The following is an 87,864-nucleotide window of genomic DNA, read 5'->3' as shown; positions in this document are numbered from 1 at the left end:
CCCAGCAAAAAGACAAAACAACATGACGTTGAATCGTCCATCTACCAAAGGAACCTCAAACGAGGTCAAAAACTTGGCATCGAATTTCGGCACGCTGTTGAGTTCTCAAACATCGGACGCTCACGACATCCCGAACCACATGTGTGGGCCTTCGTGCCGAGGCTGTCAGTTTCCGAATCACATCTTGGGCTTCTCGGACCAGATCAGTGACCTGCGGAGCGCGCTTGGCGTGTTCGGTTCCTCTACTGTAGCAGGTGTTTCTCCCGCTTCCTAATCGGGCGTTTCCGCTCATCAGGATATACCGAAGTACCTTCTCGGTAGAGGTTGTCATCCGCGGGACCGGCCTACTTCGCTGCGAGGTTTCCCTGCTAGCAGTGGTGTCCGTTCCTCCCTGTCCGGGCGACATCGAGAACATTACGTGAAGGTGTCCGGGGAGACAAATCCGCTGGTCAGCACGCCGATGGCCCCGGCCAGCCACCCTCGGGGATGTGACTGGCCGGGGCCATCGGGCCGGCACGCTCGCGGGTCAGGCCTCCGGCATACGACCAGCAGCCATGGACTTGCGGCCCCGCTTGAGCAGGACCACCCGGCCGTGGAGGAAGTCCTGCTCCCCCAGCACGGCCTCGGGGTCGGACACCTTGGCGTTGTTGACCGAGGCGCCGCCTTCCTTCAGCGCGCGCCGAGCCTCGTTGCGGGACGCCACCAGACCCACCGACACCAGCGCGTCGACCACGGTGTCCCCGGGGGACAGCTCTCCCCCGGGCAGCTCCGCCGTCGCGTCCAGCAGGGTCTCCCGGTCCAGGGCCGCGATGTCCCCCTTGCCGAAGAGCGCCTCGGACGCGGCCTGCACGGCCGCGGTCGCCTCGGGTCCGTGCACGAGCGTGGTCACGTCGGCCGCCAACGTCCTCTGAGCCGTGCGCCGGAAGGGCTCCTCGGCGACCTGACGCTCCAGCCCGACGATCTCGTCGCGCGTGCGGTCGGTGAAGACCTTGAGCAGCTTGACCACCGAGGCGTCCTCGACGTTGATCCAGTACTGGTAGAAGGCGTAGGGCGAGGTCATGCTGGGGTCCAGCCACACGGCGTTGCCCGCGGACTTGCCGAACTTCTCCCCGGAGGAGTCGGTCAGCAGGGGGGTGGTGAGCACGTGCACGGACGCGCCCTCGACGCGACCGATGAGGTCCACGCCGGCCGTGAGGTTGCCCCACTGGTCTTGGCCACCGGTCTGCAGGGTGCAGCCGTACTGCCGGTAGAGCTCGAGGTAGTCCAACGCCTGCAGGATCTGGTAGCTGAACTCCGTGTAGGAGATGCCCTGGTCGGAGTTCAGGCGCGCGGCGACCGCGTCCTTCTTGATCATCTGGTTGACCCGGAAGTGCTTGCCGTAGTCGCGCAGGAAGTCCAGGGCCGAGATCGGGGCCGTCCAGTCGAGGTTGTTGACGAAGATCGGCGGGTTGCCGGAGTCGTCCGACAGGATCGCCCGCACCTGCACGGCGATCCGCTCGACATCGGCGGCGGTCTGCTCCTTGCTCTTGAGGACGCGCTCGCTCGACGGGCGCGGGTCGCCCACCAACCCGGTCGACCCACCCACCAGGCCGATGACCCGATGACCGGCGCGCTGCAGGTGCCGTAGGGCGATCAGCTGCACGAGGTTGCCGAAGTGCAGGGACGGCGCGGTCGGGTCGAAGCCGCAATACACGGTGATGGGTCCGTCCTCGAGGGCCTGGCGCAGCTCGGCCTCGTCGGTGGTCTGCGCCACCAGGCCGCGCCACTGCAGCTCGTCGAGGATGTCGGTCACGGTGGATCACTCCTTGCGTCGGGTGCCCGCCGCCGGACGGGCGAGCCGGGACCAGCCTGCCCTATCCCCGGCGGTCGGCGTAGTCCGTGTCGAGCACCGAGTAGTAGTACTCGTCGAGCCAGCGGTCCTCGTGCCGCGTCGACTTGCGCAGGACGGCCTCGCGCGTCATGCCGAGCGTGGCCATGAGCCGGCACGCCGCGTCGTTGCCCTCGACCGTGGTCGCGAACACCCGGTGGGCGCCCAGGTCACGGAAGGCGTGGTCCAGCAGCGCCCGCCCCACCTCGGTGGCATAGCCACGACGGTGGTACTTGGGGTGCAGCACCCAGGAGATCTCGTAGACGTCGGGGTGCTCGTACCGGTGGAAGACGACGTGCCCCACGACCTTGTCCTTGCCCCGCCTGACCAGCGCCAGCACCGGCGGGTCGTCCCCCACCCAGCGGGACAGGAAGCGCCTGACCTGCTTGTCGGAGTAGGGATCGTCGACGTAGCGCATCACCTGCGGGTCGCTGAGGTAGCTGCGCACGGCCTTGAAGTCGTCCTCGCCGAAGGGGCGCAGCGCCAGCCGCTCGGTGCGCACGGACGCGCTGACCTGCCTGCTCCCCCGGTGGTCCCTGCTCACGGTGTCGTGCTCCTGCCCGGGGCGAGCCCCGCTTTGCCGATCAGAGGCGCGGCGGCCGTCGCCGCACCACGGCTGGACGATACGCCGAGACGGTGGGCTCGTCCGCCAGCCAGTAGCGCCAGGGGAACCTGTCGCCGTCTCCACCGGGGCCCGACACACCGACCCGGGGGCCGGTGCGGATCATACCCGCCTCGGGATCCAGTGTGCCCGGCACGAGGCGCACCGCGGCGGCGGGGTCCAGCAGGTCCAGCCCGTGGTGCCCGAGGTCCAGGCCGAGGGCCTTGGTCAGTCGCCCCGGGCCCCGGGCCAGGTCGCGGGGCCGTATGCCGGAGCGTCGCTCCGCGACCTGGTCGTGGCCGGCGACCACCTCGCCGGCGCGCAGCAGCACCGCCGAGGCCTCGCCGATGGGGCCGCACACGACGTTGACGGCGTGGTGCATTCCGTAGGACAGGTAGACGTAGAGGTGCCCCGCCTCGCCGAACATGACCTCGGTGCGCGGTGTGGGGCCACGGAAGGCGTGCGAGCCGGGGTCCCGCTGACCGGCGTACGCCTCGACCTCGGTGAGCCGTAGACCGACCGGGCCGTGCCACAGGACGCACCCGAGCAGGTCGGGGGCGACCTCGAGCACCGGGCGCGCGAAGAACTCGCGCGTGAGCATCAGGCGCGCACGTCCAGGGCGGAGCCAGCGAACTCCCGGAGGCGATCGGCCCGCTCGGCGACGCGGGCGCGCTGCTCGGTCACACGCTCCGGGGCGGTGCCGCCCTTGGCCGACCGGGACGCCAGGGATCCCTCGACCGACAGGACCGACCGGACGTCGGGCGTGAGGTGCTCCGAGATGCGCCGCAGGTCGTCGTCGTCGAGGTCCCACAGCTCGATCCCGCGCTCCTCGCACACGCGCACGCAGGCGCCGGCGACCTCGTGGGCGACGCGGAAGGGCACGCCCTCGCGCACGAGCCGCTCGGCGACGTCGGTGGCGAGGGAGAAGCCCTGCGGCGCCAGGGACTCCAGCCGGTCGTCGTGGAAGGTCAGGGTCGCGACCATGCCGCTGAAGGCGGGGAGCAGCACCTCGAGGGTGTCGACGGCGTCGAACACCGGCTCCTTGTCCTCCTGCAGGTCGCGGTTGTAGGCGAGCGGCAGGCTCTTGAGCGTGGTGAGCAGGCCCGCGAGGTCACCGACCAGTCGGCCGGCCTTGCCACGTGCGAGCTCGGCGACGTCGGGGTTCTTCTTCTGCGGCATGATGCTCGACCCCGTCGAGTAGGCGTCGTCGAGCGTGACGAAGCTGAACTCCTTGGTGGCCCACAGGACGACCTCTTCGGCCAGCCGGGACACGTCGACCGCCGTCATCGCGCACACGAAGGCGAACTCGGCCACGACGTCTCGCGAGGCCGTGCCGTCGATGGAGTTCTCCACGCTCGTCGCGAAGCCCAGGTCGGCCGCGACCGCCTCCGGGTCCAGGCCGAGGGACGAGCCGGCCAGGGCGCCGGCGCCGTAGGGCGAGACCGCGGCCCGGACGTCCCAGTCGACGAACCGCTCGACGTCGCGCAGCAGGGCCCAGGCGTGGGCGAGCAGGTGGTGGGCCAGCAGGACGGGCTGCGCGTGCTGCAGGTGCGTGCGCCCGGGCATGGCGGTGGTGGCGTGCCCCTCGGCCTGGGCGACCAGCGCGTCGACCACGTCGAGGACGAGGCCGGCCACCGAGCGCGCGTGGTCGCGCAGGTACATCCGGAAGAGGGTCGCGACCTGGTCGTTGCGCGAGCGGCCGGCCCGCAGGCGTCCCCCGACGTCGGCGCCGGCGCGCTCGATGAGCCCCCGCTCGAGGGCGGTGTGGACGTCCTCGTCGTCCTCGGCGGGCGCGAACGCCCCGGACTCCACGTCCTCGCGCAACCGCCCCAGGGCCTCGAGCATCGCGTCGAGCGTGGCGTCGTCCAGCAGCCCGGCGCGGTGCAGGACGCGGGCGTGGGCCCGCGAGCCGGCCAGGTCGTAGGGGGCGAGCCGCCAGTCGAAGTGGGTCGACTTCGACAGTGCTGCGAGGGCGTCGGCCGGTCCACCGGCGAAGCGACCGCCCCACAGGCTGGTGCGCTCGGAGGTCATGCGGGTCCTTTCGGAGGGGAGGAGGGGGACGGTGCGGCCGGCGGGCCCGGCGGCTGCGGAGGGGTGGGGTCAGTCGTCGTTGACGCCGGCGAGCCCGAGGAGCTTGGCGGCGACGGCCTCGCCGCCGTCGGGGGCGGCCGTGATCACCAGGATCGTGTCGTCGCCGGCGATGGTACCGACGATGTCGCCCTCGCGGGCCATGTCGATCGCCGACGCCAGGAAGCTCGCCGCCCCCGGGGGCGTGCGCACGATCACGAGGTTGGCCGACGCGCGCGCGGAGACGAGCAGCTCCTCGCACACCTTGCGCAGCCGGCCCGACACCTCGGCCATGTCGGGAGCGATGCGGGGCGTCTGGTCCCCGCCGAGACCGGGAAGTGCGTAGACGAGCGTGCGCCCCTGGCGCACCTTGACGGCCCCGAGGTCCACGAGGTCGCGCGAGAGCGTCGCCTGCGTGATCTCCACGCCCTCGGCCGCCAGGAGCTCGAGCAGCTCGTTCTGCGAACGCACCGTCGTGCGGGCGAGGATGTCGGCGATCAGCTGGTGCCGGGCCCCGCGGGTCTGGGCGATCATGGGTTCCCTCCCTCGGAGGCGACGATCCCGTCGAGGACGACGGACAGGTCCGCCACGAACTCGTCGACCTCGTCCGTGGTGAGCACGAGCGGCGGCGCGAGCCGGACGGCATCCGGGCGTACCGGGTTGACGATAGGCCCTCGGGCCTCGAGGGCTGCCGTGACCTGGGCGGACACGTCCCGGGTGAGGGCGATCGCCCGCAGCAGCCCGGCGCCACGCACGTCGCGGACCAGCGGGTGCTGCAGGCCCTCCACGGCCGCGACGAGGTGCTCACCGGTGGTCTTGACCTGCTCGAGCAGGTCGTCCTCCTCGATCGTGCCGAGGACCGCGAGCGCCGCCGCGCACGCGAGCGGGTTGCCGCCGAAGGTCGTGCCGTGCTGCCCCGGCCCCAGCAGGCCGCTCACCCGCTCGCCGAAGGTCACGACGGCCCCGATCGGCACTCCCCCGGCGAGCCCCTTGGCCAGGGTCATGACATCGGGCCGGACGCCGTGGGCCTGGTGGGCGAACCACGTCCCCGTGCGCCCCACCCCGGTCTGGATCTCGTCGAGGACGAGCAGCGCCCCGGCGGCGGTCGTCGCCTCGCGGGCGGCCCGCAGATAGTCGGTCGACGCCGGTATGACGCCCGCCTCCCCCTGGATGGGCTCGAGCACCACCGCGGCGACCGTGTCGTCGACCGCCGCACGCAGGGCGTCGACGTCGTCGTAGGGCACGAACGTGACGTCCCCGACCAGCGGCTCGAACGGCGCGCGGTAGGCCTCCTTGTGAGTGAGGGCCAGGGCACCGGTGGTGCGCCCGTGGAAGGCGCCCTCGGCGGCCACGATGCGGGTGCGCCCCGTCCGACGGGACAGCTTGACGACCGCCTCGATCGCCTCGGTCCCGCTGTTGCACAGGAAGACTCGCGACCCGGACGGGGCGTCGGACAGCTGCAGCAGGCGCTCCCCTAGGCGCACCTGGTCGGGGGTCACGAAGAAGTTGGAGACGTGGACGAGCTCGCGGGCTGCCCGGCTGACGGCCTCGACCAGGGCCGGGTGGCCGTGCCCGAGGCTGCTGACGGCGATGCCCCCGAGCAGGTCCAGGTGACGACCCCCGTCGGCGTCGTACACGTAGCAGCCCTCCCCCCGGACCAGGGTGAGCCGTGGTCGCCCGAAGACCCCGAGCAGGACCTCCTGGGAGCGGTCGAGCGTGGTGGCGCCGGTCGTCATACGGCCTCCTCGGCAGGGTCAGCTGGATCAGCAGGGGCATCGTCGGAAGGCGCCGTGATCATCGTGCCGACCCCCTCGCTGGTGAAGACCTCCAGCAGCAGGGAGTGGGCCACGCGGCCGTCGATCATGTGGGCCTGGGGCACGCCACCGCGGACGGCGGCGACGCAGGCCTCGAGCTTGGGGATCATGCCGGCGTCGACCCGGGTGGCCAGCTCCGCGGCCTCGTCCACCCCCATCCGCGACACGATCGAGGCGGGGTCCGGGTAGTCGAGGTAGACGCCCTCGACGTCGGTCAGGACGACGAGCTTGGTGGCGCCCAGGGCAGCCGCCAGGGCGCCCGCGGCCGTGTCGGCGTTGACGTTGAGGACCTGCCCGTCGACGTCCAGGTCGGGCGCGACGGTGGATACGACCGGGATACGCCCGGCGTCCAGGATGTCCTGCACCGCGGCGGGATTGACCACCTCGACGTCGCCGACGAGGCCGAGGTCGACGTCCTCGCCATCGACGACGGTGCCCCGGCGACGGGCTCCGAACAGGTGGGCGTCCTCGCCGGACAGTCCGACGGCCAGGGGGCCGTGCTGGTTGAGCAGGCCGACGAGCTCGCGCCCGACCTGGCCGGTCAGCACCATCCGCACGACGTCCATGACCTCGGGGGTCGTGACCCGCAGGCCGCCGCGGAACTCGCTGGCGAGGCCCAGCCGGTCGAGCATGGCCGCGATCTGGGGGCCCCCGCCGTGGACGACCACGGGACGCAGGCCCGCGTAGCGCAGGAACGCGACGTCCTGCGCGAAGGCGGCCTTGAGCTCGTCGTCGATCATGGCGTTGCCGCCGTACTTGACGACGACGAGGGCTCCCCGGAAGCGCTCCATCCAGGGCAGCGCCTCGACGAGGACGGACGCCTTGGCCAGGGTCCGCGGGTGGGACTCGTGCAGGCGCGGGGTGCGGGCGGCGGGTCGGGTCGTCATGTGCTGTAGGCCGAGTTCTCGTGGACGTAGTCGTGGGTGAGGTCGTTGGTCCAGATCGTGGCCGCGGCGTCCCCGGCGTGCAGGTCGACCAGGACGTGCACCTCGCGCGGGGTGAGGTCGACGAGCTCGCGGGGCTCCCCCACCCCCATGGCGCGGCAGACCTGGACGCCGTTGATCGCGACGTCGAGCCGATAGGGGTCGAAGGTCGCCGCGCTGGTGCCGACGGCGGCCAGGACGCGACCCCAGTTGGGGTCGTTGCCGAAGACCGCGCACTTGAACAGGTTGTTGCGGGCGACGGACCGGCCGACCTCGAGGGCGTCGTCCTCGTCGGCGGCGCCCACGACCTCGATCCGGATGTCGTGGTGGGCGCCCTCCGCGTCGCCGATCAGCTGGCGGGCGAGGTCCTGGCAGACCTGTGTGAGGGCGGCGGCGAGCTCGTCCTCGCCGGGAGCGACCTCGCTCGCCCCGTTGGCCAGGAGCACGACGGTGTCGTTGGTGGACTGGCAGCCGTCGGAGTCGATCCGGTCGAAGGACTGCGCCGTCGCCGCGCGCAGGGCCCGGTCCAGGACGTCGGCCTCGACCCTTGCGTCGGTGGTGAGGACGACGAGCATCGTGGCGAGGGCCGGCGCCAGCATGCCGGCGCCCTTGGCCATGCCGCCGACCGTCCAGCCGTCGCGCGTGACCGCCGCCTGCTTGCTGCGGGTGTCCGTGGTCATGATCGCCTCGGCCGCGAGGGCTCCCCCGTCGGCCGAGAGCCGCCCGGCGGCGTCGTCGATCCCGGCGCCCAGCCGGTCCATGGGCAGGCGCTCGCCGATGAGCCCGGTCGAGCAGACGACCACGTCACCGGCGCTGACGTCGAGCCGGTCCGCGACCTGCTCGGCCGTGCGGTGCGTGTCGAGGAAGCCCTCGGGGCCGGTGCACGCGTTGGCGCCGCCGGAGTTGAGCACCACGGCATCGACCCGGCCGTCGGCCAGCACCTGCCGGCTCCAGGTGACGGGGGCGGCCTCGACGCGGTTGCTGGTGAAGACGGCGGCCGCAGCGTGCTCGGGACCGTCGTTGACGACCAGCGCCACGTCCGGTCGGCCGCTGGCCTTGAGACCAGCGGTGACGCCGGCGGCCCGGAAGCCCCGGGCGGCGGTGACGCTCACGGGGCCACCCCCACCGTCGGCAGGCCCGTCGACTCGGGCAGGCCGAGCGCGAGGTTGATCGACTGCACCGCGGCGCCGGCCGTGCCCTTGGTGAGGTTGTCGATCGCGGCGACGGCGACGACCCGGCGGGTCCGCTCGTCCAGGGCCACCTGCACGTGCACCTGGTTGGAGCCGACGACGTCACTGGTGCGGGGCCACTGCCCCGGCGGCAGCAGGTGCACGAAGTCCTCGCCGGCATAGCAGGACTCCCAGGCATCCCGCACCTCCTCCGCGGTCGCCGAGGCCACGGCACGGGCGGTGCACGTGGCGAGGATGCCGCGCGACATGGGGGCGAGCGTGGGGGTGAAGGAGACGGTGACCGCGGCGCCGGCGACGCGGGAGAGGTTCTGCTCGATCTCGGGCGTATGACGATGGACGCCGCCCACGCCGTAGGGGGACATCGCCCCCATGACCTCGGCCCCCAGCAGATGGGGCTTCAGCCCCTTGCCGGCTCCGCTGGTGCCGCTCGCCGCGACGATCACGACGTCCTCGGGCTCCAGCAGCCCGGCCGCGTGGCCGGGAGCGAGGGCGAGGGTCGTCGCCGTCGGGTAGCAGCCGGGGACGGCGATGCGCCTGGCCCCCACGAGGCCGTCGCGACCCCGCGCCGACCCCGCCTCGAGCGGCAGCTCGGGCAGACCGTAGGCCCAGGTGCCGGCGTGCGGGGTGTCGTAGAAGGCCTCCCAGGCGGTCGGGTCCTCGAGGCGGAAGTCCGCCCCGCAGTCCACGACGACGACGTCGTCCGGCAGGTGGGCGGCCACCTCGGCCGACGCGCCGTGGGGCAGGGCGAGCACCACGACGTCGTGCCGGGCGAGCACCGCGGGGTCGGTCGGCTCGAGCCGACGGTCGGCGAGGGGGACGAGGTGCGGGTGGACGGTGCCGAGCAGGGCGCCGGCCTGCGACGCGGCGCACACGGCCCCGACCTCGAGCTCGGGGTGGCCGAGGAGCAGCCTGAGCAGCTCACCTCCGGCATACCCGCTGGCCCCAGCGACGGCGACGGACTTCATTGCATGAGCATACGACAAACTGGGTGTTCATGCATGTGGGTCCAGGCGCCGAGAGGAGCCGGCCGAGGTCAGGCGACCGGGTCGTCGTCGCCGTAGGGCAGCAGCCCGATCGTGCGTGCCTCGTCCGGCAGCCCGGCGTCGGCCGCCGCACGCAGGGACCCGGCGGTGTCGACGCCGGCGCGGACCATCCGACCGGACCAGGCGTCGAGCTCACCGGACGCCAGGGCGAGGGCGAGGGCCACCACCTCGCCCGGCTCGGTCCACTCGGTGCGCCCGACGTGCTGCGGCATGGCCGCGGTCATGTCGGTGCGGACCACCCCGGGGGCGAGGTCGAAGGCGCGCACCCCGTGCTCGACGCCGGCGAGATGCAGCCCACCGGTGATGCGGGCGAGGGCCGACTTGGAGGCGTGGTAGGCGCTCTGCTCCGCGTCGGCGCGGGTGCCCGACCCGCTGTTGAGGTTGATGACCCGCCCACCGCCCGCGGCGACCATCCGCGGCACCAGCGCGCGGCACAGCAGGAAGGGCCCGAGGACGTTGGCGCGCTGCACGCCCCACCAGGCGTCGACGTCGGCCTCCCACAGCGGAGCGGGAGGCTCGATCACCCCGGCGTTGTTGACCAGCACGTCGACCTGGGCATGGCGCTGCAGCACCTGGTCGGCGAAGACCTGCACGAGGTCGGGCTCGGTCACGTCGAGCGCGCTGCCCAGGGCGTCCAGACCCTCGCGCGACAGCTCGTCGGCCACCCGACGCGCGCCCTCGCCGTCGCGGGAGGTGAGCTCCACGGCATACCCGGCCTCGGCGAAGCCGCGGGCGAGGTGGGCCCCGATGCCGCGCGACCCGCCGGTGACGACGACGACCGGTCGCACCTCAGGCACCCCGCTGGGTCGCGCCGGTGGCCTGCGCCGCCGCCGAGATCGCGCGGTCGCGCACGGCGCTGACCTCCTCGGTGGTGAGGGTGCGGTCGGCGGCCCGGACCGTGAGGCGGTAGGCCAGCGACTTCTTGCCGGGCCCGAGCTGGTCGCTGCGGAAGACGTCGAAGAGCGCGAGGTGCTCCAGCTCCGCACCGGCGCCGTCGCGCAGCGCCCGCTCGAGCACCGCGGCGGGCACCTGCTCGTCGACGACGAGGGCGACGTCGCTGTGCGCAACCGGGTAGGTGGACAGCTTGCGCGCCTCTGCCACGGCCTCGCCGGCGGCCGTGGCGAGCAGGTCCACGTCGATCTCCGCAGCGCAGGTGCGGGCCGGCAGCTCGAGCGCCGCGAGGACCCGGGGGTGCAGCTCGCCGGCGTGCCCGAGGGTCGGGCCGTCGGGCAGGACGAGCCGGGCGCACCGGCCCGGGTGCCAGGGAGCCTGCTCGTCCTGGACGACCTCGAGGCTCACGCCGAGAGCCCGGGCCGCCTCGACGACCACCGCGACCGCGTCGGTCGCCGTCACGGGTCGGGCCGGGCCCCAGGGACCGGCCGGGGCGCTGTCGCCGGTGAGGACCAGCGCGGCGTGCCACGGCTGGGCGGGCACCGCCTCGTCGATGCGCCGCAGCGTCTCGTCGTCGGGCCGCCGCCCGAGCGGCGGGATGGGCGCCTTGCGGTCGCGGCCGTCGGTGCGGGTCACCAGACCCAGCTCGTAGATCGCGAGGTCCTTGGAGCCGCGCGACACGTTGCGCCGCAGCACGTCCAGCAGGGTGTCGAGCAGGGTCGTGCGCAGCAGCGGCTGCTCGTCGTTGATGGGGTTGGCGAGCCGCACCGTGCGGCGCCGCTCGTCGTCGGGGCCGTAGCCGAAGGCATCGAACCGGTCCGCGGCCACGAAGGGGCTGCTCAGCACCTCGACGAGACCCTGCTGAGCCAGGGTGGCCGTGAGGAGTCGTCGAGACCGCTGCGCCGGCGTCAGGCCACGGCCCCCGGGTGCCTGGGGCAGCTCGGAGGGGATCTGGGCGTAGCCCCGCACCCGGGCGACCTCCTCCACGAGGTCGGGCCCGTTGCGCAGGTCGGGACGCCAGCTCGGCGGGGTCACCTGCACCTGGTCACCGTCGAGATCCTCGATGGTGCAGCCGATCTCGCGCAGCACCTCCAGGACCTCCGGGCGCTCGAAGGTGAGCCCCACGAGTCGGGTGGGCAGGGTCACGTCGAAGCTGAAGGGCTCAGGCAGGGCCACCGAGCCCACGTCGGTGACGCCGGGATCAGGGGTGCCGCCGCCGAGCTCCTCGAGCAGCTGGACGACGAGCTCGGCCGCAGCGGCGGTGAGCTCGGGGTCCACGCCCCGCTCGAAGCGCTTGGCCGCCTCGCTCGGCAGCTTGTGGCGGCGCGCCGACCGGGCGACGCTCACCGGGTCGAAGTGGGCGGCCTCGACCAGGACGTCGGTCGTGGTGCCGGTGACCTCGCAGTCCTCGCCGCCCATGACGCCGGCGATGACGAGCGGGGTCTCGCCGCCGTCGGTGATGAGCAGGTCCTGCGGGTCGAGCGCGCGCTCGACCCCGTCGAGCGTGGTGAGCCGCTCCCCCGGCCGCGCCCGCCGGACCTCGATGGAGCCGGAGAGGCGGTCGAGGTCGAAGGCGTGCAGCGGCTGGCCGAGCAGCAGCATGACGTAGTTGGTCACGTCGACCGTGAGCGAGATCGGGCGCATCCCGAGCTGGGTGAGGCGGGTCGCCATCCACGGCGGCGTCGTGGCCTGGACGTCGACGCCCCGGACCACGCGGGCGACATACCGGTCGCAGCCGGGGCGCCCGTCGAGGGGCGCGTCGTCCGCGAGGCGCACCGGGTAGCCCGAGCCGTCGCCGGCCGGCGCGGTACGGGCCGGCTCGGCAGCGGGGTCCGTGAAGGGGGCGCCGAGGGACAGGGCGAGGTCGCGGGCGATCCCCCGCATGCTGAAGGCGTAGCCGCGGTCCGGGGTGATGTTGACCTCCACGACCTCGTCGCCCAGGCCGAGCAGCTCGACGGCGTCGGCGCCGGGGACGGCCCGCGCCAGGCGCTCAGGGTCGTCGGCCAGGTAGTCGCCCAGCACGATGACGCCGCTGTGGTCCTCGCCGAGCCCGAGCTCGTCGACGGCACACATCATGCCGTTGGAGACGTGGCCGTAGGTCTTGCGGGCGCTGATCCGGAAGCCGCCGGGCAGGGTGGCGCCGGGAAGCGCCACGACGACCAGGTCGCCGACGGCGAAGTTGTGTGCGCCGCAGATGATCTCCTGGTGCTTGCCCTCGGTGACCATCTGGCCGTGCCGGCCCACGTCGACCGTGCACCAGCGGATGACCTTGCCGTTGCGCTGCGGCTCGTCGGTGAAGTCCAGGACGCGCCCGACGACGAGCGGTCCGGTGACGTCGCCGCCGTGCAGGCCCTCCTCCTCGAGGCCGACCTTGACCAGGGCGGCGGCCACCTCCACGCCCGTCGCCGTGACGGGCAGGACATCCTCCCCGACCAGCTCTCGCAACCAGGACACGGGTGCGCGCATCAGATCTCCATCCCGAACTGCGTGCTGAAACGGACGTCGCCCTCGACGATGTCGAACATGTCGGGCACCCCGTGGCGCAGCATGATGGCGCGCTCGATGCCCATGCCGAAGGCGAACCCGGTGAAGCGCTCGGGGTCGACGCCCGCCGCCGACAGGACGTTGCGGTTGACCATGCCGCAGCCACCCCACTCGATCCAGCCGGTCCCGCCGCACACCCGGCAGGCCGGGTCCTTGCCGAGGCAGATGGGGCACTGGAAGTCCATCTCGGCGCTCGGCTCGGTGAACGGGAAGAAGGCGGGCCGCAGCCGCGTGGTCACGTGCGGGCCGAAGAGCTCGGCGGCGAACCGGTCGAGCGTGCCCTTGAGGTGCGCCATGGTCAGACCCTCCGCGACCGCGAGCCCCTCGACCTGGTGGAAGACGGGGGTGTGGGTGGCGTCGAGGTCGTCGGTGCGAAAGACCTTGCCGGGGCACACGATGAACAACGGCAGGTCGCGGGTCAGCATCGCTCGCATCTGGACGGGCGAGGTGTGGGTCCGCAGCACCAGGCCGGCGTCGCCGGGCTCGACGAAGAAGGTGTCCTGCATGGCCCGGGCCGGGTGGTCGGGGCCGAAGTTGAGGGCGTCGAAGTTGAACCACTCGGCCTCGACCTCGGGGCCCTCGGCGACCTCCCAACCGAGCCCGGTGAAGATGTCCTCGACCCGCTCGATGGTGGTCGAGATCGGGTGGCGGGCACCGAGCGGGCGACGGGGTGCCACGACGGTCATGTCGAGGCGCTCGTCCACGAGCATGCGCTCGTCCCGCTCGGCCTCCAGCGCCTCCTGGCGCGCCCGCAGGGCCGCCCCTACCCGGCCGCGGGCCTCACCGACCCGCCTGCCCGCCTCGGCCTTGGCCGACGGCGGCAGCGCCCCGATCTCGCGGTTGGCGAGGGCCAGCGGCGACCGGTCCCCCGCGTGCGCGAGCCGCACGGCCTTGAGCGCATCGAGGTCCGTCGCGGCCTCGATGGCGGCCAGTGCGTCGGCGACGTTGGCGTCAACGGCGGCGGGGTCGAGGGCGCTGACCTCCACCGGGTCGTACTGCGTGTTGGGTCCTGACATCGCTCTCACTCGGATCGGGTCGGTGGCTGCGGCGGCCATCCTAGTGGGCCGCTGCCGAGGCTCGCCCCGACGGCTCAGGCCACGTGGTCGGGTGCCCCGGCGGGCAGGGTGAATCGGAACCGCGCGCCACCGGAGGGCGCCCGGCCCACGGTGATGTCCCCGCCGTGCGCCTCGACCAGGCCGCGCACCACGTAGAGCCCGAGGCCGGTGCCGCCGCGGCGGGTCGTGTGCCAGAACCTCGTGAACACCATGGGGTAGTTCTCCTCCGGGATGCCGTCGCCCTCGTCCGACACCGTGACGACCAGCTCGGGACGCTCCTCGCCGGGGGCGAGGTCGACGGTGACCGTGCCGGCGCCGTGGCGAAGGGCGTTCTCCACGAGGTTGGCCATCACCTGCTCGACGCGGTCGGGGTCTGCCCAGACCTCCGGGAGGGTCCCGTGGACCCGGACCTCGAACCTCTCGTGCGGGTGGCCGGCCGCGATCAGCCCGTCGACGTGACGGTCGAGCAGGCGCGGGAGGTCCACCGGCTGGCGCCTCAGCTCGAGCCGGCCGCTGTCGATGCGGGAGACGTCCAGCAGCTCGGCCACGAGGCGGGTGATGCGGTCGGTGTCGGCCTCGATCGTCTCGAGCATGAGGCGCTTCTGGTCGTCGGAGAAGCGGTCCCAGCGGCGCAGCAGCGTGGAGGTGAACCCCTTGACGCTCGTCAGCGGGGACCGCAGCTCGTGCGCCACGGTGGAGATGAGCGCGGAGGACTTCTGCTCGGCCCGACGCCGGGCCTTGGCGTCGCGCAGCGTGATGATCACCTGCTGCACCGGGCCCCGGGGCACGAAGCGCACCAGCGAGGCCGTCAGGAAGACCTCGTGCCCGCCGGGGAGCACGAGCAGTGACTCCGAGATGCGGGTCCGCGTCACCAGTCCGCCGAAGGGGTCGGCGCAGGTCCACCAGCTGCGCCCCTCGAGGTCCTGCAGCGGCACGGCCTGGCGGGCATCCACGCCGGCCAGCGTGCCGGCCGAGGCGCCGAGGAGGCTCGCGGCCCGGGTGTTGAGGGACAGCACCCGGCCGTCGGCGTCGACCACGACGACTCCGTCGGGCAGCGCGTCGAGGTCGCAGCCGCACCGGCAGTCACCGATCCGGGGCTCCGCGGGGCGCGAGTCATCCCGTCGCGCGATCTCCGTGGTCATGGGAGAACCATAGTCAGCGCGTGACAGCTCTCCACCCGAACGGCCTAGTGGGCTGTGCTTGGGTGGAGCATCCGCGCCGAGGAGTAGAGGCAAACCGTTGCAGCCATGGCGAGGTTGAGCGACTCGGCGTGCCCGTGGATGGGGACCCGCACCACGTCGTCGCACAGGGCGCGCGTCTGCGGGGGCATCCCCCAGGCCTCGTTGCCCATCACCCAGGCGTGCGGCCGGGCGAGCCTCGCCTCGACCGCGGCATCGGTCAGCAAATGGTCCCCGTGCCCGTCGGCGGCGATCAGCCGTATGCCGCTCCCCCGCACCGCCTCGAGGGCCTCCGCCACGTCCACCCCCGTCACGACGGGCAGGTGGAACAACGAGCCCACCGTGGACCGGACCACCTTGGGGTTGTAGACGTCGACGCTGGCCTCGCTCACGACGACGGCGTCGGCCCCCACCGCGTCCGCGCCGCGCAGGACGGTGCCTGCGTTGCCGGGGTCGCGCACGTGGGTGAGGACGCACAGCAGGCGCGGCCCTTCGGCCAGGACCGAGTCGAGCGAGACGTCGAGCCGGCGGCAGACGGCCACCATCCCCTGCGGGGCCCGGGTGTCGCCCATCGCCGCGAGCACCTCGTCGGTGACCTCGTGGACGGGCAGGCCGGCGTCACCGGCGTCCTGGAGGATCTGCTCGTGCCGCTCGCGGGCGGTGGCCGTCGCGTAGACCTCGCGGACGACGTCCGGGCGGTGGGCCACGGCCTCCCGCACGGCCTGCGGGCCCTCGGCGAGGAAGGCCTGCTCCCGCTCGCGCACCGACCGGCGGGTGAGCGCCCGCACGGCTCTGACCCGCTCGGACCGCACGTTGCTCAGCACGACATGCCCGTGGGGGCGACCACGGTGGTGGTCGCCCCCACGGGAGCGGAGCTCGTCAGGCCCGGAGGACGGCATACGAGCGGGTGCTGTCGCAGGATCCGGGCGGATCAGGCGGCGTCGGTCGCGGCCTGGGCCGGGACGTTGGCCTTGGCGATCTCGACGAGCGCGGTGAACGCAGCGGCGTCGTTGACGGCCAGCTCGGCCAGCATGCGACGGTCGACCTCGACGCCAGCGGCCTTGAGGCCCTGGACGAAGCGGTTGTAGGTCATACCGTTGGCGCGGGCCGCGGCGTTGATGCGCTGGATCCACAGACGACGGAAGTCACCCTTGCGGGCGCGGCGGTCGCGGTAGGCGTACCCGAGGGAGTGGGTCACCTGCTCCTTGGCCTTGCGGTAGAGACGGGACCGCTGACCGCGGTAACCGCTCGCGCGCTCGAGGACGACCCGGCGCTTCTTCTGGGCGTTGACTGCCCGCTTCACGCGTGCCACGTGAGTACTCCTTAGCTAAGACTGAACAGGGGAAAGGGGCTCACTTGCCCAGGAGACGCTTGATCTTCTTCTCGTCGGCCTTGGCGACGACGACGTCAGGCACCAGGCGGCGCGTCTGACGCTTGGCGCGCTCCTCGAACTTGTGCACGTGGTGCGCACGCTCGCGCATGACCTTGCCGGAGCCGGTCAGGCGGAACCGCTTCTTGGCACCGGAGTGCGTCTTGTTCTTCGGCATGGTGGCCGATCTCCTCTAACTCGTTGTGCGGGCGGGGAAAAAAGATGGGTGGAGGCGAGGCGCCTCACTCAGGACGGGCAGCCTCTGCGACCTCGGCCACGGGCGCCTGAGCCTCGGCCTCGTGCGGCTCGTCGTCGTGGCGGGAGGCGTCCTCGCGGCGCTTGCGCTGCTCCGCCTTGGCGTCCGCCTTCTTCTTGGTCGGGCCCAGCACCATGACCATGTTGCGGCCGTCCTGCTTGGGTGCGGACTCGACGAAGCCGAGCTCGGACACGTCCTCCGCGAGGCGCTGCAGCAGCCGGAAGCCCAGCTCGGGCTTGGACTGCTCGCGACCGCGGAACATGATGGTCACCTTGACCTTGTCACCGCCGTTGAGGAACCGGACGACGTGGCCCTTCTTGGTGCCGTAGTCGTGCGGGTCGATCTTGGGACGGAGCTTGATCTCCTTGATGACCGTGTTGACCTGGTTCTTGCGGGCTTCACGGGCCTTCTGCGCCGCTTCGTACTTGAACTTGCCGAAGTCCATGAGCTTGGCGACCGGAGGCTTGGCCATGGGTGCCACCTCGACGAGGTCGAGGTCCGCCTCGGCTGCCAGGCGCAGGGCATCCTCCACGCGGACGATGCCGACCTGCTCGCCGTTGGGTCCAACCAAGCGCACCTCGGGGACCCGGATGCGCTCATTGATACGAGGCTCGCTGATGTGATGCTCCTTAAGTCGTCCGTACCGGGACCGCGGCCGGAGATGCCGAAAGGCCCCTCGCGACCAGCACGAGGAGCCTTGGGTTTCCGCACAGACACCTGGGCAGGACGTCACCCTGGTGGGAGACGCACCGACGGTCGACGAGGACACCTCGACGACTGCCGCACCTGCGACAGGACCTGGGACCCGGCTGCCTGCTGCTCGACTGGCGTCGATCGGTCGGCTGCCTGGGTGGAAGCGGGGCTTCTCTTGCACGTGGCATCCACGAGGGTGCCACCGGTCAGGGATCAAGGCTACCAGGTGGGCCGCACCGACCCTAATCGCGGGCGGGCGAGGGTCGCCGGGAGCGAGAACCCGCCCATGTGAACATCGCGTGACGGGAGCCGTCCCGCCTTGCCTGCCGCTGGTGGCCGGGCAGAGGGTGGACGGAGCGACGCTACGAGGAGGACGAGAGACGATGACGACCCACCCGACCCAGCCGAGCCCGGGGGTATGCCCCGAGCTCACCCCCGCCGCCCCGCTGACGGAGGAGGTCCGCGACCGGCTCGCCCACCCGGACGAGGCTGAGCTCGCCGCCCTGGACGCCTGGTGGCGCGCCGACAACTACCTCACGGTGGGCCAGATCTACCTCCAGGCCAATCCCCTGCTGCGGGAGCCGCTCTCCCCCGAGCACATCAAGCCGCGGCTCCTCGGTCACTGGGGCACCTCCCCCGGGCTCGCGTTCGTCTACGCCCACGCGTCCCGGCTCGTGCGGCACACCGGCCAGCAGCTGATCTACCTCGCCGGCCCCGGCCACGGTGGTCCCGCGCTCGTGGGCGCCGCCTACCTCGAGGGCGAGTACACCGAGACCTTCCCGGAGATCACGCAGGACGTCGACGGGCTGCGGCGGTTCTTCCGGCAGTTCTCCGCTCCCGGCGGCATCCCCTCGCACGCCTCCGTGACGACGCCGGGCTCGATCCACGAGGGTGGAGAGCTCGGCTACGCCCTCATCCACGCGTTCGGCGCGGTCATGGACAACCCGGACCTGGTGGCGCTGACGGTCGTCGGTGACGGCGAGGCCGAGACCGGTCCGCTCGAGGGCTCCTGGAAGGGCATCTCCTTCCTCAATCCCGCCCGGGACGGCGCCGTGCTGCCGGTCCTGCACCTCAACGGCGCCAAGATCGCCGGCCCGACGGTGCTCGCCCGCAAGGACCCGGAGGAGGTCAGGCAGCTCTTCCGTGGGCACGGCTACGAGGTCCTGGAGGTCGAGGGCGACGACCTCCCCGGCATGCACCAGCGGTTCGCCGAGACGTTGGCGACGGCATACGGCCTGATCAGGGACATCCAGGACCGGGCGCGCGCGGGAGAGGCCCCGACGACCAGGCCGCGCTGGCCCATGATCGTCCTGCGCTCCCCCAAGGGCTGGACCGGTCCGCACGAGGTCGACGGCACGCTGATCGAGGGCACCTGGCGGGCCCACCAGGTGCCGCTGTCCGGAGTCAAGGACGACCCGGACCACCTGCGGCTGCTCGAGGAGTGGCTGCGCAGCTATCGCCCCGAGGAGCTCTTCGACGAGGCTGGGGCGCCCACGGAGCTGGTGACGCGCAACAACCCCGCGGGGCCGCTGCGGATGAGCGCGAGCCCCCACGCCAACGGCGGCCTGCTCACGCAGGACCTGGACCTGCCCGACGTGCGCGACTTCGAGATCGACGTGCCGGCGCCCGCGGTCGTGCGGCACGAGTCGACGCGGGTCCTCGGCGAGCTCATGAAGGCGCTCTACGAGCGCAACCCCCGCACGTTCCGGCTGTTCTGCCCCGACGAGACCAACAGCAACCGGATCGGCGCCGTCTTCGACGTCTCGGACCGGATGACGATGGAGCGGGTCACAGAGGACGACGTGAAGCTCTCGGCCGACGGGCGCGTGATGGAGGTGCTGTCCGAGCACAACTGCCACGGGTGGCTGGAGGGCTACACGCTCACCGGGCGGCACGGGCTCTTCGCGACCTATGAGGCGTTCGCGATGGTCAGCGCCTCGCAGACGATCCAGCACTGCAAGTGGCTCGAGGAGGCGCACCACCTGGACTGGCGGGCCGACATCCCCAGCCTCAACATCCTGCTGAGCTCGACCGCGTGGCGCAACGACCACAACGGCTTCAGCCACCAGGGACCCGGCCTGATCCAGAACGTCCTGCAGATGCGCGGGGACGTCGCCCGGATCTATCTGCCCGCCGACGCCAACACCCTCCTGGCCGTCTCGGACCACTGCTTCCGCTCGCGGTCGCACGTCAACCTGATCGTGCAGGACAAGCAGCCGCAGCTGCAGTACCTCACCCTCGACGAGGCCCGGGAGCACTGCGAGCGCGGCGCCTCGATCTGGGACTGGGCGGGCAACGAGCTCGACTCGCGCGAGGAGCCGGACGTCGTGCTCGCCTGCGCCGGCGACGTCGTCACCATGGAGACGGTCGCCGCCGCGCAGATCCTGCGCGAGCGGCTGCCCGAGCTGTCGGTGCGCGTCGTCAACGTCGTCAACCTCATGACGCTGGCGCGGCGCAAGGACCACCCCAACGGGATGTCGGACATGTTCTTCGAGGAGCTGTTCACCACCTGGCAGGACGTGGTCTTCAGCTTCCACGGCTACCCGGGGGCCATCCACCAGCTCGTGCACGGCCGCAACGACGCCGACAGGTTCCACGTGCGCGGGTTCATCGAGCAGGGCACGACCACCACGCCGTTCGACATGGTCGTGCGCAACCAGGCGTCGCGATACCACCTCGTGATGGACGCGCTCAACAACTCCCAGCGGCACCCGCGCGGCTCCGCCGAGCTCAAGGCCTGGTGCGAGGCGCAGCTGGACCGGCACGAGGAGTACATCCGCGAGCACCTGCAGGACATGCCCGAGGTGCGCGACTGGGTGGCCCAGGACCCGGGCTCGGAGGTCAGCGGGCGGCCGGTCGAGGCCTGAGGACGGTCGTCGCGACGGACCCGAGGCACCCCGAGCGCGCGAGGCGCCCGACCCCGCCCGGCGGCTGCGCTAGCCGCCCTCGGTGCGGACCTCAGACCCGACGCCACCTCACACGACCGTGGCACCGAGGGACTGCGCGACCAGGGCCGCCTGCGCCAGGTCGATCGTCACGCCGCGCAGGTCGACCTCGTCGAGCCGCACCCCCGCCAGGTCGCTGCCGACGAGGGAGGCGCCTCGCAGGAGGGCGCCCCGGAGCACGGCGCGCGCCATACGGCATGACTGGAGCGAGGCGCCGGTCAGGTCCGCCTCGGTGAGGTCGGCCTCCTCAAGGTTGAGCCCGGTCAGCTCGACCCGGCGCAGGTCGGCCTGCCGCAGCGAGACGTAGGACCAGTCGCCGCCCTCGACCGTGAGCGGCAGCAGCATGCAGGCCACGAGCTCGGAGCCGGTCAGCTTGCAGCCGACCAGGGTCGCATCGAAGAACGAGGTCCGCTCGAAGGTGCAGCCGGTGAGCCGGGTGCGCTCGAGGCGCGCCGCGTTGAGCCGGACGTTGCGGAAGCGGGTCCCCTCGAACGCGCAGTCCGTGATGGTCGCCTCGGTCAGGTCGACGTCGACCATCTCGCAGTCGACGTAGCGCCGGCCCACTAGCTCGCGGGCGTACCAGTCCTCGCCCGCGAAGCGTCGACCGAGCACGTCGGTGGTCATGGCGCCAGTGTGGCAGGGCGGTGGGCCCGGGGGTTGACACCGTGGAGCTAACATAGTTAGCCTCAAATAATGGCTAATGCCGTTAGCCCCTGGAGAGGAGCAGCCCATGTCCGTCCGACCGATCGTCACCGTTGCCGGGTCCGTCGCGCTCGCCGCCGTGCTGGTCGCCGGGGCGTCCTACCTCTGGTCCCGCCACCGGCCGCACGTCATCGAGGCCGTCAGCGAGATCCACGCCACGCCCGCCGAGGTGTGGCAGGTCCTCGCCGCCAACGACCGCTACCCCGAGTGGAACCCCTCGATCATCCGCAGCGACGGCCGCTTCGAGGTCGGCGGCCACGTCACCAACACCGTGCGCTTCGGCGACGGCACGATGACCTTCACGCCCGAGATCCTGGCCGTCGAGCCCGGTCGCGAGCTGCGCTGGGTCGGGCGCACCTACCTGCCGCTGGTCGCGGACGGCGAGCACGGCTTCGTGCTGGAGGAGGTGCGCCCGGGGGTCACGCGGCTCGTGCAGCGGGAGGAGTTCACCGGCGTCATCGTGCCGTTCGCGTCGGGCCTGCTGGCCGGCATGGACCAGGAGTTCGCCGACCTCAACGACGCCCTCGCGCGCCGCGTCGAGGCGGTCCGGGGGTCCGCCGTGGCCGGCGGCTAGCGTCGACCTCGTGACCACGCCTCCCCCCGCTCCCCCGGCCCCCCCGGCTCCCCCCGTGCCGAGCCGCACGGCCCGCCAGACGCAGATCGTCGCGGCGGCCCGAGCGCTGCTCGACCACGGGGGGTGGTCGGCGGTCACGGCCCGCGCCGTGGCCGACCGGCTGGGGATCAAGGCCCCCTCGCTCTACAAGCACGTCGGCGGCCTGGACGACATCCGCGTCGCCCTGCTCACCGACGCGTTGGTCGAGTCCGGGACCCGGCTGCACGCGGCGGTGGCGCAGGACCCCACGGTCGCCTCGGTCGCGCGGGCCTACCGCGACCTGGCGCGGAGCGCGCCCCACCTCTACCGCCTCGCCACCGTGGAGCCGCTCGCCCGCGACGCCCTGCCGGACGGCCTCGAGCAGTGGGCCGGATCGCCGTTCTGGCTCGTCAGCGGCGACCCCGTGCGCGCCCAGGCCCTGTGGGCGTGGTGCCACGGCATGGCGATCCTCGAGATTGACGACCGGTTCCCGCCGGGGTCTCCCCTCGACCAGACCTGGGCCGTCGGGGCGGCGGCGTTCGCGTCATGACGCGGACCCTGTGGATCGACGCGACCTTCCGGACGCTCGACCCCGACCGGCCCACGGCGACCGCGCTGCTGACCGAGGACGAGCACGTCCTGGCCGCAGGAGACGTGGCCGAGCTGCGCGCCCACACCACCGGCATCACCAGCACGATCGGGCTGGGTGGCGCGACGGTGACCCCGGGCCTGGTGGACGCCCACATCCACACGGCGGGCTACGCGCGCGACCTGACCACGGTCGACCTGCGGGGCTGCACCACCCAGCGGGAGGCGCTCGCCGAGATCGCGCGGTTCGTGGCGGGGCTCGAGCCCGGGCGGTGGCTCTTCGGTGGACGCTGGGACGCCAACGACTGGCCCGAGGGACTGCCGGACCGCGACGTCCTCGACCGGGTCTGCCCCGACCGACCGGCCATCCTGCCGTCCATCGACGGCCACACCCACTGGGTCAGCTCCCTTGCCCTGCAGCAGCTCTCGATCGACGACCACACCCCCGACCCGCCCGGCGGCACCATCGAGCGCGATGCCGTGGGCCGGGCGACGGGGATCCTGCGCGAGTCCGCCACCCTGGCCGGCGAGCACCTCATGACGCTCCACTCCGGCGACCTCACCGACCAGCTGCGGGTGGCCCAGCAGCGCCTGCTCGCCGTGGGCCTCACCGGGGTCCACTGCTTCGACGGCGAGGACGCCAGGGCGGCATACGAGACCCTGCGAGCCGCAGGCGAGCTCGCGATCCGGGTCCACAAGTCCGTCCCGCTGACCGCCCTGGCCCAGGCGATCGACGAGGGCCGCCGCACCGGCGACGGGGACGCCTGGCTGTCCACGGGGCCGGTCAAGGCGTTCAGCGACGGTGCCCTCGGGTCGCACACGTGCCACATGGGCGAGCCGTTCCCGGGCGGCGGGCACGGGATGGAGGTCATGAGCGTGCCCGACCTCGTGGACGTCGTCGTCCGGGCGACGCGCGCCGGCCTCGGCGTCGCCACGCACGCCATCGGCGACGAGGCCAACCATCGGGTGCTGACGGCGTATGCCGAGGCCCGGCGCCTCGCGGGGCCGCCGGCCGTGCGCCACCGGGTCGAGCACACCCAGCACCTGCGACCGGGCGACGTGGCACGGCTCGCGGCCCTCGACGTGGTCGCGAGCATGCAGCCGACTGCACCAGCGACATCCGGCTCGTGGAGCGGCTGCTGGCGGGCCGGGACCTGCGGTCCTATGCCTGGGCGAGCCTGCTGCGGGCCGGGGCCCTGGTGGCGCTCGGGTCCGACGCGCCGGTCGAGGAGCCCGACCCGATGGCGGGGATCCAGGCAGCGGTGACCCGTCAGGAGCCCGAGACGGGCCACCCGCAGGGGGATTCGAGCCGCACGAGACACTCACGATCGACCAGGCGGTGCACGGGTTCACCGTCGCCCCGGCCCGGGCGGCCGGTCTGGCGGCACCCACGGGGACGCTGCGCCCGGGAGCGCCCGCCGATCTCGTGGCCTGGAGCGGAGACCCCTGGCGGGTGCCGGCCACCGAGCTGGGTGCGCTGCGCGCCCTGACGACGGCGGTCGGCGGCGTGGTGCGTCGCACCACGGCATGACGGGTCAGGCCCCGGACGCCCCGACGCGCTCGACGTTGCTCGACAGCCCCTGGATGACGCGCGGCTTGGGCGCGATCACCGTGGCGGCCGGCGGGACGTCGCGCAGGACGGCGACGTTGGGCCCGATGGCGGCATGGTCGCCCACGGTGATCTTGCCGGCCACGACCGCGTTGACGCCGATGCTGACGCCGTCGCCCACGACAGGAGCCTGGTCGCCGAAGGTCTCGCCGCCGGTCGTCCCCCCGATCGTGCAGCCCTTGCGCAGCACGCAGTCGTCGCCGATGACCGATCCCGGGTGGATGCCGATGGCGGCTTCCTGGACGACGACGCGCCGACCGATGCTGGCGGTGCGCGGGATGTCGATGCCGTAGACGTTGACCGAGACGCGATGGCCGACGGTGTAGGCCAGCTCGGCGCCGCGACGCCTCCAGGTCGGCTCGTGGTCGGAGTCGAGGGCCCACCGACCGAGGCGATAGGCGGCCAGGGCGTGGAAGCCGGGCTCGAGCCACCCGAGGTTGGTCTGGCGGTCCTCACGGATGGTCCTCAGCAGCTCGGAGCCGGCAAGCAGGCGCGCCTTGATGGGATTGGCCGGCCGTGCGGCGTCGTGCTGCGTCATCAATGCTCCTTCGCGTGCAGCGGCCCGGCTCGTGACGTCACGATCGCGATTACGCCGCGTGATGGGGTGGCGACATCCACACCTGGGGTTCACCCTAACGGGGAACCTGGGCGGATCCGGGACCCGCCACGACCGAGAACGTCAAACCGTCGATGCGCGTCCGCAGCTCGGCGTCCTCGGACAGCTGGCGACCCACCTCGGCGAGCACCAGGTGCAGGGTCTCGCGGTCCAGCCCCCGCGGCACGACCACGTCGACCCGCAGCTCGCCGGAGGGGGTGAGCCCTCCGACCCGGACGTCCTGGACGAGACCCGCCAGCCGCTCCTCGGCGAGCACCACCCGACGACCGCGGTCGATCGACTCCTGCACCACCACGTCGCGGTCGGCCGGCACCCAGGCCCGCCCTTGGGCGAGGGCGTAGACCATGGACGGCCGCAGGACCCGGTGCTGGTCCGACCCCAGGTCGAGCACGAGCAGGTCGCAGCGCTCCTGGACGGCAGCCTGGCCGAGGGTCTGGGCGGTCACGGGGACGGGTCGGGCCGAGGGGTCCCATGCGGCCAGGGTCGCGAGACCGGTGAACGCCGGCAGGGCTCGCTCACCATCGGGGCTGGTCAGGACGACGGTGGCCATGTCCGCCACGGAGTCGGTGCCCACGGCCGCCCCCTCGCCCGGCGCCGCGACGACGGGCACGAAGAACCGGGCCGCCGACACCGAGCTCATGAGGGACTCGTCGTCCACGTCGCGGTCCAGCGCCGCGGCGAGCCGCGGGTCGACCTCGCCCCGGTCGTCGCTGAACGGGTTGTCGGTCAGCTCGCGGTCGTGCCACGGCACCCCACCCGTGTCGTGGCCGTGGGAGGCGCCGTGGCCCGCCATACGGCGCTCGATCCGTGGGTCGCGCTCTCGGTCGCTCATCGCCGTCAGCTCGGCCGGCCGGCCGCGTCGAGGGCCTCGGGGAGCGTGAACGCGCCCTTGTAGAGCGCGGACCCGACGATCGCGCCCTCGACCCCCTCGGCCACGAGACCCCGGATGGCCACGATGTCGTCGAGGGTGGAGACGCCCCCGGAGGCGACGACGGGGCGGTCGGTCGCGGCGCAGACCTGACGCAGCAGGTCGACGTTGGCGCCCGCCATCATGCCGTCCTTGTTGACGTCCGTGACGACGTAGCGGGCGCAGCCCTCGGCGTCCAGGCGCGCCAGCGTCTCCCACAGGTCGCCGCCGTCCTTGGTCCAGCCGCGGGCCGCCAGGGTCGTGCCGCGGACGTCGAGCCCGATCGCGACCCGGTCACCGACCTCGGCGATCGCGCGCCGCGTCCACTCGGGGTCCTCGAGCGCGGCCGTGCCGATGTTGACCCGGCGGCAGCCGGTCGCGAGCGCCCGCTCGAGGCTCGCCTGGTCGCGGATGCCGCCGCTGAGCTCGACCTTGACGTCCAGCCGCCCGACGATGTCCGCCAGCAGCTCGTGGTTGGACCCGCGCCCGAAGGCGGCGTCCAGGTCGACGAGGTGGAGCCACTCGGCGCCCTGGTCCTGCCACGCCTTGGCGGCCTCCCAGGGATCGCCGAACTCGCCCCCGGAGCCGGCCACTCCCTGGACCAGCTGGACGGCCCGGCCGTCCACGACGTCGACGGCGGGCAGGAGCTCGAGGCGGGGTGCGTCAGTCACGGGACCGACGCTATCGCGCGCGACCGGCGTGGCGCCGCGGGCGGTCACCGGGTGGGCAGCAGCCGCTTGTCGACGTCGAGGCGACCACCGAGGCGGATCTCGAGGTACTCGTTGCGGTCCGGCTGGGTCGCCGAGCGGCCGCCGGTGCCCGGGAAGTTGTTGTCGTTCATCACGGCGATCGTGCGTGCGTCGAGGATCTCGACGTCCTCGATCGTGACGAACGGGAAGGTGAACGGGTCGCCGGCACCGCCCAGCTGTCGAGGGTTGGCGAGGTCCATGAGGTCGACCAGCAGGTGCTTCTCGACGTAGCCGTCGTTGTCGCGGTCCCGCAGGTCGACGAGGTAGACTCGCTTGACCTGCGCGGTCGGTCCGGCCCCGCCGTCGCGCTCGATGACCATGCCCTGGTGGTCGTTGATCATCGCGAAGTCGCCGATGGCGTGGGCCTTGTCCTCCATGCGGTAGCGCACGACCTCTCCGGTGTAGCGGGCGCCGGCCCGGCCGCCGAGGCGGACGGTGTGGATGCGCAGGTCCTCGGGGTGCCCGGCGGCCTTGTCCTCGGCCGTCGCCCCCTCGAGCAGCGGGTAGAGGGTGAGTCCGTCGGGGCTGATCGCCATGCCCTCGTAGCCCTTGGAGTCGGGGACCTGCGGCGCCTCGCCCGGCTTCAGCGTGGGGTTGGACGGGGACTTCACGCCTGGCGTGGGGATGGGCGCCTGGAGCAGCCGGCCGCGCGCGTCGGTGTGCAGGAGATAGGGGCCGAACTCGTCGCCGAACCAGAAGGTGCCGTCGGGGGCGATCTGCATCGACTCCGGGTCGAAGTCCCAGCCGGTGAGGCGGCGGTCGGGCGTCGGGCACGTGTAGCCCTGGGGCAGGGACGTGGCTGCGAGGCAGGCGCCGTCGCGCCAGATGGGCCACGGGACGAGGCGGCCGGGGTCGGACAGCTGCATCGGGGTGCCGAGGTAGCGGGTGCGCCCCGTCCGGGTGTCGGGCTTGATGCGGTGCACCGCGAGCAGCGCGTCGGCGGAGTTGGCCTTGGTGCCGAAGCCGTTGTCGCTCATCACGAGGTAGGACCCGTCCGTGGACCGGTGAGTCGCGGAGAAGCCCTGGACCGGCTGGCCCTTGAAGGGTGCCGGGACGGCGGCGTTGCCCGTGACCCAGCGACCGCTCGGCTCGCTGCCGGGGACATAGGTCTCGGTGGGGAGCACCGACCAGCCGGTGAGCTGCGCGGCCGAGGCGTGGGGCAGCGGGCGATCGTGGGACGGGCCCCTCCCCTTGCCGCGGTGGTCGGGTCCCGCGCTGTCGGGACCCGCGGTGGCCGCGGTGGCAGGGAGGGCCGCGGCTGCGGCGAGAGCGAGGGCGAGGACGGTGGTGGCGAGGCGGCGCATGGTGACTCCTGTGGCGCGGTCGGGTCCGGGTGGGTCTGCTCCCCCATCCCAGCCGCCGTCCGCGACCTGCGCGTCGCGCCCGGTCGACGACGGGGCGACGAGCAGGTGACGGGCACGCGTCGCGACGGTCAGCGCGCCAGGGCGCCCAGCGCCTTGACGAGCCGGTGGACGTCCTCGTCCGAGGTGTATGGCGCCAGGCCCACCCGCACGCCGACGTCGGGCTCGAGGCCCAGCCGCCGCCAGGCCTCGTAGGCGTAGAAGTGCCCGGCCGGGGCGAGGACGCCCTGCTCGAGGAGGCCGCGGCTGACCTCGTCGCCGGGCACGCCGTCGACGACGAGGTAGGACGTGGGTGTGCGCTCCGGCGCGCGGGACAGGACACGCACGCGAGGCAGCTCGACCAGGCTGTCCTCGAGGAGGCGGTGGAGGCGGTGCTCGTGCTCGTGGACCGCCTCCCACGAGGCGCGGAGCCGGGCCCGTCGGGTGGGGGCGTCGCCGGGTGCCAGCCCCGCGATCAGGTCGACCGTGGCCGTGACCCCGGCCAGCAGCTCATAGGGGAGGGTGCCCAGCTCGAAGCGCTCGGGGACCTCGTCGGTCGACGGGAGGAGCTTGTCGGGGTGCAGCTCGTCCAGCAGCGCCGGGTCGGCGGCGAGGACGCCGCAGTGCGGCCCGAGGAACTTGTAGGCAGAGCACACCAGCGAGTCGGCGCCGAGGGCCTCGCGGTCGACCAAGCGGTGCGCCGCGAGGTGGACGGCGTCGACGTGCAGGAGGGCGCCGGCGTCGTGGGTGATCTCGGCGGCCCCGACCACGTCGGGGATCGTGCCGAGCAGGTTGGACGCGCCGGTCATGGCGACCAGGCGGGTCCGCTCCCCCACGACCTCGCGGAGCGCGGCGAGGGGCAGCTCTCCCGTGGCCGGGTCGAGCTCCCACCACCGTATGACGGCGCCGACGCGCTCGGCGGCCTGGACCCAGGGCCGGACGTTGCTGTCATGGTCGAGGCTCGTCACGACGACCTCGTCGCCCGGCTGCCAGGTCGCCGCGAGCGCGCGGGCCAGGTCGTAGGTCAGGGCCGTCGCGCTGCGCCCGTGCACGACGCCGCGCGGGTCGCTGCCGAGCAGGTCGGCGCCCGCGGTGCGGAACTGCTCCACGTGCCGCTCGGCGTTGCGCTGCGACGCGGCGCCGGTGCCGCGGTTGGACAGCGGCGCGCACAGCGCCTCGGCGATCGCGTCGCCGATCTCGCGCGGCGTCTGCGTGCCGCCGGGCCCGTCGAAGTAGGCCGTGCCCTCCTCGAGGGCGGGGATGCGCGCGCGGAGGGCGGCCACGTCATGGGTCATGGAGCCATCCTGCCCCTCGGACGCGCCGGCCGCGCAGCGATCCCCGGCGCGGTCAGCGGAGGGTGGCGACCCAGTTGGCGAGCAGCTGCTTCCCGGCGTCGCCGGACTTCTCCGGGTGGAACTGGGTCGCGCACAGGGGGCCGTTCTCGACGGCAGCCACGAAGCGCGTGCCGTGCTCGGCCCAGGTCACGCGGGGGGCGACGACCTCGAACGGCCCGTGCGGGTCGAGGGTCCAGTCCTGCACGCCGTAGGAGTGGACGAAGTAGAACCGCTCGTCCTGGACCCCGTCGAACAAGACGGTGCCCTCGGGCGCCTCGACCCGGGACCAGCCCATGTGCGGCACGACCTCGGCCGGCAGGCGGTCCACGGTGCCGGGCCACTGGTCCAGGCCGGGGACGGCGCCCTGCACGGACGGCTCGCTGGACCCCTCGAACATCGCCTGCATGCCCACGCAGATGCCGAGCACGGGCCGGGACCCGGAGAGACGGACGTCGATGAGCCGGTGACCATCGACCGCCCGCAGCCCCCGCAGGCAGGCGTGGAAGTTGCCCACCCCGGGGACGAACAGCCCGTCGGCGTCCAGCACGCTGCGCTCGTCGGCGGTCAGCGTCACGTGCGCGCCCACGCGCTCCAGAGCGCGCACGGCCGAGCGGACGTTGCCGCTGCCGTAGTCGAGCACGACCACCTCGGGTGCGGTCACAGACCCTCCTCCACCTCGGCGTCCAGACGCTGCTCGTCGGACACCACCTTGTCGAACCGTCGGACGGACTCGTCCTTGGGCGTCACCAGCTCGGCGCCTGGCAGGTCGGCGGCGGACACGCCGCGAACCAGCTCGGCGCCTGGCAGCCCCAGCAGGACCGCCAGGTCGATCAGCACCTCCTCGGCCGTGCCCCCCGGGTCGGCGAGCACGTCATGGATGGCGCCCGGCGCGCCCTGGTCCCGGGAGAATCCCGCGGCCCGGGCGAGGTCGGTCGGGCGCGCCAGGGGGAAGCCGGGCACGGGGCCGGGCCCCTCGCCCGGGGTCCACAAGACCCAGCGCGCTCCCCCGCGCCAGCGGCTCGGCCAGCACGTGACCACCGCTCGGCCGTCGTCGACGAAGAGCCCCACGGCGGGGCGCAGGTCGTGCCGGACGGGGTGTGCTGCGAGCATGGCGACGCCGTCGCGGTAGGGGGCCATGGCTCGGCTGGGGCCGGCTGCGGCGAGGGCGGTCCAGGGGGTGCCCGCAAGGACGTGCACCGGCAGGGTGCCGCGTCGCACCCACCGGATCACGCGATCGCGTCGGCCCCTGACCAGGAGCACCCCGTGCTCCATGACCGTCAGAGGGCTCCCTTGGCGCTGGGGATGCCCTGGACCCGAGGGTCGGCCTGGCAGGCGAAGCGCAGCGCGCGGGCGAAGGCCTTGATCTGCGCCTCGACCACGTGGTGGGGATCGCGGCCGGACAGGACGCGCACGTGCACGGCGACCTGGGCGTTGTGCGCGATGGACTCGAAGACGTGGCGCGTGAGCGAGCCGACGTACTGCCCGCCGATGATGACGTACTCCTGGCCGGCGGGCTCGCCCTCGTGCACGACGTAGGCGCGGCCCGCGACGTCGACGACGGCCTGGGCGAGCGCCTCGTCGAGCGGGACCATGGCGTCGCCGAAGCGGGAGATGCCGCGCTTGTCGCCGAGCGCCTCGCGCAGCGCCTGGCCGAGGCAGATGGCGACGTCCTCGACGGTGTGGTGGGCGTCGACGTCGACGTCGCCCTCGGCGCGGACGGTGAGGTCCATCAGCGAGTGCTTGGCGAGCGACTCGAGCATGTGGTCGTAGAAGCGGACGCCGGTCGACACGTCGCCGCGGCCGGTGCCGTCGAGGTCGAGGGTGAGCTCGATGCGCGACTCGGACGTCGCGCGCGTGACGGTGGCGGTGCGGTGGGTCGTGCTCGGTGCCTGCAGGTCGGTCATCAGGACTCCAGTCGGTGGGTCGGGGCGAGCTCGCGCAGGGCGTCGAGGAAGGCATCGGTCTCGGCCGGTGTGCCCGCCGTCACCCGAAGGTAGTGCGGGATGCCGACGTCGCGGACGAGGACACCCCGGTCGAGCAGGGACTGCCAGGTGCCGTGGGCGTCCGCGACGTTGCCGAAGAAGACGAAGTTGGCGTCGCTGGCCACGGGGGTGAAGCCCATCGCGGACAGCTCGATGACCATGCGGTCGCGCTGCTGCTTGATGGCCTCGACGGTGCCGAGCATGAGGTCGGCGTGCCCGAGGGCGGCCCGTGCGACGGCCTGCGTGACGGACGACAGGTGGTAGGGCATGCGGACCAGGCGCAGCGCGTCGACCAGCGCCGGGTCGGCGACCAGGTAGCCGAGACGTCCCCCGGCGAGCGCGAAGGCCTTGCTCATGGTGCGGGTGACCACGAGTCGCGGACGGCCGGCCAGCAGCGTCAGGGCCGACGGGGTGCCGGGGCGGGCGAACTCGGCATACGCCTCGTCGACGATCACGACGGCGCGGGGGGCCGCGTCGTGGACGGCCACGACCGTGTCGAGGTCGAGGGCGGTGCCGGTCGGGTTGTTGGGCGAGCAGAGAAAGACCAGGTGCGGGTCGACCTCGCGGACCTGCGCGACCGCGGACGCCGTGGACAGGTCGAACCGGTGCGCCACGTCGTCGAAGCCCTCGCCGCGGCGACCGTGCACGAAGGCCGTGCCGGTCGTCTCGGTGATGATCGGATGCATGGAGTAGGCCGGGGTGAAGCCGAGGGCGCGGCGGTCGGGGCAGCCGAAGGCCTGCACCAGGTGCAGCAGCACCTCGTTGGAGCCGTTGCCGGCCCACACCTGCGCCGCCTCGACCGCGACCCGGGACGTGCAGGTCAGGTAGCCGGCGAGCGCCTCGCGCAGCGCGGTGAACTCGCGGTCGGGATAGCGGTTGAGGTCGGGGACGACCTTGGTGACCGCCTCGGCCACCGCGTCCACGACGACCTGCGGCACGGGGTAGGAGGACTCGTTGGTGTTGAGCTGGACCGGGACGTCGAGCTGCGGCGCGCCGTAGGCCGTGCGACCGCGCAGGTCCGGGCGCAGCAGCCCCTCGATCTGGACGGCCGCGCGAGAAGCGCTGTCGCTCATGCGCGCGCCCCCGCCGGCGCCGGGACCTCGTTGCCGAAGCGCGCCGTGATCGCCTGGCCGTGGCCGGGCAGGTCCTCGGACTGGGCGAGCGTGACGACGTGCCGGGCGACGTCGCGCAGCGCGGCCTCGGAGTAGTCGACGACGTGGATCCCGCGCAGGAAGGACTGGACCGACAGGCCGCTGGCGTAGGCCGCGGACCCGCCCGTGGGGAGCACGTGGTTGGACCCCGCGGCGTAGTCGCCGAGGCTCACCGGGGCATAGGGCCCGACGAAGATCGCGCCGGCGTTGCGGATGCGGGCGGCGACCGCGGCGGCGTCGCGCGTCTGGACCTCGAGGTGCTCGGCGGCGTAGGCATCGACCACGCGCACCCCCTCGTCCAGGTCGTCGACCAGGACGATGCCGGACTGGGTGCCGGTCAGCGCGGTGCGGACCCGCTCGGCGTGCTTGGTCTCGGGGACGCGCCGCTCCACGGCCGCGACGACGGCCCGGGCCAGCTCCTCGGAGTCGGTGACGAGCACGGACCCCGCGAGCGGGTCGTGCTCGGCCTGGCTGATCAGGTCCGCCGCGACGTGCTCGGGGTCGGCCGAGTCGTCGGCGAGCACCGCGATCTCGGTCGGCCCGGCCTCGGCGTCGATGCCGATGACGCCCTGCAGCAGCCGCTTGGCCGAGGCGACGTAGACATTGCCCGGGCCGGTGACCAGGTCGGCGGGCTCGATCGCGGGGGTGCCGGTCGCGTCGTCGGCGGCCACGCCATAGGCGAACATCGCGACGGCCTGGGCCCCGCCCACGGCATACACCTCGTCCACCCCGAGGAGGGCGCACGCGGCGAGGATGGTGGGGTGCGGGTAGCCGGCGAACACGCCGGAGCTCTCGCGCTGGGGCGGGCTGGTCACCGCGAGGGAGCCGACGCCGGCCTCCTGGGCGGGCACGACGTTCATCACCACGCTGGAGGGATAGACGGCCAGACCGCCGGGGACGTAGAGCCCCACGCGCTCGACCGGCACCCACCGCTCGGTGACCGTCCCGCCCGGCACGACCTGGGTGGTGACGTCCTCGCGACGCTGGGCGCGGTGGACCCGGCGAGCCCGCTCGATGGAGACCTCGAGGGCGGCCCGCACGTCGGGGTCGAGCCGCTCGACGGACGCCGCGAGCACCTCGGCCCGGACCCGCAGGCGCGGGGGACGGACCCCGTCGAAACGCTCCCCCAGCTCCAGCAGGGCCTGCGCCCCACGATGACGCACGTCGTCGCAGATCGGCCGGACGACGTCGAGGGCGGCCTCCACGTCGAGCTCGGCCCGGGGCAACGCGTCGCGTAGCGCGCGTGCGTCGAGCACGCGACCGCGCAGGTCATCGATCGAGAGCATGCGGGCCAGTCTAGGTGGTGGGTCGGACAGGCCCACTGCGCGTCTCACCCGGGTCGGTCGGTCACAATGAGCCGTATGACCTACCCCTACGCCACGGCTCCGCCACGGCCGCGGATCCCGGACCTGCCCCCGCGCGCCACGGAGTACCACCAGCTCCTGCGCGGGCCGAGGCACCGCTGGTGGCGGCCGTTGCTGTCAGTCGTCATCGTGGTCGCGTCCCTGCTCATGGTGGTCATCGCCGTCTCCGGGATCGCGGCCGCCGTGGTGGTCGGGTCCGGTGGCGACCTCGAGGAGTGGATGGACTCGGCGGCGTCCGGCCGGATGTCGCCGTCGGCCTTCCTGTCCACCAACCTCATGCTCGCGGCGCTGATCCCGGTCTCGCTCTTTGCCATCTGGGTCGGGCACACCGTCGACCCCCGGTGGGTGCAGTCCGTGACCGGGCGCTTCCGGTGGGGCTGGTTCGCCCGCTGCCTGGCGGTCCTCACCCCGCTCTGGCTCGCCTACCTCGCCGTCGGGACCCTGGTCGACGGCCTGCCGGACGGCGGCCGCTCCGCGGACTGGGTCGCCCTGCTCGCCATCATGCTGCTCACCACGCCGCTGCAGTGCGCGGGCGAGGAGCTGCTCTTTCGCGGATGGGTGCTGCAGAGCCTCGGGTCGTGGTTCTCCCACCGCTGGGTCGCGCTCGCGGTGCCGACGGTGGTCTCCTGCCTGGCCTTCGGTGCGGCGCACGGCAGCTCGGACCCCTGGACCTTCGCCGACCTGGCGGTGTTCGCCGTCACGGCGTGCCTGCTGACCTGGCGGACCGGCGGCCTGGAGGCGGCCATCGCCCTGCACGTCGTCAACAACATGCTGGTGATGGCGCTGTCGCTCGCGCTCGGCGGCTTCGACGAGGGCTTCATCGACGGGGACACCAAGGGCTCGCCGCTCGCCGTCATGACCTCCGTCGTGATCATGGCCATCGCCTACGCCCTGGTCGCCTGGCAGGCGCGACGCGTGGACCTGCAGCGCCGCAGCACCCCGCAGATCCCGCCACCACCCGTCGTGCCCCTCGACCCGGGCCCGGTGCACCCGGTGCCCCCGGTGCCCCCGGTGCGCCCGGTGGCGCAGCCGGGGCAGGACGGCGGCCAGGCCGGCGGGTGGCACCCGCCATACGGCAGCTGAGTCAGGCATGGGTCCCGCCACGGGCTCCGGCTCCTCGCTCGTCTCGGTCGGCAGCACCGCCGACGTCGTCCGCCTCGTCCTCGTCGTCTCGCTCCTCGCGCTCGCGGCCGCGGCCGTCCACCGGTGGGGCGGCCTGGGTCACTCGGGTGCGACCCTCACCGCTGCGGGCCGGGCGACGGTCCAGCTCGCCGTCGTGGGCCTGCTCATCGCCGCGGTGCTCGGGAGCTGGTGGCTCACCCTGGGCTTCGTCGCGCTGATGCTGGGCGTGGCGTCCGTGACCGCCGGACGACGGGTGCTGCCCGGCCGCGGGACCTGGTGGGCGGCGCTGCCGGTGTGCCTGGGCGCGGTCCCGGTCGGGCTCGCGCTCGCCGTCTCCGGCGTGATCCCCCTGCGGCCCGTGGCGCTGGTCCCGATCCTCGGCATCCTGATCGGCAACGCCATGACGGCGACCACGCTGGCCGGCAAGCGCACCCTCGACGCGCTGGCGACCCGGCACGGGGAGTTCGAGGCCGGTCAGTCGATCGGCCTCGTCGACCGCGACGCGGCCCTGCTCGTCGCCCGGGAGGACGCTGCCCTCGCGCTCGTCCCCGGCATGGACCAGACCCGCACCGTGGGTCTCGTGACGCTGCCCGGGGCGTTCGTCGGGACGCTGCTCGGTGGGGCGACGCCGCTCGAGGCCGCCGCCGTCCAGCTCGTCGTCCTGGCGGCGCTGCTGCTCGTGCAGGCGCTCGCCGTCGTGGCCATGCTCGAGCTGGTCGCGCGGGGACGGATCGGCGACTACGGCCGTCGCGCCGACTGAGGTCAGGCGCTCCAGGCGATCCTGTCCGCCAGCATCGAGAGCGGTTCGGGCAGCTCGTCGCGGGCCAGCTCGGCGGCGAGGATGGCGGCGACCTGCTCCTTGCGCCCGGACGCCACCCCGCAGAACCGGTGCAGCTGCTCCGCCAGCGGGCGGTCCGCCCAGGCGGCCTGCATCTGCAGCGCCTGCAGCTTGCCGCCCAGGCCGGCGCCCTCGATCGCCGCGACGGCCCGCTCGGTCCCCAGCGCCCGGATGAGCTCGTCCTCCAGGTCCGCCTCGCACACGAAGAAGCCGTATGCCGGCAGGTCGCTCGCGTCGCTCACCGGGCAGCCGTCGGCGACGAGCGCCCGCTCGACGAACCTCACCTCGGCCGCGTCGCACATCCCGACCACGTCGGCGTCCGGCTGGAGCTGCCGGATCTCGGGGAGCACCCGCCCGATGTTGGTGACGCCCTGCAGGTTGCGCAGCTCGACGTGGTCCCCACCGATCTCGTTGCGGCGCATGATCGCTCGCACGGCGGCGACGTCACTAGGGCCTTCGAGCAGGGCGACGAGGGATGGCATGGCACTCATGCGGCCACCCTAGACTCACCCCTCCCCCGGGATGAGCCCGTACGACGTCCGCCCGCCGGTGGGTCGGCCGACAGCGCGTCATACGTGCCGGCCTCGGCCCTCACGCAAGCCCGCGTCGTCGCCGGCAGGGGGACGTCCGCGCCGAGGCAGCGGCCCCGCGTCCTTCGGCATACGGCCCGCTCTCTTGAGGGCGTCGCGCAGGACCATCTCGACCTGGGCGTTGACGCTGCGCAGCTCGTCCCCGGCCCAGCGGGTGAGGGCGTCGTGGACGGCGGGGTCGAGGCGCAGCAGCATCTGCCTGCGCTCGGCCCCGCCGCGACGCTCCCGTGGAGGGGTCACTGGTAGAGCGATCCCGTGTTGACGATCGGGGTGGCCTTGGACTCGCCGCACAGCACGACGAGCAGGTTGGACACCATGGCGGCCTTGCGCTCGTCGTCCAGGGCCACGATGTCCTGCTCCTCCAGCCTGGCGAGGGCCATGTCGACCATGCCGACGGCGCCCTCGACGATCCGAGACCGGGCCGCGACGATGGCCGAGGCCTGCTGGCGCTGCAGCATCGCCTGGGCGATCTCGGGGGCGTAGGCGAGGTGGGAGATGCGCACCTCGACGACCTCGACACCGGCGACGACGACGCGCTCGGCGACCTCGCGGGCCAGCTCGCCGGACACGACGTCGGTGGACCCGCGCAGCGACTCGACGTCCTCGCGGTCGCTGTCGTAGGGGTGGGAGATCGCGACGTGGCGCAGCGCGGACTCGGACTGGGCGCGCACGAAGTTCTCGTAGTGCTCGACCGAGAAGCTCGCGCGGGCCGTGTCGACGACCTGCCAGACGACGATGGCGGCGATCTCGACCGGGTTGCCGTCGGCGTCGTTGACCTTGAGGACGTTGGTCTCGAAGTTGTTGACGCGCACGGAGACCCCGCGCTTGGACGTGAACGGCATGACCATCGTCAGGCCCGTGCGACGAGCCGTCCCGACATACCGTCCGAAGAACTGGATGACCTTGGTCTGGCCGGGCTGGATGATGACGACGGCGCTGGCCACGACGGCGGCGAGGAGGATGACGACGGCGCCGCCGACGAAACGGCCGATGGGCGGCTGGCCCGTCTCGTTGGCCGCGAGGGCGCCGCTGACGATCAGCCAGACGCCGCCGACGAACAGCAGCAGCGACAGGCCCAGCGCCAGGAAACCGTCGACCGCGAAGGCCGGCCGCTCGCTGACGTCGACGCGCGTGCCCTGGTGACCGACAGGCCGGGCCGAGGGTGGCGCGGCCTGCGGGTCGATGGTCTCGTCGTGCGTCTGCTGCGTGCTCATGGTCTCCCCCTGGGCGTTCGTCGTGTGACATCTTTTTGATATCACTTAAACCTGAGACGCGGCTAGGGAGCGGGGGGTTCCGGGCACGTTTCTTGACCCGGCTCCTGCTCGGACGTCGAGGCACGATGACGGCGTGACCCCGGACGAGCTGCGAGCGGTCGGTCAGACCACGTCGAGGGCACCGCCGACGACGCTCGGTCGACCGCCGAGCTGGTCCGCACCCTCAACGAACCCCCTACTGAGTCGTGTCGACTAGGGGGTCTCGCGCGAGTAGGCGGACGCCCGGGCGACCTGCTCGTCGCTCGGACGCACCCCGGTATAGAGCACGAACTGCTCGGCCGCCTGCAAGGCGATCACCTCGGCTCCGGTGATGACGCGCCGGTCCAGCTCACGCGCCAGGCGGATCAGCGGGGTCTCGGCGGGGAAGGCCACCACGTCGAACACCGTCCGTGCCGCCTCCACGGCGGCCGGTGGCACCGGCACCTCGTCGGCCTGGGGCCCGCCCGCCATACCGATTGGAGTCGCGTTGAGGATCAACGCCGGTCGCAGGTCACCCAGTGAGTCCGCCCAGCGGTGGCCGTACTTCGCGGCGAGGGCAGGTCCGCTCTGGGAGTTGCGCGCCACCACGTGGCCGTGGGTGAAGCCCGCATCGGTCAGGGCGGCGACCGCGGCTTTCGCCATACCGCCCGAGCCGAGGACGGCAAAGTCGTCCGACGGCGAGACCCCGTGGGACGCAAGGAGGTTGCGGATCGCGAGGTAGTCGGTGTTGTAGGCGACGAGGCGGCCGTCGTCGTTGACGATCGTGTTGACCGACTCGATCGCCGCCGCGGACTCGGTCATCTGGTCGACCAGAGGTATGACCTCCTCCTTCCACGGCATCGAGATCGCGCAGCCGCGGATCCCGAGGGCGCGCACGCCACCGATCGCCGCCGTGATGTCCGAGGTCGTGAACGCCTTGTAGACGTAGTCCAGGCCCAGCTCGCGATAGAGGTAGTTGTGAAATCGTGTGCCGATGTTGGACGGTCGCGCCGACAGCGACATGCACAGCTGCGTGTCCTTGGTGATCCGCTCGGTCATGCCGACGCTCCCGCCTGATCGATGAGCCACGCGTACTCGAAGGCCGCCTGGCGCCAGGCGTGGTAGCGCCCGCTGACGCCCCCGTGCCCGGCCACCATCTCGGTCTTGAGCAGGATGGGCCGCGTCGCCAGGTCGTTGGTCGCGCGCTCGCGCAGCCGCGCCACCCACTTCGCGGGCTCGACGTAGTAGACCCGGCTGTCGTTGAGCGAGGTCGTCGCCAGGATCGCCGGGTAGGGGCGCGCCGCGACGTTGTCGTAGGGCGAGTAGCCCTTCATGTAGGCGTAGACCTCGGGGTCGGCGAGGGGGTTGCCCCACTCCTCCCACTCCCCCACGGTCAGCGGCAGGCTCGGGTCCAGGATCGTCGTCAGCGCGTCGACGAACGGCACCTGCGCGTGGATCGCCCGGAACCGCTCGGGGGCGAGGTTGGCGACCGCCCCCATGAGCAGCCCGCCCGCCGAACCGCCCTCGGCGACCAGCCGATCCGACGCCACCCAGCCGGTGTCGACCAGATGCTCGGCGCACGCCACGAAGTCCGTGAAGGTGTTGCGCTTGTGCAGCCTCCGACCCTGGAGATACCACTGGCGGCCCATCTCGCCGCCGCCGCGCACGTGCGCCAGCGCCCACACGAAGCCACGGTCCAGCAGCGACAGTCTCGCCACCGAGAACCACGGGTCCATGCTCGCCTCGTAGGACCCGTAGCCGTAGATCAGACCGGGGGCCGTGCCGTCGGCGACCACGTCCTTGCGGTGCACCACCGAGATCGGGATGCGCGTGCCGTCGGCCGCCGTCGCCCACTCCCGGTGCTGGACGTAGTCACCGAGGTCGACCCCGCCGAGCACGGGCGTCTGCCGTAGCAGGGTGCGATCGCCGGTGACGAGGTCCACGTCGTAGACGCTGCGCGGCGTCACCAGCGATGTGAACCCGATCCGCAGCACGTGCGATCCGTAGTCCGGGGTGTCGCCCACGCCGATGGTGCCGAGCTCCTCGTCCAGGCCGATCGGCCGCATCGGCCCGAACCCGCTGCCGTCCGGCCCGACCGGGTCGCCGGTCCGGTCCATGACGGCGAGCGCGGTCAGGCCGTCACGTCGCAAGGAGACGACCACGTGCGCCTCGAACGCGTCGACCCCCACGACGCGCTCGCCCGGCGCAGCGGCATACAGGCTCTGCCAGTCGTCCGCCGAGGTGCTGCCCAGGGGAGCCTGGGCCAGCTCGAAGTCCTGGTGGGTGGCGTTGTGGGTGATCAGCAGCCGGTCGCCGGCGGGCTCGGCGTCGTACTCGACGCCCTCGCGGCGCGGCGCCACGCAGCGCGGCTCGCCGCAGGGGTCGTCGGCCGGTAGCAGCCAGGTCTCCGAGGTGTCCTTGGAGCCGGCTGCGACGATGATCCACGCGTCGTCGCGGCTGGACCCGACACCCACCCAGAAGCGCTCGTCGGTCTCCTCGTGGACGAGCACGTCCTGCTCCGCGGGAGTGCCGATCTCATGCCGCCAGACCTGGAACTGACGCCACGCGTCGTCGTTGCGGGAGTAGAAGATGTGCCTCCCGTCGCGGGAGAAGGCCAGGCCGTAGCCCACCTTGCGGACCGCGTCGTCAATCACCTCGCCCACCGGGCCGGTGCGGGTGGGGTCATCGCCCACCCGCGTGACGACCAGGTCGTAGATCTCGTCGCCGGCCGTGTCGACGGCGTAGGCGTAGCAGGTGCCGTCGTGGCTGATCTCGCTGGACCCGACGGCGAAGAAGTCCGCATCCGCCGCGAGCGCCTCGGCGTCGAGCAGGACCTGCTCCCCCACGGGCGGGGCGCCGTCGGTGAGCGCGGGCGGCTGCTCGCCGGGCCGCACCGGCACCCGGCACTCGCGGCCGTACTGCTCCCCGGCGGTGATGCGCGAGTAGTACCACCAGCCGCGGTAGGCCGAGGGGACGCTGAGGTCCGTCTCCTGCGTGCGGGTGCGGATCTCGTCGTAGACCTGCTCGGTCAGCGGCGCGAGGTGGGCGGTCATCGCCTCGGTGTAGGCGTTCTCCGCCTCGAGGTGGGCGAGCACCTCGGGGGACGTCTTGTCGCGCAACCACTCGTAGTGGTCGACCACGCGATCGCCGTGGTGCTCGCGGATGGTCTCGACGCGACGCGCGACGGGGGGCTCGGGGGAGGCAGTGGTCACCTGCGCACGGTAGCCGATAGGAATGGGGCATGACCGTGACCGAGTTGACCGACGGCGTGGTGCTGCTGCGGGCCCACACCGAGGCCGACGTCCCGGCGATCGTCGAGCAGTGCACCGACCCCGAGAGCCTGCGGTGGACGACCGTCCCGCGACCCTATGACACGGGCGCCGCCGCGAGCCGGAATCCTGCGCCCGCGACGACGGGTCGCACGACGACCTGCTGCACCGGGTGCTGCTGCGCGACGACTGACCGGACGGACACCCTGGTGCGCGGACGATCTCGCCGCGCACCGGCTCAGCCCGTCAGGCAGGCCGGGCCGAGCAGGGCCTTGAGGTCGCCGAACAGCGCCGACGTCGCGTCCACCCGGAAGTTGTCCTCCAGCCGCATCAGCACGGACCGGCCCGGCTGGGTGAGCTTGACGTGAACCTCCGTGGTGCCGGGGTGGTTGAGCAGGACGTCCTTGAGCGCCTCGGCCATGCCGTTCGTCGCGCGCGTCATGGGCAGGTTGAGCACGACCGGTCCACGTGGCCCCTCGTGCAGGTCGGGCAGCGTGAGGTCCTGGGCGTAGACGGAAGTCGTCTCGTCGCGCTTGTTGACCCGGCCGCGCACGACCACGACGGTGTCCGGGGACAGCATCGTGGCGACGGTCATGTAGGTGGAGGGGAAGAACAGGCACTCCACCGCGCCGTCGAGGTCCTCGACCGTGGCGATGGCCCACAGGTCGCCCTTCTTGGTGCGCTTCAGCTGCAGCCCGGTGATCAGGCCCGCGATCGTCACGGTCGCCCCGTCCGGCTTGCCGTCCTCGGCGTTCAGCGACGCGATGGACGTGTCCGCCGCCTGGTGCAGGATGTGCTCGATGCCGAAGAGCGGGTGGTCGGAGACGTAGAGCCCGAGCATCTCGCGCTCGTACTGAAGCGTGACCTGCTTGTCCCACGAGTGCGTCGGGACCGGCGGCATGCCGGCGAACGCGTCGGCGCCACCCGCGTCGTCGTCGTGCGCCATCGCGAACGCCGCGAACAACGAGTCCTGGCCGGCCGCCTCGCGGCGCTTGACGTCCACCAGGGCCTCGACATACGGCTCGTGCACCTCGGCGAGGCCGCGGCGGGACTCCCCGAGGGAGTCGAACGCACCGGCCTTGACCAGGGACTCGATGGTGCGCTTGTTGCACACGACCGCCGGCACCTTGTGCAGGAAGTCCTTGAACGAGGTGAAGGCGCCCTTGTCCTCGCGGGCCTTGATGATCTCGACCACGACGTTGGCGCCGACGTTGCGGACCGCCTCCAGGCCGAAGCGGATGTCCTCGCCGACGGCGGCGAAGAAGCCGATCGAGTCATTGACGTCGGGCGGGAGCACCTTGATGCCCATGTGGCGGCACTCGTTGAGGTAGAGCGCGGACTTGTCCTTGTCGTCGCGCACGCTCGTGAGCAGCGCGGCCATGTACTCGGCGCGGTAGTTGGCCTTGAGGTAGCCCGTCCAGTAGGACACGACGCCGTACGCCGCGGTGTGGGCCTTGTTGAAGGCATAGTCCGAGAAGGGCAGCAGGATGCTCCAGAGCTTCTCGACGGCATCCTTGGAGTAGCCGTTGTCGAGCATGCCCTTCTCGAAGTTGGCGTACTCGGCGTCCAGCACCTCCTTCTTCTTCTTGCCCATGGCGCGACGCAGCAGGTCGGCGTTGCCGAGGGTGTAGCCCGCGAGCTTCTGCGCGATCTCCATGACCTGCTCCTGATAGATGATCAGGCCGTAGGTCATGGACAGGATCGGCTCGAGCGCCTCGGTCAGCTCGGGGTGGATGTAGTCCACCTCCTGCTTGCCGTTCTTGCGCAGCGCGAAGTTGGTGTGCGCGTTGGCGCCCATCGGGCCGGGGCGGTAGAGCGCGAGGGCCGCGGAGATGTCCTCGAAGTTGTCCGGCTGCATCAGCCGCAGCAGCGAGCGCATGCCGCCGCCGTCGAGCTGGAAGACGCCGAGGGTGTCGCCGCGGGCCAGCAGGTCATAGGTCGCCGGGTCGGTCATGTCCTTGGACAGGGCGTCCAGGTCGATGGTCTCCCCGCGGTTCATCTCGACGTTCTTGATGGCGTCGTCGAGGATCGTCAGGTTGCGCAGGCCGAGGAAGTCCATCTTGACCAGGCCGAGCGTCTCGCAGCTCGGGTAGTCGAACTGCGTGATGATCTGCCCGTCGGCCTCGCGGCGCATGATCGGGATGAGGTCGATCAGCGGCTCGCTGGACATGATGACGCCGGCGGCGTGCACGCCCCACTGGCGCTTCAGCCCCTCGAGGCCGCGCGCCGTGGCCACGACCTCCTGGGCCACGGGGTCGGAGTCGTGCATCGCGCGGAAGTCCGCGGCCTCGGCATACCGCTTGTGCGCGGGGTCGAAGATCCCCGACAGCGGGATGCCCTTGCCCATGACGTCCGGCGGCATGGCCTTGGTGAGCTTCTCGCCGACGGCGAAGGGGTGGCCGAGCACGCGTCCGGCGTCCTTGACGGCCTGCTTGGCCTTGATCGTGCCGTAGGTGACGATCTGGGCGACGCGCTCCTCGCCGTACTTGTCCGTGACGTACTTGATGACCTCGCCGCGGCGGCGCTCGTCGAAGTCGACGTCGAAGTCGGGCATGGACTGGCGCTCGGGGTTGAGGAAGCGCTCGAAGATCAGACCGTGCGGCACGGGGTCCAGGTCGGTGATGCGCATGGCATAGGCGCACATCGAGCCGGCACCGGAGCCACGGCCCGGGCCCACCCGGATGCCGTTCTCCTTGGCCCAGTTGATGAAGTCGGCGACGACGAGGAAGTAGCCGGGGTAGCCCTTGCCGACGATGACCTCGGTCTCGAAGGCCGCCTGCTTGCGGGCGTAGTCCGGGATGCCCTCGGGGAAGCGGGCGTGCAGGCCGCGCTCGACCTCCTTGACGAACCAGCTGGTCTCGTCCTCGCCCTCGGGGCAGGGGAAGCGGGGCATGTACTGCCCCTCGCCCTCGCTGAACGAGATGTCGCACATGTCGGCGATGAGCAGGGTGTTGTCGCACGCCTGGGGCAGCTCGCGCCACAGGTGGCGCATCTCCTCGGGGCTCTTGAGGTAGAAGTCGTCGGCGTCGAACTTGAACCGGTTGGGGTCCATCAGCGTCGAGCCGGACTGCACGCACAGCAGGGCGGCGTGGGCCTTGGCGTCCGCGGCGTCGGTGTAGTGAAGGTCGTTGGTGGCGACCAGCGGCAGGTCGAGCTCCTTGGCCAGGCGCAGCAGGTCCTTGTGGACACGCCGCTCGATGTCCAGGCCGTGGTCCATCAGCTCGCAGAAGAAGTTCTCGGCGCCGAAGATGTCGCGGTAGTCGCTGGCCGCCTGGCGGGCCTCGGCGTACTGCCCGAGGCGCAGCCGGGTCTGGACCTCGCCCGAGGGGCAGCCGGTGGTGGCGATCAGGCCCTTGCCATAGGTCTGGAGCAGCTCGCGGTCCATGCGCGGCTTGAAGTAGTAGCCCTCGAGGCTGGCCAGCGAGCACAGCCGGAAGAGGTTGTGCATGCCCTCGTTGTTGCGCGCCCACATCGTCATGTGGGTGTAGGCGCCGGAGCCCGAGACGTCGTCGCGACCGCCGTCGCCGAATCTCACCCGCGTCTTGTCGGTGCGGTGCGTCCCCGGCGTGAGGTAGGCCTCGATCCCGACGATCGGCTTGACCCCGTGCCGGGTCGACTTCTTCCAGAACTCGTAGGCCCCGAAGATGAAGCCGTGGTCGGTGGTCGCGACCGCCGGCATCCCCATCTCGGCGGACCGGGCGAAGAGGTCGTCGATGCGGGCGGCACCGTCGAGCATGGAGTACTCGGTGTGGTTGTGCAGGTGCACGAAGGACTTGCTGGAGGCTGCTGGCGAGGACATCGGCGGCAGTCTATGCCCGCGGTCCGACAGACCCCTCCCGGACATCCCGTATGCCGTCCCGGCGCCTCGACGGGTCGCCGCCAGGCGCCTCGGTCACCCCTCGCGGAGCAGGTCCAGCGACCGCTGCAGGTCCGCCGGGTAGGGGCTCTCGTAGGTCACCCACTCCCCGCTGCCGGGGTGGGTGAACCCCAGCTCGCGGGCATGCAGCCACTGCCGGTCGAGCCCGACCCGCCGCGCGAGAACGGGGTCGGCGCCATACAGCGGGTCGCCGACGCAGGGGTGCCGCAGGGCGCTGAAGTGGACCCGGATCTGGTGGGTGCGGCCGGTCTCGAGGTGGATCTCCAGCAGCGACGCGTGCCGCATCGCCTCGAGCACCTCGTAGTGCGTGACGGAGTGGCGCCCCTCCTGGCGGACGGCGAACTTCCAGTCGTGGTTGGGGTGCCGCCCGATCGGCGCCTCGATGGTGCCCACCATGGGGTCCGGCAGTCCCTGCACCACCGCGTGATAGGTCTTGGAGACGGTCCGGTCGCGGAACGCCTGCTTGAGCACGGAGTAGGCCCGCTCGGACTTGGCCACCACCATCAGACCGGTGGTGCCGACATCGAGGCGCTGGACGATGCCCTGGCGCTCGGCCGCGCCGGAGGTGGAGATGCGGTAGCCCTCGGCGGCGAGCCCGGACACGACGTCCGGCCCGTCCCAGCCGACGCTCGGGTGGGCGGCGCAGCCAGCGGGCTTGTCCACGACGACGATCTCGGTGTCGTCGTGCACGATCGCGAGGCCCGGCACCTCGCGCGGGACGACGGCCGGCGCGTCGTCGAGCACGGGGTCGGGCAGGGTGGCCTCGAGCCAGGCGCCGGCCGTGACCCGGTCGGACTTGCCGGCGCCCCTGCCGTCGAGCTGGATGTGGCCGTCCGCGGCGAGCTCGGCCGCCTTGGTGCGGGACACCCCGAAGAGCCTGGAGACGGCGGCGTCGACCCGCTCGCCCTCCAGGCCGTCGGGGACGGGAAGCATCCGGACGTCAGGCATGGGTGTCCTCCTCGGAGGGGGCATGGTCGGGGGCCCGGGTGCCGTCGTAGGAGATCCCGACGAAGGACAGCAGCGCCACGAGGATCGCCGCGCAGACGATCGCGATGTCGGCGACATTGCCGATGAAGAACCCGCTGTAGTCGAGGAAGTCCACGACATGACCCTGCCCGAAGGAGGGCGGCCGGAACAGCCGGTCGTAGAGGTTGCCGAGCAGGCCCCCCATCACCAGCCCGCCGGCGACGGCCCACGGGACGCTGACGATGCGGCGGGCGTGCCAGGCGACGAGCACCCCGATGACCACGGCGACGACGGTGAGCAGCCAGGTCGTGCCGGCGCCCAGCGAGAACGCGGCGCCGGAGTTGAAGATGAGGTTGAGCCGCAGGACCGAGCCGACCAGGTCTCGTGGAGCCCCCGGCACGAGGGCGTCCAGGGCCCAGACCTTGCTGGCCTGGTCGGCCGCGAAGGTCACGACCGCGAGCAGGACCAGGAGGGGCCAGACGCGACGCCGCGACGCTCGGGTCGCCCCGGCGTCGCGTGCGTCGTCGTCGACGGGTGAGGTCACCGCTTCTGCGCGGACTTGCACGCCACGCACAGCGTGGCGCGGGGGAAGGCCTGGACCCTCAGCTTGGGGATGACCCCTCCGCAGCTCTCGCACACGCCCTGCAGGTCGGCGTCGACCCGCTCCAGCGCGTGCTGGTACTGCGCCAGGACGTCACGGGTGTTGGCCGCCATCGCGGCCTCGTGCTCGCGCTCGATCGCCTTGGACCCCACGTCGGCCTGGTCGTCGCCCACGATGTCCTGGGTGTCCTGCACCAGGTCGACCAGGTCGATCTGCGCCTCGGCGAGCTCGCGCGTCAGCCGGTCGATCTCACCCTGCAGGGTCTGCCGCAGCTCGGCCACCTCGGCCGTCGACCAGGTGCCGTCGTCAGCGCTGCCCTTGGTCGAGGTCGCGGTCGTCGACTGCCCTTCGGACTTGCCAGCCATGATGCCCTCACTTGCTCGTGGTGAGGTCGACGCCCCCCGGCGCCGACCGGCTCGACACGCCGACGGCGCGCGAGGTCTGCACAGGGTAGCCGGTCGGCTCCCTGCACGACAGACATGCCTCGATGTCTCAGTGCTGCTGCTGGTGCTGCGGCGGGGCGAGGCGTGCCTGCTCCACCTCCTGCAGCTGAGTCCTGAGGAAGGTCTTGATGCTCTCGCGGTAGGAGGCCTCGTAGGCCTGCAGGGAGGCGACCGCCTGCTCCAGCGTGGCCTTCTCCGCCACCATGCCGGACAGGATGCCCTCCCGCTGCCGGGTCGCCTCGCCCACCATGGTCTCGTGCTGGGCGGTGCCGTCCGCGATGAGCTTCTTGTGACGCTCCTGCCCCTCGGCTACGAGCTCGTCGTGCCGGCGCTGCGCCGTCGTGACGAGCTCGTCGCGCTTGCGAGTGCCCTCGCCGATCAGCGTCTCGCGCTGCTGCCGCGCCTCGGTCAGGAGCCGCTCGTGCTCCGCCTTGCCCTTGGCGACGTGCTCGTCGTGCAGCCGCTGGGCCAGGGCGATCAGGCCGGCGGCCTCTTCGGCGTCGCCCGACTTCTCGGCGGCCTTGGCCTGCTGCGCCTGCGCGGAGCGCGCCTTGGTCAGCTCGGCGCGCGTCGACTCGAGGTCCTTCTCGACGGCCTGCAGACGCTGGCGCAGCTGGGTGACCTCGGTGCGGGCCGCCGCACTGGTGGCCCCCTCGTCCGTGGCGGACCTGCGGGTCGCCTCGTCCGCGCGCTTGTTGGCGGCTGCCACCTCGGCCCGGAGCTTGTCCAGCTCGGCGGACGGGGCGGTTGCCGCCCGACCAGCGGCCGGCACCGGCGTCTGGCCCTTGCCGCGGGCGGTCTCTTCGTACTTGCGCCTGTAGTCGTCGCGCTCCGCGATCAGGTCGCGCAGCTCGCTGACCACCTCGTCCAGGAAGTCGTCGACCTCGCGCTCGTCGTAGCCCCGTCGGAACTGGGTCGCCCCGAAGCTCTTCTTGAGCACGTCATCAGGCGTGAGCGCCATGAGTCCACCTCTTCGTTCGTCGTGCGGTCGGGCCCGGAACCGTCGGGGTCCCGGGGCCATTCGTCGGAAAACCTACACCCTGGCCACGACCTGCATCAGGACGATCACGATGAGGAACAGCACCATGAACGCCAGGTCCAGCGCCATGCCTCCCAGCCGCAGCGGGCGGATGACCTTGCGCAGCGCGCGCAGCGGCGGGTCGGTCAGGGTGTACACGCCTTCGACCAGCACCAGCACCACACCGCGCGGTCGCCAGTCACGGGCCAGCATCACGACATAGCTGAGGACGAGCCGGGCCATCAGCACCAGCCAGTAGAGCCACAGGAGGTTCAGCAGCAGGCCACGCAGGCTCATGTCTCAAGGATCCTTTGCACCGGCCGGGTCACCGGGCGGTCGTCGTCGGGTGCGGGTTGCCTCCAGCACAACGGCGCAGGTCCCCTCGGCGTTCCCGTGGGGACCTGCGCCGTCTCCCGGCTGGGGCCGGGCGGTGCGATCAGCTCTGGTTGAAGAAGCCGCGGGTCGACTGGGGCGCCTCGGACTCCTCGGAGGACACCTCGACGTGCTGCGGCGTGAGCAGGAAGACCTTGCTCGTGACGCGCTCGATGGCCCCGTTGAGCCCGAAGACGAGCCCGGCGGCGAAGTCGACGAGGCGCTTGGCGTCGTCGTCGGCCATGTCGCCGAGGTTCATGATGACCGGGGTGCCCTCGCGGAAGGACTCGCCGATCGTCTTGGCCTCGTTGTAGGTGCGGGGGTGGATCGTCGTGATGCGGTTCATCGGGCCGACCTCCGGGTCGCGGACGACGCGCGCCACAGGGGTGCGCTGGGGCAGGTGGGCGACGGAGGCGCGGTGCTCCTCGCGGACCGACGTCGCTCCCGCGTGGCCCTCGGCCCCCGCCTCGGAGCGGGCCTCGACCAGGTGCGGCTCGCGACGCGACGGCTCGGCCGTGCGCGCCTCGGCGTGTCGCGTCTCGCGCGCCCCGGCGTCCTGGCGGTCGTAGGTGTCGTACTCGTCGTCCTCGGCCAGCCCTAGGTAGACCATGGTCTTGCGCAGCGCCCCAGCCATCGCGCATCTCCTGCTCAGTCGTCGATCATCGTCGCGTCGAACGCTACCGGGGCGCCGGTCGTGGTCCGAGGATTGCGGAGCCGACACGCAGGTGTGTCGCGCCGTGCGCGATCGCCTGCTCGAGGTCGCCGCTCATGCCGGCCGAGACCATGGTCGCCCGGGGGTGGGCGGACCGCACCTGGTCGGCCAGCCGGGCCAGCTCGGCGAAGGCGACCGCCGCGGTCGAGGAGGGGCCGGCGTCGTCGGCGGACCGGCTCAGGGGGGCGACGGCCATCACGCCACGCAGGTGCAGGTGCGCCGCTCGCCCGACCTCGTCGGCCAGGGCCGGTATGCCGTCCGCCGGCGCACCTCCGCGCGACCCGCTCGCGCGGGGTCGCCCGGAGCGTGGGGCGTCGGCCAGATCCACGCGGTCGTCCAGATCCACCTGCAGAAGCACGTCGAGGTGGCGGCCCGCTTGCTCGGCGCCCCGGTCGAGAGCGGTGACCAGACGGCTCCGGTCGACGGTGTGGACGACGTCGGCCCAGGAGGCCACCTGGCGGGCCTTGTTGATCTGCAGCTGCCCGACGAAGTGCACGGTGAGAGCGTCGCGCTCGTCGTCATCGAGCCCGGCGAGCTTGGCCGCGGCCTCCTGCGCCTTGTTCTCCCCTACGTCGGTGACCCCGAGACCGATCAGCCGCCGCACGTCATCGAGGGGAAAGAACTTGGTGACCACGACGAGGTGGACGTCGTCACGGTCCCGGCCCGACGCGGCGCAGGCCGCGACGATGCGCTCCTCGACCCGGGCCAGGGACTCGGCCAGGTCCGCGGTGCGGACGTCGCCCATCACGCCACCTCTCGCCGCAGCACGACTCCCCCGAACCGTCCCGTGGTGCCGGACCGGCGGTAGGAGTAGAAGCGGTCGTCCTCGTAGGTGCAGCCGGGCACCCAGGTCACCACGACCCCCAGGTCGGCGAGCTGAGCGACGACACCGGTGGCGACGTCGATGGCGGGCGTGCCGCCCCAGGTGCGGGCCAGGCACTCCGGGACCGACCTGCCTGCCGCCTGCTGCATGTCGGCCGGCACCTCGTAGCAGCGGCCGCACACCGAGGGACCCACGACGGCGCTGATCGCGCGGGCACCGAGGTCGCGCATGGCGGACACGGTCGCGGGGACGACCCCGGCGAGCATCCCGGGGCGCCCTGCGTGGGCCGCCCCGAGGACCCCGGCCTCCGGGTCGGCGAGGAGCACCGGCGTGCAGTCGGCCACGAGCACGGCGAGCGCCAGCCCGGTCCGCGTCGTGACCATGGCGTCGGCCACGCCGGCCGGCCCGCGGCACGGCCCGTCGACCTGGACCACGTCGGCGCCGTGCACCTGGTCGACGAGCACGAGCGCGTCGGGGGCGACGGCGGCCGCCTCGGCGACCCGACGACGGTTGGCGGCCACGGCGGCGGGGTCGTCACCGACGTGGCTCCCCAGGTTGAGGCCACCGGCAGCGCCCCGGCCGCCGCCGTAGGGCGCGTCGCTGACGCCGCCGCGGGCGTCGGTGAAGGCCCGCCACACGGACCCGTCCTGCTGCTGGTGGGCGAACACCCCACGAGGGTAACGGCACGAGGGCGCACGATCGGGGCGGTAGCGCGTGAGGCCCCCGCCTCGGTGGCGGGGGCCTCACGCGGCGCCGGCTCGTCGACCGATCGGGAGACCGTCGCGCCGCAGGGTCGACCGACCTACTTGAGGAAGTCCGGGACGTCGAGGTCGGCCGCGTCGTCGAAGGTCACCTGTCGCGGCGGTCGCTGCTGCGACTGCTGCTGCTCCTGCTCGGCGGGCCGAACCTGACCCGGGGTGCCCTGCTGCTGCGGCTGGCCCTGCTGCTGCACGGGCTGAGGCTGACCCTCCCCCTGGGCCGGCTGCTGCGGCCGGCCCTGCTGCTGCGCCTGCTGGGGCTGCTGCTGCTGGGGCTGCTGCGGTGCCGGACGCTGCTGCACCGGCTGCTGCACCGGTCGCTGGGGCTGCTGCTGGGCGGGACGCTGCGGCTGGGACTGAGGGAGCGGGCGCTGCGGCTGGGACTGAGGGAGCGGCTCCTCGCGGCGGGGCTGCGGGTCCCCGCCGTCGAAGCCGGCGGCGATGACGGTCACGCGGACCTCGTCGCCCAGGGCGTCGTCGATGACCGAGCCGAAGATGATGTTGGCCTCGGGGTGCGCGGCCTCCTGCACCAGGCGGGCCGCCTCGTTGATCTCGAAGAGCCCGAGGTCCGAGCCACCCTGGATGGACAGCAGGACGCCGTAGGCGCCGTCGATGCTGGCCTCCAGCAGCGGGGAGGAGATGGCGAGCTCGGCGGCCTGCACCGCCCGGTCCTCGCCGCGGGCCGAGCCGATACCCATGAGCGCCGACCCGGCGCCCTGCATGACGGACTTGACGTCGGCGAAGTCGAGGTTGATCAGGCCCGGCGTCGTGATGAGGTCGGTGATGCCTTGCACACCCGACAGCAGCACCTGGTCGGCGCTGCGGAAGGCGTCGAGCATCGAGACGTTGCGGTCACTGATCGACAGCAGGCGGTCGTTGGGGATGACGATCAGGGTGTCGACCTCCTCGCGGAGGTTGCCGATGCCGGACTCGGCCTGGTTGGCGCGACGGCGGCCCTCGAAGGTGAACGGGCGGGTCACGACGCCGATGGTCAGGGCGCCGAGACCGCGGGCGATCTTGGCGACGACGGGGGCGCCGCCGGTGCCGGTGCCGCCGCCCTCGCCGGCGGTGACGAAGACCATGTCGGCCCCCTGCAGGACCTCCTCGATCTCCTGCGCGTGGTCCTCGGCGGCCTTCTTGCCGACCTCGGGGTCGGCGCCGGCCCCCAGCCCGCGGGTCAGCTCGCGCCCCACGTCGAGCTTGACGTCCGCGTCGCTCATCAGGAGGGCCTGGGCGTCGGTGTTGATCGCGATGAACTCGACCCCCTTGAGGCCGACCTCGATCATGCGGTTGATCGCGTTGACACCGCCGCCGCCGATACCGACGACCTTGATGACGGCCAGGTAGTTCTGTGGTGCTGCCACGGTGGGGCCTCTCCTGCTGGGGGCAACCAACCCTTAAACCCTAAAGGTTGAGTGCAAGGTTATGGTTCTGTTATGGAACGTCGAGAGAAAGGTACGTCCTGCTCGAGGCGCGGGGCAACCTCCGACCAGGCGTGTTGCTACCCGCATGGACCAGCCGACGAGCGCTCCTGCCGGCGTCCCGCGCGTCAGGTGGTCGCCGGTGCGTGCGGCGCGCTCACGTTGACCGTGGCGGGACCCGACTTCAGCAGCGCGGTCAGGACCTTGACCTTCAGCTGAGGTTCAGTGCTGTCCCCCCAGAGGACCTTGGTCCTGCCCGCCTGGAAGGTCACCATGCTCGGCCCCTCGAGCCGCACGGCGGACACGGTGGAGCGCAGCTCCGGCGGGAGCGCGGACAGCACGGAGATGGCGGTCGTCAGCCCATCCGGGGTCGCCGCGCCCTGACTGGTCACGACGGGCACCCCCTTGGGCGCCTCGGGCGCGGTGAGGTAGGCGACGCCCGACGCGTCGACCAGCTGCACGTCGCCGCCGCGGTCGAGCGCGAGGACCGGTCGGCGCGGCTCGACGCGCACGAGCACGGTGCTCGGCCACTTGCGCGCCACGTCGACCGAGGCGTAGAGCGGGGATCGCGTCACGCGCTGCCCCGGCCCCGCCAGGTCGACCCGGGCGAGCGGCACCCCGAGGGGGATGTCGGCGGCCCGCCGGACCGCCTCGGCCTGCGACCCCTGCACGCCCTCGACGACGACGGAGCGAACGGCCAGCACCGGGCTGAACCACACGAGGTAGACGAGGCCGCCCACGAGGGCCGCCGCCAGGACGGCGAGCAGGATCGGGCGCCAGCGCAGCCGCCGGGCGGTGCGTGCCCGGTCCTCGAACCGCGCCCGGGTCGACCCGCCCTCGCCGCGGCCGGGACGTCGGGACCTCACGACCGGACGCCCTCCCCCAGCGCCGCGAGGATCCGCGGGCCCAGCTGGGTCACGTCGCCGGCGCCGACCGTCAGGACCAGGTCGCCGGGCCGTGCGAGTTCCGCCACGAGCGGGGCGGCGTCGGACCAGCCCGGCACGTAGTGCACCTCGCACGCGGGGCCGCCGTCGGTCGCCGCCAGCGCGCGCACCGCATCGGCCACGAGCGCGCCCGACACCCCGACCACCGGGTCCTCCCGCGCGGCGTACACGTCCATCACGATGACGACGTCGGCCGCCCGCAGGCCCGCAGCCAGCTCGGCCGCGAAGTCCCGCGTGCGCGAGTAGAGGTGGGGCTGGAAGATCACGACGAGCCGCGAGGGCCGGTGCACGAGGGACGCGGCGGTGCCCACGACGGCCGCGACCTTGCCCGGGTTGTGGGCGTAGTCGTCCACCACGGTGACCCCGCCTGCCTCCCCCTTGAGCTCGAACCGCCGCCGGGTGCCGGTGTAGGCGCCCAGCCCCCGGGCGGCCAGGTCGGGGTCGAGACCGAGACCGTGGTGGGCCGCGGCATACGCGGCGGTGGCGTTGAGGATGTTGTGCGAGCCCGGTATGGCGATCCCCAGACGCACCTCGTGGTCCCCGTCCAGGACACGGGCCACGGTGCGGAAGCCGTCCACCTCGTGACCGAGCACCCGCACGTCGGCGGCGGAGCCCGTGCCGTAGGTGACCACGCGCACCCCGCTCGCGCAGGCGCGGCGGGCGAGCGCGGCGGACCCCGCGTCGTCCGCGCAGGCCACCAGCAGGCCACCAGGACGGATGCTGCCGGCGAAGGCGAGGTAGGCGTCCTGGACGGCCTCGAAGGTGCCGTAGTGGTCGAGGTGGTCGGGCTGCACGTTGGTCACGATCGCGACCTCGGGGTGGTAGACGAGGAAGGAGCCGTCCGACTCGTCGGCCTCGATCACGAAGGCCTCTCCCCGGCCGGCGTGCGCGTTGGTGCCCAGCCCGGCCAGCTCGCCCCCGATGGCGAACGACGGGTCGGCGCCCGCGTCGAGCAGCAGGGCGGTGAGCATGGACGTCGTCGTGGTCTTGCCGTTGGCGCCGGCGACGGCCAGCACCCGACGGGCGTCGGCGGCGCTCGCCAGCGCCTGGGACCGGTGCAGCACCCGCTTGCCCAGCGCGCGCGCCCGGGCCAGCTCGGGATCGGTCTCGCGGGTGGCCGAGGAGACCACGACGGTGTCGACCTGATCCACCGACTCCGGACGGGCGCCGACGTGCACGTCCGCACCGGCCTCGCGCAGGGCATCCAGGACGGGCAGGTCCTTGGGATCGGAACCGCTGACGACGACGTCCCGGCCGAGCAGCACCCGGGCCACGGCCGACATGCCCGCGCCGCCCACGTTGGTGACGTGGACCCGCCCCAGCTCGGAGAGCGGGACGACGGGGGCCCTGAAGTCGAACCGGTCCTGGTGGACGCTCATCTACTCACCAGCCCCTCTCTCGACGTGGCGGCGAGGGCCTCCTCGACCAGGTCCGCGAGCCGGCGGTCGCCGTCGCGGGTCCCGACGTGGGAGGCGGCGGCCGCCATACGGTCCAGTCGCTCGCGGTCCCGGACCAGGGGCACCAGGACGCTGTCGACCCAGCCGGGGAGCAGCTCGGCGTCGTCCACGACCAGGCCGCCGCCGGCGGCCACGACCTCGGCTACGTTGAACCGCTGCTCGCCGTTGCCGATGGGCAGGGGGACGTAGACCGCGGGCAGGCCCACGGCCGTCAGCTCGCAGACCATCCCCGCCCCGGCCCGGGAGACGACCAGGTCGGCGGCGGCGAAGGCCAGGTCCATGCGGTCGGAGTACTCGCGGACGACGTACGGCGCACCGTGGCCGACGGGCACGGGCTCGAAGGCCTTGCCGGCGCCGGTGACGTGCAGGACCTGGATCCCCGCGTCGGACAGCTCGCGCACCCGCGCGGCGAAGGTGTCGTTGAGGCGCTTGGCCCCGCTCGAGCCGCCCGTCACGAGCAGGACTGGGCCGCCGCCGACGTCCAGCCCGAAGTGCTCGAGGGCCTCGGCGCGCCGGGCGCCGCGGTCGAGGCCGGAGATCTCGGTGCGCAGCGGCATCCCGAGGTGGCGGGCACCCGCGAGCCTCGTGGCGGCGAAGGTCGTCGCGACGAAGCGGGTGAGGCGGGCGCCGAGGCGGTTGGCCAGGCCGGGGCGGACGTTCTGCTCGTGGACGACGATGGGCAGACCCCGGCGGCGGGCCGCGAGGTAGGCGGGGGTGGACACGTAGCCCCCGAACCCGACGACCACGTCCGCGTCGACCTCGTCGAGGATCGACCCGGCGGCGTCGACCGCCCCCTTGAGGGACTGCGGCAGCCGCAGGAGCGCTGCCGATGGCCTGCGGGGGAAGGCGACCTTGGGAATGGTGCGCAGCGGGTAGCCGCGCTGGGGGACGAGTCGCGTCTCGAGCCCGGTCGCCGTCCCGAGGACCGTGATGCGGACGTCGGGGTCGCGTCTCCGGAGCTCGTCGGCGAGAGCGAGCAGCGGCGAGACGTGCCCTGCCGTGCCCCCGCCGGCGAGGACGACGGACGTCGCGCGGTGACGGGGCGAGGGGGTCGAGGTCATCGGTCGATCCTAGGTCGTGCGTCGCGGGCGGGCCGGGACCGGCGCAGGCTGCGGGCCTCGCGGGCGCCGGGCTCCTCGCGCGCGAAGGCCATGAGCATGCCCAGCGCCGTGAGGGTGGAGATCAGGGCGGTGCCGCCGCCGGAGATGAGCGGCAGGGGGACGCCGATGACGGGCAGGAGCCCGGTGACGGCGCCGATGTTGATGCTGGCCTGCACCACCAACCAGGCCAGGACGCCGGCCGAGGCGATCCGGACGAAGAAGTCCGACGACCGGAAGACCAGGCGGTAGCAGGCGTAGGCCAGCAGGGCGAGCAGCAGCAGGACCGTGAGGGTGCCGGGCAGCCCGAGCTCCTCGCCGATGATGGCGAAGATGAAGTCGTTGCGGGACTCTGACAGCCACCCCCACTTCTCGGCGCTCTCCCCCAGCCCCTTGCCCCACCAGCCCCCCTCGGCGAGGGCATACTTGCCGTTGACGACCTGGCGGCACAGGTCGAAGTTGGTGGCGCACCCGTCGCCGATCCAGGCGTCGATGCGGCCGAGCCGGTTGCGGCTGGTGAACGTCATGACGGCGACGGCGGCCACCCCCAGCAGCCCCGCGATGCCGAAGAACCGGGCCGACACGCCCGCGGCGAAGAGCATGCCCGCCACGATGGCGAGCAGCACCAGGCCGGTGCCCAGGTCGTTGCCGGCGAGCTGCAGGCCGAGGAGCAGGACGGCGACCGGGCCGAGCGGGATGACCGCGTGCCAGAAGTCCGCGAGGCGTTCCTTCTTGCGGTCGAGGATCGCGGCGCCGAAGACGACGATGGCGATCTTGGCGAACTCCGAGGGCTGCAGCTGCACGCCGGCCACCTGGATCCAGTTGCGGTTGCCCTGGAACTCCTGGCCCAGACCGGGGACGAAGATCAGCGCCTGCAGGGTGACGGACAGCAGGATCCCCGGCCAGGCCAGCCGCTTCCACAGCCGGACCGGCAGGCGGGAGGCGATGACGCACAGGACCAGGCCGATGCCCGCGAAGAGGAGCTGGCGCAGGAACAGGTCGTAGCTGCGGATGCTCGAGGCCGAGAGGTACATGACCAGACCGACGATGGTCAGCGCCGCGGTCACCGACGCCAGCAGGTAGTAGGTCGTCAGCGGGGTGTCGATGCTGTCGAGGAAGTCCACCACCCGGTCGGGCAGCGTCTCGCGCCCCGTGCGTCGCGCGCGGGACGCACCCGTCGGCGAGGCTCCGGGGCGGGTCGTCATACGGTGCTCCCTCCGAGCCGGCGCACCGCCTCGGCGAAGGCGTCGCCGCGGGCTCCGTAGTTGGTGAACATGTCCATCGAGGCCGCTGCCGGAGCGAGGAGCACCACGTCCCCCGGCTGGGCGAGGGTGGTGGCCTCGCGGACGACGCGCGCCATGGCACCAGTGTCGGTGCCGTCCACGTCCACCACGGGCACATCGGGTGCGTGTCGAGCCAGGGCCTGCGCGATGCGGGCGCGGTCGCGGCCCATGAGCACGACGCCCACCAGCCGGTCCGCGCGCGACCGGACCAGCTCCTCGACGTCGGCCCCCTTGAGCAGCCCGCCCGCGATCCACACGACGCGTCCGAAGGCGGCCAGCGAGGCCGACGCGGCGTGCGGGTTGGTGGCCTTGGAGTCGTCGACGTAGCGGACTCCGTCGACCGTGGCGACCTCGGCGATGCGGTGCGCCTCGGGACGGTAGGCCCGCAGCCCGTCGCGCACGGCCATCGGGCCGACGCCGAAGGCCCGTGCGAGGGCCGCGGCGGCCAGCGCGTTGGCGACGTAGTGCGGCGCCACGTCCGGGGCGTCTCCCTGCAGGTCGGCGAGGGTGCCCAGCTCGGCGGCGCTGGAGTGGCGCTGCTCCACGAAGGCACGGTCCGCGAGGACGTCGTCCACCAGGCCGACCATGCCGGGGGCGGGGACCCCGATGGTGAAGCCGACGGCCCGGCACCCCTCGACGACGTCCGCCTCCATGACCAGCAGCTCGGTCTGCGGGTCCTGCACGTTGTAGACGCACGCCACCTGAGTGTTGTCGTAGACGCTGCCCTTGGCGCGAAGGTAGTCGTCGTAGGAGCCGTGCCAGTCGAGGTGGTCCGGGGCGACGTTGAGGCACGCGGACGCGAGCGGCGACAGTGACCTCTGCCAGTGCAGCTGGAAGGAGCTGAGCTCGACCGCGATCACGTCGTACGGCGTCGGGTCGAGCATCACCTCCATGATGGGCGTCCCGACGTTGCCGGCGGCGACCGCCCGGGCCCCCGAGTGCCGCAGGATCGACTCGAGCATCGTGACCGTCGTGGTCTTGCCGTTGGTGCCGGTGACCACGAGCCAGGGCGCCGCGCCCTCGCGGGGGCGCATGCGCCAGGCCAGCTCGACCTCGCCCCACACGGGGATGCCGGCCTCCGCAGCGCGTGCGAGGAGGGGGTTGTGGGGCGGCACGCCCGGCGAGGTCACGACCAGCTCGGTTCCCTCGGGGATCTCGTCGGTCGCCTGGTCCCCCAGTCGGATGTCGACCCCGAGGATGTCGAGGATGCGGGCGTGCTCCTCGATCTGCGGGGTCACGTCCGGGCTGTATGCCGTCACCACCGCGAGGCGCTCGCGCAGCGCGTCGGCCGCGGCGAAGCCGGAGCGGCCGAGGCCGACGACCAGGACTCGCAGCCCTGCCCAGTCGGCGTCCTTGTGGGTGAGGCCCGGCCGCGGCTCGTAGCTCGCGTCGGCGATGCCCTCGTGCCCCTCGTCGTTACCCTGCACGTCCGTCACGCTCCCACGACCCACTCTGCGTAGAACAACCCGATGCCGAGCGCGACGAAGAGCCCGGCGATGATCCAGAACCTGATGACGACGGTGATCTCGGCCCAGCCGAGCAGCTCGAAGTGGTGGTGCAGCGGCGCCATGCGGAACACGCGCTTGCGGGTGGTCTTGAACGAGCCGACCTGGATGATGACCGACAGCGCCTCGAGGACGAACAGTCCTCCGAGGACCACCACGAGCAGCTCGGTGCGGGTGCAGATGGCCAGGCCCGCCAGGGCGCCGCCGAGGGCGAGGGACCCAGTGTCGCCCATGAAGATCTTGGCGGGCGAGCCGTTCCACCACAAGAACCCGAAGCACGCGCCCATCAGGCAGGCCGCGACCACCGCGAGGTCCCGGGGATCACGCACCTCGTAGCAGCCGGCGCTGGGGGTGATGGCGCAGCTCTGGTTGGTCTGCCAGGTGCCGATGATCACGTAGGCCGCGAAGACCATCGTGCTGGCCCCGGTCGCCAGCCCGTCGAGGCCGTCGGTGAGGTTCACCCCGTTGCTGGTGCCCGCGATCATGAGGTTGGCCCACAGGACGAACAGCAGGACGCCCACCCAGGGCAGGGTCGAGCTCACGTCGAGGTCGAGGTTCGTGTCCCGCACCGAGGAGATGACCGTCGAGGCGGGGGTGAGACCTCGGGAGTTCGGGAACTGCAGCACGAGCCAGGAGAAGACCAGCCCGACGATGCCCTGCCCGGCGAGCTTCTGCCAGGATCGCAGGCCGAGGCTGCGCTGCTTGGAGATCTTGATGTAGTCGTCGAGGAAGCCGACCAGGCCCAGGCCCGCCATGAGGAACATCACGAGCAGGCCCGACGCCGACGGGGGCCACCAGGTGAGCAGGTGAGCGAGGGCGTAGGCACCGAGGGACGCGAGGATGATGACGGCACCGCCCATGGTCGGGGTGCCGCGCTTGGTGTGGTGGCTCGTCGGTCCGTCGTCCCGGACGAACTGGCCGTAGTGCTTGCGCACCAAGAAGCTGATGTAGGCGGGCGTGCCCAGCAGGGCGATCAGCAGCGAGACACCGGCGGCGATCAGGACGGCCTTCACGAGCTGGTCTCCTCGGTGGTCGACATCTCATCCTGCACGTGAGGTGCACGCTCCTTCAGGTCGGTGCCGGCTCGGTGCTCCCGGAGCGCCGCGGCCAGCTCCTCCCGGTCGTCGAAGGGGTGGGTCTGGCCGGCGATCTCCTGGCCCTGCTCGTGGCCCTTGCCGAGCACCACCACGGTGTCCCCGGCGCCGGGAGCGGCCGCCGCCGCAGCACGGATGGCCGCGGCGCGACCCGGCACGACCTGCACCCGGACCTGAAGGTCCTCGGGGACCCCGCCGGCGACCGCCGCGCGGATGTCCGCCGGGTCCTCCGAGCGGGGGTTGTCGTCCGTCACCACCACGAGGTCGGCGGTCGCGGCGGCGGCGGCGCCCATGTGGGGTCGCTTGCCCGGGTCGCGGTCACCGCCCGCCCCGAGCACGACGACGAGCCGTCCTCGGGTCTGGGGACGCAACGCACGCAGCGCCGCCCCCACGGCCTCGGGGGTGTGGGCGAAGTCGACCACGGCGAGGGGCTGGTCGGGCAGCCCGGTCTCGACCCGCTCCATCCGGCCGGGCACGTGGGGGTCCTCGCAGACCGCGCGCGCGGCCCGGGCGAGCTCCTCGCCACCGAGGTGCAGCAGGAGGGCGGCCACGGCGGTGTTGACCTGGTTGAAGTCGCCGGGCAGGGGGCAGACGAGCTCCAGGCTGGTCTCGTCCCCGTCGGTGAGCACGAACGCCCGGCCACCGAGGTCGCGCACCTGCCAGTCGGCCTCCGCGCCGGTCGCCGACACCGTGACGACCGGGATCGTCGCCTGCTCGGCCAGCCTCCTGCCCCACGGGTCGTCCACGACCACGACGCCACGTCGCGCGCGCTGCGGGGTGAACAGCGAGGCCTTGGCGGCGAAGTAGTCCTCCATCGTCCCGTGGAAGTCCAGGTGGTCCTGGGACAGGTTGGTGAAGGCCGCGACGTCGTAGACGACGCCGTCGACCCGATGCATCACGAGGGCGTGGCTGGAGACCTCCATCGTGCAGCGCTGCACACCCCGCTCGGCCATGACGGCGAGCAGCGCCTGCAGGTCGCTGGCCTCGGGCGTCGTGCGGGTGCTGCGCAGCCGCTCGTCGCCGACGCGGGTCTCGACCGTGCCGACCAGACCGGTGCGCAGGCCGAGGGAGCGCAGCCCGCCGTCCACCAGGTAGGCCGTGGTGGTCTTGCCGTTGGTGCCCGTGATGCCGTAGACCGCGATCTGCGTCCCGTCCGGCCGGGCGTAGACCTCGGCGGCGGCACGGCCCAGAGCCGCCCGGGCATCTGCTGCGACCAGCAGCGGCAGGTCGGCGGCGGCGGGTCCCAGGTCCTCTCCCACGACGGCCGCGCCGGCCTCATCCGTGAGCACCGCCACCGCCCCGGAGTCCAGGGCCTGCGCCAGGAACCTGGCGCCGTGCACGTTGGCTCCCGGCAGGGCGGCATACAGGTCACCGGCGCGGACCGACCGCGAGTCGAGGGTGACGCCGAGGATCGCCGGGTCGGCGCAGGGTCCGCCGGAGACGGTGCGCAGGACGACGCCGTCGAGCCGGCGCGCGAGATCGGTCGCGGCGAGGGCTCGCACGTGCGCGGGGCGGGGGAAGGGGGTTGCCACGAGCACCGAACCTATCGCGTCCCGGTGCTGGAGCGGGCCCGCGAGGGGTTCGCGGTGGTCGACGACGAGGTCTTGTCCTCGTGCAGCCGGAAGCCGCCCCAGGTCGCGGGCAGGTGCGGCGCGGGGCTGCCGCTCGGCGGGACCTGGTACTTCTCCAGCGCGGACTTCATCACCTCGGTGAAGACCGGCCCACAGGTCTGGCCGCCGTAGTGGCCCCTGATGGGACGTTGGAGGGTGCAGGCCACCACGAACCTCGGCTCGTCCGCCGGCGCGAACCCGATGAACGAGGCCGTGTGACCGACGTAGCCGCCCGCCTGCTCGTCGTAGCGGTCGGCGGTCCCTGTCTTGCCGGCGACCCGGTAGCCCGGGATGGAGGCATAGGCGCCGGCGGTGCCCTCGTCGGAGACGACCGACTCCATCATCTCCCCGAGCGTCTTGGCGACGGGCCCCGAGATGACCTGCTGCCGCTCCGGGGCCTTGGCCGGCGTGAAGGTGCCGTCCGGCTCGGTCTGGCCGTTGATCAGGGTCGGCGGGATGCGCACGCCGCCGTTGGCGATCGTCTGGAAGACGCTGGCCGACTGGACCGCGTTGAGACTCATGCCCTGACCGAACATCACGGTGTAGCGCTGCGACCCCGTGGGGTTCTTGGGGACGATGCCCGCCTGCTCGCCGGGATAGCCGATCCCGGTGAGGTGGCCGAGCCCGAACCTGCCGAAGTAGTCCATCACCTTGGCCACCGGGAGCTTCTCGCCGGCGAGGATGGTGCCCATGTTGGACGAGGTCGCGAGGACGCCGCTGAGGGTGAGCTGCTGCACGCCGTGCTCAGAAGAGTCCTCGAAGACCTTGTCGGAGCGGGGGAGCTTGGACGGCACCGTGACGGGGGTGTCCGCCGTGGCGACGCCCTCCTGCAGCACGGCCGCCATGGTCATGACCTTGGCGGTCGACCCCGGCTCGAAGTTCTCCTGGAAGGCCTTGTTGGAGACGGTGCCCCCACGGTTGAGGCTGCTGAGGTCGGCCGGGTCGAAGGTCGGGTAGCTGGCGACGGCCAGCAGCTTGCCGGTGCGGACGTCCTGCACCACGACGTAGCCGTTGAGCGCCTCGCGCTGCGTCACGGCGCGCGCGAGGGCGTTCTGCGCCACGAACTGCAGGTCGGCGTCGATGGTGGTCTGCACGTTGCGGCCCGGGACGGCCGGCGTGTGGGACTCGGTGCCGGTCGGGATCTTGAGCCCGCTCGGGGTGGTCTCGTAGCGCTGCTCGCCCGGCTTGCCGGCGAGCACGGAGTTCATGAGCTGCTCGACGCCGCCGACGGGCGCCCCGGCATTGGTCATGGCGCCGACCAGCGAGGCGGCCCCTGTGCCGGCGGGATAGACGCGCTTGGTCGTCAGCTCGGCGGTGAGGCCGCCGATGCCGAGCTTCTTGATCTGCCGCCAGGCCACCGGCGTCATGTCGGTGGCCACGGGGTACCACCGACGCTCGCCGGTCAGCCGCGCCTGCACGTCGGCGACGGGCAGTCCGAGCAGCGGGGCGATGTCGGCGGCCGCGCCCTGCGCGCCCACCTTGGTGCGTGGCCCCTTGGGGGTGAGGCGCTTCTGGTACTCCTTGACGGCCTGCTGGTCGACGATCAGGGTGTAGCGCTCGATCGACTCGGCGAGGACGGTGCCGTTGCTGTCGGTGATCTGCCCTCGCGCGGCGGGAAGGGTGCGCTTGGCGCTGCGCTGCTCGAGCGCCTTGGCGGACATCGCCGCCGCGTCGAACCCCTGGAGTCGCACGAGCTGGGCGGCGAAGACCGTCAGCACGAGCAGGGAGACGATGAACATCGAGCGGACCCGACGCCGGGGGTGCATCCGCGCCCGGGACCCCGTGACCGGCTGTCCCTGACGGGTGGGTCGCGTCGCGGTCACGCGCTCACCTCGATCCTTCGTGCGCCCGGGGCGCGTCGGTTGTCCGTGGGTCTGGTCGTGCTTCTTGCGGTGCCCACCGCCTCCATCATCGACCGTGAGGCGCCGATCGGGCGGTTGCGACGCGGCTCAGCGGGTCGCGGCCGGGGCGGCGAGAGCGGCGAGCCCGCCCACCAGGCCGTTGCCGAGCCCGAGGCCGGAGACGGCGGACGCGGCGGCCAGGGTGGAGTCGTCGGGGCGGGCCTGGGGGGCGACCGCCTGGCTGCCGGTCATCACCGTGAAGTCGCCCGTCCGGGTCGCGGGCCTCGCCAGGCCGGAGACCTTGCCGGTGGCCGGGTCGAGGAAGGCCGGGGAGTCTGCCGGGCCCATGCCCAGCTCCTGGGCCTTGGTCGCGAGGTGGTTGGGCGACGACACCGCGTTGATGTCCTGGCGCAGCGCCGCCGACTGGTCCCGCAGCGTCGCGGACCGGTCCTGCAGGTCGTTGAGGGCGTAGGAGCCCTGCGACAGCGTGATGTTGAGCAGCAGCGCGGCGAGCAGGCCCAGCGTCAGGAGCACGGCACCGAGGACCACGAAGGGGACCTGGGAGGCTCTGCGGCCAGCCATGCGCACGACCTCCAGGTGGGGACGCTGCCCGACGGCACGATCGTAGGTGCGGGTCGGCCCTGGGCGCGGGCTGACGGTCTGCAGCAGGCTCATGAACGGTGTCCCTTCCGGTGGGCTGGCCGGGTGGTGCGGTGCGGGCGGGTGGTCGGCGTGGTGGGCGGGGACGTGCGGACGCGCTCGGCGGCCCGGAGCCGGGCCGAGGCGGCGCGGGGGTTGGCGGCCGTCTCCTCGGCGTCGGGCTCCTCGCCACCGCGGGTGAGCAGTCGCAGGTAGGGCGCATGCTCGGGCAGCTCGACCGGCAGGTCGGGTGGCGAGGTGCTGCGCGCACCCGCGGCGAGGACCTGCTTGGTGAGCCGGTCCTCGAGGGAGTGGTAGGCCAGGACGGCCAGGCGACCCCCCACGGCGAGCGCGTCGACGGCTGCGGGCAGGGCCGCCTCCAGCGAGGCGAGCTCGCCGTTGACCTCGATGCGCAGGGCCTGGAAGGTGCGCTTGCCCGGGTGGCCGCTCTGCCGCTGGGAGGCGGCCGGGATGGTGCGGCGCAGCAGCTCGACCAGGCGTCCCGACGTGCTGAACGGCTCGATCTCGCGCTCACGGACCACGGCCGAGGCGATCTGCTTGGCGAACCGCTCCTCGCCGTAGGTCCGCAGGACGCGAGCGAGGTCGCCGTGGGCGTAGGTGTTGAGGACGTCGGCGGCTGTGCGGCCGGTCGACTGGTCCATGCGCATGTCGAGGGGTGCGTCGACGCGGTAGGCGAAGCCGCGGTCCTCCTCGTCGAGCTGCAGGGAGGACACCCCGAGGTCGAGCAGGACGCCCTGGACGCCGTCGACGCCGAGGTCGGCCAGCACCTCGCCGATCTCGTCGTAGCGGGCGTGCACCAGGTCGACCCGGTCCCCGAAGGCGGCGAGCCGCTCCCCCGCCAGCCGCAGGGCCTCGGTGTCCCGGTCGATGCCGACCAGACGAGCGCGGGGGCAGCCTGTGAGCACCGCCTCGGCGTGCCCGCCCATGCCGAGCGTCCCGTCGACGTACACCGGCCGGGCGCCGTCGACGTCCTCGGCGAGGGCCGGGGAGAGCAGGCCCACGATGCGGTCGCGCAGGACCGGGACGTGACGGCCCGCGGCACCTGTGCGCGCGTCGTCCTGCTGCACGTCGGCCCCTCTCTGTGCGTGACTGCGTCGTGGTGGTGGGTGGGTAGTGGTGGCGGGTGGGTCGTGGTGGCGGGTGCTGAGTGGTGATGGGCCCTCGGACGAGGGGCCCTGGCGTCCGGTCCCCAACCGCTCCGCTCGATGTGTCCCGAGACCGGGGAAGGTGCCGCGGGGCACGAGGAGCGGGTGGAGGCCGGGCGCCAGGGATCACAGCAGTCCGGGGACCACCTCCTCGGCCTGGTCGGAGAAGGCCTGCTCGGTGGAGGACAGGTAGCGCTCCCACGCCTCGGTGTCCCAGACCTCGACGCGCTCGCCCGCACCGATGACGGTGCAGTCGCGGCTCAGCCCGGCGTACTGCCGCAGGGCCGCCGGGATCGTGATGCGGCCCTGCTTGTCGGGCACCTCGTCCGAGGCCCCCGACAGGAAGACGCGCAGGTAGTCCCGCACGGCCTTGCTGGTCATCGGCGCGGCGCGCAGCTGCTGGGACACGCGGACGAACTCGTCCATGGGGAACACGTAGAGGCATCGCTCCTGGCCGCGGGTCACGACCAACCCCTCGGCCATGCGCTCGCGGAACCTGGCGGGGAGGAAGAGCCGGCCCTTGTCGTCCAGGCGCGGGTTGTGGGTGCCGAGAAACATCGTGGCCCCTCCCCGTCGGCTCGCCGCGTGCTCTGACATCCCCCACTTTACTCCACCACTCACCACGGTCAATCGTAGATCGCGCGGTTCGCCGTTATTTTTTCGTCATACCTGCTGGTCAGAGGTGGTGGTAGGAAGTGGAGGGCGGCGGGAGCCCCGGGGCCGCCACAGGCGGACCAAGCGGCACAAAGCGCTCCACTCCCGTCCCCTCACCCCCCGCGGCACCCGTCGGTGGACGGGGGGTGGTGGGAAGTGGGGAACGAGCGGTCCGCCTTGGCAGCGGGCCCGATATCCATAGAGTTGCCCTGACGTCCCGGTGGACCCGGCACCGGACCGCACAGACGGGGGCACCGTGATCCATCGCACCGAGACGCACCGCGCGAGCACGGCGACGGAGGTCGCCGAGACCGCCGAGGCCGTATGCCGCGCCGTCTCCACCGTCATCGCAGGCAAGGACGAGCAGGTCCGCACCGCCGTCACCGTCCTGCTGGCCGGGGGCCACCTCCTGCTCGAGGACGTGCCGGGCGTGGGCAAGACGATGCTCGCCAAGGCGCTGGCGGGCGCCATCGATGCCACGGTGCGTCGCGTGCAGTTCACCCCCGACCTGCTGCCGAGCGACATCACCGGCATCTCGGTCTTCAACCAGGAGAACCGCAGCTTCGAGTTCCGGCCGGGGGCCGTGTTCACCAACCTCGTCATCGGCGACGAGATCAACCGCGCGTCCCCCAAGACGCAGTCCGCCCTGCTGGAGGCCATGGAGGAGGGGCAGGTCACCACGGACGGGGTGAGCCGCCCCCTCCCGCGGCCGTTCATGGTGCTGGCGACCCAGAACCCGCTCGAGATGGAGGGCACCTACCCCCTGCCCGAGGCCCAGCGCGACCGCTTCATGGCCCGGCTGTCCATGGGCTACCCCACGGCCGACGCCGAGACCGCCATGCTGGCCGCGCACGGTGAGCACCGTCCGCTGCGGGACCTTTCCCCCGTGACCGACGCCACCACGGTCGAGCAGCTCGTGGAGTCCGTGCGGCACCTGCACGCGGGCGAGGCGGTCCAGCGCTACGTCGTCGAGCTCGTCCGCGCCACCCGCACCTCCTCGGGCCTGCGTCTCGGCGCCAGCCCGCGGGCCGGGCTCCACCTGCTGCGCGCGGCCCGGGCCCGCGCCGCGATGTCCGGGCGCGACCACGTGCTGCCCGACGACGTGCAGCAGCTGGCCGTCCCCGTCCTGGCCCACCGCGTCCTGCCCGCCGGGGGCGCGGGCGGCCTGGGCGGCGCCCACGGTGCTGCGGTGGACGTCATCGAGACCCTGCTCGCGCAGGTGCCCGTGGTCGGCGTCACCGGTCGCCGACCCGGCTCGCGCTGAGCCCACCGCCGGCTCATGCCCCGACACGATGCCGCCCTCACGACCCGAGGCCAGTCCTTCCTGGCCTCGGGGGTGGTGCTGCTCGGCGCCGGTGCCGCCCTCGGGCTGGGCGACCTGCTGCGCATCGGGACGGTCCTGGTCATCCTCGCCGTCGGTGCCTGGGCGCTGTCGCGCCGTCCTGCGAGCTGGCTGCACGTCGAGCGCGAGGTCGAGCCCGGCCGGCTCGCCGTCGACGAGCTCGGCACCGTCACCCTGACCCTGCGCAACGCGGGACGCCGACGCTCCCCTCTCGTCCTCGCGCAGGAGCACGTCTCCTACCCGCTGGGTGACCGGCCACGGTTCGTCGTGCCCTCCCTGCGCCCTGGTGCGCACCAGGTCGTGCACTACCCGATCGGCTCGGTCGTGCGGGGTGAGCACGTGCTCGGCCCCCTCTCGGTCCGGGTGCGCGACGGGTTCGGGCTGACCAGCCGGATGACCCGGCTGACCGGGTCCCGCACCGTGCTGGTGGTCCCCCAGGTGCTCCCCCTGGACGCGTCGGCGCTCCCGGGGTCGGGACCCGGCCAGGACGACGACGTCGCCGACAGCGTCGCCCTGCACGGGGAGGACGACGTCACGATCCGCCAGTACCGCCAGGGCGACGAGCTGCGCCGCATCCACTGGCCCGCCAGCGCCCACACCGGGTCGCTCATGGTGCGCCAGGAGGAGCAACCGTCCCGGCGCCGGGCCGCCGTGCTCCTCGACCGCCGGGTCACGGCGCACGCGGGCGACGGGCCGCACAGCTCCTTCGAGTGGGCCGTCACGACGGCCGCCTCCGTCGTGAGCCACCTGCAGGACCACGGCTACGACGTCGACCTGGTGACCGACCCGGTCAGCGGGCACGAGCGCCCCGCGACCCTCGACGAGGCGCTGACCACCCTCGCCCGCGTCGTCCCGGTCGAGCAGGACGGGCTCGCCGGTGCGGCCGACGTCCTGGCCCGCGGCACGGCGGGCCTCGTGGTGGCCGTCGTCGGGCCCGGCAGCCGGGCCGACCTCGAGGCCCTCGCGACGAGCCACCGCACCGGCACGACCTCGCTGGCCGTCGTGGTGGACAGCCCGACCTTCGGTCGAGCTGCGGACGGTCGATCTGCCGAGGCCCCACCGGAGGGCCTGCCCCCCGCCTCCCGTCCGGACGACGCCACGCACGCCGGGCCGCGCCCCGGGCGTCTGTCGGCAGCCGCGAGCGTCGAGCTGCTGCGGCGCTACGGCTGGCGCGCCGTGGTCGCCGGCCACGGCACCACCCCCGCCCAGGCCTGGCGAGAGATCGCGTCCACCCGCAGGAGCGTCCGATGACGCGGGCCCACCTGCGCGAGACCGCACTGTCCTCCCTGGCCGTGGTGGTCGCAGCCTGGCCCATCGGCACGCTCCTGCGTGACTCCAGCTGGACCGGCCCCATGCTGCTCGTCGTGGGCCTGGTCGCGCTCGTCGGCGCCGGCCTGCGCTCGGTGCGCGCGCCGGCGTGGGGCGTGGTCCTGACACAGCTGCTCGCCGTGAGCATCGCCGTGTGCCTGCTCCACGACCTCGGCAGCGGCCCTGGCGGACTGCCGTGGACGGACGTCGGGTCCCGGCTCGTCGACCGCCTCGAGGAGGCGGGACGCACCATCCGCTCCTACGCCGCCCCGGCCCCGGCGACCCGGGGCCTGGTCACGCTGATCTCGCTGCTGACGGGACTGGTCGCCATCCTCGTGGACCACCTCGTCGTCGCGCGGCGCGCCGCGACCGTGGCGGGGTTCCCGCTCCTGGTCGTCTACCTCGTCTCCGTCGTCAACACCCCCGTGGCCCTGCCGGCCGTGTACTTCCTCCCCCTGGCGCTCCTGTGGCTGCTCCTGCTCGTCGAGCAGCACGGCTCGCAGCTGCGCCGGTGGGCCACGCTCGCCGCAGCCCCGTCGCGCAGCTCCAACGTGGACGACGCCGCCACCGTCGTCAGCAGGTTCTCCGGGCGGTCCCGGGCCGTGGCGGTGGCCGTCGTCCTCGCGGCCGTCGGCATACAGGCCCTGCTGCCCGACCTCCCGACCCGGTTCCTCAGCGAGGGGCTCGGTCGTCAGGAGCAGGCGGGTCGAGGCACCCTCAGCTTCACCTCGGACGTGGACATCACGCGCAGCCTGGGCTCCCGCGACCCTCGCCCGGTGCTCACCCTCCGCACCAGCGACGGGAGCGAGCCGCCGCCGCTCGCGGTCACGATGGCCAAGCAGTATGTCGACGGCCACTGGCGCATGATCCCCACACCGCCCCCCGCGGACCAGGCCCAGCCTGCTCCCGGCCGCACCCTGGGCCTGCCGGACGGCATCGCGCCCGATCTGCCGCATCGCTCGGTCACGGCGCGCGTCAGCGACAACACCGTGATGCGGCCACCACAGCTGGCGGCACCCGTCCCGGCGCTGTCCGTGGGAGCGGACGTGCCGTGGCGCCGGGATGCGACGACCGGCCTCGTCTCCGTCGGCCGCGCGGCCGAGGACTACTCCGTGTCCTATGCCGTGCCCACGCTCACCCCCGCGCAGCTGGGCGGCGGGACCAGGGGGTCTGCCTCGCAGCAGCCGTACGCCACCTCGGCCTACGACGACACCGACTACCTCGACGTCGACCCCGCCTCCCGCGAGCTCGTCGACCGCACGGCGCAGGAGGTCCTGTCGTTGGCCGAGGTCGAGCGCTACGGCACGCCGGACGGCGCCTACGCCAAGGCCATGGCCATCCAGCAGTACCCCCGATCCCCGTCCTTCATCTACAGCCTCACCCTCGCCCCCCTCACCGAGGACGAGCGTCGCCGCGGCGTCGAGCCCGACGCGGTGAGCCACTTCCTCCGGACGCGCCGGGGATACTGCACCCAGTTCTCGACGGCCATGGTCATGATGGCGCGCTCGCAGGGGATCCCCGCACGTGTCGTGTTCGGCTTCCTGCCGGGCTCTCTGCAGCCTGACGGGACCCGCGTTGTGCGGGCCGCCGACGCTCACGCCTGGCCCGAGCTGTTCATCGACGGGGTGGGGTGGACCCGCTTCGAGCCCACGCCGGGCGGCCGTGCGGGTCTGCCCCCGGCCTGGGCGACCCCTCCGACCGCTCCCACCGCGTCGACGTCCACCGCCGCCCCGACGACCACCTCCACCGCCCGGCCGCGACCCACCGAGACGGATACCACCCCCGCCGCGGAGGCCGAGCCCGGTGCGCTGGACCGGCTGCGGGGCTGGTTCACCCCCGCCCGCACCCTCACGCTCGGGCTGCTGCTGGTCGCGGCCATCGCCCTGGCGGTCGCTCCGCTGCGCGCCGCCCGGGCGCGCCAGCGGAGGCTGGCGCGGGCGGGCACCCCCGCAGCAGCCGTGGAGGCGCACTGGACGAGCCTGGCGGAGCAGCTGCACGACCTCGGGCTGGGCCCGCCCACCGGGCTCACACCCCGGGCGCTCGCCGGCCACTACGACCGCTACGCGCTGCTGCCGGACGACGGGAAGCGCGCCCTCACCCGCGTGCTGTCGGCGGTCGAGCGCGCCCGCTATGCCCCGCCCGGGGCGCCGGCGTCACCTCGCCAGGTGGCGGCGGACGTCCAGGTGGTGCGGCGCACCTTTGCCCGCACGCGGTCCTGGCCACAACGGCTGCGGGCGGTCCTGCTGCCCACCGCGGCTCGGGGTCGAGCAGACTGACGACGCGGGGATGACGAGGCAGCCAGGACTCAGCGAGGCCGGCACCCGACGGGGTGCCGGCCTCGGCCGTCTCGTCGCGGGAGCCGTCAGTCGAGGTAGTCCCGCAGCACCTGGCTGCGGCTGGGGTGCCGCAGCTTGGACATGGTCTTGGACTCGATCTGCCGGATCCGCTCTCGCGTGACGCCGTAGACCTTGCCGATCTCGTCCAGGGTCTTGGGCTGGCCATCGGTGAGGCCGAACCGCATCGACACCACGCCCGCCTCGCGCTCGGACAGGGTGTCGAGCACCGAGTGGAGCTGCTCCTGCAGCAGGGTGAAGCTCACGGCGTCGGCCGGCACCACGGCCTCGGAGTCCTCGATGAGGTCGCCGAACTCGCTGTCGCCGTCCTCACCGAGGGGGGTGTGCAGCGAGATGGGCTCGCGTCCGTACTTCTGGACCTCGACGACCTTCTCGGGGGTCATGTCGAGCTCCTTGGCGAGCTCCTCCGGGGTGGGCTCGCGCCCGAGGTCCTGCAGCATCTGCCGCTGCACGCGAGCCAGCTTGTTGATGACCTCGACCATGTGCACGGGGATGCGGATGGTGCGCGCCTGGTCGGCCATGGCCCGCGTGATGGCCTGACGGATCCACCACGTCGCGTAGGTCGAGAACTTGTAGCCCTTGGTGTAGTCGAACTTCTCGACCGCGCGGATCAGACCGAGGTTGCCCTCCTGGATCAGGTCCAGGAACAGCATGCCGCGGCCGGTGTAGCGCTTGGCGAGCGAGACCACGAGGCGCAGGTTGGCCTCGAGCAGGTGGTTCTTGGCCCGCTTGCCGTCCTGCGCGACCCACCACAGCTCGCGCTTGAGCTTCATGTCGATCTTGTCGCCGGAGTTGAGCCGCTCCTCGGCGAACAGGCCGGCCTCGATGCGCTTGGCGAGCTCGACCTCCTGCTCGGCGTTGAGGAGCGCGACCTTGCCGATCTGCTTGAGGTAGTCCTTGACCGGGTCGGCGGTGGCCCCCGCCGTCACGACCTGCTGCGGCGGAGCGTCGTCCTCGTCGTCCTCGCGGTAGACGAAGCCGCCGTCGGTCTCCTCCTCGTCGTCCTTCTTGACCCCCTTGGACCGGGCCGCGCCCGCGTCGCCCTGGGGCGCCTTGGGGTCGACGACGCTCTCGTCGTCGTCCGCGTCCTCGGTGCTCGCGGCGTCGTCCTCAACCACGACGTCCTCGACGTCGTCCAACGTGGCCGGGCCGTCGTCCGACACGTCCACGTCACCGGTGGGCTCCTCGGGCTCCGTCGCCTCGGGATCCGTGCCCGCGGCGACCTTGCCCGCCGCCTTGGCGGCCGCGCCCTTGGCGGCCGCAGCGGTCTTGGCGGTGGACTTCTTGGCCGGCGCGGCGGCGTCGGCGGCGGCACGCGTCGTGGCGGCCTTCTTGGCGGGGGCCTTCTTGGCAGGAGCCTTCTTGGCGGTGGCCTTGCGCGTGGAGCTCGAGCGACCACCGGCGGAGGCTGCGACGGCTCGCGCGTGGTCGGGGTCCAGGGTGACCGTGATGCCCGCAGCATCGATGGCCCGCAGGACGGCCTTCATCCGACGGGGCTCCAGGGCGACCTCGTTGAGGGCGGCCCCCAGCTGCTGGGAGTCGATCGAGCCGTGGGTGGCGCCGAGCTGGAGCAGCGCCTGCAGGGAGGGGTGCGCGAACTCCGGAGGAAGGGAGGCGGCATTGGGTACAGTGGTCACAACAACCTTTCGTCGCATGACGTGGGCGCGTGGAACCGTCGATCGTCGCAGGACGAGACGCAGGAGCCACGGGACGGCGGGTGCGCTGTGGGCTGGTGCAGCCTGTCGTGGCAGGGTCTGCGGGGGGCTGACCATGGCCTCCGGTGCGCTTCCCCACCATTATAAGTCGACCGGAGTAGTCGGGGCGACGAAAGCACGGGGAAGGCGCACCCAGCCTGCCCCCGGCGACACGGCCCGAGCAGTCGACCAGCGCGGCGACTTGGCGGCGCAGCGACTCAGAGACTCAGCGACTCGGTGGCTTGACGGTCAGCACCGGGCAGGTGGCGTCGAGCAGGATCCGCTGCGCGCTCGACCCGAGGATGAGCTTGCCGACCGGCGAGCGCCGCCGCAGCCCGATGACCAGGCAGCTGGCCTCGACCTCCTCGGCCACCCCGACCAGCTGCTCGGCGAGGTCCTTGCCGCCGGGGGCCCGGCGCTCCAGGCCCAGGCCCGCCGCGGACACCTCCGCCGTGACCTCCGCCACCACCGCCTCCATCGCCGCGCTGCTCTCGGCGTCCGGTGCGGCGCGGCCCGTCTCGACGAGGACCAGGGGCACGGAACGGATGACGGCCTCCTGCGCGGCACGGGCCAGAGCGGCGCGACCCTCGGGCGTGGCGACCAGGCCGACGACGATGGTCATGACAGTCCTCCGAGCAGGTGGGGGCGAACGACGATCGCCCCGAACCTATCCCATCGGCTCGACGGCGCGCGCGCCCCGCCCCTGACCGTCGTGGTCGTCCCCGCCGCGACCGACCACCTCGGAGTACACCGCGAGGGACTCGACGGCGGGCAGGACGAGTCGCGCCATCGTCTGCCCGGGGTCCACGGCGAGTGCCCGTCGCAGCGCCGCGACGGCGATCATGTGGTCGCCCAGGGACCACGCGACGACCCCCGCGACGGTCAACGACCCCCCGGCGTGCTCCGGCGGGACGACGCGGCCGACCAGCAGCAGACGCTCGAGCAGCGCCTCACGCCGCCCACGGTCGGCCGACCCCCACCGCACGGGGCGGCCGAGGTGGCGTCGGCAGAGGTCCAGCAGCTCCTGAGGCAGCAGGGCCCCCGGGGCCAGGCCGGGCGAGCACCAGGCGAGGAGCGCGTCGCGGACCACCTTGTCCCGGGCCACCGCGACGGCGGAGACCAGGTCGCGGGCTGTCCAGTCGTCGCGCGTCGGCACCGACGGCAGGCCGCCGTCCACGCAGTGCTCCTCCCCCACTCCCAGCAGGCGGGCCCATGCCCGCAGCCCCTCCTCCACGTCCCCCGGGGCCGGCACCGTCCGGGCGGTCAGGGCGGTCAGGGCGGACCGGACGTCGCGACAACGGTCGTCCTCCGGTGCGGCCCGCACCCGGGCCAGCGCGGCCTCCCGGTCGGCGAAGGGCGCGGAGCCAGCGAGGACCAGGTCGGTGACGGCCTCGACCTGGCTCGGGTCGGGCAGCGGCTGCAGGCGGGTGGGCCGGCACCCGGCCTCGGGAGACAGCATCGACCACCAGCCCCCCGCGCCGATCACGACGGCGTCGACGACCTCCATCTGGGCACGCCTCGCCAGCTGCAGGACCTCGTCCATCAGGGCGCAGCCCCAGGCCGAGGCAGCGTCGTCGCGACCTCCGCTGCCGGGCAGGTACCCGGCGACCACGAGGTGGCGGCTGTGCCGCGCCATACGGCCGTGGACGGCGTCCCAGAGGACGGCGGCGGGGGTGCCGACCGGCGGCAGGTCGATCCGCGCGCACGGGCCCACGCGCAGGCTCCCGGTCGAGGAGGGGACGAGGCCGAGGACCACGAGGCTCTCGGTCGGGTGGAAGCCGAGCAGGTAGGGCAGGGTCGCCACCAGCTGGCTGCTGTCACGCACGGACGCGACGGGGGTGTCGGCGGGGGCGCTCGGGGACGGGACGGAGGTCTGGGGGAAGGACGTCATGCCCCGACCATGGACGCCACAAGGCGCGCCGACCAGGGGCGGTCGGCGCGCCTGTGGACAGGGACGCGGATTGACTCGTCGCGGACGGCGGCCTGTGGACGGAGGACCGTCAGCGCACGACGCGCCCGTCGACGGTGACCGTGGCGGGATCGCCCTGCCGAGACCCGCGGGGGCTGCCAGCCTGCTCCCAGCGCAGGAAGTCCTCGGTGGTGCTGATCAGCTGGGCCGCGGCCCAGGCCAGGACGAACGCGTCGTCCCCGACGCCGAGCAGGGCGAACAGTCCCTCGGGCACGAGGTCGACCGGGCTGATGACGTAGGCCACCGCCGCGGCCAGCGCCAGCAGCTGGGCACGCGTCGCGCCGGAGTACTCCCCCGACCTGACGGCGCCGACCAGCCGGGGAAGCGCCTGGAGCCGGGTCGAGAGGCTCGGGGAGCCGGGGCGCGCGGCCGTGCGCACGGCGCGGCCGAACGACCAGACGGACGCCCAGCGCGCGGTGGGGCGGGATGCTCGGGGGCTCACGGGACCTCCAGGTGCTTCGACGGCTCGAGCGTTTCGACAGCTCGAGTGCTGCGACTGCGTGGGCTGTGCGGACTGGACGGGGGTGGAGCACCACGTGGCGCTCCACCCCTCTCAACGAACCACCCGCGAGGGGGATTCCCCCGCGGTCAGGCCGCGGTGGCCGGGAACTGCTGCTGGGCGTCGGAGGCGATCTTGGCGAGGAGGTAGTAGTCCATGCCACCGCCCACGACGCCGCCCACGAGCGCCAGGCCCTTGCCGACGACCTTGGCGAAGCCCTTCTGCCCCAGGGTGGAGATGAGCCGGAAGCCCACGCCCTTGTTGATCATCATCACGGCGGAGGCCGGCAGGTGCTGGCTGGCGAGGCTGGATAGGCGCCCCGACGTGAGCACGCCCGCGCGGCGCAGCAGGTCGTCGTCGGCATCCGCACCCACGAGCGTCAGCAGGATCGCCGAGCGGACCTCGGGCCGGGTGATGTCATAGCCGCGCACCCGCGCGATCGAGGCGACCATGCGCGTGGCGGTGAGGTAGAACTCCACGACGTTGGCCGGGAGGGCCACCGGCATGGTGATGAAGCCGCCGAGCCCGGTGACGAAGCCACCGGTGGCGGCGACCCGCTTGTGGTCCTTGATGATCTCCGCCACGGCCTGCTCCGGGGTGCGGCCACGCAGCGCCTTGTCCGCGACCTTGGCCGCGCCGTCGAGCGGGCCGGCGCCGTCCACGCCCACGTCGAGGAGCTTCTGCACGAGGTCCTCGACCGGGCCGTTGAGCCGGGACTCGCCGGTCCTGGGGTCGGTCGCGTGCTGGCCGACGGCCTTGTTGATGAGGGAGCCGGTGATCCTGTCGAAGATGCCCACGGGCAGTCCTTCCTGTCTGTGGCGGTGCTGGTGCGCTGGCGGGCCGCGCTCGCGGAAGGAGCGTGGTGGCGCACACTGGGTCGGTGAGCGACATACCCGGCACCTCCCCGTCCGACACCTCCGGGCTGCCCGAGACCGTCAGCGAGCTCGTCGAGGACCTTGCCGGGCTGACGCCGAGCGAGCGCCTGGACCTGCTCCAGGAGCTCGCCGACGACCTGCCCTCCCCGCCCGAGCGGGTCCAGGGCGACCCTGGGTTCGAGCGGGTCGAGGAGTGCCAGTCTCCCGTCCACGTCCTGGCCCGGGTCGAGGAGGGGGTGGTCCGGCTGTATGTCGATGCGCCGCCCTCCGCCGCGGCCACCCGGGCCCTCGCGGCGATCCTGCACGAGGCCGTGGACGGTGCCCCGCCGGCGCAGGTGCTGCGGCTGCCGGCCGACCTGCCCCTGCGTCTCGGCCTGGACGGCACCGTCTCCCCGCTGCGGCTGGGCGGCATGGCCGGCATGCTGGCGCGCGTGCAGCGCCAGCTCGCCGCGGCCTGACCGTGCCTGGCGGGCTACCGGGGGCCCTGGGCCTCGCCGTCGCCGAGGGGCGCGGCGTCGTCGTCGCCCCCTCCGGCGCGGTCGTCGTGGCGCCGTGCACGCTGGGCGAGCTCGTGCCGCGGCTGCGGCAGCTGGAGCAGGAGCAGCGGCCGCGGTGGGTGTGGTGGCAGGCGGGCCGTGACGCCCGTCCCGTGGTGGAGGCCGGCGTGCACCTCGCCCGGTGCTGGGACGTCGCCGAGGTGCACCGGGTGCTGGCGGGTGGCCTCGCCGCGGACCCCGGCACGGTGTGGGCGCACCTGCGCGGGCTGGACCCGGCGGGCGTGCCCCAGGTCGCGGAGCCGGACCTGTTCGCGCTCGTCTCCCCCGCCGCGCAGCTCGACCCCGAGACGCTGACGACCGCCGACGGCCACCTGCGCGCGGACGCGGTCCAGGGCAGCTGGATCACGACGCCCGCGCGGCTCGCCGCGTGGGCGCGGGCAGCGCTGACCGCCGCGGAGCAGCAGCGCGCCGCCCTGGCCGGCGCGCCGCGTGTGCCGGACTCCGGCGGCAGCCCGCGCGACGCCCGGCGCCTGCTCGCCACGGCCCTGTCCGAGTCCGCGGCGGCCCTGCTCTGCGTCGAGCTGGAGGTCCACGGCCTGCCCATCGACCGCGCGGCGGCGACCGCGCTCATCACGGCGGCCGCCGGACCACGCCCACGCGACGAGGCGCAGGCGAGCGCCATACGAGCCGAGCGGGACCGAGCCGTCCTCGTGCACGTGCCCGGGCGCGAGCGCACGGACCTGCGAAATCCGCTGCAGGTCAAGGAGATGCTGGCGTCGGTCGGGGTCAACGTGGACAACACGCGCAAGTGGACGCTGGCGGCCCATCGCGGCTCGCACCCCGTCGTCGAGGCCCTCCTGACCTGGCGCAAGGCCGAGCGCGTCGCCACGACCTATGGCTGGCACTGGCTGGAATCGCACGTCGGGGAGGACGACCGCCTGCGGGGTGCCTGGACCGCCTGCGACGGCGGAGCGGGTCGGATGACGGCCGCCAACGGCCTGCACAACCTGCCCGCCGAGCTGCGACCCGCCGTGGCGGCGCACCCCGGTCACGTGCTCGTGCGCGCCGACCTGGGCCAGATCGAGCCGCGGGTGCTGGCGGCGGTGGCCCGCGACCCGGCCTTCGCGGACGCCAGCCAGGCGGCCGACCTCTACTCACCCGTCGCCGCCGAGCTGGGGGTCGACCGACCGGTCGCCAAGGTCGCGGTCCTGGCCGCGATGTACGGACAGACGTCGGGCTCCGCGGGCAAGGCTCTCAAGCGGCTGGACCGGGCCTACCCGACGGCCATGGCCTACCTGCACCGGGCCTACGACGCGGGGGTGCGCGGCGACGCCGTGGTGACCTGGGGCGGGCGGCGGGTGCCGATGTGGCAGGGCCCGCTCTCGGAGGCGCAGCGCGCGGCGCGCGGGAGGTTCGCCCGCAACGCGGTCGTCCAGGGCGCGGCCGCGGAGCTGTTCAAGGCGTGGGCCGCGACCGTGCGCGCCGGCGGGCACCCCCTCGGGGCTCGGATCGTGCTGTGCCTGCACGACGAGCTGCTCGTGCACGTCCGCGAGGCGCACGCCGAGGAGACGGTCGCCCTCGTGCACCGCAGCCTCGACGAGGCGGCGGCGCGATGGACGGGCACGCACCGGGTGCGCTTCGTGGCGGACGTCAGCGTCGTGCGCCGGTGGTCCGAGGCCAAGGCCTGAGGCTCAGGCGGCGCCTCAGCCCTCGCCGTCGCTGTGGGTGCGCAGGAACTGCTCGAACTCGGCGCCGATCTCGTCGGCCGTCGGCAGCTCGCCGATGCTCGGCGCCAGGAGGGTGGGCCTGTCGAGACCGCGGGTCCACTGGTCGTACTGCCCCTCGAGGGCACGTACCACCTGCAGCACCTCCTCGCTGCCGCCGATCTCGGAGTCGATGGCCTCGCGGTTGGCCCCGGCGACGGCCGCCAGCTCGGCGGTGGGCAGGGCGAGCCCGGTCGCGCCGGACACCGCCCGCAGGCCCGTGAGCGCGGCGTCGGCGAAGTCGGTCTGGGCGAGGTAGTGCGGCACGTGCACGCTGAACCCGATGGTGTCGTAGCCGGACTCGCCGAGCCGGAGCTCGAGCAGGGACGCGAACGACGCGGGCACCTGGACCTCGCCGAACACCGGGTTGTTGTCGGGGATCAACGCCGCGTCGGAGGCGTGCGCGGTGAGGCCGATGGGGCGGGTGTGCGGGACTCCCATGGGTATCCCGTGGACGGACACGGTGAGGGACACCCCGAAGGTCCGGACGAGCCCGCGCACCGCCTCGGTCATCCGCTCCCACTGGTAGTCCGGCTCGGGGCCCGTCAGCAGCAGGAACGGCGTGCCGTCGACGTCGAGCACGCGGTAGAGCACGATCGCCGGGTCGTCGTAGGCCATGTAGCGGTCCCGGTCGAAGGTCATCAGCGGCCGGCGCCCGCGGTAGTCGAGCATCTGGTCGACGTCGAAGGACGCCACGACGGAGTGGTCGAGCGCGCCCAGCAGGTGGTCGGAGATGAGCTTGCCGGTGTGACCGGCGTCGATGAACGCGCCCATGGCGACGACCAGCGACGACGCACGCATGTGCGTGGGGTCGCAGTCGGTCTCGAAGCGGTAGAGACCCGTGGGGTCCTGCACGGTGTGCCTCCTGCTGGTCTGGCTGATCGGCCGGTCTGGCTCGTTGCTCCGCTCCCCGTCATCGCGTCGGGAGCGGCCTTCTCCCCCAGGGCAACGCCCGTCACGCCGAGCACATTCCGAGGCGTCAGGCGACCGTGCTGGTGCCGAGGGTGACGCTCGTCGAGCGGGTCGTGCCCGAGGGGTCGGTCCACGTCACGGTGACGCGGGTGCCCGGGTACTCGTCGGACAGGTCCTCGCTCAGGTCGGTGCCGCTGGTGACGGTGTCCCCGTCGACGGCGGTGATGGTCGACCCCGCGGTGATGCCGGCCGCGGCGGCGGCCCCACCGGCGACCACGTCGGCCACGGCGGCGCCGGACGGCATACCGGTCGCTCCCCGCGAGCCGCCGTAGCCCCCGGCCGTCACGTCGGTCACCTGGACGCCCAGGGCCGCCCGCGCCCCCACGTGCACGTCATCGGACCGGACGCCCGCCGTGATCTGGTCGGCAATGGCGAGCGCCTGGGAGATCGGCACGGCATACCCGTCGATGTCCCCGCCGGAGGTCGCCGCCGTGTCGATCCCGATCACCCGGCCGGAGGTGTCCAGCAGCGGGCCGCCCGAGTAGCCGGGCACGACGTCCGCCGTCGTCCGGATGAGCCCGGTGAGCTGCTCCCCGGAGCCCACGGAGGTCTCGTCCTGCGCGGTGATGGTCTGGTCGAGGGCCGTGACCGAGCCGGTGACCTGGTAGATCGCGCCTTGACCGCCACCTTGACCCACCGCGACCACGCTCTGGCCGACCTGCGCCGGCGACCGGTCGACCGTGACCGTGGACAGCCCGCTCGCGCCCGAGAGCCGCAGCACGGCGACGTCGTGCGCGGCGTCGTGCCCCACGACGGTCGCCGGATAGGTGCGCCCGGTGGTGGTGTCGGTGACGGTGATCGAGGTCGACCCCTCGACGACGTGGTAGTTGGTGAGCACCTCGCCGCCGGCGGTGAGGATCATCCCCGTGCCGGCGCCTCTGCCGTCGGGCAGCACGGTGTCCACCATGACGACCCCCTTCATCGACGCGACCTCGGTCCCCGAGATCGTCGAGCCGTCCGCGGCCCGGCTCAGGTCGGACGAACCGGTGGCGTCGAAGCCGGAGCTGCCGGACCCGGAGCTGCCGAGGCCCTGGCCGGCATACCCCGGGGAGCCACCGTGACGTCGGGTCCAGGTCGACTGGTCCTCGGTCGTGGCGCCCGACTCCTCGGTCGTGGCGCCCGACGCGGGCACGACCGTCGCGGGCGCGCTCACCCGCGACTGCGCGGCACTCAGGCCCGTGGCGACGACCCCCGGGGTGGCGGCGAGGGCGACGGCGGCTGCCGCGGTGGCGGCGATCCTGGCGGTGATGGACGGCATGGCTTGTCCTGGGGCGAGGTCCCGGTGGTGGGAACGGGTGGTGCGGGTGCGTCGAGCCCCACGCTCGTCCCCCCGGCTCGCAGGCTGGTGTAGGTCGCCTATGACCTGCCTGTGAGCGCCGGCCCACGTCACCGGGATCCGGGCCGACCCCCGGTCCGGGCGAGCCCGATCGATTTACTACACTCGGACCTGTGATAAATCTGCAGGAGGCAGCCGCGCTACGCGTCCCCCGGCTGCCGCTCCTGCTCCCCGCCGGGCTGGCGCTGCTCGCGGGCCTCGACGCGGCCCTCATCCTCCTGCGGGTCCCCGCTCCCGTCGGCTCCGAGCGGCTGCCGTCCGTGCACGGTCACCTCATGGTCCTGGGCTTCGTCGGCACCGTGATCGCCCTCGAGCGGGCGGTGGCCCTGCGACGCACCTGGGGTCTCGCCGCTCCGGTCCTGCTCGGCCTCGGGGCGCTCGCCCTGATCACCCCTGTCCCTAAGACCGTCGGGACGGCGCTGCTGCTCGCCGGCACCCTCGCGCTGGGTGCGGTCTACGTCCCTCTCCACGCCCGGTCCCACGACCCCTCGGTGGCCGTCCAGGCGCTCGGGGCGGTCCTCGCCGCGGGGGCGGCGATGCTGCTCCTCGCCGGCGCCCCCGTCTCCCTCTCCCTCACCTGGCTCGTGGGCTTCGTCGTCCTGACCATCGCCGGCGAGCGCCTCGAGCTGGCCCGCCTCGCTATGCTGCAGCCCCGCGTGCCGGCCCAGCTCGTGACCATCTCCCTGCTGTATGCCGTCAGCGCCGCCACCGCGCTCCTCGCCCCCGGACCCGGCCACCGCCTCGTCGGGGCGACCGTCCTGGCGCTGGGGGTCTGGCTCGTCCGCCACGACGTCGCCCGGCGCACGGTCCGCGGCTCCGGCCTGCCCCGCTACGTCGCGGTGTGCCTCCTGGCGGGCTACGCCTGGCTCGCGGTGACCGGCGCGCTGTGGGTCGTCCACGGCGCGATCACCGAGGGCCCGGCCTACGACGCCGTCGTCCACGCGGCCTTCCTCGGCTTCACGATGTCGATGATCATGGCCCACGCCCCGGTCATCCTCCCCGCCGTCCTGCGGCGCCCGCTGCCCTACAACCCCCTGCTCTACGTCGGCGCCGGGCTGCTGCACCTCACCCTGCTCGTCCGCGTCGTCGGCGGTGACCTGCTCGGTCACCAGGCGCTGCGCGTCGGCGGGGGCGTGGGCAACGTCGCCGCCGTCCTGCTCTTTCTCGCCGGCGCGGTCGCGCTGGTCGTCACCGCTCCACGGAGGATCTCGTCATGAGCCTGCTCACGCCCGGCGGCAGCCGTCCGGAGACCCCGGGCACCCCGACGAACGGCCCCGGCCCCCAGGGCTTCTCGGACCGCGCCCGCTGGCACGTCCGGTCCTTCCTGCCGGTCCTGGTCTGGCTCGTGGCGGCGGCCGTGGTCTCCGTGGTGCACCGCTTCGTGCCCGGCTCGCGGTGGATGCTCGTCCACTTCCTGCTGCTCGGTGCCGTCAGCAACGCCATCGTCACGTGGACCTGGCACTTCACGGGTGCGCTCGTGCGGCGCCCCGCGTCCGCCACCGAGACCCAGCACCAGGTCGTGCGCCAGATCCTGCTCAACGTGGGCGTCGTCGGGGTGAGCGCGGGCGTGGTCGGCGGCCAGCTGCGGACGACCGTCGCCGGTGCCGTCGTCGTGGGTGGCGTCCTCGCGTGGCACGGCGTCGCACTCGGCATCCGGGCCCGTCGCTCCCTGTCCAACCGGTTCCGCCGCACCATCACCTACTACACCGCCGCGTGCCTGCTCCTGCCGGTCGGGGCGGCCCTCGGGGCGTTGATGGCCGCGGGTCGCTCGGACGAGTGGCAGTCCCGGCTGGTCCTCGCGCACCTGGCCCTCAACCTGCTGGGGTTCGTCGGGCTGACCATCCTCGGCACGCTGGTCACGCTGTGGCCGACCATGCTGCGGACCCGCCTCGAGGAAGGCTCGGAGCGCACCTTCGCCGCCGTGCTGCCGATCCTGCTGGGTGCGATCGTCGTGACCGTGGCCGGGTCGGTCCTCGGGCTCACCTGGGTGGTCGCGGCCGGACTCGTCCTGTATGCCGCCGGCACCGTCACCCTGCTGATCCCCCTGGTGCGGACGGCCGTCCGCAAGCCGCCGTGGCAGTTCTCGACCTGGTCGGTGGGCGCGGGGATGGTGTGGCTCCTCGTCGCCCTCGGCCAGCTGGTGTGGCTCGTGGTCCGCACGCCACGGGTGGCGCGGGTGCACGACGACCTCGGGCTGGTGGTGTCCTCGTTCGCCGTCGGGTTCGTGGCGCAGGTGCTGTTCGGCGCCCTGTCCTATCTCCTGCCGGTCATGCTCGGCGGGGGCCCGGCCGCGGTGCGGCACACCACCTCCATGACCCAGCGCTTCGGCGCCTGGCGGGTGACGGTGACCTCGCTCGGCCTGCTGGTCTGCCTGCTGCCCGTCCCGAGCCTGGTGCGGGTCACCGCCTCGGTGCTCGTGCTCGTGGCGCTCAGCTTCACGCCCCCGCTGCTCGTCCGGGCCGCCGTCGTGGCCCACCGCCTACGCACCCACCCCGAGCTTACCCGCGCCTTGCCGCTCCCCGAGCGGCGCGCCGACGGGGCGCCGACGCCGAGCCACGAGCGCGAGCGCGGTCGCCCCCTCGGTGGCCTCGTCGCCGGGCTCGCGGCGGTGCTGCTGGCCGTGGCCGGAGGTGTCGCCATGGACCCCGCCGCGGTGTTCCGCAGCGACGCCGCGGGTGGCGTGACCCCCACCGGGCGGACCGTCGACGCCACCGTCACGGCCCAGGGGATGCGCTTCACCCCCGACACCGTGACGGTGAACCCCGGCGACCGGCTCGTCATCACCGTCACCAACACCGACGCCGACGTGCACGACCTCACCCTCGAGACCGGCGAGCAGTCCGGGCGCCTCGCGCGCGGGCAGAGCGCCAGGATGGACGTGGGCGTCGTGGGCCGGTCCGTCGAGGGCTGGTGCTCCATCGTCGGGCACCGGCAGATGGGCATGGTCTTTCACGTCCGCACGACCGGCGGCGACGACGTGGCCGCCGCGCCCGGCGTTGCCGGGGCGCTCGCCGGGGGTGGCCATGGAGGTCACGCGGCCGGTGGCGCGGCCAGCCCGGAGGTCGACCTCCACGGCACCTTCCCCGCCGACTTCACGGCCCGGGACGCGACCCTCCCGCCCGCGCCCGCAGCCACGCTCCACCGGATCACCCTGCGCGCCCAGGACGTCGACCTGCCGGTCGGGCCCGGCGTCACCCGGCGCATGTGGACCTTCAACGGCCAGGCGCCGGGCCCCGCCATACGAGGCAAGGTCGGCGACCGGTTCGAGATCACCCTGGTCAACGAGGGCACGATCGGCCACTCCATCGACTTCCACGCCGGGGCCCTGGCCCCGGACGGGCCGATGCGCACGATCCAGCCCGGGGAGAGCCTCGTCTACCGCTTCACGGCGACGCGCTCCGGCATCTGGATGTACCACTGCTCCACGATGCCCATGTCGGTGCACATCGCCGCCGGCATGGCGGGCGCGGTGATCATCGACCCGCCCGGCCTGCCCAGGGTCGACAAGGAGTACCTCGTCGTGCAGTCCGAGCTCTACCTCGGGGCGGGCAACGAGCCCGCGGACGCCGCCAAGATCGCCGCCCACCAGCCCGACGCCGTCGTCTTCAACGGCACCAGCGGGCAGTATGACGCCCGCCCCCTCACGGCGAAGGCCGGTGAGCGGGTGCGGTTCTGGGTGCTCGACGTGGGTCCGGACGAGCCGACGACCTTCCACGTCGTGGGCGCGCAGTTCGACCGGGCGTTCAAGGAGGGCACGTGGGTGCTGCGCGCCGCACCGGGCGAGCCGGACGCACCCGGCGGATCCCAGGCCCTCGACCTCGGCGCCGCGCAGGGCGGGTTCGTCGAGATGACCTTTCCCGAGGCCGGCCACTACCCCTTCGTCAACCACATGATGAGCCGCGCCGAGAGCGGCGCGCACGGGATCGTCGAGGTCCGCTGACGATCCCGTGCGCGTGGGCTCTTGCTCGGCGCCTGCTCAGCGACGGCGGTTGATCACGCCCTTCCACCCGAGGCCGAAGCCGAAGGAGTAGGTGTTGCCCATCGAGTCGCGGTAGGGCGTCATGTCCTCGCCGACGTCCTCCAGCTGGGCCTCGACCGCGTCCATGTCCTTGGGGCTGGTCATGGGCAGGCGGCCGCGCGGCTCGTGCTGGCCGAGCGCCGTCTCGATCAGCGCCTGGTCGCTGACGGAGTAGCCCACGAGGATGGCGTCGACCCGGCGCTCGAACTCCGCGGGGATGAAGCTCGTCTTGGCCTTGACGCTCGCGATGATCGGGATGTGACGGCCCGTCCGACGCTCGACCGTCCGGACGGCGTCCGCGGCCCGCAGCACGGCGGTGAGGTCGCGCTCGTTGCCGATCTTGGACGTGGCGCCGTAGTACGAGCGGTTCTCCTGCGTGCCGTCCTCGCGCAGGTCACCGGCGATGGAGGTGCGGCGCACGTGCGGGCCCGTCGCGGTGTAGGGACGCCACTGCAGGGACAGCGGGTAGAAGCTGCCGTCCTTGTTCATGCCGGCGCCGGTGAAGTTGTCGCCGTTGTCCGGTCCGCGCAGGCCGGCGAGGACCAGGTCCACGGACGACAGGTCGGGCAGCGTGTAGTCCACGACCTTGCCGGATGCGTCCAGCACGGGAGTGTCGGTCAGGACCTTCTTGAAGTAGCGCTTGGCGGTGTCGACGTCCATGGTCGGCCCGACCACGTCGGTGGTGGCCTGCGAGAACACGCTCGGGAAGCCGTGGGCGATGGTGCTGGGGATGTAGACGGTCTTGTTCTTGAAGGACGCCAGCGACGACTTCTTGACCGTGCGGCGGGCGTTCTTGAGCATCACGACGGAGTCGAGCTGGGCGGCGATGCCGCGCATCTGCTTGTCCTTGCTCGCGACCGTGGCCTGCGACCTCGACAGGTCGAGGTAGGGGTTCTCGAACAGGCCGGGGGCGAAGAGCATCCGCAGGATCCGCTCCCCCGACTGCCGGAACCGCACGTCCGCGCTGACCGGGACCTTGCCGGCCTCGAAGTCCTTCTGCCACATGGCGTGTGCAGCGAGGACGGGGACCGTGTCGTTGTTGCCGCCGAACATGTCCAGCCCCGCGCGCAGCACGGCGTAGTGCCGCTCGTTGACCGAGGCCTTCTCCATGCCCTAGGCCATGCCGAACGGCGAGCTCGGGTCGGTGTAGCCGCGCGTGACGCCCCAGTCGGTGCAGATGACGCCGTCGTAGCCGGCGTTGCGGGCCGGGTCGATCTTGACCTTGTCGTAGGCCGAGCCCACCCGGTTGCCCGTCAGGGGCGAGCCGTCCTTGGCGATGGCGATCGAGTAGCTGCTCATCACGGCCGTCGCGTCGCTCGCCGCCTGGAAGGGCTTGAGGTGCTCGGCCCAGTTGTTGCCGGGGTAGACGGCATACTTGCCGGCGTTGAGGTGCGACTCACGACCCGCCTCACCGGCCCCGTCCCCCGGCCAGTGCTTGATCATCGTGTTGATCGAGTCCTCGCCCCAGCCCGTCGGGTGGCCGTAGAGGTCGTAGGTGTTCTGCGAGCCCTCGACGTAGGCCTTGGCCATGGTCGACGCGAGCGCGGTGTTCTCGCCGAAGGTGCCGTCGACGCGCAGCCAGCGGGGCTCGGTCGCGAGGTCGATCTGCGGCCCGAGGGCGGTCGTGATGCCCATGGCGCGGTACTCCTCGGAGGAGGTGCTCGCGAAGTCCAGCATCGTCTTGCGGGAGAAGGTCGCCGCCAGGCCGAGGTTGGACGGCCAGCGGGAGATGTCGCTGCCCGCGGCGTTGTATGCCGAGTCGTTGGCCGCCGTGGAGCGGGGATCCGAGGAGAAGTTGACCGGCACGTAGGGCAGGCCGCTCCTGGCCCGGGTCTCGGCGTAGGCCTGCACCTGGTTGACCCAGGTGACGGTCGCCTTGACGTCGTTGGAGCTGGCGTTGAGGACGTTGCGCAGGTGGTCCACGCCGAGGTACTTGCGCTGGGGGTCGGTCAGCCCGGCGGCGGCGTTGCGCTCGTGGGAGCTGAAGAGCATGAGCCCGGCGACCTGCGGGATGGTGAGCTCCTGGGCGAGAGCCTTGGCTCGCTCGTTCGTGGAGCGGCGCCAGTCCTCCCACACGTCCAGCCTGCCGTTGGCGTTCATGTCCTTGAACGCCAGAACGGCCTCGTCCGTCGTGACCCGCAGCAGCTTCACGCTGCCGCCCGGGACATAGCTGAGGACGGCGCCGCCGGCGGGGTTGGTCACCTGGGTGAACGTCGTCCGGCCGTCGGTGACGGTGCGCTCGGTGGGGGTGGGCAGGGCCGGGTCCGCGTGGGCGGTGCCGGCCGTGGCGGCGGCGCCGCCGAGCGCCAGGGCACCCGCGAGCGTCGTGGCCAGGAAGGGGGTGGTGCGCATCGGTGCTCCTTCGTGCCGCGGCCCGGTGCTGGTCGCTCCGTCGCGACCCGAATCCCGGCCTGGATGCGGTGAGTAGCAGAGATCCTGGCATCGGCCATCTCCCCCGGCAACGGGACGGAATCGGTTAGGCCGTTCAGGGCCGCCTCTTCGCACTGCCCTGCTACCTCCCCGCCCTGCGGGCGGAAAGGACCACCATCATGAGCGAGTCAGGCGACGCGCCAAGCACGTCTCGCCGTACCGGCCAGGCGCCCGTTGTCCGCGCCTCCCCTATTGCCCGACTGAATTTCAGCAACGTGCATCGGAGCTCGGCACAAAAACGCTCCACTCACCCCGATGCATCCGTCGCAAGGCCGTTATCACGACGTTTGTCACCGCATTCTTGCCACCTGGACGAAAACGGTCGAAGGGCCGAATTCCCCCCAGGTCGTTGGCGGTCCAGGTATGGCAGCGCGCGCCTGCGGCGTCCCCCGAGCCTCCTGCTGAATCACTCGAGGGACGGGGCCGGGCAGAAAGACCAGTGGGATACCAAGGGATTATCCTGAACCGATGTCCAATACCGTTCTTGAGGGCGCTCCGACGCGACCATCCGTCATTCTTCTGGACCCTCGGTGAGGTTTTCTGCATCCAGGTGACTTCCCTTTCTTGACGGGCGCCTGATCGATAGAATAGAGCCATGAACTTCACCGATGTCGTCACCGCAAGAGGGGTCCTCACCGAGGCCCTCACCGCGCTGCGCACGCTCGGTGAGGGTCTGGCCTTCGTCCAGGAGGCGGACCTCGGAGACCTGGCCCGCGAGGCCTCGCAGGTGACGGCTCTCGCGCGTGGGCTGCTCACCGCCACGACGATGGAGGCCGAGGCTCGCGGGCTCCTGGTCACGTCGGGGTCGGGCAACATCGCGCAGTGGCTCCTCGACCACGAGGCGGCCACCCCCGAGGTCGAGCGCAACACGATCGCACGCGCCGTGCGCGAGACGCGGCGGCGCGAGCTGGCTCCGCTCCGCGACGCGATGGCGTCGGGCGAGGTCAGCCCGGGCGACGCGATCACGGCCGCGAGGACCTTCGACGACCTGCGCCTCGCCACCGACCCGGCCATGCACCCCGACATCGTCGACGCCGTCATCGAGCTCGCCCCGGTGGGGTTCAACCGCAGCAGCCTTCGGCGGTTCCGCACCGAGATGCTCGCGCGCTTCGGCACGGCCCGCGACGAGGACCACGAGCTCGACAAGGCCACCCGCCGGGGCGTCACCGGCTGGCACGAGCTGCCCGACGGCACCTGGCGGTTCGAGGCGACCTACGACACGCCAGACAAGGTCGTGCTCGACGCCCTCTTCAACGCGCTCGGTGCTCCCCTCCCCCAGTCCGACGGCATGCCGGACCTGCGCACCCCCGGGCAGCGCCGCGCCGACGCCCTCGTCCAGGCCGCGCAGCTGGTCGCCCGGATGGGCACGACGGGCCCCACGGGCACGGACGCCCGCGTCAACCTCATCCTGCCGATCGAGTCGCTCACCCACGCCACCGGCGAGGGCGCCACCGCCGGCTCCGACGAGCGCGGCACCCCCCTGATGCCCGCCACCGCGCGTCTGCTCTCGTGCTGCGCGACCGTCACACCCATCTGGGTCGACACCGACGGCCGGCCCCTCCACGTGGGGCGCAGCGCCCGGCTCGCGACCGCGGAGCAACGACGCGCCCTTGAGGTGCTGGACGGCGGATGCACCTTCCCAGGCTGCACGGCGCTCCCGTCGTGGACGCAGGCCCACCACATCGTCCATTGGGCCGACGGCGGGCAGACCAACCTCGACAACCTGGCCTCGCTGTGCGGCCCGCACCACCGGTTCATCCACCAGCACCACATCACCGGTCACGTCGACAGCACCGCCCCGAGGGGAGGGCGCAGGGTGAGGTGGCACGTCATGCGCGTCGGGCTCGGATGGAGACCGGCACCACCGCCCGAGCCCGACGAGGCCGTCGCCTGAGGCCAGCCTCGTTCCCCGCGGTCCGACATCAGCCCGCCAGCACCCGGCTCTCGCCTGCCCGAGGGTCGGGCACAGGCGCGCTCAGCGGGCCTCGGCCGCGTCCATCGCCTTGTAGATCCGCTGCTCGCTCACCGGGTGCGCCGTCCCCAGCGACTGGGCGAAGAGCGACACCCGCAGCTCCTCGAGCATCCACCGGATCTCGACGACGTCC

General features: G+C 72.8%; 78 protein-coding genes and 1 pseudogene (1 of these 79 only partly in view). 15 read left to right on the top strand and 64 right to left on the bottom strand.

The features are described 5' to 3' along the window. Positions 1 to 526 precede the first annotated feature (526 nt). The 17 genes from tyrS to infC all read right to left on the bottom strand — a co-directional run bounded on the left by tyrS (position 527) and on the right by infC (position 17,417). Entirely contained in the window at positions 527 to 1,792 is a 1,266-nt protein-coding gene (gene tyrS / locus GGG17_RS07260; RefSeq protein WP_288797711.1) for a tyrosine--tRNA ligase, read from the bottom strand. 61 nt (positions 1,793 to 1,853) lie between these two features. Next, positions 1,854 to 2,411: a GNAT family N-acetyltransferase gene (locus tag GGG17_RS07255; protein WP_154593067.1), complete on the bottom strand. Its 558-nt coding sequence runs from the start codon at positions 2,409 to 2,411 to the stop codon at positions 1,854 to 1,856. 40 nt (positions 2,412 to 2,451) lie between these two features. Beyond that, on the bottom strand, positions 2,452 to 3,069 hold the full coding sequence (locus GGG17_RS07250; RefSeq protein ID WP_154593066.1) for a DNA-3-methyladenine glycosylase: 618 nt from the start codon (positions 3,067 to 3,069) through the stop codon (positions 2,452 to 2,454). Next, the gene (argH, locus tag GGG17_RS07245) at positions 3,069 to 4,499 is read right to left on the bottom strand and encodes an argininosuccinate lyase (RefSeq protein ID WP_154593065.1); all 1,431 of its coding nucleotides are present in this window, start codon (positions 4,497 to 4,499) and stop codon (positions 3,069 to 3,071) included. Before argH ends, GGG17_RS07250 begins: the two co-directional genes overlap by 1 nt. A 69-nt stretch (positions 4,500 to 4,568) precedes the next feature. Next, the gene (argR, locus tag GGG17_RS07240) at positions 4,569 to 5,069 is read right to left on the bottom strand and encodes an arginine repressor (RefSeq protein ID WP_154593064.1); all 501 of its coding nucleotides are present in this window, start codon (positions 5,067 to 5,069) and stop codon (positions 4,569 to 4,571) included. After that, positions 5,066 to 6,271 carry an acetylornithine transaminase gene (locus tag GGG17_RS07235; protein ID WP_154593063.1) on the bottom strand — a complete coding sequence of 402 codons (1,206 nt, stop codon included), beginning with the start codon at positions 6,269 to 6,271 and terminating at the stop codon, positions 5,066 to 5,068. Before GGG17_RS07235 ends, argR begins: the two co-directional genes overlap by 4 nt. Then, complete coding sequence (argB, locus tag GGG17_RS07230) at positions 6,268 to 7,236, bottom strand: acetylglutamate kinase (RefSeq protein WP_154593062.1); 969 nt, start codon at positions 7,234 to 7,236, stop codon at positions 6,268 to 6,270. Before argB ends, GGG17_RS07235 begins: the two co-directional genes overlap by 4 nt. After that, positions 7,233 to 8,384, bottom strand: a complete 1,152-nt coding sequence (argJ, locus tag GGG17_RS07225; protein WP_311966496.1) for a bifunctional glutamate N-acetyltransferase/amino-acid acetyltransferase ArgJ — start codon at positions 8,382 to 8,384, stop codon at positions 7,233 to 7,235. The genes argB and argJ overlap by 4 nt, the downstream gene beginning before the upstream one ends. Further along, the gene (gene argC / locus GGG17_RS07220) at positions 8,381 to 9,427 is read right to left on the bottom strand and encodes an N-acetyl-gamma-glutamyl-phosphate reductase (RefSeq protein WP_154593061.1); all 1,047 of its coding nucleotides are present in this window, start codon (positions 9,425 to 9,427) and stop codon (positions 8,381 to 8,383) included. Before argC ends, argJ begins: the two co-directional genes overlap by 4 nt. A 68-nt stretch (positions 9,428 to 9,495) precedes the next feature. Next, positions 9,496 to 10,293 (bottom strand): SDR family NAD(P)-dependent oxidoreductase, encoded by a 798-nt coding sequence (locus GGG17_RS07215; protein WP_288797700.1) that lies wholly within the window; start codon positions 10,291 to 10,293, stop codon positions 9,496 to 9,498. A 1-nt stretch (position 10,294) separates the two neighbouring features. After that, positions 10,295 to 12,862 (bottom strand): phenylalanine--tRNA ligase subunit beta, encoded by a 2,568-nt coding sequence (gene pheT / locus GGG17_RS07210; RefSeq protein ID WP_154593060.1) that lies wholly within the window; start codon positions 12,860 to 12,862, stop codon positions 10,295 to 10,297. Then, complete coding sequence (gene pheS, locus GGG17_RS07205) at positions 12,862 to 13,956, bottom strand: phenylalanine--tRNA ligase subunit alpha (RefSeq protein ID WP_154593059.1); 1,095 nt, start codon at positions 13,954 to 13,956, stop codon at positions 12,862 to 12,864. Before pheS ends, pheT begins: the two co-directional genes overlap by 1 nt. A 74-nt stretch (positions 13,957 to 14,030) precedes the next feature. Then, positions 14,031 to 15,137 carry a sensor histidine kinase gene (locus GGG17_RS07200; RefSeq protein ID WP_154593058.1) on the bottom strand — a complete coding sequence of 369 codons (1,107 nt, stop codon included), beginning with the start codon at positions 15,135 to 15,137 and terminating at the stop codon, positions 14,031 to 14,033. A 44-nt stretch (positions 15,138 to 15,181) separates the two neighbouring features. Continuing rightward, complete coding sequence (locus GGG17_RS07195) at positions 15,182 to 15,997, bottom strand: TrmH family RNA methyltransferase (protein WP_311966495.1); 816 nt, start codon at positions 15,995 to 15,997, stop codon at positions 15,182 to 15,184. Between the two features lie 107 nt (positions 15,998 to 16,104). After that, positions 16,105 to 16,485, bottom strand: coding sequence for a 50S ribosomal protein L20 (rplT, locus tag GGG17_RS07190; protein WP_311966494.1), 381 nt, complete (start codon positions 16,483 to 16,485; stop codon positions 16,105 to 16,107). 40 nt (positions 16,486 to 16,525) lie between these two features. Next, positions 16,526 to 16,720 carry a 50S ribosomal protein L35 gene (gene rpmI / locus GGG17_RS07185; protein WP_019287233.1) on the bottom strand — a complete coding sequence of 65 codons (195 nt, stop codon included), beginning with the start codon at positions 16,718 to 16,720 and terminating at the stop codon, positions 16,526 to 16,528. 64 nt (positions 16,721 to 16,784) lie between these two features. Further along, positions 16,785 to 17,417, bottom strand: coding sequence for a translation initiation factor IF-3 (infC, locus tag GGG17_RS07180; protein WP_289032440.1), 633 nt, complete (start codon positions 17,415 to 17,417; stop codon positions 16,785 to 16,787). Between the two features lie 457 nt (positions 17,418 to 17,874). Between infC and GGG17_RS07175 the strand changes: the two genes are divergently transcribed. After that, positions 17,875 to 20,358, top strand: a complete 2,484-nt coding sequence (locus tag GGG17_RS07175) for a phosphoketolase family protein (protein WP_154593056.1) — start codon at positions 17,875 to 17,877, stop codon at positions 20,356 to 20,358. A gap of 108 nt (positions 20,359 to 20,466) precedes the next feature. Here GGG17_RS07175 and GGG17_RS07170 read toward each other — a convergent pair whose 3' ends face one another. Next, positions 20,467 to 21,060: a pentapeptide repeat-containing protein gene (locus GGG17_RS07170; protein ID WP_154593055.1), complete on the bottom strand. Its 594-nt coding sequence runs from the start codon at positions 21,058 to 21,060 to the stop codon at positions 20,467 to 20,469. Between the two features lie 106 nt (positions 21,061 to 21,166). On the opposite strand from GGG17_RS07170, the gene GGG17_RS07165 reads away from it, so the two are divergent. The 4 genes and pseudogenes from GGG17_RS07165 to GGG17_RS17335 all read left to right on the top strand — a co-directional run bounded on the left by GGG17_RS07165 (position 21,167) and on the right by GGG17_RS17335 (position 23,849). Continuing rightward, a complete protein-coding gene (locus tag GGG17_RS07165) occupies positions 21,167 to 21,712 on the top strand; it encodes an SRPBCC domain-containing protein (protein ID WP_195849153.1) in 546 nt (181 codons plus the stop codon). Between the two features lie 55 nt (positions 21,713 to 21,767). Further along, positions 21,768 to 22,280: a TetR/AcrR family transcriptional regulator gene (locus GGG17_RS17135; RefSeq protein WP_288797694.1), complete on the top strand. Its 513-nt coding sequence runs from the start codon at positions 21,768 to 21,770 to the stop codon at positions 22,278 to 22,280. Beyond that, positions 22,277 to 23,565: pseudogene (locus tag GGG17_RS07155) on the top strand (amidohydrolase); the annotation flags it as partial. The gene GGG17_RS17135 and the pseudogene GGG17_RS07155, both read left to right, overlap by 4 nt. 92 nt (positions 23,566 to 23,657) lie before the next feature. Next, entirely contained in the window at positions 23,658 to 23,849 is a 192-nt protein-coding gene (locus tag GGG17_RS17335; RefSeq protein ID WP_353889932.1) for an amidohydrolase family protein, read from the top strand. Between the two features lie 4 nt (positions 23,850 to 23,853). On the opposite strand, the gene GGG17_RS07145 is transcribed toward GGG17_RS17335, so the two are convergent. The 10 genes from GGG17_RS07145 to hisD all read right to left on the bottom strand — a co-directional run bounded on the left by GGG17_RS07145 (position 23,854) and on the right by hisD (position 33,292). Continuing rightward, positions 23,854 to 24,465 carry a serine O-acetyltransferase gene (locus tag GGG17_RS07145; RefSeq protein WP_154593052.1) on the bottom strand — a complete coding sequence of 204 codons (612 nt, stop codon included), beginning with the start codon at positions 24,463 to 24,465 and terminating at the stop codon, positions 23,854 to 23,856. A 94-nt stretch (positions 24,466 to 24,559) separates the two neighbouring features. Next, positions 24,560 to 25,375, bottom strand: a complete 816-nt coding sequence (locus tag GGG17_RS07140) for an SseB family protein (RefSeq protein WP_154593051.1) — start codon at positions 25,373 to 25,375, stop codon at positions 24,560 to 24,562. 5 nt (positions 25,376 to 25,380) lie between these two features. Beyond that, complete coding sequence (priA, locus tag GGG17_RS07135; protein ID WP_239264876.1) at positions 25,381 to 26,121, bottom strand: bifunctional 1-(5-phosphoribosyl)-5-((5-phosphoribosylamino)methylideneamino)imidazole-4-carboxamide isomerase/phosphoribosylanthranilate isomerase PriA; 741 nt, start codon at positions 26,119 to 26,121, stop codon at positions 25,381 to 25,383. A gap of 44 nt (positions 26,122 to 26,165) precedes the next feature. Beyond that, positions 26,166 to 27,503 carry an esterase-like activity of phytase family protein gene (locus tag GGG17_RS07130; protein WP_154593050.1) on the bottom strand — a complete coding sequence of 446 codons (1,338 nt, stop codon included), beginning with the start codon at positions 27,501 to 27,503 and terminating at the stop codon, positions 26,166 to 26,168. 128 nt (positions 27,504 to 27,631) lie between these two features. After that, the gene (locus tag GGG17_RS07125; RefSeq protein ID WP_154593049.1) at positions 27,632 to 28,834 is read right to left on the bottom strand and encodes a cysteine desulfurase-like protein; all 1,203 of its coding nucleotides are present in this window, start codon (positions 28,832 to 28,834) and stop codon (positions 27,632 to 27,634) included. Positions 28,835 to 28,886: 52 nt separating this feature from the next. After that, positions 28,887 to 29,534, bottom strand: a complete 648-nt coding sequence (hisH, locus tag GGG17_RS07120) for an imidazole glycerol phosphate synthase subunit HisH (RefSeq protein ID WP_311966493.1) — start codon at positions 29,532 to 29,534, stop codon at positions 28,887 to 28,889. Then, on the bottom strand, positions 29,531 to 30,091 hold the full coding sequence (locus GGG17_RS07115; protein ID WP_154593048.1) for a hypothetical protein: 561 nt from the start codon (positions 30,089 to 30,091) through the stop codon (positions 29,531 to 29,533). The genes hisH and GGG17_RS07115 overlap by 4 nt, the downstream gene beginning before the upstream one ends. Positions 30,092 to 30,150: 59 nt before the next feature. Beyond that, a complete protein-coding gene (gene hisB, locus GGG17_RS07110) occupies positions 30,151 to 30,777 on the bottom strand; it encodes an imidazoleglycerol-phosphate dehydratase HisB (protein WP_154593047.1) in 627 nt (208 codons plus the stop codon). Next, complete coding sequence (locus GGG17_RS07105) at positions 30,777 to 31,928, bottom strand: histidinol-phosphate transaminase (protein WP_154593046.1); 1,152 nt, start codon at positions 31,926 to 31,928, stop codon at positions 30,777 to 30,779. The genes hisB and GGG17_RS07105 overlap by 1 nt, the downstream gene beginning before the upstream one ends. Further along, a complete protein-coding gene (gene hisD, locus GGG17_RS07100; RefSeq protein WP_154593045.1) occupies positions 31,925 to 33,292 on the bottom strand; it encodes a histidinol dehydrogenase in 1,368 nt (455 codons plus the stop codon). Before hisD ends, GGG17_RS07105 begins: the two co-directional genes overlap by 4 nt. 75 nt (positions 33,293 to 33,367) lie before the next feature. Between hisD and GGG17_RS07095 the strand changes: the two genes are divergently transcribed. Both GGG17_RS07095 and GGG17_RS07090 read left to right on the top strand, forming a co-directional pair. Beyond that, positions 33,368 to 34,453: a CPBP family intramembrane glutamic endopeptidase gene (locus tag GGG17_RS07095; RefSeq protein WP_195849151.1), complete on the top strand. Its 1,086-nt coding sequence runs from the start codon at positions 33,368 to 33,370 to the stop codon at positions 34,451 to 34,453. A gap of 7 nt (positions 34,454 to 34,460) precedes the next feature. Then, a complete protein-coding gene (locus GGG17_RS07090; RefSeq protein WP_154593043.1) occupies positions 34,461 to 35,252 on the top strand; it encodes an ABC transporter permease in 792 nt (263 codons plus the stop codon). Positions 35,253 to 35,254: 2 nt separating this feature from the next. Here GGG17_RS07090 and GGG17_RS07085 read toward each other — a convergent pair whose 3' ends face one another. The 26 genes from GGG17_RS07085 to mraZ all read right to left on the bottom strand — a co-directional run bounded on the left by GGG17_RS07085 (position 35,255) and on the right by mraZ (position 64,606). Continuing rightward, entirely contained in the window at positions 35,255 to 35,821 is a 567-nt protein-coding gene (locus tag GGG17_RS07085) for a hypothetical protein (protein ID WP_154593042.1), read from the bottom strand. A gap of 78 nt (positions 35,822 to 35,899) precedes the next feature. After that, positions 35,900 to 36,160 carry a type II toxin-antitoxin system antitoxin gene (locus GGG17_RS07080; protein WP_311966492.1) on the bottom strand — a complete coding sequence of 87 codons (261 nt, stop codon included), beginning with the start codon at positions 36,158 to 36,160 and terminating at the stop codon, positions 35,900 to 35,902. Further along, positions 36,157 to 37,134 carry an SPFH domain-containing protein gene (locus tag GGG17_RS07075; protein ID WP_154593041.1) on the bottom strand — a complete coding sequence of 326 codons (978 nt, stop codon included), beginning with the start codon at positions 37,132 to 37,134 and terminating at the stop codon, positions 36,157 to 36,159. Before GGG17_RS07075 ends, GGG17_RS07080 begins: the two co-directional genes overlap by 4 nt. Before the next feature lie 252 nt (positions 37,135 to 37,386). Continuing rightward, positions 37,387 to 38,211, bottom strand: a complete 825-nt coding sequence (locus tag GGG17_RS07070) for a shikimate 5-dehydrogenase (RefSeq protein WP_154593040.1) — start codon at positions 38,209 to 38,211, stop codon at positions 37,387 to 37,389. Continuing rightward, a complete protein-coding gene (locus GGG17_RS07065; RefSeq protein ID WP_311966491.1) occupies positions 38,208 to 40,364 on the bottom strand; it encodes a S9 family peptidase in 2,157 nt (718 codons plus the stop codon). Before GGG17_RS07065 ends, GGG17_RS07070 begins: the two co-directional genes overlap by 4 nt. Before the next feature lie 295 nt (positions 40,365 to 40,659). Continuing rightward, positions 40,660 to 44,220: a DNA polymerase III subunit alpha gene (gene dnaE, locus GGG17_RS07060; protein ID WP_154593039.1), complete on the bottom strand. Its 3,561-nt coding sequence runs from the start codon at positions 44,218 to 44,220 to the stop codon at positions 40,660 to 40,662. A 93-nt stretch (positions 44,221 to 44,313) separates the two neighbouring features. Continuing rightward, entirely contained in the window at positions 44,314 to 45,246 is a 933-nt protein-coding gene (locus GGG17_RS07055; RefSeq protein WP_154593038.1) for an RluA family pseudouridine synthase, read from the bottom strand. Next, positions 45,239 to 45,808, bottom strand: a complete 570-nt coding sequence (lspA, locus tag GGG17_RS07050) for a signal peptidase II (protein ID WP_288799054.1) — start codon at positions 45,806 to 45,808, stop codon at positions 45,239 to 45,241. The genes GGG17_RS07055 and lspA overlap by 8 nt, the downstream gene beginning before the upstream one ends. Then, positions 45,805 to 46,230, bottom strand: coding sequence for a TraR/DksA family transcriptional regulator (locus GGG17_RS07045; protein ID WP_154593037.1), 426 nt, complete (start codon positions 46,228 to 46,230; stop codon positions 45,805 to 45,807). The genes lspA and GGG17_RS07045 overlap by 4 nt, the downstream gene beginning before the upstream one ends. Before the next feature lie 127 nt (positions 46,231 to 46,357). Beyond that, positions 46,358 to 47,269, bottom strand: coding sequence for a DivIVA domain-containing protein (locus tag GGG17_RS07040; protein WP_195849150.1), 912 nt, complete (start codon positions 47,267 to 47,269; stop codon positions 46,358 to 46,360). A gap of 72 nt (positions 47,270 to 47,341) precedes the next feature. Beyond that, positions 47,342 to 47,623, bottom strand: a complete 282-nt coding sequence (locus GGG17_RS07035; RefSeq protein WP_154593035.1) for a YggT family protein — start codon at positions 47,621 to 47,623, stop codon at positions 47,342 to 47,344. Positions 47,624 to 47,762: 139 nt separating this feature from the next. Beyond that, positions 47,763 to 48,332, bottom strand: coding sequence for a cell division protein SepF (locus tag GGG17_RS07030; protein WP_154593034.1), 570 nt, complete (start codon positions 48,330 to 48,332; stop codon positions 47,763 to 47,765). Between the two features lie 43 nt (positions 48,333 to 48,375). Continuing rightward, positions 48,376 to 49,155, bottom strand: coding sequence for a YggS family pyridoxal phosphate-dependent enzyme (locus tag GGG17_RS07025; protein WP_154593033.1), 780 nt, complete (start codon positions 49,153 to 49,155; stop codon positions 48,376 to 48,378). After that, positions 49,155 to 49,901, bottom strand: coding sequence for a peptidoglycan editing factor PgeF (gene pgeF / locus GGG17_RS07020; RefSeq protein ID WP_311966490.1), 747 nt, complete (start codon positions 49,899 to 49,901; stop codon positions 49,155 to 49,157). The genes GGG17_RS07025 and pgeF overlap by 1 nt, the downstream gene beginning before the upstream one ends. 134 nt (positions 49,902 to 50,035) lie before the next feature. Further along, positions 50,036 to 51,355 carry a cell division protein FtsZ gene (ftsZ, locus tag GGG17_RS07015; protein WP_311966489.1) on the bottom strand — a complete coding sequence of 440 codons (1,320 nt, stop codon included), beginning with the start codon at positions 51,353 to 51,355 and terminating at the stop codon, positions 50,036 to 50,038. Positions 51,356 to 51,540: 185 nt separating this feature from the next. Next, the gene (locus GGG17_RS07010; RefSeq protein WP_195849149.1) at positions 51,541 to 52,278 is read right to left on the bottom strand and encodes a cell division protein FtsQ/DivIB; all 738 of its coding nucleotides are present in this window, start codon (positions 52,276 to 52,278) and stop codon (positions 51,541 to 51,543) included. Next, positions 52,275 to 53,735 carry a UDP-N-acetylmuramate--L-alanine ligase gene (murC, locus tag GGG17_RS07005; RefSeq protein WP_154593030.1) on the bottom strand — a complete coding sequence of 487 codons (1,461 nt, stop codon included), beginning with the start codon at positions 53,733 to 53,735 and terminating at the stop codon, positions 52,275 to 52,277. The genes GGG17_RS07010 and murC overlap by 4 nt, the downstream gene beginning before the upstream one ends. Continuing rightward, a complete protein-coding gene (murG, locus tag GGG17_RS07000) occupies positions 53,732 to 54,874 on the bottom strand; it encodes an undecaprenyldiphospho-muramoylpentapeptide beta-N-acetylglucosaminyltransferase (protein ID WP_154593029.1) in 1,143 nt (380 codons plus the stop codon). The genes murC and murG overlap by 4 nt, the downstream gene beginning before the upstream one ends. Next, positions 54,871 to 56,115, bottom strand: a complete 1,245-nt coding sequence (locus GGG17_RS06995; protein WP_154593028.1) for a peptidoglycan glycosyltransferase FtsW — start codon at positions 56,113 to 56,115, stop codon at positions 54,871 to 54,873. The genes murG and GGG17_RS06995 overlap by 4 nt, the downstream gene beginning before the upstream one ends. Next, the gene (gene murD / locus GGG17_RS06990; protein ID WP_375804507.1) at positions 56,112 to 57,620 is read right to left on the bottom strand and encodes a UDP-N-acetylmuramoyl-L-alanine--D-glutamate ligase; all 1,509 of its coding nucleotides are present in this window, start codon (positions 57,618 to 57,620) and stop codon (positions 56,112 to 56,114) included. The genes GGG17_RS06995 and murD overlap by 4 nt, the downstream gene beginning before the upstream one ends. Positions 57,621 to 57,625: 5 nt before the next feature. Continuing rightward, the gene (mraY, locus tag GGG17_RS06985; protein WP_311966487.1) at positions 57,626 to 58,711 is read right to left on the bottom strand and encodes a phospho-N-acetylmuramoyl-pentapeptide-transferase; all 1,086 of its coding nucleotides are present in this window, start codon (positions 58,709 to 58,711) and stop codon (positions 57,626 to 57,628) included. Beyond that, entirely contained in the window at positions 58,708 to 60,324 is a 1,617-nt protein-coding gene (locus GGG17_RS06980) for a UDP-N-acetylmuramoyl-L-alanyl-D-glutamate--2,6-diaminopimelate ligase (RefSeq protein ID WP_288798149.1), read from the bottom strand. The genes mraY and GGG17_RS06980 overlap by 4 nt, the downstream gene beginning before the upstream one ends. Positions 60,325 to 60,335: 11 nt before the next feature. Further along, the gene (locus tag GGG17_RS06975; RefSeq protein ID WP_154593027.1) at positions 60,336 to 62,225 is read right to left on the bottom strand and encodes a peptidoglycan D,D-transpeptidase FtsI family protein; all 1,890 of its coding nucleotides are present in this window, start codon (positions 62,223 to 62,225) and stop codon (positions 60,336 to 60,338) included. A gap of 126 nt (positions 62,226 to 62,351) precedes the next feature. Beyond that, the gene (gene ftsL, locus GGG17_RS06970; RefSeq protein ID WP_154593026.1) at positions 62,352 to 62,918 is read right to left on the bottom strand and encodes a cell division protein FtsL; all 567 of its coding nucleotides are present in this window, start codon (positions 62,916 to 62,918) and stop codon (positions 62,352 to 62,354) included. Next, on the bottom strand, positions 62,915 to 63,970 hold the full coding sequence (gene rsmH, locus GGG17_RS06965) for a 16S rRNA (cytosine(1402)-N(4))-methyltransferase RsmH (protein ID WP_311966486.1): 1,056 nt from the start codon (positions 63,968 to 63,970) through the stop codon (positions 62,915 to 62,917). The genes ftsL and rsmH overlap by 4 nt, the downstream gene beginning before the upstream one ends. 204 nt (positions 63,971 to 64,174) lie before the next feature. Next, on the bottom strand, positions 64,175 to 64,606 hold the full coding sequence (mraZ, locus tag GGG17_RS06960) for a division/cell wall cluster transcriptional repressor MraZ (protein ID WP_154593025.1): 432 nt from the start codon (positions 64,604 to 64,606) through the stop codon (positions 64,175 to 64,177). Between the two features lie 355 nt (positions 64,607 to 64,961). On the opposite strand from mraZ, the gene GGG17_RS06955 reads away from it, so the two are divergent. The 3 genes from GGG17_RS06955 to GGG17_RS06945 are packed head-to-tail and all read left to right on the top strand — an operon-like array spanning position 64,962 to position 69,628. Further along, positions 64,962 to 65,966: an AAA family ATPase gene (locus GGG17_RS06955; RefSeq protein WP_289032517.1), complete on the top strand. Its 1,005-nt coding sequence runs from the start codon at positions 64,962 to 64,964 to the stop codon at positions 65,964 to 65,966. 15 nt (positions 65,967 to 65,981) lie between these two features. Next, a complete protein-coding gene (locus GGG17_RS06950; RefSeq protein ID WP_154593024.1) occupies positions 65,982 to 67,295 on the top strand; it encodes a DUF58 domain-containing protein in 1,314 nt (437 codons plus the stop codon). Next, the gene (locus tag GGG17_RS06945; RefSeq protein ID WP_154593023.1) at positions 67,292 to 69,628 is read left to right on the top strand and encodes a transglutaminase TgpA family protein; all 2,337 of its coding nucleotides are present in this window, start codon (positions 67,292 to 67,294) and stop codon (positions 69,626 to 69,628) included. Before GGG17_RS06950 ends, GGG17_RS06945 begins: the two co-directional genes overlap by 4 nt. An 86-nt stretch (positions 69,629 to 69,714) precedes the next feature. On the opposite strand, the gene GGG17_RS06940 is transcribed toward GGG17_RS06945, so the two are convergent. The 5 genes from GGG17_RS06940 to GGG17_RS06920 form a co-directional block, all read right to left on the bottom strand. Continuing rightward, a complete protein-coding gene (locus GGG17_RS06940) occupies positions 69,715 to 71,361 on the bottom strand; it encodes an RNA polymerase sigma factor (RefSeq protein ID WP_154593022.1) in 1,647 nt (548 codons plus the stop codon). 265 nt (positions 71,362 to 71,626) lie between these two features. Further along, entirely contained in the window at positions 71,627 to 72,022 is a 396-nt protein-coding gene (locus GGG17_RS06935; protein WP_154593021.1) for a universal stress protein, read from the bottom strand. A gap of 45 nt (positions 72,023 to 72,067) precedes the next feature. Further along, positions 72,068 to 73,291 (bottom strand): DUF4192 domain-containing protein, encoded by a 1,224-nt coding sequence (locus tag GGG17_RS06930; RefSeq protein WP_154593020.1) that lies wholly within the window; start codon positions 73,289 to 73,291, stop codon positions 72,068 to 72,070. Positions 73,292 to 73,400: 109 nt separating this feature from the next. Next, positions 73,401 to 73,811, bottom strand: coding sequence for a YkvA family protein (locus GGG17_RS17130; RefSeq protein ID WP_288800144.1), 411 nt, complete (start codon positions 73,809 to 73,811; stop codon positions 73,401 to 73,403). Positions 73,812 to 73,957: 146 nt separating this feature from the next. Continuing rightward, positions 73,958 to 74,665, bottom strand: coding sequence for an EcsC family protein (locus tag GGG17_RS06920; RefSeq protein WP_288800142.1), 708 nt, complete (start codon positions 74,663 to 74,665; stop codon positions 73,958 to 73,960). A gap of 83 nt (positions 74,666 to 74,748) precedes the next feature. Here GGG17_RS06920 and GGG17_RS16390 point away from each other — a divergent pair, with 83 nt between their 5' ends. Together GGG17_RS16390 and GGG17_RS06915 are read left to right on the top strand one after the other, a co-directional pair. Then, entirely contained in the window at positions 74,749 to 75,201 is a 453-nt protein-coding gene (locus tag GGG17_RS16390) for a SufE family protein (RefSeq protein ID WP_288800140.1), read from the top strand. 2 nt (positions 75,202 to 75,203) lie between these two features. Further along, the gene (locus GGG17_RS06915) at positions 75,204 to 76,928 is read left to right on the top strand and encodes a DNA polymerase (RefSeq protein WP_311966485.1); all 1,725 of its coding nucleotides are present in this window, start codon (positions 75,204 to 75,206) and stop codon (positions 76,926 to 76,928) included. Positions 76,929 to 76,943: 15 nt separating this feature from the next. Here the strand turns inward: GGG17_RS06915 and GGG17_RS06910 are convergent, their stop codons facing one another. Continuing rightward, on the bottom strand, positions 76,944 to 77,858 hold the full coding sequence (locus GGG17_RS06910) for a PAC2 family protein (RefSeq protein WP_288798353.1): 915 nt from the start codon (positions 77,856 to 77,858) through the stop codon (positions 76,944 to 76,946). 124 nt (positions 77,859 to 77,982) lie between these two features. Beyond that, positions 77,983 to 79,233, bottom strand: a complete 1,251-nt coding sequence (locus GGG17_RS06905) for a S1C family serine protease (RefSeq protein WP_154593018.1) — start codon at positions 79,231 to 79,233, stop codon at positions 77,983 to 77,985. Positions 79,234 to 79,424: 191 nt separating this feature from the next. Between GGG17_RS06905 and GGG17_RS06900 the strand changes: the two genes are divergently transcribed. Further along, positions 79,425 to 80,528: a DUF8744 domain-containing protein gene (locus GGG17_RS06900; RefSeq protein ID WP_230082769.1), complete on the top strand. Its 1,104-nt coding sequence runs from the start codon at positions 79,425 to 79,427 to the stop codon at positions 80,526 to 80,528. Then, positions 80,525 to 83,251 carry a multicopper oxidase domain-containing protein gene (locus GGG17_RS06895; RefSeq protein WP_154593017.1) on the top strand — a complete coding sequence of 909 codons (2,727 nt, stop codon included), beginning with the start codon at positions 80,525 to 80,527 and terminating at the stop codon, positions 83,249 to 83,251. The genes GGG17_RS06900 and GGG17_RS06895 overlap by 4 nt, the downstream gene beginning before the upstream one ends. Positions 83,252 to 83,287: 36 nt before the next feature. Here the strand turns inward: GGG17_RS06895 and GGG17_RS16385 are convergent, their stop codons facing one another. Then, positions 83,288 to 84,439, bottom strand: a complete 1,152-nt coding sequence (locus GGG17_RS16385; RefSeq protein WP_230082768.1) for a glycoside hydrolase family 3 C-terminal domain-containing protein — start codon at positions 84,437 to 84,439, stop codon at positions 83,288 to 83,290. 3 nt (positions 84,440 to 84,442) lie between these two features. Further along, on the bottom strand, positions 84,443 to 85,681 hold the full coding sequence (locus GGG17_RS16380; RefSeq protein ID WP_230082767.1) for a glycoside hydrolase family 3 N-terminal domain-containing protein: 1,239 nt from the start codon (positions 85,679 to 85,681) through the stop codon (positions 84,443 to 84,445). 673 nt (positions 85,682 to 86,354) lie between these two features. On the opposite strand from GGG17_RS16380, the gene GGG17_RS06885 reads away from it, so the two are divergent. Next, on the top strand, positions 86,355 to 87,653 hold the full coding sequence (locus tag GGG17_RS06885; RefSeq protein WP_154593016.1) for an HNH endonuclease signature motif containing protein: 1,299 nt from the start codon (positions 86,355 to 86,357) through the stop codon (positions 87,651 to 87,653). An 81-nt stretch (positions 87,654 to 87,734) separates the two neighbouring features. Here the strand turns inward: GGG17_RS06885 and hrpA are convergent, their stop codons facing one another. Then, on the bottom strand, positions 87,735 to 87,864 hold the 3' portion of the coding sequence (hrpA, locus tag GGG17_RS06880) for an ATP-dependent RNA helicase HrpA (protein ID WP_311966484.1). It continues 3,863 nt past the right edge of the window; 130 of the gene's 3,993 nt are visible here — the last part of the coding sequence; its start codon lies off the right edge, out of view; it ends in the stop codon at positions 87,735 to 87,737.

The organism is Arsenicicoccus cauae (genome assembly GCF_009707125.1).
GTDB classification, from domain to species: Bacteria; Actinomycetota; Actinomycetes; order Actinomycetales; family Dermatophilaceae; genus Arsenicicoccus; species Arsenicicoccus cauae.
The sequence above is the reverse complement of the archived record's forward strand: the minus strand, read 5'-3'. Positions and strand labels throughout refer to the sequence as shown.

Coding starts and splice junctions, on each gene's coding strand:
- GGG17_RS07250 (WP_154593066.1), bottom strand. CDS start 3,069: ATGCTCACGCGCGAGTTCTTCGCGCGCCCGGTGCTCGAGGTCGCCCCC.
- argH (WP_154593065.1), bottom strand. CDS start 4,499: ATGACCTCCGAGCGCACCAGCCTGTGGGGCGGTCGCTTCGCCGGTGGA.
- argR (WP_154593064.1), bottom strand. CDS start 5,069: ATGATCGCCCAGACCCGCGGGGCCCGGCACCAGCTGATCGCCGACATC.
- GGG17_RS07235 (WP_154593063.1), bottom strand. CDS start 6,271: ATGACGACCGGCGCCACCACGCTCGACCGCTCCCAGGAGGTCCTGCTC.
- argB (WP_154593062.1), bottom strand. CDS start 7,236: ATGACGACCCGACCCGCCGCCCGCACCCCGCGCCTGCACGAGTCCCAC.
- argC (WP_154593061.1), bottom strand. CDS start 9,427: ATGAAGTCCGTCGCCGTCGCTGGGGCCAGCGGGTATGCCGGAGGTGAG.
- pheT (WP_154593060.1), bottom strand. CDS start 12,862: ATGCGCGCACCCGTGTCCTGGTTGCGAGAGCTGGTCGGGGAGGATGTC.
- pheS (WP_154593059.1), bottom strand. CDS start 13,956: ATGTCAGGACCCAACACGCAGTACGACCCGGTGGAGGTCAGCGCCCTC.
- GGG17_RS07200 (WP_154593058.1), bottom strand. CDS start 15,137: ATGACCACGGAGATCGCGCGACGGGATGACTCGCGCCCCGCGGAGCCC.
- rpmI (WP_019287233.1), bottom strand. CDS start 16,720: ATGCCGAAGAACAAGACGCACTCCGGTGCCAAGAAGCGGTTCCGCCTG.
- GGG17_RS07175 (WP_154593056.1), top strand. CDS start 17,875: ATGACGACCCACCCGACCCAGCCGAGCCCGGGGGTATGCCCCGAGCTC.
- GGG17_RS07170 (WP_154593055.1), bottom strand. CDS start 21,060: ATGACCACCGACGTGCTCGGTCGACGCTTCGCGGGCGAGGACTGGTAC.
- GGG17_RS07165 (WP_195849153.1), top strand. CDS start 21,167: ATGTCCGTCCGACCGATCGTCACCGTTGCCGGGTCCGTCGCGCTCGCC.
- GGG17_RS07145 (WP_154593052.1), bottom strand. CDS start 24,465: ATGACGCAGCACGACGCCGCACGGCCGGCCAATCCCATCAAGGCGCGC.
- GGG17_RS07140 (WP_154593051.1), bottom strand. CDS start 25,375: ATGAGCGACCGAGAGCGCGACCCACGGATCGAGCGCCGTATGGCGGGC.
- GGG17_RS07130 (WP_154593050.1), bottom strand. CDS start 27,503: ATGCGCCGCCTCGCCACCACCGTCCTCGCCCTCGCTCTCGCCGCAGCC.
- GGG17_RS07125 (WP_154593049.1), bottom strand. CDS start 28,834: ATGACCCATGACGTGGCCGCCCTCCGCGCGCGCATCCCCGCCCTCGAG.
- hisB (WP_154593047.1), bottom strand. CDS start 30,777: ATGACCGACCTGCAGGCACCGAGCACGACCCACCGCACCGCCACCGTC.
- GGG17_RS07105 (WP_154593046.1), bottom strand. CDS start 31,928: ATGAGCGACAGCGCTTCTCGCGCGGCCGTCCAGATCGAGGGGCTGCTG.
- hisD (WP_154593045.1), bottom strand. CDS start 33,292: ATGCTCTCGATCGATGACCTGCGCGGTCGCGTGCTCGACGCACGCGCG.
- GGG17_RS07095 (WP_195849151.1), top strand. CDS start 33,368: ATGACCTACCCCTACGCCACGGCTCCGCCACGGCCGCGGATCCCGGAC.
- GGG17_RS07090 (WP_154593043.1), top strand. CDS start 34,461: ATGGGTCCCGCCACGGGCTCCGGCTCCTCGCTCGTCTCGGTCGGCAGC.
- GGG17_RS07085 (WP_154593042.1), bottom strand. CDS start 35,821: ATGAGTGCCATGCCATCCCTCGTCGCCCTGCTCGAAGGCCCTAGTGAC.
- GGG17_RS07075 (WP_154593041.1), bottom strand. CDS start 37,134: ATGAGCACGCAGCAGACGCACGACGAGACCATCGACCCGCAGGCCGCG.
- GGG17_RS07070 (WP_154593040.1), bottom strand. CDS start 38,211: ATGACCGAGCGGATCACCAAGGACACGCAGCTGTGCATGTCGCTGTCG.
- dnaE (WP_154593039.1), bottom strand. CDS start 44,220: ATGTCCTCGCCAGCAGCCTCCAGCAAGTCCTTCGTGCACCTGCACAAC.
- GGG17_RS07055 (WP_154593038.1), bottom strand. CDS start 45,246: ATGCCTGACGTCCGGATGCTTCCCGTCCCCGACGGCCTGGAGGGCGAG.
- GGG17_RS07045 (WP_154593037.1), bottom strand. CDS start 46,230: ATGGCTGGCAAGTCCGAAGGGCAGTCGACGACCGCGACCTCGACCAAG.
- GGG17_RS07040 (WP_195849150.1), bottom strand. CDS start 47,269: ATGGCGCTCACGCCTGATGACGTGCTCAAGAAGAGCTTCGGGGCGACC.
- GGG17_RS07035 (WP_154593035.1), bottom strand. CDS start 47,623: ATGAGCCTGCGTGGCCTGCTGCTGAACCTCCTGTGGCTCTACTGGCTG.
- GGG17_RS07030 (WP_154593034.1), bottom strand. CDS start 48,332: ATGGCTGGGGCGCTGCGCAAGACCATGGTCTACCTAGGGCTGGCCGAG.
- GGG17_RS07025 (WP_154593033.1), bottom strand. CDS start 49,155: ATGGGCGACGTCCGCACCGCGGACCTGGCCGAGTCCCTGGCCCGGGTC.
- murC (WP_154593030.1), bottom strand. CDS start 53,735: ATGAGCGTCCACCAGGACCGGTTCGACTTCAGGGCCCCCGTCGTCCCG.
- murG (WP_154593029.1), bottom strand. CDS start 54,874: ATGACCTCGACCCCCTCGCCCCGTCACCGCGCGACGTCCGTCGTCCTC.
- GGG17_RS06995 (WP_154593028.1), bottom strand. CDS start 56,115: ATGACGACCCGCCCCGGAGCCTCGCCGACGGGTGCGTCCCGCGCGCGA.
- ftsL (WP_154593026.1), bottom strand. CDS start 62,918: ATGAGCCTGCTGCAGACCGTCAGCCCGCGCCCAGGGCCGACCCGCACC.
- mraZ (WP_154593025.1), bottom strand. CDS start 64,606: ATGTTTCTCGGCACCCACAACCCGCGCCTGGACGACAAGGGCCGGCTC.
- GGG17_RS06950 (WP_154593024.1), top strand. CDS start 65,982: ATGCCCCGACACGATGCCGCCCTCACGACCCGAGGCCAGTCCTTCCTG.
- GGG17_RS06945 (WP_154593023.1), top strand. CDS start 67,292: ATGACGCGGGCCCACCTGCGCGAGACCGCACTGTCCTCCCTGGCCGTG.
- GGG17_RS06940 (WP_154593022.1), bottom strand. CDS start 71,361: ATGCGACGAAAGGTTGTTGTGACCACTGTACCCAATGCCGCCTCCCTT.
- GGG17_RS06935 (WP_154593021.1), bottom strand. CDS start 72,022: ATGACCATCGTCGTCGGCCTGGTCGCCACGCCCGAGGGTCGCGCCGCT.
- GGG17_RS06930 (WP_154593020.1), bottom strand. CDS start 73,291: ATGACGTCCTTCCCCCAGACCTCCGTCCCGTCCCCGAGCGCCCCCGCC.
- GGG17_RS06905 (WP_154593018.1), bottom strand. CDS start 79,233: ATGCCGTCCATCACCGCCAGGATCGCCGCCACCGCGGCAGCCGCCGTC.
- GGG17_RS06895 (WP_154593017.1), top strand. CDS start 80,525: ATGAGCCTGCTCACGCCCGGCGGCAGCCGTCCGGAGACCCCGGGCACC.
- GGG17_RS16385 (WP_230082768.1), bottom strand. CDS start 84,439: ATGGAGAAGGCCTCGGTCAACGAGCGGCACTACGCCGTGCTGCGCGCG.
- GGG17_RS16380 (WP_230082767.1), bottom strand. CDS start 85,681: ATGCGCACCACCCCCTTCCTGGCCACGACGCTCGCGGGTGCCCTGGCG.
- GGG17_RS06885 (WP_154593016.1), top strand. CDS start 86,355: ATGAACTTCACCGATGTCGTCACCGCAAGAGGGGTCCTCACCGAGGCC.